Origin of the sequence: Acinetobacter sp. 5862 (assembly GCF_024494585.1) — a bacterium.
GTDB lineage: Bacteria > Pseudomonadota > Gammaproteobacteria > Pseudomonadales > Moraxellaceae > Acinetobacter.
In genome coordinates, this window is record NZ_JANHGP010000032.1 from 1 (window position 1) to 81,847 (window position 81,847).

Below are 81,847 nucleotides of genomic sequence, written 5' to 3' on the forward strand. Positions count from 1 at the left end.
ACCACTTACCCAAGTTACGCCTTAAATTTGGCTCAATTAGGGGCGCTTTGCATTTCAAATCTTTGTGCAACAAAGCCCCTTGTTACATAAGAATCAAATCGACGTTGAATATAATCAAATGATAAATTTCTTAATTGCTGTACTAACTCATCTTCATAATCAAGATAATCATTCAGGTCATAACGTAATTCGACAAATGCTTCAATACATCCAAAATAGCTATAATCAGGATTATAGACTTCATCGAAGTCAATTAACAATCTGGCTAGTCTATTAAAAAAACTTCTGGACTTTGTTTGGTATTCACAAGTATCAAGAATAAAATCTTCAATCTCTATCAATAAACCTGCTTCACTAATACTCACTAGATTTCCTTTTACAGTAATTAAGACCATATAAAGGATGAGTTCTGTAAATTTATATTTTTTATTATTTAAACTAAGTGATAGAATTAATTAATAATATTAATAACCCGCATTAAAAAGCCTGAACATTTATTAACTCCAATACAGCTACCACTATTAAAAGCCTTGCTGTATATAGACAAAATCCAATAAACGTATTATAATCAGCAAAAAATAAGTACTCTTTTTGAAGATTGAGTTATCTGTCGCTTATAAGCAGTTCTGGTACAACAGGTTTCGACCTAAGCAGAACAACTCCATCACTCGATGAAGAACATCAAAGTTAGATTCAAGTGAAGATAACACCATCCCCCTGCATGTCGGGGTTGCCACCACCTACAATACCCCTCTACAAGAAACATTCGAAAAAATAAGGGGAAAACGTCTGAAACAGGACGGAAAAGTTACTTGAAGCTCTACCCAATACATCTAAAATTTAAGGGTAAGTTTTTCGTAAAGAGGTGTAAAAATGAGCAACTTTGAAGATATTAACCCACTAAGATCAGCACTCAATCAACTAAAGGATGATGATCTTATTGCTGCATTGTTCCTAATGGAAATGGATAGTGAGCTAGGTAACTTTAGAAGTTTTCATCGTGAACTAGATAGGAATGTAATGCGTGCTTTTATTCAAAAAATAAATACCATTAAGGAGTTAAGTGAAATTCGCCAAATCATTATCCATTATTATTCAGCACAGAGTTGGAGATTTATTGATGATTATTTGGATCAAATTTATTGTCTTATTAATCGCCTTAATAACCGTGGAAAAAATCTATCTAAGCATAAGCTAGATCCAAGACTATTAGCATTCGCATTAAACTATTATGTTGCAGATTCTAGACGTTGGGATAGAAGCATTAATGATATTAACAATGGTTTCTTTAGACTATTATTCATTATCTACTGCCATCCAGAATATAGCCAACGCTCTAGGGAACTAGATATTATTGAGGAGAGATATAGTAGCCTAATTAACAAACATCTTGTTCATTTTGTGAAAAGTGATACGGTGGACTTCTACCGTTGGGCGAAAAACTATATGGACAGCGATGATAAATATAGGAGTACAATCTATACACCTATCACCGATGAGGAGTATAGAACGACTGTTAATATTATTTTTGACAGACTATTTGATGAGAATGAGGACATTTATTCAGCGTTAAAAGATAAAATGTCAAATGCGTGGTATCAAAAAACATACCGCAAAAAAAACAAAGGGAAAAAAGCTCATCATTATGCTTTACCTAAAATAGCATTAGAATCCTTGCGTATCTTGTCTTTTAAATGGAATATGACACAGGAAAAGGTCATCGAAAGATTAATTAACGAGCGTTACATTAAAGAGTGTTCAGACCCTAATTCTGGTGACTCGTTATATTAATCTTTCCATTAAAGCCCTCTATAGTGTTTTAAATAGGGGGCCAAAACGTACATCATCATTTCTAATAATAAAGAAATAATTTATAATATCAGGAGTCATAATACCAATTTGATCTTCTGAAAATGTACGGAAATACTCTCTTACCAACCGATAATATAAACAGAAATCTTTATAATGATCATTAAATGTTCTTGGCTCATGTAAGGTAAATCCATGCTCGAACATTCGCTCTTTAGCTTCAACTGTACAGACTTTTTTCTTTGGATCATCTTCGTTTAATGGCTCTGCATGAGTAGCTCGTTCAGTATTAGTCTCTTTAAAATAGTTCACAAACCAACTTCCCATGAGTCCTATGCATTGAGAAATATTATTTAAAAACAATCTATTGTGAACCAATCTGCTGTTTATTTCTTTTATATACTTCTCTATACTCTTTTTAGAATCTAGGTCTATATCTGCAATACTCTGATAATCATTTCCTATCTGTAATTGAACCTGTTTCATTGATTTTACAAATAAAAGCATATCATTAATTTTTTCTTCTGAGTTATTAAAGTCAATCTCTAAAGTTATTTTTTTATAAGTATTTTTCACGTATAACTGTTTTTTATAAACCTCAAATTCAATGAATAACATTGCTCTAAAGAAAATATCATTAAAACGCTCTTTTTTATCCTCTGCATTTTTAGCTTGATAGCGATCTGATTTCAAAATCTCAAGGTCTAAAAATTTATTAAATACTGCAATTGAAGTTAGGTCATATTCAAAATAGAGATATTGAGCAACTAACTTATATACCAGTTCTCTTTTTATAGTAGCAAACTTATATATTTCATCTAATGTATCTATATCTGCACGAAACTCATCTAAAGCAAAGCCTTGTTTCTCTACATTACTTGCCACTTTTTCTAATAGTCTATTGGCAGCCTCAACCAACTCAAGATAATTATTAACCTCTAATGGTTGTGGAGTACCTGCCATAGTTTCAATGTAGCACAATAAAAAATGTTGATATAAATGGAATTTTTTTCCTTGATGACCTCTAGCATAGGTTACATCATCAATCGTTTTTGTAAAATGCGGAAAAAACTCATTTTTAGGAACTGAATAAGTCGAGAGTGATGCTGTATCATGGAAATAGAAATAATCCATAAGTGTGATGGCTGTATTTTGAACTTCTGTAAGGCTAGGCATAGCGTGTTGTGTCTTGGCAGAAAGGGGGACTCTTTTTACCACATTTAATACAGGATGGTGATGTACCAAAATGTCCTTCATCAAGCAGCACAAAAGTGTTGGGGCAACCCAGCTTTTTACTTTCTGCTTTGTTTTGTACTTTACCAAACAATGGAGTCATGATGAACGAGTTAAACACCATCGACTATTTATTTTTAAAGTTCCGTTCAGTTTATATCAAACTGGAGGATGTCTGCAAAGAATATTACCCCCATCTTTGCAAAGAAAAAGTGCTTGAAAAAGCACGTCAGCACAAATTTCCTTTTGTGTGCTTTAGAATAGATGACAGTCAAAAAGCACCATTCTTTGTACGGATAGAGGAACTGGCTAGCGTGCTGGATGAAATTTACGCACAAAATTATCGAGGCTTCCAAACCTCGATGCAAAAAGCCATCCAAGCAACAATCTAAGCAACATTTAGGGAGCATGAAATGTTAGAACCTCGCTATCGTGTCAAGGATTTGGTGAACTATCCTGAACGCCCAGCAAAGGACTATGTAGATCGTAGTGGTCGCAGACGGAGACTGTCCCACAAGCCTGCAAGTAAAGGCTTACTAAATGTGGCTGAATCAACTTTCTGGAAAATGATTCGTCGTGGTGATTTTCCTGAACCGACATACTTAACAGCAAGTATGCCAACATGGGCAGAAAGTCAAATCAATGCTTGGCTTGAGCAGAAAAATACAAAAGCAGCATAAAACGAAACAGCCTGTCTATGACAGGCTGTTTTTAAATCATAATATTTTGCATAAGAGGTAATATTAATTTTAGAAATTCTTACAGATTACCTTAAACCTTTTATCTAATCATTATTAAGAAATCTGTGTTCCACTCAAATTTTAAATGTCTAATAAACGAGCTTATTCAATGTAGAGTAGTTTTTTTTCTTGAGGGCTAATTTTTTCTAGAATATCTGGAAAAAAAATTAACATATTGCGACAGCCACGAATTAAATAACTTTCCGCAAGCTCTAAAGCAACCGCACTATATCCTTCCTCAACCTCTGAATGTACTCCTGTCCCTCTATTCCCTTCAATCATTCTAAAAAATCCCATTGGGAAAGAATGAACATTCGTTGATAACAGCTTATACCAATATCTGAAATCATTTTTATCTACTCCTTCTCGCTCTTCAATATCCTCTCTACTTATAAAAAAAGCATTTTTTCCTTTTAAATATTTACTTTTTTCATTTTCTTGTAAGTCTTTAAAAAAGCTACAACTTTCTAATTTTTCTAGAACAAGTTTCTCAATCTCAACATTTTCTCTTTCTCCATCATAACTATCAGGGAAAAATGAAAAAAACTGTTTTCTAGAATAGTAATCATGCACATTAAAAAGAGCCTTTCTGGCTTCTAACTCTTCATCCGACACATTATCAAAACATAAATAAAAAAGCGTTTGATAACATTCCATTATATTCCTCGTAAGGCTAAAAGCTGAGGAATAATCCCAATCCGCTTTATATTCCTTGGACACATCGTGATCTAATAATTTTCTTAAGCTTCTACTAGTCGTGCATAGTTTAGTAAAAAGAATACAGGCCCAAACTACTTTATCTTTTTCACCATATCGACCTGCCCCCAAGCGAGAAATTTTAACTGCTAGGTTAAGTGTTCTACAGTAACTTTTAAAAGCTACCGTAAATTTTTTATCGCCTATTGCCATTTACTTTAAATTTCCAAAGAGATGGATACTTATATTCTATATTTTCTATAACATTAAACAAAATCTTATTTATCCAAGGTCACAACTAATCCAATTGGATTAAATTATTTGTTCTTACATACTCATCAATGAGTTTAAGAAAATTAATCCGCTTTTTACCTTTTCTAACTTTATCTGTAGCAATAAGAAAAAGATCAATAAGACCTAATCTTAAATGATGTTCATTTGTTGGAAAGTCAATAATTATGGGAAATATTGGATGACTACCAGAGAATACTACAACGTAATTTTTTTCAGGAACATATGGTGTAATCGTTACTTCAAAACTCATATCACTATAAGTTTCCTCAGAATGAGGTAACTTTTTACCAGCCTCAATCTCAAAAAAACGTTTTAAAAATTGAGCCTGATTCATAAATGTCCCCACTTTTGCATTCCAATATAACACAAATTAAACATCAGATATAAAACAAGCTTTAAAATCAGCCTAAAAGGTCACCATTGGCCACAATCAGTTTTAAGCTTACTCATGTCATAACGACCACTATGAGAAAGCCTAGCCTTTGCCAAGCTGCCAAGAACTCTTTGATATAGTCCAATGATCGAGATAAAATGGTCTATTTATCTTTAGCTGTTTTTCGATGTCATTAAAATTGCAGTTCGAGTAAAGATTCCAAATAATCAGCCCATTCCTGCATCATCTGTTGGCGTTTATTTAGGAATTTGGTTCGGTTGTAAGCTGTACCATTATTGTCTTTGACCTTATGGGCTAATTGATGCTCAATAAAATCAACTCGTTGTTCCAAGATTTCATCTAGCATGGTACGTGCTGTTGCCCTAAAGCCATGTGCTGTCTGCTCACCACCATAGCCCAAACGTTTCAAGGCTGAATTGATAGTATTGTCAGAAATACAGGTTTTACCATCCCGACCCACGAAAATATATTCGCTGTATGGATGCAGATCAATAATTGACTCAATCAAGTCAAAGGCTTGATCTGACAATGGCACAATATGAAGCTGCCTGGTTTTACTGGCTGTAAATTTAAAGCATCTCTCCTCACGATAGAAATACTCTTTTTTCAGCTTGCGTATCTCCCCTGGTCGCTGAAATGTCAGCACAGAGATTTTTAACGCCACCTGTGTGGTCAGTAAACAGCGTGTATAAAGTTTGGAGTAGTTCCAAATTTTATTAAGCATCGGAGCTAGGTCTTGCTCCTCTGTTACTGCTGCAAAGTTCCCACCCCGTGGTTTGGGCAATTCAATATCCTCAATAGGATTGTATTGAATCAGCTTCTTTTTACGCGCTGATTTAAAGATTTGGTTCAGGTCTGATTTAAGGCGTTTGGCAACTGACAAGGCTCCACGCTCAATGATGCGCTTAAAGACCTTAATCTCAAGGATTTCTAAGGTAAGCTGTGGAAAGGTTAAATCACCAATGTAAGGATAGACATCGTGCTTTAAACGACGGACTGTTTCCTCATCCTGCTTTTGTTCAAGTTCACGTTTATATAGCCATGCTTCAGCAACAATACGAAAGGTATTTTCTGCTTCTTTCTGTTTCTGAGACTTGGTTTCAATCCGCTCCATTGCTGGGTCTATGCCCTGCTTGATGAGTTTCTTATATTCATCACGAATCGTACGTGCGTCATCTAACGAAACTTCTGGATAAGTCCCTAAAGATAAATCATTACGCTTACCTAAGAACGGACGTGTGTAATTGAAGATCCAGTACTTGCTACCGCTTTGGTCAATACGCAAATACAAATTTCCACCGTCTGACAGCTTATACATCTTGTCAGGATCAGGTTTGGCTTTTTTGACTTGTAAAGCACTAAGCTTATTGATTCCACGAGTTGCCATAATTCAGACATAAAAAATGCAGTAAGAAATAATCTTACTGCATTTTTTACTACTTTATAACTACCGATTGGCGTAGTGCGTCAGGGCTTGTTATATCGTATATTTCCAACTTTAACTTTATAAATCATAAACTTATATAGTGTTAAACAGTGTCAGAAACTTGAATTTGGCGGAAGCGGTGAGATTCGAACTCACGGAGGACTCACACCCTCGTCGGTTTTCAAGACCGGTGCATTAAACCGCTCTGCCACGCTTCCATGTGCGTAAGAATACAAAGCTTGCCCTCTTTATTCAAGAGAAATTTAACTGCAATGTATTCAAATGCATAATGTTTCATCAATTATTAGAGTTTAGCGGCCAATTCTGCCCCTTCGCGGATTGCACGCTTGGCATCCAGCTCACCTGCTAACTTTGCACCACCAATCACATGATATTTTGCCAATGTGGTTTCATTCTCATGCGGTACTAAATCTTTTACTGATTCCTGACCTGCACACACCACAATGGTATCCACACGCAATAACTGGTCATGGCCATTATGCTCAACCCATAAGCCTTCGTCAGTTACAGCCTTATATTGCACACCACGAAGCATACGAACAGCATGCTTTTTCAATTGTGCACGATGTACCCAGCCTGAGGTTTTACCCAAACCAATACCCAAAGGCGTTGTTTTACGTTGCAATAAATAAATCTGACGTACAGGCATTTCAACTTCTGGACGTTGTACACCGCCTTCAGAAATATAATTAGGGTTTGGATCAACGCCCCATTCGCGTTGCCATTCTGCCAATGGTTGTGGCTGTGGTTGATGAGGTGGTTTTAGTAAAAACTCTGACACATCAAAACCAATACCACCTGCACCAATCACAGCAACCTTATGTCCAACCTTAGCGCCTTTTAGTACTTCTGCATAAGACAAGACTTGTGGTGCATCACTACCCTGAATTTTTAAGACGCGTGGCACTACGCCTGTTGCAATCACCACTTCATCAAAGCCTTCACGTTCCAACTGTTCACGATTGACCTTAGTATTTAAGCGAACATCCACACCTGTTTGTTTGAGTTGAACTTTAAAATAACGAATGGTTTCATGAAATTCTTCTTTTCCAGGAACAACTTTCGCTAGATTAAACTGACCGCCCACATCATTATTGGCTTCAAACAAGGTTACGGCATGACCACGACTTGCCGCCACTGTTGCAGCCGACATGCCTGCAACACCACCACCCACAACCGCAACACGTTTTGGTTTCTTGGTTTTGATATATACCAGTTCAGTTTCAAAACATGCCTGTGGATTGACTAAACAAGAGACACGCTCATTTTTAAAGGCATGATCCAAACACGCCTGATTACAAGCGATACAGGTATTAATTTCATCCACACGGTTGGTTGCAGTTTTATTGACCCAGTATGGATCAGCGAGGAATGGTCGTGCCATTTGCACCATATCCGCCTGTCCTGAAGCAACAATCTCTTCAGCAACATCTGGCATATTGATACGGTTTGACGCAATCACTGGTACTGAAACATGCTGTTTAACTTCGGCGGTATAATCCACAAATGCAGCTCGTGGAACTGAAGTGACAATAGTTGGAATACGCGCCTCATGCCAGCCAATTCCTGTATTTAGAAGTGTGATTCCCGCTTTTTCCAATGCTTTGGCAATAACGATCACTTCCTGCATGGTGTTGCCATCATGCACTAAATCAAGCATGGACAGGCGGAAACAAATAATGAATTTTTCACCAACTTTGGCACGAATCGCCTTGACGATTTCCACGGGAAAACGCATACGGTTTTCAATATCGCCACCCCAACGGTCTGTGCGCTTATTGACATGGTTGCTCAGGAACTGATTGATCAAATAACCCTCAGAACCCATGATTTCCACACCATCATAGCCTGCCTTTTTTGCCAGGCTTGCACAACGGGCATAATCCTCAATGGTGGCCAAAATCTGGCTATCCGACATTTGACGTGGTTTAAAAGGATTAATGGGCGCCTGAATTGGCGATGAAGAAACCGAAAATGGATGATAACCATAACGACCTGAATGCAGGATTTGCATCAGGATTTTTGCGCCATGCTTATGCACAGCATGTGTGACCAGACGGTGATGAGGAATATCTGCCAGACTGTTCATAGTACCACCCGCAGGTAATAACCAGCCTTGACGGTTGGGTGAAATCCCACCCGTGATGATTAAGCCGACCCCACCTTTGGCACGTTCACCAAAATAAGCAGCAAGTTTAGGATAATTAAAAAAACGATCCTCCAAGCCTGAATGCATCGATCCCATGACCACACGGTTTTTAATGGTCGTAAATCCGAGATGTAATGGCTTTAAAATATTTGCATAGCTAGTCATGGTATTCCTTCTGTATTTATTGGCTTTGCAACTTGTTGCATAGTACTTTAACTGAATTTTTATATGTGTTTATGACTCTTTTCAAGAAAATGCTGACCCTAAAGTCAAAAGTAATGTAACTATTTTGATTTCCAATCTAAAAAACCAAAATCAAATGTATTAGAACATAATTTTTCTGCTTAGTTTTTCTTTCAGGAAAACAAGCTCAATGAAAAGTGTTACAATAGTTCCGATTTTTTATTCTCAAGACTACCTGTTCGGGGTCTTTACTCATAAAAGTTAGGACAAGCAATGACTGATAATGCAACTATCTTGCAGCACGTACCTGTAGGCAAAAAAGTTGGGATTGCCTTTTCTGGTGGTCTCGATACTTCAGCAGCTTTATTGTGGATGAAACAAAAAGGCGCAGAGCCTTATGCTTATACTGCAAACTTGGGTCAACCTGATGAAGATGACTATGATGCAATTCCAAAGAAAGCTGAACAATACGGCGCAGTCAAAGCTCGATTAATCGATTGTCGTTTACAACTTGCGCTTGAAGGTATTGCAGCAATTCAATGTGGCGCATTCCACATTAGTACTGGCGGTGTTCCTTATTTCAATACCACACCTTTGGGTCGTGCAGTGACAGGTACAATGCTTGTGACGGCGATGAAAGAAGACGACGTCAACATCTGGGGTGATGGTTCTACTTATAAAGGTAACGATATTGAACGTTTCTATCGTTATGGTTTATTGACCAACCCTGCCCTCAAAATCTATAAGCCTTGGTTAGACCAAACCTTTATTGATGAGTTAGGCGGTCGTGCCGAAATGTCGCAATTCTTAATCGACAACGGCTTTGACTATAAAATGTCAAAAGAAAAAGCCTACTCAACTGACTCAAATATGTTGGGTGCGACGCATGAAGCCAAAGATTTAGAATATCTCAATGCTGGTATTAAAATCGTTGAGCCAATCATGGGCGTTGCATTCTGGAAAGATGATGTAAAAATTGATGCTGAAGAAGTATCGATCACCTTTGAAGAGGGCTTCCCTGTTGCATTAAATGGCCAACGTATCGAAGATCCAGTGGAATTCATTCTAGAAGCAAACCGTATCGGCGGTCGTCATGGTTTGGGGATGTCTGACCAGATCGAAAACCGAATCATTGAAGCGAAATCTCGTGGTATCTATGAAGCACCAGGTATGGCTTTATTACATATCGCTTATGAGCGCTTAGTGACTGGTATTCATAACGAAGATACGATTGAACAATACCGCATTAACGGTTTACGTTTAGGTCGTTTGCTTTACCAAGGTCGTTGGTTCGATTCTCAAGCATTAATGCTTCGTGAAACTGCACAACGTTGGGTGGCGAAAGCGATTACAGGTACTGTGACTTTAGAGTTACGTCGTGGTAATGACTATACCATTATGAACACTGAATCTCCGAACCTCACTTATGAAGCTGAGCGTTTAACCATGGAGAAAGGTGATTCAATGTTTACGCCAATGGATCGTATCGGTCAGTTAACCATGCGTAACCTCGACATTACTGATACCCGTGCAAAACTCGGTATCTATACTGAAACAGGTTTACTTGCTGTTGGCCAAGGTTCTGCAATTCCACAGCTAGAAAATAAATCAAAATAAAAGATGGGTAAATTAATTTGCCCACTTAAAAAGGCTGAATATTTGATTCAGCCTTTTTTATTATTTGAAATAAAAAGTTAAATACTCAATCATTTCATTTATAGAACAATATGTCGCAATTAAAGACTATTTATAGTCATTATGAATCAATAATATAAGCATTAAGCTAAACATAATAATTGGGAGATGAAAGATGAATGCTTATCTACATCGTAGTGAAAATCGTGGTCATGTCAAAGCAGGCTGGTTAGACACCTATCATAGCTTTTCATTTGGTAGCTGGTATAACCCGAAATATATGGGTGTCAGTGCCCTTCGCGTGATTAACGATGATACAGTTGCTGCGCATAATGGTTTCGGTACTCATCCCCATGACAACATGGAAATCTTAACCTGTGTACTTGATGGCACTATTTCCCATAAAGACAGTATGGGCAATGAAGGTCAGATCAATGCGGGTGAATGGCAATTGATGAGCGCTGGAACTGGGGTCACCCACAGTGAAATGAATAAGCATGATAAAGCGGTGCATCTATTACAGATTTGGATTCAACCGAATGTGCAAGATGCCGAACCAACCTATCAGCAAATTCAGCTGAATCCAAAAGACCATCCAAACCAATGGCACTTGATTGCTGGTGATGCATCTGCGCCAATGTCGATTCGTCAAAATGCAGAAGTGAAAACTGCTGTCATTGAAAAAGATCAACATTTAGAAATTACAGCACGAAAAAAAGTGAACTACGTGCATGTGATTTCAGGTGAAGTAATGATTGCCGATCATTTGGTTAAAGCAGGTGATGCTTTAGTATTCGATGAAACTGCAACCATTACTGCATTGCAAGACAGCCAAATGATTTGGTTTGATCTACCTTAATTAAACTCAGTTTATCTTGTACCCCTTGCCCCTCATGGGGTACAAGCTTTTTCTAATCATTATTGCTGCTACTATCACAACTACTTGAGTCTGAGCTCGAATCATCATTTGAGCTACATTCATCAGAACGTCTGAAATCATTATTTTGAGAAGAATCACATGAGGAGGTTGTTGATGAATATGGCTGGCTATAATCAAAATTATCTTGTGTAGAATCAGTTTTCTTGGCAAAAAAGAACAATAAAATCAAACCAATAACAATCACTATAATCATAAATATCAGCATCACAATTCCCTATCGCTATCCTAATCCTTATGACAAACTATAGCGTAAATTTGCTTTAAAAATAATGGGCATTAAAAAAGCCCGATTAACGGGCTTTTCTACAACCTTGAACATTTTTAAAAACAATCAGAATCGTTTCGTTCGTTGTTAGCTGTGTATTAAGGTCATCATATCTTCGTTCATTTAGGCAAGATTTCTCTTAAATCCCAAATAGTATATGACTTCCTTATTGATTAAATTAGCACCAATATCAGGCTGAGTCAAGATTCTAATATCTGATAAAAATTGTTCAAGTATAAGAAACTCATTCTAAATTGCAATTCAACCCAGTTACCGAGTTATTCTTCTAAGCAAATATTTGTGGTATTAATAAAAAAGCCCTAAATTTTATAAACTTAGGGCTTTTTTATTAAAATCTTGGTAGGTATATCCAGACTCGAACTGGAGACCTCTACGATGTCAACGTAGCGCTCTAACCAACTGAGCTATACACCTAGAATGAGAGCATAATATTCATTTTTAATCAGCTTCACAAGTTTTTTTGAGATTGTTTAATTGCGATCGCACAGACTTTAAGCAGTTTCTTAAATTCTTGAATATTTTGCTGAGTATTCTGTTCTAAAAACACAATTTTTTGATATAACACAACTACTTGATGAAATGATTCTTGATCACTATCTACACTTGATAAACGCTGCATCCAAACTTGAAATGTTTCCTCTGATCTTTTATGCAAATGTTTAGGCAATTGCTTTTGGAATTGAATAATGACACGTTGATATAATTCTTGCTGACGTGTTTGGCTCCACCAATAAAAACTAACATATACAACTAAAACTCCTGCAATACCAATAATTAAGATCAGCACATAGCTATAGCTTGAATTAAAGCCTAGCTTAGATAACCAATTTTTTTGTTTAACTGCATCGTAACCCACAACTTTGGACTGCCATTGATAACCTAAATAGTCACTCCAAACACGCATGTTTTTCAGAAATTTAAACTGTTGTAAACGCCATGCTTGTGCCTGTGCATCTCCCCAAACTTTCTGATCCTCCGCCATATAATTCTGCATTCCTGAATCTATACGTTGTGGTGCAATAATTGCTGTAGGATCGATCCTTTTCCATTTTCCATCTAAATACACTTCACTCCATGCATGAGCATCAAGTTGGCGAACTTCCCAACTTTCCCCATCTAATGCAAACTGCCCCCCCTGATAACCTGTCACAACTCTGGCAGGGATCCCTGCATAGCGCATGAGCATCACGAAACTAGAAGCATAATGTTCACAAAAACCTTTTCGACTAGAAAATAAAAATTGATCTATACGATCCCCACTTAATATTCCTGGGGTCAGCGTATAAACGAAGTTATTCTTTCTATACCAATTCAGCACAGTTTTTATATATTTTTCAGGCAGTCGCTGACTTTGTTCAAACAGTTGATGGGCTAATTGTTGTGCTTTCTCATCGCGATCTTCATCAAATCGAGTATTAAATTCAATTTGACGTGATGATAACAAAGTAGAAGATGTTGATGTACGCCCCAACCAAAACATTTGGATAGGTTGATTACGTTTAATAAGTTTAGATGGGCGTATACTATCATCTTGATACAGTTGTAAATAACGTTCTTGTGGAATGGAATATTCCAACCCCATGATCCAATTTGCCTGTTCATCAGCAGCTAAGTATTGATAGGCAACTCCTTGAGAATTTGAAGTTACGCTTTTAATCTGTTGATTATAAAAACTACTGGTCCATGTTGTACCATCATACTCATCCAAAACCAAAGCACGCCAGTAAAGCTCCTGTCTATCTGGTAGTTGTCTCATATCTGCAACAACACGAAAAGCCAAAGCCGATGATTGTGATAGTTGTGCAATGTCTCCTGGAGACATACGATCACTAATCCCAGTAGTGGCTTGATTCTTTTGAATAGGAATTGCCCAAAGAGGTGGCAACCGAGGAAAGAAAATAAATAATATAATAAAGAACGGTGTCGCAATCCCGACAAACTTTAGAATTTGTTTAACATCATTTTTTAACTGATTGGATAATAATTGATGCTGGTTAAATAGACCAGTTTGAATCCGATACAACCCCATCAAACATATCACAAATGCTGAAAAAACCACGACAGCCATCCAGAATGCCTGACTATGTAACAATAAACTGGCACTGACGAATAAGGCAAAGTTAAATACAATCAATAAATCACGGGTATTCTTGGCTTCCAAACTTTTCGCAAATAAACACGTACTTAAAAATGCGACTCCAGCTTCTACTCCCAGTAAAGTTTGATAATTTAAATAAATAAGACCCAAAGATAATAAAGAGAAAAAAACTAAAAATAAGCGTGGAAATGGTGAAATTTTTTGTTTGCTATATCGCCATACCAATATAAGCCAAATAACGCCCCACAACCCACTCAATGTCACAGGAATAAAAGCCACTTGCCCAATTAATACAAATGCCAATACAGCTAAAATGCAAAAATAGATTTGTTTGGTCATAATCTTAGGCCTGTGCAAGTAGAAGTTTTGCTTGAAGAAGCTGCATCTGCCCCTGACCACTTTCTAATCTTGCATGTGGCAGTATCAATGCATAATCATGACCAAGTTGTTCACATTTCTCAATTAATCCCATCATAAAGCTTAATTTTTCCTCATGACTTTGTGCAGGGATTTTTTGATAATCAATTTCTAAATATTGATGATTTGTTTGAGCCTCAAACATTTTGATAAAAAAGCCCTGTCCTCGAGCAACTTGCTTCCATGCCACATTTTGATAAGAATCGCCTTGTTGAAAGGCCCTAAGCTCCTTAAATTCATCTAAACTATCGTTCGCATTGGTTGGTTGATTTTTATGTTCTTTTTGCCAATCATGCGCTTTAGGTGCAATCCACACTTTTTGTTTTGGATATAAATAAGTCCACGCTCGCACCAAACCTAAAGGATAGGTCGAATAAATTTTCATCGCACCAAATTCAAATAAACCACGCTGCTTCGGAAAAAAAGCCAGTTCGAAGGTCTGTTGTTGCTGATCTAAATAAATTAATTGTTCTTGTTGCAGCCATTGAATACGTAAATATCGGGTCATTACCGATGGCTGATTAAAGCGAAGTTTTAAAATGAAAGGCTGATCGACTTGCCCAACTTCAGCTGCAATCAGATCAATTTGTAAAACATGCAATTGCTTGAATGTGAGATAAAAATTAATCCATAAAATTGCACTGATTAGAAAACAAAAACCTAAAATCAAATTATTTGCATAGTTAATCCCTGCAATAAAGGTAATTAGAATCAGAATGAGATATAGAAAACCCTGCTTATAAATAAAAACCAAAACATCTTTCTGTAACAGGGTTTTAGTCCCATTAACCTGAAAGCGTTTCGCAATCCACTGCTGAATCCTTTGCATAAGCCAATCTCAACTATAAGACATCAACCGATTGCAAAATTTGTTTTACCTCTATTTCGCCTAAACTTAAACGATGAGCAACCACGGCAACAAAAATGGTTTGCACATCATCAGTAGTCACAAAACTGCGACCTTCAACCAGTGCATAAGCTTGTGCAGCAGCTTTTAATGCCAAAACTCCACGTGTTGATAAGCCATGCCGTTGTTTACGTGTTTCAGCAGCCAAATCTAAAATATAATTGAGTACAGCATCACTTAAAAAAACCTGTTTTGCTAATTCACGTAATTGCAAAATATCAACTTGCGTAAATACCGCTTCTAATTGATGAATTAAAACCTGACGTGAGCTTTGTTGTAACAGTAGTTTTTCAGCTTGACGAGACGGATAACTGAGCGATAAACGCATCAAGAAACGGTCAAGTTGTGACTCAGGCAAAGCATAAGTTCCACTTTGAAATAGTGGATTCTGCGTTGCCAGCACCCAAAATGGTTGCGGTAAGTCATAATGTGTTCCATCAACAGTGACCGAACCTTCTTCCATAGCTTCAAGTAATGCACTCTGTGTTTTTGGACTACAACGATTGATCTCATCTGCCAATAAAATCTGAGTAAAAATTGGACCTTTCTTGAACTCAAATAAATGTTCTTTTTGATTAAAAATATTGATCCCAATGACATCACTCGCCAACATGTCATTGGTAAATTGAATCCGCTGAAAATGCAGCCCTGCTAGACGAGCTAAGGCACTAGCTAGAGTCGTTTTACCCAATCCTGGTAAATCTTCAAACAATACATGGCCACCTGCCAATAAACAGGTCAGCGCTAATTTAGTTTGTCGTGGTTTATCTAAAATAAGTTGATTCACTTCAACCAAAAAACGTTCGATTTTCTGAGTAAAATTTTTAATATTTTGCTCTACTTCTTGATTTTTTTGTTGTTTTTCTTGAATAGAAGCTTTTTCCATGCCCCACATAACGTAATCCTCAAACTAAAACAGTGCATGATTCAACATACACTGTTTTAGTTTTTTTTCAAAGAAATCAAATGACTTCTAGCAAGGACATTTTTTCAAATTCCCACCCGATGATGGATAACGCGCATCGATACAATGACGATAAAAAGTCTTAGCATCCATTGGCGTTAAATCTGGATGATGCGCTTGCATGTGCTTTACGTAATTTTCATAATCAGGCACACCCACCATCAAACGAAAACTTTTTTGCAAGTTTTGCCATAAAGTTGCAATACGAGACCAGTTTTTGGGCGAAAAGATCAGGTGTTTTTGCGACATGATCGTAAACTTAATGATCTTCACAATCACAGCACTTCCTTGCCTAGCAATTTTAAAATCCATCACGACTCTCCCTTCACTGTTTCTGCTGTCATTGCAGTTTCAGTAAATACGGCAGGTGCTTCATTTACTGTTGGGACAGGGCTTTGTAAAGCACGACGAATAATTCCGATTGATGCAATAATCATAACAATTGCAACAATCATAAAGAATCCACAAAGTACTGCATTAATCTGATTCGACAACACAATCGTCTGCATCTCAGCAACTGACTTCGCAGGGGCAAGTACATCACCACGTGCAATTGCATCAGAGAAACGATTCGCTTGAGCAAGGAAACCAATCTTCGGATTTTCGTGGAAAATCTTTTGCCAACCCGCCGTCATAGAAGTAATAAATAGGAAAATCGTTGGAACAATCGTTACCCAAACATACTTCTCTTTCTTCATCTTGAATAAAATAACTGTACCCAAGATCAATGCCATTGAAGCGAGAATTTGATTTCCAATTCCAAATAATGGCCATAAAGAATTAATGCCACCAAGAGGGTCTACTACGCCTTGATAAACGAAGAAGCCCCAACCTGCAACTGCCACAGACGTCCCAACCAAATTTCCAAAGAATGAACCTGATTGTTTTACTGCAGGCACAACAATCCCAACGGTATCCTGCACCATGAAGCGACAAGCACGTGTTCCCGCATCCACTGCAGTTAAAATAAATAATGCTTCAAATAAAATGGCAAAGTGATACCAAAATGCCATCATTGCACGACTATTGAAAATTTCCGAAATGATATGAGCCATACCAATCGCAAAAGTTGGCGCTCCACCAGTACGAGAAAGGATTGAACTTTCACCAACCTCCTGAGCAAGCACAGTCAGCATCTCAGGTGTAACGATAAAACCTAGATTACGCACCGCTTCCGCAGCAGTATCTACCGTTGTACCCAGAACTGCCGCTGGTGCATTAATCGCAAAATAAATCCCTGGATCAAGTACGGTTGCGCAGATCATTGCCATGATACCGACAAATGACTCCATCAACATGCCGCCATAACCGATCATACGAATATTGACTTCGTTATCGACCAATTTTGGAGTTGTTCCTGAAGAAACTAGCGCATGGAAACCCGAAATCGCACCACAGGCAATGGTAATAAATAGAAAAGGAAATAAACTGCCTGCAAATACAGGACCTGTACCATCAACAAAATGAGTCACCGCAGGCATTTTGAGTTCAGGCATTGCAAAGATAATTCCAATCGCCAGACCTGCAATTACACCAATTTTAAGGAAGGTTGATAAATAGTCACGAGGCGCTAACAGTAACCACACAGGCAATACTGACGCAATAAAGCCATAAATGATGAGTGCCCAAGTTAGTTGAGTTCCAGTTAAGGTGAACAATTGCCCCCAGTAAGGGTCTTTTGCTACATCACCACCAAAGACAATCGCCGCCATCATTAGCACAAAGCCAATGATCGAAACCTCAGCAATTTTCCCTGGGCGTAGATAACGCATGTATATGCCCATGAATAATGCAATTGGGATGGTTGCTGCGATACTGAACACCCCCCACGGACTATGCGCCAAAGCTTTTACGACAACCAATGCAAGTACCGCAAGAATGATAATCATGACACCGAGCGTACCCAACATCACAATAACACCTGCGAAAGTACCTAACTCCTGTTTTGCCATTTCACCCAAAGACCGACCATCACGCCGAGTTGAGATAAATAGCACAAGAAAATCTTGTACCGCGCCTGCAATCACCACACCGACCAAAAGCCAAATGGTTCCTGGTAAGTAACCCATTTGCGCTGCAAGAATTGGCCCAACCAAAGGCCCTGCACCTGCGATAGCAGCGAAATGATGTCCAAATAAAACGTATTTATTAGTGGGCACATAATCCAGACCATCATTCAAACGATGTGCTGGTGTTAAGCGTTTAGAATTTAATTCAAAGACTTTTGTTGCAATAAATAAACTGTAGAACCGATATGCAATGCTATAAACACAAACCGCGGCAAGAACGAGCCAAACTGCATTGACATGCTCTCCACGACTTACCGCCAAAATTCCAAATGAAATTGCACCAATGATGGCAACTAAACTCCACAGAATTTTTGAGGATAGCGTCGACTTTGCTTGTACTGTCTCCATTCAGAACCTCTCAAATACATAAGCTGTAGTTTTGGATTTCCCTTCCTATGTTTTCTTTAGAAGAAATATCTTTGTAAGTCTATCTGTTATTAAAAATGATTTATCTAATACTTTGGCATAAAAAAAGGGATGATTGTTTAATCATCCCTTCGATAATCGTATAACTTACGTAGCATTACTACTCATTTACGATTATGCGCGCTCTAGGTAATCACCTGTACGCGTATCAACACGAACACTTTCTTCTTGCTGAACGAATAATGGAACACGTACTACTGCACCTGTTTCAAGTTTCGCTGGCTTACCGCCACCGCCAGAAGTATCACCACGTACACCTGGGTCAGTCTCAACAATTTTAAGCACAACAAAGTTCGGTGGACTCACTGTTAAAGGTACGCCATTGAAGAGCATGATGGTACATTTTTCATTTGAATCATCTTTTAACCATTTTGCAGCGTCGCCCATTGCTGTTTTATCAGCAGCGATTTGCTCAAAAGTTACTGGATCCATAAAGTTCCACATTTCGCCATCGTTGTAGAGGTATTCCATTTCTACTTCTACGATATCAGCAGCTTCTAAAGAATCACCTGATTTGAATGTTTTTTCCAATACCTTACCAGAACGCAGGTTACGCAGTTTCACACGGTTGAACGCCTGACCTTTACCTGGTTTTACATATTCGTTTTCCATGATTGAACATGGGTTGCCATCAAGCATAACCTTGAGGCCTGCTTTAAAATCATTTGTAGAATAATAGGCCATGAAAGGCTCACTCCAAACTTAAAACTCAAATCTATTAGTGCTAGACTACGCGCACAGCTTAGGCTATCACTATTTTAACGTATGGCATGATAAACTATTTACATCAAGAGAAAAACTGGCAATCACAACTCAGTGATCTAATTACTGATCCTTTGGAGTTGTTAAATCTGCTTGAATTATCCACCAAGCAATTATTATCAGGGGCAATACTTGCCTCTGAACAGTTTAAATTACGCGTTCCACGTGCATTCGTCGGAAAAATGCGTATTGGGGATCCATTTGATCCTTTGTTATTACAGGTTTTACCACACCATCTTGAACTTGAAGAACATCTTGAATTTGTTACTGACCCATTAGGTGAGGAAGCAGCCAATCAAATGGCTGGTGTCTTACACAAATACCAGTCTCGCTTTTTACTGACCTTAACAGGTGCATGCGCAATTCACTGCCGTTATTGTTTCCGCCGCCATTTTCCATATCAAGAAAATTTACCTAAAAATGATGATTGGCTAAATATAAAACAATATATTGAAGACAACCCTGCCATCAATGAAATCATTCTCAGTGGGGGCGATCCTTTAACTTTATCTAATCGAAAAATAGCACTTTGGATAGAGCGATTAGAATCTTTACCTCAACTCAAAATATTGAGAATCCATTCACGAGTTCCAGTTGTTATTCCCAATCGTATCGATGAAGAGCTTATTTCTATTTTAAAAAACAGTAGGCTACGCATTGTAGTAGTGATACACTCAAATCATGCTTCAGAACTTGATGATTTCACGTGTTCAAAGTTATTACAGTTATCATTACATCATATTACTGTGTTAAATCAGGCAGTTTTACTTAAAGGTGTGAATGACTCTGCAACATCTTTAACTCATCTAAGTTATCGACTATTTGAAGCGAGGGTTATGCCCTATTACTTACATGTATTGGATAAAGTAAAAGGTGCTCAACATTTTGACTTAAGATCTTCAGAGATAGATCATATATACAGTGATGTATTAGCGAGTTTACCTGGATATTTAGTTCCAAAACTCGTCAGGGAAATTGCGGGCGAAAAAAATAAAACACCGCTTTTTGGGGTTCAAACGTTCTGAGATTGATTACAATGATGAATAATGCATTTTCGGATATTTTTCAAATTCCCACTGTTTTAAGACGGGATAAACTCAGTTTTTGTGATGCAAACGCAAAAAGTTTAACAGAATGGATTTCAACCCTCTCAATTATGCAGTTGGGTGATACTTCAAAAGCATTGTTTGCAGCTTTATTAGAGCTTTGTGAATTAGATTGTTCAGAAACATTACGTTTTGATCTCATTCAGACCTTACACCCAACGATTGAAAATATTTTAGGTAGCCTAGAGAAAAATTTTTTTAATCAGGGTGTAATCAGTTCAGATCGTAATGAGCACATCATTGAACTGGCAATGCTGTTACGCTGCTATTTTGCGGCTATTTATATTAATATTGTTCGCCGCAGTAGCGAACAATTGGAAAATCGAAAATTTTCTATTTTTGCACTAAACCAAAAGAAAAATTTACATACTGCTAGAACACTTGCAACTTTCCAAGCATTGCAACAACTTACGCAGCTTCTTTATCAACAACACATGTTATATAGTGAACCTGTTGCAGGACAGTGGCTCATTGCACATCAATTATACGATGCAGCAGTGACACATAAGTATCATCATGTGACTATTGAACAGGCACAAACTAAGCCAAATAGCCTGAATAATATTGCTCAGGCCTATGCTCAATTAATTTTGATGGATATTTTTAATACCAATCAAATTCGTCAAACAGAAATTCAAGCCCTGTTTCAATGCAGTTTTGACTGGGCCAAAATGCTACAGCTCTTATCTAAAGAGACTGATTTAACTAAATACGTTGTTGATACAACTAAAGATCATCCGCCAATATACAACAAAAAACAAAGTTCAGGATTTAATCCTAATATCTTTATTAGTACAAATGGTTTACTTGATCATGTGACAGCAACATTACATAAAAATGCTGAATATATTTCTAAGAATGAAAAAATTTACCTCACACCCGCTCTAAAATTCCACGTTCAGACTATTTTAGGATCTACGGCGGAACGTCGCCATGAACGCTATGAATATTCAGCTCAACTACATATTTGTTTTGGACTCTTAACAGCCCACTTCTATTTATCCAAAGCAAAAAACTTCGGTGAAACATTACTCTTAGAACACGGGTATGGACTACAAAGCGAATCAAAATTTTTATCAACTTGGGATAAAAAAGATTCTTCTGGCAATCAAGAATCCTCAATCCAGCGTTTAAGCCGAGAAAACAAAGCCATTTATCAAGCGGATATTTTAGATATTAGTGTTAATGGTTATCGAATTAAATGGTCAGCCGAAGCACCAAAAAATCTAAGAACTGGCGAATATATTCTTGTAAAAGAAACCTCTCATGGACATTGGCGCGGCGGTGTAATTCGTTGGTTAAAGCAATCAAGTGAAAAAAGTTTAGAATTAGGCTTAGAGGTTTTAGCACAAGAAATTTTCCCTTGTGCAGTTCGCGTACAAGCAGATCGTCATATTAGCAATTATCACCCTGCGCTTATTTTAAAAAATCAAAATTTAGATGAAACTAAAACAACAATAATTTTGCCAGGCTCGCAAATTTTTCGCGAACAGCAAGCTGTTCATTTGAGATTAGGGAAAGAGGAAGTAAAAGTGTATCTGTTGACTGCACAACTAATTACCCAAAGTTTTGTTCAATTCGACTTTGAACTACTTAATGAAGAAGAACAACCCGTTCTTAATAAATTTATTGCGCAAAAAAATATGGATACAAATGACCAAGATTTATGGGAAGCATTGAAGTGAGAAATTCTTTACTCTCTAAAAAGTTGAAACGAACTGAAACGCGCTTACTCATTATTGATGATAACCAATTAAGGTATAATCAAGTTTTAGAGCTTTTTGCGCAGCAAGAACATCAAGTACAGGCTATTTTACTTGATGATTTAAAAACTTTTGAAAAACAATTGAATTTGCCTTGGGATATTGTAATTTTTGGACGTGCTTACGATCTAAAAATCGAACAAACGCTTTCTCTTATTCATGCATCCGCACAACCAAGTTTACCCATTCTACTGCTTGAGCCAGATGACTATAATTCAGCGCTATATCAAAATTACATTCATAAAGGTATTTATGATGTTGTGAACTTAAAGGCGCCAGAAGAATTTTATATCAGTATTATTAGATCACTTTCATTCAGTCGTTTAGTACAAGCAGAGCACCGTTTACTTACCGAATTAGAGGCAGCTCAAACACAAGCCCAATCACTTGTTGCTGAAACACATAAAGCAGTTGCAATTCTACAAGAAGGTATTCATATCAAAGCGAATGCTGAATATGCTCACCTATTTGGTTTCGACAGCGATGACGACGTCATTGGCTTACCAATACTTGATATTTTACAACCTGAAGATTTAGGCCAGTTTAAATTACGCTTTAAAAGAATTTCCCAAGGCTTATTCGAACAAGCACGCTTTGAAATTCGCACCCAAAATCCAATGGTTAAGAATAATCTTTTACATGTTGAGTTCTTACCCTCTGGTAATGATGATGAAATACAACTGAATATTGAATGTGAATCATCATCAACTGTTGTTTCAGCAGCAACTGCCACGACTACTTCAGTACAAAGTGAAAAAGCCTCTGGTATCATCTCAGCACTGCAACAAATTAATCGAAATTTAGCAAATCACCCAGCCAATGCAAATGCGCTAATCTTATTTAGCCTGAATAATTGTCCAAACGAAGTTTTTCAAACTGACTGGCGTGGAACTAAAGCTTATTTTTCAAATATTGCAAATTTCATTAAAGAACAAGTCAATGTTCCAATTTATCAAATAGAAACGGCTTTGTATGTTGGGCTTATTCAAGCTGAATCAAAAACAGTTTTAAACTCTTTGCTTATAGGCTTGAACGGTTTACAAAAACCTCAGTTATTGGTCACTGAAAACCACACTTTCCCATTACATTTAAAACTGGGCTATCAAGAACTAGACCAACAAATATTAGATGATGCTCATTTTGAGAAAATCATTTCTCAAGCATTTACGCATGCACTACCAGTTTTGAAAAATGCATCGATTGACAGTGATATTAGCCTGACAACTGATAAAATTTCAATGTCGATGGAAGTCAATCTTTTAGAAGAGCTCAGAAGCAAATTAGATAAGGGTGATATACATCTAAAATATCAGCAGCTTTATGATAAACAAGATCAATTCACTCATACCTATGAAGTATTTGGCGGTATTATTCATAATAATCAATGGTTAGACTTGATGGATCTTAGTGATCTAAAAGATGATCATGAATTATCGGCTCAGTTAGACCGTTGGGTATTAGTAGAAGCTTGTAAACAATTACACAACTTCATTACCCAATATCCAAAAGCTAAATTAATTATTAATCTGAATCATCATATTTTATTGAATGACAGAAAATTATCCGAATTGGTCGCTAAATTATTGATAATTATTGGAAGCAAACAAGCCCATCCTTTAATTCTGCAGTTTTCAGAGCAAGCTCTTCAGCAAAATTTATCACAGGCTCAATCTCTGATTGCATCACTTCGTCAACACGGCGCTGAAATCTCTATTCGTAACTTTGGTGATTCTCTTTATAGTGACTCAATTCTTCAACAGATCGATACGCAGTATTTAAGCCTCCATCGAAAATTAGCGAAGATGCTAGTATCTGAAAAAGAAATGGCAATTCTGCAAGAGAAAATTCTTCATTTTATTGCTGAAAAGCAAGTTGAGATTTTACTCACCGAACTCAATGACATGAGTTTGTTTGCGAATGCATGGAATGTCGAAGCCCGCTTCTTGCAAGGTAACTACTTCCAAAAGAAACTTGATCGTTTAACTGACGTACAAGACCAATAGAAAATCCCCCTAACCCTCCTTTGATAAAGGAGGGAATATCAAAAGGCATAAAAAAACGGGCATATCGCCCGTTTTTTTTATGCCTTTTGATATTAACGTTTGATAGAACGTGACATACCAGAGAAACGTTGTTTGAATTTGTCGATACGACCACCAGTATCCACATTCTTTTGTTTACCAGTATAGAATGGGTGGCAAGCTGAACATACGTCAAGATAAAGAGTTTCTTTACCAAGTGCAGAACGAGTTTCGATTACGTTACCGCATGAGCAAGTAGCAACTAATTTTTCGTATTTAGGGTGAATATCGGCGCGCATGGTCGATGCTCCTATTTAGTAAGAAAGGCTTAAGCTGTTATCGCAATTGATCACTCTCAAGATGAGGAAAGCAGAGTGTTAACACTCGCAGATCAATACCACAACAGACCATTTCTTTTGACTCACCGAGACCCTTAGATCAGAGCAAAGCCAACAAGTGGCAAAGATTATACGCCAATAAATCAAAATTTGCGAACTATTCTTGTTTTGATTTTGACCAACGATTCGCAATTACACCACAGACCATTAATTGGATTTGATGAAAAATCATAATCGGCAATACAATCATACCTAAAGGCTGACCAATAAACAGAATTTGCGCCATTGGCACGCCACTCGCTAGCGTTTTTTTAGAGCTACAAAAGAAAATAGTAACTTGATCTGCATGATTAAACCCTAACCATTTTGGTAAATACGAAGCAAGCAACATTACAATAGTAAGCAAAACTGAGCATGCAAGTACTAAATACAGCAAAGCTAATCCACTGATTTGATGCCATAAGCCTGCAACTACAGCACTGCTAAAGGCACCGTAAACTACCATTAAGATTGATCCTTGATCGAAAGCTTTCACTAAACTTGGTAATTTGATCATATAAGGAAAAACATAAGGGCGAAGTAACTGACCTAAAACAAAGGGAACCAATAGTAACAAGGTAATTTGAACAATCGATTGCGTAGGATCAAAGCCATGTTGGCTTTGGCCTAAGATAAAATAACTCACTAAGATTGGCGTAATAAACATCCCAATGATATTGGAGAAAGATGCACTACAAACTGCCCCTGCAACATTCCCTTTTGCAATCGACGTAAATGCAATTGAAGATTGTACTGTTGAGGGTAAGAAGCACATAAATAAAAAGCCCCAGTACAACTGTTGCCCAAGAAGCGGCTCCAAAACAGGTTTAGCTAAAAGCCCAATTACAGGAAAAATCACAAAAGTAAAAGCAAAAACCAATGCATGCATTTTCCAATGCAGCATTCCCTGTATAACGGCTTCACGTGACAACTTGGCGCCATGTAAAAAAAATAATATAGCAATCGCAACTGTCGTTAGGATATTAAAGTAATGCGCAACCTGTCCCGAAACTGGGAAAAAAGTCGCTAGTACTACCATTGCTATCAATAATATTGTGAAACGATCTAGCGCCAAGAACTTTAACATAACTTTTCCCAATCTGTTCGCTAATAACGATACAGCCCAACATGAGATTATTGACCATTCGATCAAAACATCATACTGGGCTGTATAAATAAAGCTATGGCTTTAAATTAGAAATTGTAGATCAAGATACGAAATTAATTATTACGTGCATTTTGATCCTGTTGAATCAATTCAACCTTATAGCCATCTGGATCTTCAACAAAAGCGATCACCGTCACTCCACCTTTCATTGGGCCAGCCTCACGTACTACTTTTCCACCAGCTGCTTTGATTTCTTCACATGCTTTATAAGCATCATCTACGCCAATGGCGATATGACCATAGGCATTGCCTAAATCATAGCTAGCTGTATCCCAGTTATGAGTCAGCTCAAGCACAGTATTGTTTTCTTCATCACCATAGCCCACAAAAGCCAAGGTAAAACGCCCCTCTTCATAATCACGTTGGCGTAGTAATTTCATACCAAGTACCTCAGTGTAGAACTTTAAAGATTGTTCTAAATTACCTACTCGTAACATCGTATGTAACATGCGCATAGTTATTCACCTGTCTGTTGAGTTGTTCGGTTTTCATGGTCACGCAATAGTTTCGCAACCCAAACCACAAGAATCAAAATTGGAATTCCAATTAAAGTCGTCATTAAAAAGAAATTTGGGTAGCCAATATTACTCACAATCGTTCCTGAATAACCACCCAATAATTTGGGTGTTAAAGTCATTAATGAACTGAAAATTGCATATTGAACTGCGGTAAATGATACGCTGGTTAAGCTAGATAAAAAGGCAATAAATGCAGCACCTGCCAAACCTGAAGCTAAATTATCTACAATAATGGCAAAATAGAGCCACAATGAGCTATAGCCTTTTATCACTTTGCCAGAAAGTTCTATTGTGCCTGACTGACTTGGATCGACCACAGCAATTGGCTGAATATCGACATCGAGTGTGGTTTCAACATGTGATGCAGTATTGATACGGTATGATCTTGTTGCAAATAACTGGCTTGCACTATTATTTTTTAAATGAACAAAAGCTTTAATCGTTTTAGTGGGAGATGCTTGTAATAGCTTTCCATCTACAGCACCAGTAAATATTCCTTTATCATCCACTTTCGCAGCAAATTCTTGATTATCTAATTTAAGGATAACAGGCTTATCCTGATTTAAATCTTCAATTTTAAGCCCTGCTAATTGTCCTTTAACGACCAGACTTTGCTTCAATTCTTTTTCTGTTAATTGATCATCACCACCGATAGGTAATAATTGAATCTGAGCGTGTTGGGCATTTACTAAATATGGTATTGCAAGAGTTACATTGGTATCACTCTGATTTTGGTACTGAGTACTTACCTGTACCGAATTTGCTTTTGCTAAAACGTCATTCGGTACTTGTAATTTCCAATATCCAACATCATCGGTTTGCACTTGATAATGTTTATTTCCGACCTGAACCTCAACTGGAGCAAGTGGTTTACCTGATTTGACCAAGCCGATAAAAATTAAATTGGTTGAACTGGCCAACACTGCGCCCACAAACATGAGTTTCATAATGTTCATGCGTTGCGCCAACAAACCACCGAGAAAACCACCAACTAAACTAAAGATCACACCATAGATTTTCACAGCCTCAGCAATTTGTTCTTTACTGAAATTTAGATCTTGATAGAACACATTGGAAATCACTCCTGCAATGATGTCTGAGATGCGGAAAAAACCAATCAGCAGTAAAAGAACTAAGGCAAGTTTAATACCGTAGCGTTTAAAGAAATCTAAAATTGGGGCAACCCAAGTTTCTTTAGCCATTTGTTGATTCACGACGCCAGTTTTAACTAAACCCAAACCAACCAATAAAGCTGTGGCTGTAGCAGTTAAAAAGCGCAGTGCTTCTAAACCAAATAAAGCAGCAGTATCTTTAATATTTGCGGCTTTAGCGATAGCATCTGTTACATTCCCAGAGTAAATATAACTGACAACAAAAGTTGCAACAGCAATAAAAAATACAAAGACCAAACGATAGTAATCTGTAGTTTTATAATGTTTATAAACACGATTTACTTGAGGTTCACGAATGCATAAAGTTGTAATAATACCAACCACCATGACTGCTGCCATGGTGAGATAAGTATATTTCCATGCTTCATAGATATAATTGCCTTTGGCTGTACCTAAATAAGCAGCAAGAAATAAAGCCCCTGCACCCGCAACGATCATCCCGATCCGGTAACCTGCGTTGTAAGTTGAAGCTAAAACCGTTTGCATCTCACTTTCAGCAAGTTCAATACGATAAGCATCGATGACAATATCTTGAGTCGCTGCCGAGAATCCTAATAAAACAGCACCAACTGCCATTTGAATTAAATAGCTTTGTCCAAGTGCTGGGTCGGAAAATGCCATAATACAAATTGCACATATAATCAAAGACTGTGCAATCAACAACCAAGCACGGCGGCGACCTAAACTTTTCGTTAACAATGGAACAGGCAATTCATCAATCAACGGTGCCCAAACGAATTTAAAAGAGTAACCTAATGCCGCCCAACTAAAAAATGTCACAGCACTTTTATCAATTCCTGCCTCACCTAACCATAAAGACAAGCTAGAAAAAATCAATAAAATGGGTATCCCTGCCGAGAAACCAAGAAATAGCATAATCAGTGCACGGCGATCTAAAAAAGCTTTAAATGCGGATGCCCACCCAGTGGCTTGAGTTGTCATTGGTTATTATTTTCCATGAACATGCGTGAATGTGCCTATTCAATCGTTTCTTGCTCTTGCTTGCAAGTTGCTTTATGCAACGATTGTTTTGTTTTGTCGATAAAAAACACAAGTTCGCTTGATCTTTAGACCTAAAACTGTATACCTTTAATTACTTAACTTTCGTTTCTTTGTTGGATAGCAATAGTGACCCAAAAACTTGATCAAATGACTGCAACAACTTTATCTTCAACACCAACAAACACGACTACAGCGAAAATCAATTCTTTACCAAGCGCCTTTGAGCAGACGGATATTCAAACGACACTTAAGAAAACAGCACTTAGCCCTGAACAACTCACGCATATTCTAAATTTAGCTGAGATTCCGAGTTCAACTAAACGTATCAAACCCCTCAATAACTTTCTTGGGCAAGATCGTGCACGTGCTTCAGTAGAAGCTGGTATTTCCTTACCATACTCTGGCTATAACATTTTTGCAGTTGGCACAGCGGGTCTTGGCAAACGCACCATGATTAAACGGTTGCTTCAGCAACACGCTAAAACCATGCCTACACCAAACGATTGGGTTTATGTCAATAACTTCAAAAATCCAAGACAACCGATTGCCTTGCGCTTTCCTGCTGGGCAAGGCACTAAATTTCAAAATGCCTTGCAGCAGGCATGGCAAATTATTCTAAAACAATTGGAACGCCGTTTTAGTGCGGAAACTTATCACAACCGTATTGAACGCATTCGTCAAGATACAGGTGATGTCCAGCAGCAAGCTTTAATAGAACTCACTAAAGAAGGACAAGAACTCGATTTAAAGTTGATCTCTCGTGATGACAAACACGTGTTTATTCCAATGCAGCTCATAGAGAATGAATATCAAGAATTAACAAAAAATGATCTTGATGCGCTAAGCAGCAAAGAACGTGCTGAAATCACATCCAACATGCGTTATATGGAGAAAAAACTAGAGCGTTTAGGGTTACATCTTGGTGATTTAGAAGACGATGCGCGTGATCAAGTATCAATTTTAAACCGTGAAATTGCCACTCAAGTGGTTACACCACGTATGGAGTCAATTTTAAATAAAAATAAAGAAGTCAAAGGTCTCGACTTATATCTAAAACATTATGCTGAAGATATTATTGATAATGTTGAGCTGATTTTAGAACAAGAAGAAGATGATTTTACGCCTGCTTTATTTAATCGTGTTCCATCACGTTATCAAGCTAATGTAATTATTGCCAATAAGCCAAATAGCGGTGCTCCAGTTATTTTCGAAGATTTTCCAACGCACTACAATTTATTAGGTCATGTTGAGCAACTTACACATAATGGTACGATTACCACCGACTTTACCTTAATTCGCCCAGGGTCTTTGCATCAAGCCAACGGTGGCTTTTTAATGCTTGAAGCAGAGCAATTGCTTGAACAGCCTTATGCATGGCAAGGTTTAAAACGTGCATTGAAATCAGGCCAACTCAAACTTTCTTCGTTAGAACATATGCTAACATTAACGGGCAGCATTTCGATTGAACCCGCTTCTGTTCCTTTAGATATCAAAGTTGTTTTACTGGCAGAACCTGAAATTTACTATGAAATTTTAGAGGTTGAACCAGAATTAGGCAGTGTCTTTAAAATTCGAGCAGATTTTACGGATACCTTGCAGCGTAATAACAGCAATGAACAGGCCTACATGCAATTGATTGCAGACTATGTTCAAGCCGATAAATTGCTTCCATTTGATCGTTCAGCGCTCGCTGCTTTACTCACCGACTCTAGTCGTCAAGCAGAAGATCAAAGCTCTCTCTCACTACATGCCTCTACACTCGGTGATTTAATTCGTGAAGCACATCATCATGCCTTTAAAGCTGATGACAAAATAGTCACAGATCAGCATGTCAATCAGGCCTTGCATCATCGCCAATATCGCTTAGGCTATTTACGAGAGCTTTACTGGCAAGACCTTTCTCGCGGTACGCAGTTAATTGAAACTTCAGGGCATCGTCTCGGTCAGATCAATGCCTTGTCTGTAATTCACTATGCAGATGTTGAGTTCGGTTTACCCTCTCGTCTCACCGCATCCGTTTATCAAGGCGGCGGTGATATTTTAGATATTGAACGCAGTGTCGAGTTAGGCGGCTCGCTTCATGCCAAAGGCGTGTTGCTCATGTCAAGCTTCTTAAAAGCACACTTTGGTCGTGAACAAATCTTACATTTCTCCGCAGCATTGGCGTTTGAGCAAAGCTATGGACAAGTGGATGGCGATAGTGCCACTGTTGCAGAACTTTCAGCTTTAATTTCTGCCATTTCTCAAATTCCAATTGACCAATCATGGGCGATTACGGGTTCTATGAACCAACTCGGTCAAGTACAACCAATTGGTGGAGTGAATGCAAAAATCGAAGGTTTCTACGATGCATGTAAACTTCAAGGCTTAACAGGCAAACAAGGCGTCATTATTCCCCGTCAAAACATGCAACATTTGATGCTACGTCAAGATGTAATTGAAGCGGTTCAAGCAGGTCAGTTCCATGTCCATGCGATTGAAACAATTGATCAAGCCTTAGAAATTCTAATGGCTCGCCCAGTAGGTACATTAGATAAGAAAGGTCGATATAGTAAAAATTCAATCTATGCAGCGGTTATGGAACAACTTGAGTATTGGCAAGCAATTGAGGACGGCGAAGCTGTTGAAGATGATGAACCTAAAAAAAAGAAAAAGCGAAAAAAGACCAAAAAAGATGAAACTGAGACAAAATCTTCAGAAGAATCTACTGTTGAAGCTAAAAGCTTAAAATCACTTCGTAAGAAGAATAGATAAAATGAAAAGGCCATGTTTTTAAACAAACATGGCCTTTTTCTTAGGCTACACCCAGTAGAGATCGTCCACCAGGTAATTGAGCGAAATATTGTTTTAATGCATCAATACAACGATGCACTTTCATTGGGTATTGTTCACGCTTGGAAGTTAAAGCATGAAGCGTATAAGCAGGAAGTTGCCAATCAGGTAGAACTTCAACCAAAGAACCATTAATCAGTTCTTTTTGAATGTCCATATAGAGAATACGTGCAATACCATGCCCCTGCTGGCACAAGGATTTAGCAACAAAAACATTGTTTGTGCCTAAGCGTGTTTTCATATCAACATTGACAATTTCACCACTCAAACCATGACGGAAGGCAAAATGTTGATAATTGTGCATCAAAGTAACAGGTAATAATTCGTGATTTCGTAAATCTTCTGGGCGAGTAATAGTTGATGCTTGATTGAGATAACTTGGCGATGCAACAAGAACCTGATCAACTCTCGCTAAAGGTACTGCGGTGAGCTGATGATCATCAACACGCAGGCTCATCCGTATTGCGATATCAATCCGCTCTTCAATCAAATCAATATAACGGTGGTCTGCTTCAAAATGAATCGCTAGACCTTTATGTGCTGACATCCAATGAGATAGTGCTGGAATGACATGCAAGGCACCTAATTCAGGTGTCGTCGCAATACGTAAATCTCCAACAAGATCGTCGCGCAGTTCATTGATACGAATTTTGCCACGTTCAGCGGCAGCCAACATTTCTTGGCAACTGAGAAAAAATGCTTGTCCTGCTTCTGTAAGACTGAGTTTTCGAGTAGAACGATGAAGTAAAGTGACATCCATTTCATGTTCTAAAGAACGAATTTGTTGACTGACTGCACTTGTTGTAATTCCTAATTCTCGTGCTGCACCACTAAAAGAACTTTTTTCAACAACGCAAGCAAAGACCCCCATTGCACGCAATTGATCTAGCATAGACTTCTCTCTTAATTTATTAAAATATGCTTATTGTTCTAATTAAAGCAATCTCAATAAGTATACAAAGAAGTCTACCCTTAAACTAGCGATTATTAATAATTTATTGAAAGATTATTAATTCGGCTATTTTAGTTTGGTAAAACTGTCATTGGATTCACAGGCTTGCCATCTAAACGAACTTGGAACTCAAGCATGATACGTGAAGCACCTGAAGAACCCATTTCTGCAATTTTTTGACCAGCAGTCACATTATCCCCACTCTTGACTAACATCTTACTGTTATGCGCGTACGCCGTAATATAACCATCAATATGCTTAATCAAGACTAGATTGCCATATTCTTTTAAACCATCAGCAGCATAGACCACTTGCCCATTTGCAGCAGCAAAAATTGGATCACCTTCATTACCACCGTAACGTGTTCCTTTGACGTTATTTGCCAAATTGAAACTTTGAATGATCGCTCCATTTGATGGTTTTACCCAACGTAAACTCGAAGCAAGCGTCGTTGAAGATGGTGTAACAGGATTTGCTGGAACAACAGCTTTGGGTATAACAGGCTGTGTCTTAGGAACAACAGGTTGTTGTGTTGGTAAGTTAATCGTTTGACGTTGAATCGGCGCGGTTTGTACCACTGCTTGTGTAGATGTAGTTCGTTCTGCAACAGAACCTTTTAAACGTAATGATTGGTTGACATAAATACGATAAGGCGGCGCAATATCATTCAGCGCAGCAACATCTAAATAATTCAATCCATAACGATTTGCAATTGCACTCAGCGTATCGCCTGAACGTACTGTGTAATAATTGGGTGCTTGCTGTACATAACGATTACCACCTTTTGCTTGTGGTTTTGATGCACAACCTGTAACGACGACAATGCTTGTTACTGCCATAGACAACACGATTGTTTTAATCATTTTTCGTGATAGAAAAATCGAGACATGGTTTAAATGCATCTTCGCCCTCATCGAAAAAAACCTTAATTTATTTGCGCCTAAGAGTACCAAAAAAGTGAGAAAAAACGAGTTCTCACTTTCTATATTCACAAAGTTATAACATAGCCACTGCTAACCATTTACATGAAGATGTAAATTATCGAGTACAGCATAATTAGTTGCATCCATTTGAATCGGCGTAATACTGACATAACCATTCGCGACAGCAAAGAAATCAGACTGAATATGACTTGAAGCGGATTGAGGTTCTGTAACCGCCTCACCGGCTAAACCAATCCAATAGACTTGGCGACCACGTGGATCGACATGGCTACTAATTGGTTTGGATTGTGCTCTACGACCTTGATAGGTGATTTGTGTCCCTTTAATTTGCTCAACATCTGGGATATTAATATTAAAAATATGACGGGGCGGCAAAATTGGTATTCCATTCGCAATAAAATCATGAACCCATTGTGCAGCTTTCGCATAATGCTTAGGATGTTCATAGGAACGTACATTTGAACCTGCTAATGAAACTGCGATTGCAGGATGTTTCATTAGGCGACCTTCAAATGCAGCACCAACCGTACCTGAATATAGAACATCATCGCCGAGGTTTGCGCCACTATTAATACCACTTACAACAAGATCAAATTCAAAATCGAATAGACCATTCATTGATAAATAAACACAATCTGCGGGCGTTCCATTCACAGCCCAAACATCCTCTGCAATCTGAACGGGTCGTAACGGTCGATCTAATGTCAACGCACTTGAATAACCACTCCGCTCACTTTCAGGTGCAACCACGACAACGCGTCCTAAAGGCTTTAACGCTTGTGCTAGAGCCTGTAAGCCTGGTGCAAAAACACCATCATCATTTGCTATTAAAATATTCACTTTGATCTTGTCTCTTCAAATGTTACTACGTAGTTTTTTCAATTGAATTATTCACTGAATTATATATATTTGTAACTTCATAGTATTAGAAATTTATGCCGCCATGAGACATTTATCTACTTTTATCCGTGTTTTAGGGGTAAGTTTTTCACTTCTAACAGCACCCGCAATTTTTGCAAACACAACGGTTTCAACTAAAGAAGCAGACGCACTCATCAAAGATGATATTGCCAATGCGCAAGTCCTCATTGAAATGTGCCCAAGCATAATTGGAAAAAATGCTAAATTTGACGAAAACATCAAAAAGATGGTGGGTTCTTATTTAAGCACCTATTCTGATAAGTCAGCTTCCCTTGAGAGTCTACAAAAAGATGGAGAATTCCAATCTTTATTGAAAGATGCTCGTGAAGCAGCGAAAGAAGTTGAAAAAGCTGAACAAAAGTCAGTATGTGAAGATGTATTAAATTTTGAAGGCTAATATGCCATTAAAATTTGGAAGCGTTTTCAAATTTAAGATTTGAAAACGCTTCCATTTAATTTCCTACAGCAAACATACAATCTACTGATATTTTTATGATATAAGCTATTCAAATTCTTTAAGTCTTGTTTCTGAGTTTGAGTTCTTATGAAGAAAAATGTTTTCAAAACACTAGGTTTATCATTTCTCATTACTTCCAGTCTTTTCACAACAACCGTATTTGCCGCAGAAAAAAAATCTGAACCTGAAAAAATTGAAGTTACACCAACATCTGAAGGCGTGACTCCTCAAGAACTTGCTGCAATTTATGTATTGTCAGAAATCTGCCCAGATTTAATTGGCAAAGATCTAAAATTTAATAAAGCATATGACAACCTCGTCAAATCATACTTATCAAATGAACCAAATGCTGTAGACATCCTCAATAAACGTGCTAAAACCAAAGAGTTCCAAGCTCCTCTTGCTGAAGCGCGTAAAGATGCGAAGGCTGCATCTGAAGATGATAATCGTCAAATTTGCGATGATGTTCGGAATTATTATTCTAAGTAACTGATTAGTTACAATACTGCATGAAAAAGCCGACTTCTACCGTAGAAGTCGGCTTTGCTTTGTCCTAAAATGCTAGGCTCATCTGCTTCACACAAGATATTGGAACACCTAGAATGACTCAAAAAAGCGCTCTTGCTGCATTATTACTTTTGCCAAGCCTTTCATATGCAGCGACTGTCCTACCGTCTCCACCAGAATTAAATAATAAATCCTATGTATTAATGGATTACGAGACAGGACAAATCCTTGCTGCAAAAAACGAAAATGAAAAACTCGCACCCGCGTCTATGACCAAAATGATGACAAGCTACATCATAGAACAAAAACTTTTAAAGGGTGAATTAACAGACAACGAACAAGTCCGTATGAATGAATCAGCATGGTGTCGTGGTACCAGTGCTGAATCATGTATGTATGTACCATTAAATGGTACAGCAACTGTCCTAGAAATGTTACGTGGTATTATTATTCAATCAGGCAATGATGCATCTAAAGCAATGGCCGAACACATTGCGGGCAACGAAGGTACATTTGCCCATATGATGAACCAGGAAGCCAAACGGATTGGCATGGTGAACACCCATTTCATCAACTCAACAGGGATGCCTGCTGAAGGTCATTACTCAACAGCAAAAGATATGGCTGTTCTTGCTCAACACATTATCAAAGATAGCTCTAAATACTACCCGATCTATTCAGAAAAAGAATTTACGTTTAATGGTATTAAGCAAGGCAACCGTAATGCATTGCTTTATACAGACCCAAGCGTTGACGGTTTGAAAACGGGTCATACGGATGAGGCTGGTTACTGCTTAACCACATCAAGTAAACGTGGTCCAATGCGTTTGATTTCAGTCATCTTTGGCACACCAAGCATGAACGAACGTGCTGGACAGACTCGGACATTATTAGCATGGGGTTTTGCAAACTTCGAGACTGCAAATGTACAACCTGCTAACCAAGTGCTTGCTAAAGCAAAAGTATGGTTTGGTAAAGAAGATAATGTTCAAATTGGTCTTGCTGAAAACTTCAACGTAACCATGCCTAAAGGTCAAGCGGACAAAATCAAAACTCAACTTGTAGTTCAACCTAAATTGAATGCGCCTTTAGCCAAAGGTCAAGTTGTGGGTAAATTAGTTGCAAGCCTTGATGGTAAAGTCATTGCAGAGAAACCACTTGTTGCATTAAAACCTGTTGAAGAAGCAAGTTTCTTTGCTCGTCTAATTGACCATATCAAGATGTTCTTTAGTAACTTATTCTAATTTTAGAATTGCTGATATTAAGCATTCATGCTCTTGGGCATGAATGCTTTTTTATTTTATAATTCATCTATATTTTATATTGATCATACTCATGGCTAAGAACATTCGCCCTTATCTCGACCAAGAACCTAATATTGACTCAAGCTGTTATGTGGATGACATGTCTGTCATCATCGGTGATGTCAAATTAGCAGAGAATGTTTCTGTTTGGCCCTTTGCCGTAATCCGTGGTGATGTCAATTCAATTCAGATTGGCAAAAATAGTAATGTACAAGACCACTGTATGTTACACGTCAGCCATAAAAATCAAGCTAAACCAAATGGTTCTCCGCTGGTCATTGGAGAAGATGTGACGGTTGGGCATCATGTAACTTTGCATGGTTGTACCATTGGTAATCGTGTCCTGATCGGGATTAATACCGTTGTTTTAGATGACGTGATTATTGAAGATGATGTCATGATTGGTGCAGGCAGTCTTGTTCCGCCACGTAAAGTTTTAAAAAGCGGTTATCTCTATGTTGGTAGTCCAGTACAACAAGTTCGTGCACTGACTGAAAAAGAAATGGAATTCCTTCCTTATTCAGCACGCCATTATGTGAAAGTGAAGGATAATTATAAGAATAATTAAATTTATATCCATTTAATCAATTCACACTAACGAACTCAAAGAACAATGAAACAACTAAATGAACTAATAGATACTAAGGAATCAGGTTGGATTCTCATTAAAAGCTGGTTGGAAACGGCTAAGAATCAATTTGAAATGCTACCTAATAATATAAACAGAGCAGAAAGTGAATTACTTTCAATCCAAGTGACGACTCGCTCCTCAATGGGAGCTATGATTTATGAAACTGGTGGTTTACTCATTGATCATGGATGGTTGAGAGTTTTAGGTTCTGGCAGCAAAAGGTTAGATCGTGGAATTCATGAATGGAATATTGGAAAAACAATCACCCAACAACATAAGCAACCTGATTATTTACTTATAGCCGACGATATTCTGGGTGGTTATTTTTCGATAAATTGTGGTGGTTTGGGAGAAAACTTAGGTGATATTTATTATCTTGCTCCCGACTGTTTAAGATGGGAAAATTTAGAGATTGGTTATTCAGATTTCTTAAATTGGTGTTTAAATGGCGATCTCGATCAATTTTATGGCTCTTTAAGGTGGAATAATTGGAAAACTGATATTCAAGAACTTACTGGGAATCAGGTCTTTTCATTTTATCCTTTTCTATGGACACTAGAAGGAAAGAATATAGATGAATTAAGCAAAAAGGCTATTTCAATTGAAGAAAATTTCTGGTTGCTGGATACAATTATTAATGAAATGAAAAATTTAGATTAATTCAATAATTCCCCATCAGCACTACCATAGCCAAAAACTCTCAAATTTTGTAGAATACGTTTTTTAAAATCATGGTGCTTTCTATGACCGCTTGGACACCGCATGTCACAGTCGCTACTGTAGTCGAAAAAGACGGACGTTTTCTGTTTGTTGAAGAACACAGCGAAGGCTTTGTACATACCATGTTTAATCAACCTGCGGGACATGTAGAATGCGATGAAACCATTATTCAAGCAGCGATTCGTGAGACCTTAGAAGAAACAGGTCATCATGTTGAAATTGATCATCTACTCGGTATTTATACCTATACTCCACCGATGTTTCCAGATCGTACCTATTACCGTTTTTGCTTTTTAGCACATGTCACCTCAGTTGAAGAAAATGCTCAACTGGATACAGGTATTGTTGGTACAGTATGGATGAACTTAGATGAGCTACAAGAATCAGCACGTGCTAGAAGCCCATTGGTTTTAAAAGTAATTGAAGATGCCCTTGCTGGCAAAAAATATCCCTTATCGCTCATTTATGAGCACCCTTTCTCTCCCTCATTAACTTCTCATTTGGACGCTTAATTAGATGCAACAACGTGTCATCGTCGGTATGTCTGGTGGTGTAGACTCCTCTGTTTCTGCCGCATTATTACTTCAACAAGGATATCAAGTTGAAGGCCTTTTCATGAAAAACTGGGAGGAAGATGATGGTACGGAATACTGCACAGCACTTGAAGACTTAGCTGATGCGCAAGCCGTTGCAGATAAAATTGGTATCAAGCTGCACACTGCGAACTTTGCCATGGAATATTGGGATCGCGTGTTTGAACACTTCTTGGCTGAATATGCTGCAGGTCGCACACCAAACCCAGATATCTTGTGCAATAAAGAAATTAAATTCCGTGCCTTCCTCGATCATGCGATGACTTTGGGTGCAGACTTTATTGCAACAGGTCACTATGCCCGTCGTGGTGTAAGCATGCAGAATTCACGTGGCGAAACCTATGCCCCATTACTGCGTGGTGTCGATAATAATAAAGACCAGACTTATTTCTTACATGCGGTACATGGTCGTGAAATTAACAAGACCCTATTCCCTGTGGGCGAAATTGAGAAACCCGAAGTTCGTCGCATTGCAGAAGAGTTAGATCTGGCAACTGCCAAGAAAAAAGACTCGACGGGTATCTGCTTTATTGGTGAACGTCGTTTTACCGATTTCTTGAAACAATACTTACCTGCACAAGCTGGAAAAATTGTTTTAGAGTCAGGTAAAGAAGTTGGTGAACATCATGGCTTGATGTACTATACGCTCGGTCAACGCGGTGGTATTGGTATCGGTGGTATGAAAGGTGTACAAGAAGGTGCATGGTTCGTATTACATAAAGATATTGCCAATAATCGCTTAGTGATTGGTCAAGGACATGAACATCCATTGATGCAAAGTACGCAGCTTTGGAGTGAGTCAATTGATTGGGTTGCAGGCGAACAGGACATCCCAAGTACAGGATTCCGATGCACGGCAAAAACCCGTTATCGCCAGCCTGATCAAGCGTGTACAATTTATCGTGATGAGCAAACTGAAAATGGTATTCGAGTTGAGTTTGATGAACCACAAAGAGCTGTAACTCCTGGACAAAGCGTGGTGTTCTACTCCGGAAAAGTGTGCTTAGGTGGTGGTGTGATTCACCATACCAATGCACCTGAACCAGATTTTATTTAAGGAAATTGGAAGCGAAGCATGGTGGAGTTACCCTTTCAGCACGCCCAAGCGTTGAATGTTCGACAAAATCGTGCTTTGGCATTGGCTGCTGTGTTTCAAGCAACTCAGCTCACACATATGACTGCAATGGCGGGTCAGCAAAGTATTGGCGATAGCGGTAATTTTTATTTTGAACTACTGATTAAAGCCAGTCTTAATATTCGCCCAGCCACCAATAATGCCACTCAAACTTTAGATTTTTTTAATCAACTTGCAGATATCTCTCTTGGTTTAAAAACATTAGAAGGTTGTATAACGCAACCTTTTAATACTGCGCCTAAATCTCGTATTCCGAAAATGTCGACTGCTAAACTCCCAATGTCTTATGCAATGGCGTTATTGCAATTAGAAAAGAAAGTGTATAGCAATCCTGAATACGTCAAAATTATCGAAGCAGCTCAGCAAAAAATATTAAAACAGCTTTCATTTTTCGATAACAACTATTTGCATCCAAGTATTATCGCCAACCTTGCACAAACTTATGTGGAAACAGCAGGACAAATCAATCCTCGTATTTTAGTTCGCGGTAATGCCGAAGCATTTAAAGACATCAATCATACCAACCGTATTCGTGCATGTTTATTTACTGGCTTACAACTTGCACATTTATGGAAGCAACTCGGTGGTAGCTCTTGGAGTATGATTTTTACTAAACGTAAGTTATTACAAGATATTCAAGCTCTCGCTCGTTTACAGTATCAGGTGGTATAAACCGATGCTAAGACGAATTTATTTTTATGTTTATTCCAAAATTAAGGAATCTGTATGAATGCTTTAACCGCACTCTCACCACTTGATGGACGTTATGCAAGCAAATGCGATGCGTTACGCCCTTTTTTGTCTGAGTTTGGTTTAATCCACGCTCGTGTTACGGTTGAAGTGCGTTGGTTACAAGCACTTGCAAATCGTGCAGAAATTATTGAAGTTCCTGCTTTTTCTGCTGAAACAAATGCAGCATTAGATGCGATCGTAACCAATTTTTCTGAAGAAGATGCGAATCGTATTAAAGAAATTGAACGTACGACGAACCATGATGTAAAAGCGGTTGAATATTTCCTTAAAGAAAAAATTGCGAATATTGATGAGCTACAAAATGCGGGCGAATTTATTCACTTTGCATGTACCTCTGAAGACATCAACAACCTGTCTCATGCATTAATGCTTAAAAATGGTCGTGAAGTTTTAGTTTCAAGCATGAAACAAATCCTCAATACGATTTCTGCTTTGGCAATCACACATGCTGAACAACCAATGTTGTCTCGTACACATGGTCAAACTGCAAGCCCGACTACATTGGGTAAAGAGATGGCAAACGTTGCTTATCGTTTAGCGCGCCAAATCAAGCAATTTGAAAATGTCGAATTACTTGGCAAAATCAATGGTGCTGTCGGTAACTACAATGCTCACCTATCTGCTTACCCAGAAATTGACTGGGCTGCACATGCTCAAGCATTTGTAGAATCTTTAGGTTTAAGCTTCAACCCATACACCACGCAGATTGAGCCACATGATTATATGGCTGAGTTGTTTGATGCTCTACGTCGTTACAACACGATCTTGATTGACTTTAACCGTGATGTTTGGGGCTATATCTCTCTGGGTTACTTCAAGCAAAAATTAAAAGACGGTGAAGTTGGTTCTTCAACAATGCCTCATAAAGTAAACCCAATTGACTTCGAAAATTCTGAAGGTAACTTAGGTATCGCAAATGCGGTATTGGGTCATCTTGGTGAAAAACTTCCTGTTTCTCGCTGGCAGCGTGACTTAACTGACTCAACTGTTCTTCGTAACATGGGTGTTGGTTTTGCACAAAGCTTGATTGCTTTTGATGCTTGCTTAAAAGGTATTGGTAAACTTGAATTGAATGCGAACCGTTTAAATGAAGATTTAGACCAAGCACAAGAAGTTCTTGCAGAGCCAATCCAAACCGTTATGCGTCGTTATAACGTTGAAAAGCCATACGAAAAATTAAAAGCATTGACTCGCGGTCAAGCAATGACACGTGAAATGATGGTGAACTTCGTAAATGGTGATGAATTATTACAAGTTCCTGCTGACGAACGTGCGCGCTTAGCTGAATTAACACCTGCAACTTACACAGGTAATGCTGCTGAACAAGCAAAACAAATTAATGATTTGATCAGCAAAATCTAAATAGTATTCGATAAAAAAGCAAAGCTTCGGCTTTGCTTTTTTTATGAGCCTGTAAATAATTCTGTGTAAATGCAGATTTAAAAATATCTCGTTACGCGCTCTACAAACATTATGCTAAAACGATTCATAGCAGCTTTCCAATTTTGGGTAGGCATTACCCATTTTTTGCTTGGTGCCATAATCGCTAAATATACCACTTTTCTCACTGAATCATCCGTTGGGAAGATTTTTCTTTTCTTCGTCACATGACGGATAACACTGTTCAGTGACTCAATTGCATTTATCGTATAAATTGCTTTACGAACATCCATTGGGTAAGCAAAAAACGTGTTTAAATTCGACCAGTTGGATAACCATGACTTGCTGATTTGAGGGTATTTGTCATCCCACTTTTGCCCAAATTCATCTAAAGCCTGTAACGCTGCATCTTCCGTAACAGATTGATAAATCCTCTTTAAATCGGCAGTTACAGCCTTATAGTCTTTCCAACTCACATATTTGAGATTATTGCGTACCATGTGGATGATACACAACTGGATATGGGTATCAGGATAGACCGTATTAATCGCATCAGGAAAGCCTTTTAAGCCATCTACACAGGCAATCAGAATATCCTTTAAACCACGATTTTTAAGTTCGGTCAGGACAGATAACCAAAATTTAGCACCTTCGTTTTCTGACATCCACATGCCTAATAGGTCTTTCTGTCCATCAGTATTGACGCCTAATGCGAGGTATACGGCCTTGTTTATAACTAAACTGCCCTGACGTACCTTAACGACGATACAATCCATATAATGAGCAGCACTGCTGCGCAAGGGATATAGAGCATCTAAATGGCGGTTTTGCCATTCGATTACTTGCTCTTTGACCGCATCTGTAACTCTGGAAATGAGCATTGGTGATACATCTGCATCGTACATTTCTTTGAATGTGGCAACGATATCTCGTGTGGTCATTCCTTTGGCATATAGCGATAAAATTTGACTGTCCATTTGCGTGATACGAGTCTGGTTTTTTCTTAATCAACTGTGGCTCAAATGTACCATCACGATCTCTAGGTGTATCGAGATTAAACTCACCATCATCGGTTAATAAACCCTTTGTGGTATAGCCATTACGTGCATTTTTGTTAGTGCGAAAGCTATTTTTTTCATACCCTAAATGTTCAGTAAGCTCGGCATTAAGAACAGTCTCAACAGTGAGTTTTTTAACGCTCGACTAAAATCATTGAGGTCAGCTTCAGTTTTTAGATTTTTAGCAAGCTCTTTTGCTAATGCCAACATTGCTTCATCTTTCATAATAAACACCTTAGTTAACCCCAACAGCGTCAGGGCTTAGTTTAAGCGTTTACACAGTTTTATTTACAGACTCTATAGCGTCCATTTACGCGGTTTTCCCAAAGGTCATTCATTACAGGTTTACTGTTTACCGTTCTCTACCGAACGTACAGATTATATTGTGACGAATGCAACAACGACTCGTACACTTGATGAGATCAAAACAATCTGTGCAGTTGGCTGGCGTATTGAGCAGGTGCATCGGGAGTTAAAACAAACGACAGGTATAGAACGTTGCCAGTGTCGCAAGGGTCAAAGTCAACGAAATCATATAGCCTGTGTATATTGGTGTGGCATCGTTTGATCGCCTTAGGGAGAAAATGGAAAACGACGATTTATCAGTTAAAGCAAGGCTTACTCAGTTCTTATATGCGAGAACAACTCAGAAAGCCTGAGATTGTGATGCTATTTTCTGGGCTATAGTGCATTAATTTTTTACTTTTATGCGTAAGTCCTAAGCTGCTGCTACAGGGCAAAATTTACCACTCTTGGCAACTGTATTAGCAACACCATAATCGATCAATATATAAAATCACCAACTTAAGATTAGGAAACCTATGTGTTCCCTAGTCTTTTTATATAAGTCAAAACAGGCTATGTATGCTTTGAGCAAATATTTCTATACTTTTACTCAAACATCAAATTGAGAAAATAAAAAAACCCTTGAAAATACAAGGGCTTTTTTATTTATTTGGCAGAGGATCAAGGACTCGAACCTTGACGAACGGTTTTGGAGACCGTCATGCTACCATTACACCAATCCTCTATAACTGCATGATCAATTCATTTCTGATTTAATCATAAAAGTAAGAAACTTACTTTTAAATTTGGTGGGGGCGAAGAGACTCGAACTCTTACACCTTGCGGCGCTGGAACCTAAATCCAGTGCGTCTACCAATTTCGCCACGCCCCCGATGGATGTGTATATTAGTGATAAACTTTCTTGCTGACAAGCCTTTTTTATAAAAAAACTATGCATCTGAAAGCTAGGGTCTGTTGAGAATTACCGAGAGTTAATTAAACTCGCGCACAATTGAATCATGGCTTCAAAACTCGTATCTGTTTTACAACTACGCATCGCTATACGTTTAAATTCTTTTAACTTACAGAAATAGTTTTCAATGAGATGACGCCATTTATACATAATCGTATCAAATGCTCTCATTACTTTTCGATTAGATTTAGGTGGGATCACCACTTTCACTTTACGTTCATTGAGTTCTTGGATGAGCCAATCTGCATCAAATGCTTTATCCGCTAGTAATGCCTGAAAATCAACATCTTCGATTAAAGGTTTGGTTTCTACTAAATCGTGATATTGACCAGGCATTAATCGAAACTTAATGAGGTTGCCTAGACTATCCACTAAGGCAAGAATTTTACAGGTCATTCCACCTCGAGATTTACCTATAGACTGTTTGAAAGTCCCCCTTTTGCACCTTGGCCATGTCGATGAACTTTAACAATCGTTCCATCAATCATGGCGTATTCCAAATCAACATCTTCATTTACAGATGCAAAAATAGTTTCAAATACACCAGCTTTCACCCAATCACGGTATCTTTTAAAGACGGTATTCCATTTACCAAAATGAGCAGGTAGATCACGCCATGGACTGCCTGTACGGGCAATCCATAGGACTGCTTCTAAAAATAATCGATTATCTTTTCCACTACGACCTCGATCGGTCACTTTACCTAGGCAAAAAGGTTCCATTTTTGCCCATTGGGCATCAGTAAGTATGTATCTATCCATAGTACTATTATAAATTAATCAGTACCCTTTGTTAATTCTCAACAAGCCCTAATGCTTTTTTCGTATACAAATGAAAAAACTCTTGAAATAAAAAAAGGAACTTATTTAAAGTTCCTTTTGATATTTGGCAGAGGATCAAGGACTCGAACCTTGACGAACGGTTTTGGAGACCGTCATGCTACCATTACACCAATCCTCTATAACTCTATGATCAATTCATTTCTGATTTAATCATAAAAAAAGCAAGAAACTCTTGCTTTTTAAATTTGGTGGGGGCGAAGAGACTCGAACTCTTACACCTTGCGGCGCTGGAACCTAAATCCAGTGCGTCTACCAATTTCGCCACGCCCCCGATGGGTATGCATATTAGTGAGAAACATTCGCTATGACAAGTCTTTCTGACAAAAAACTCTACCAAATGCACATATAATATTCAAATCAAACATTTATGTTTATTTTTACAGCAAATCAATTGCATTCAAACAATTTTTTGCCTCTATTGCTGAGCTAAATCGCTGTTTTAGATGTTTCTGCAATAAGCCTGTTAATAAAGGCAAAAAACACCGCAATTCATCAGGTAATTTAATTTCTAATTTCTGGCAATGTAGGACAGCCCATTCATGGTAGTTTTTTGCAGTTAATTTGCTTTGGGATAACCACTCATAAACAATGATGCCAAAAGCATATAAATCAGTTTGTATTGTTTTTGGCTTCCCATGAAAAAGCTCAGGTGCCATATAATGAGGAGTTGCGGTTAAATTTTGGATTGGTTGTAATTGATAACTTTGTTCAAAATCAATGAGCCTGCATGAGTTTTCATATAATCGAAAATGCTCTGCTTTAAAATCGCCATGAACCCAACCTAATTGATGCATACGCTCAATTGCTTTTAGCGCAGTTAAAATTTTATAGCGAATGACTTGGATGCTATCCATAGCCTGAATAGGGCTAAAAAATACATTTGTAGCAACACTAAGCAACCCCACCCCACGCTGAGGAAGATCATCGTCATTTTTAATATGAGAAAGTGGTATAATTTGATGGGGCAATAAAAAATTCTGTCTAACTTGAGAGTTTTGTTGATAGAAACTTACTTCTCGCTCAAACGCTTGCTCTAAAACCTCATGGCTATTGATTAAATGAAATTTAAGCCAATATTGTTGTTGCTCAATTTGGCAACGATATAAACGCCGCCCAAAAGCATAGCTTTCAGGTTTAGTACTTAAACTCAAATTATCCAGTTGAATATTTGAATCAAAGATCAACGTAGTAAAACTCATTCTGTTGCTTTTCTTGCTGCTTACGCAGTGATGTTAAACAATGCTCAATCGTTTTTCCAATCCGTGCATGAATTTCAATAGATGAAATCTTCGGCCATGTCGCTCGCTCTCCCTCTTGCTGCAAAACCTTAAAGAGTTTCGGACGTGGATTTTTAAGCATATAGCTATAATGTCTTAAACCATAGCGCGCAATAATATTTACATCGCCGTAATAACGCTGCCCTAAAATGCCATATCCATGATCTAAAACACGGCGAATCGGGAAAAAACTGCCCATATAATTACGTGTTAAATCCATAACTTCCAGAGCAAGCGATTTACCTTGATGCCGAATAATTCGTTTAGGCCAGTTTAGAACATCGCGACGAAACCGTTCAGTATCACTTTGCATAAATGGCACGATATGCGGATTTACTTGGCTGGCAATGGTGTAATTTATATTATACAAACGAGCCATTTTTTCTTGTGGAAAATCACTACGCATACTCCCATCCACCCACTTGGTATTGGCCAAATAAGGTGTATGCTGACCATCGTAACGTTTACTGGTTAAGTGCACAGGCGGAAATAATACAGGTACAGCACAAGATGCTAAAATAGCACTCCACACCAAAACATTCGGCGCAGTGAGTGCATTCATAATCCGTGCGTTTTGTGCCGTGTTATACGGGGCAATTACAATATTAATATGTCGCTTTGACTGTTGATAGGCTTCTGCAAATGTCACATCACCCAAATTTTGCATCAGGAATTTTTTCAAATACATGACATCAGCAATACCACCATGACCTCGAATTAGCTCTGAAATTTTCCTGAATTGAAAAGCATCACTAAAAAAATGTTCGCCTTCGAGCAGTTCTGGAATTTTATCAGCCGAGGATACCCCCAACATGCCCGTCATGATCGCTCCTGCACTTGAACCAGACAGGACTCGAGGCATTAAATCTTGTTCGAGCAAAGCCTTACATACACCTGTATGAAATAAACCCAGTGTTGCACCCCCAGAAAACATAAGGGCAGGTTGTCCATAGGCTCTTTGACATTCTTTAAAAAATTGAATTTTTTCTTTGAGTTGAAAAGTAATACATTCACTAGAAGCTAAATAGCGAAGACATTCACTCATTTCTTCAACATAGTTTTCGATAATTCTTTTCGTACCAATATAGGTTTGTGCAAATAACATTGGATGACCAATATTGGCGAAGTCATAAGATAAGCCTTCACGGAGAACATAAATTAAATCTAAAGTTCGATGTTGCATTCGATATTTTTTTAATAAGTTATATCGTTTAGACAAAATTTCTGCATCAAAGTAAGGCGATTGATTGTCATATTTCCATGCTTCATGCCCCGCTTCTTCGTCCAATTTTAGTGCAATTTCTTTCCATTCCGCATAAGAACTCGCATGTTGCAAGCTCTCTTTTAACATATCGATTCTATGCAATTGATATGTATTTCTTTTTTCTTGAGCTCTATTGAACATTAGCATTCCTATTTTTTCATTATATTCTTATCATCTCGCACTTATACAATGCAAAAAGCAGCACCAACAATCAAGGGTAAAATTGACCATTTGCAATATTTTTAATGATATTTTCTTCATTTCAGCTATAGCAATGATAGTATCCCTAATCATTAATCACTGAGTTTGGTTTGTGTTTATGGCTATTCTTGATTTACCCGAATCTATTCTTCAATCTTTATCTAGTGTTTTGACACAGTTACAACAAGTTCTCCCTGCACCTAAACAGCCAACAGATTTTTCTGCGATTGCTTTTCGATGGGAAAATCAACAACTAGTTGCAATTCAACAACCTAAAAAATTGTATTTAGAAGATCTAAAAGGAATTGAACGCCAGAAAGCCAAGATTATTCAAAATACTTTACAGTTTCTCAATGGCTTACCTGCCAATGATGTTTTACTCACAGGTTCACGTGGTACAGGGAAATCATCGATTGTTCGCGCCTTGCTTACAGAGTATTCAGCACAAGGTTTGCGTTTAATTGAAATTGAACGAGATGATCTTTCTGATTTACCTAAAATCCAAAAATTAATAGAACATCGCCCTGAAAAATTTATTGTTTATTGTGACGATCTTGCGTTTAACGCAGAAGATGAAAATTATCGTAGTTTAAAAAGTGTCTTGGATGGCTCACTTCAATCGGGTTCAAGTAATTTTATTATTTATGCAACCAGTAACCGCCGTCATTTACTACCTGAATTTATGCATGAAAATACGCCTGTGCGTAAAGTGGATGTTCCTCAATATACCGAGTTACATCCACAGGAAGCGATTGAGGAAAAAATTTCACTGTCTGATCGTTTTGGCATGTGGCTTTCCTTCTACCCAATGGATCAACAACTGTATTTAGAAATTGTCGAGCATTATATTGTTCAAGCAAATTTGGAATATAACGACATTGTTCGTGCTGAAAGTTTGAAATGGTGCCAAGCTCGTGGGCAGCGTTCAGGGCGTGCAGCTTACCAGTTCTCTAAACACTGGATTGGCTCGCAAAACCTTGAAAAATTGTCTAACAAGGATTAAGGAGATTGCCCTAAAAAGCTTTGGCTTTGTCCTTATTTCCGCTTAGCAAAGGCAATTGTTTTTCATAACCTAGCTTTTCAGTATGGAAAGAACGTAGGAAACAAGATGAAGTAAAAAATGCGTTTACCGCAATTGTTTTCATGGTCTGTGAAGGATAATGCTAATCAGAAACTGCTAGAAATTATCGCTGAAGTCGACAGCCCATACCGCTATGGTCATGGGATCGGTTATGCAAGTGCATACACTTTCACGGGTGAATATCAAAACCAAAAAGTTCAAGGTCGTGGTTATCTTGAATATATTGATGTCGAAAATCAAAATGCGTTTAAAGATTAAAAGTCTTGAAATTGTATTATTTCAGAATTGATGCAGAAAATAAATTTTCTCTGCATCAAAAATACAGCTTAAATATTAATACTCTTTTGCTAACTTCTCTAAGGTTGTGAGCATTTTTCTCACCACACTTCTTTTATGATGCAGCATATTCTTAATATTGCTTGGATTAAAACCTGTCAATTTTGCAATACCACGACTGGTCATGTATTCACCCGTTTTCGCAAAGTGCTTTTCACTTAACTCGGTTTTCGCATTTGAGAATCGAACCGCCAGCTTATAATCACTAAACTCAGACCATGCGCCAGTCTTATATTCGTCCGCATCAAAGCTACCCTTCTGCTGAGTAGGTTTTTCACGCAGAATATTACTCAAGCGGTTAATAACAATCTTTTCTTCACTTTGCTCAATGATTTGATAAAGTTCAGTTTCTTCAAAAGGACGTCCTAAAGCGATGTCTTTTCTATATTGTTCAACGACCTTTTCTTTTGACTCGACCTTTTTCTCACCTTGTTGAGTGAGACAGAGAATCTTAAATAAAGACTCTAATCGGCCACATGTAAAAATATAAGAAATTTTCAACTTTTGTACTCCACAATGAGTTTTAGCTCATCAAAAAATAATTTATCCAATACTTCAAATACAATAGCGTAGGCAGTACGCGTTCGCTATGCATAAAATGAATGATTCAATTTTTTAAATAGAAGAATGGTCAGGTAAATATAAGAACCACCTAGATTTACCCACTGCCTAACAAGCAATAGAAAGATGAATTGTATTTTAGGTCGGTTGTAACTCAGTCATTGGCCATCTTGGTGTCGTCGTCACCGCCAAACCATCATGTTGCCCAGCTTTTAAACGTTGGTATCCGGCAAAGGCAATCATGGCGCCATTATCGGTACACAATGCAGGCTCGGCATAATAGACTTGAGCTTTGATTTTTTTAAGTGATGTTTCCAATTGCTCACGTAATCTTAGATTGGCGCTCACACCACCTGCAATCACCAAACGTTTTAAACCTGTTTGCTTTAAAGCTTTCACCGATTTTTTAGCGAGTGTATCGACAATTGCTTCCTGAAAAGAGGCAGCAATATCAGCATCACGATTCTCTTCACCGAGCTTTTTCAATTGTACAGAAACTGCGGTTTTAAGACCGCTAAAAGAAAAATCTAAACCTTGATGTAATATTGGCCGTGGGAATTCAAATGCCTTGGCATCACCCTGTAACGCCAATTTCGCAATATTCGGCCCACCTGGATAAGGCAGTTTCATCATTTTTGCGACTTTATCGAAAGCTTCACCTGCTGCATCATCAATTGACTCGCCGAGCAATTCGTATTGACCGATGCCATAGGCTGCCATGAGTTGAGTGTGTCCACCCGAAACCAATAAAGCCACAAATGGAAATTCCGGTGGCGTTTCCGAAAGCAATGGCGCAAGCATATGGCCTTCCATATGATGCACACCGATCGCAGGTTTATTAAATGCAAACGCCAAACTGCGACCAAATAAAGCCCCAGTCATCAGTGCACCCATCAATCCTGGACCACGGGTATAGGCAACAGCATCAATCTCTTGCTTTTTAACACCACTCTGCTCAAGCAATTGATTAATTAGAGGAATCATCTTACGAACATGATCACGTGAAGCCAATTCAGGAACGACACCGCCATATTCTGCATGCAGTTTGATTTGGCTATACAAAACCTGTCCACGTAAGCCGAGCTCGCTATCATAGAGTGCTAACCCAGTTTCATCACACGAAGTTTCTAAGCCCAAAACAATCATTAAACTGCCTTTACAATGATCAAAAATAATATCAGCGCTATTATAGACTTGTGATCTGAGTTGTAAATGAGTAAAATACTGACCTTCACTTGCGATCTAGTGCAATCGTGCATTAGATCTTATCCATAATCTTAGAGGATTTTACATGCCACAAGTTAAGTTGAAAGAAGGCGAACCAGTAGACGTAGCTATCCGTCGTTTCAAGCGTTCATGCGAAAAAGCGGGTGTTTTAGCTGACGTTCGTAAGCGCGAATTCTATGAGAAACCAACTCAAGAGCGTAAGCGTAAAAAAGCTGCGGCAGTTAAGCGTTATCAAAAGAAATTGACTCGCGAATCTGTACGTACTACTCGCCTTTACTAATTAATTTGTGATTGACTGCTGAAGAGACTATGAATACTTTAAAAAACCAAATTACTGACGTATTAAAAAACTCAATGCGTGCCAAAGATATGGCAACAGTAACGGTTATTCGTGGTGTACAAGCAGCAATTAAGCAAATCGAAGTCGATGAGCGCATAGAGCTTGACGATGCTCAGGTTCTTGCGGTCATTGAAAAGCAAATTAAACAACGTAAAGAATCGATCAAGGCCTTTTCTGGCGCTGGTCGAGATGATTTAGCTAGTAAGGAACAAGCCGAAGTTGAGATTATTTCTCAATTTCTACCAGCCGCTATGACTGAGGAAGAACTTGATTCCATCATTGAGCAAACGATTGCTGCTCAAGAAGCTACTAGCATGAAAGATATGGGTAAGGTGATGAATTCTCTACGTCCGATCATAGCCGGGCGTGCCGATCCTGCACAAGTATCTGCTAAAATTAAAGCAAAATTAAGCTAATCTGCTTAATTTCCTCTATTTTATACAAATTACTCTATTTAAAAATTGGATTCATTAAATAATGAACCCAATAGATTATTTTTACTTAAAATCACACTGAACATTATATTTCACTAGCATTTGCATCTCATTTGACTCAGTGACTTGTTTGATTACATCCTGTTTAGTCATATTTGCGTATTGTGGGGGCAAGGATGAGCGATTTTTTTCAATCGCATCTGACATATCCTGAATATAACGCTGATTAATACCACAATACTGAGCTTGCTGCTCTGGTGTGAACTGTGAAATCTGTGGATTAAGGCTACGTAAAAAACTACGAATATCCTGTGCATAGACACTACGAATTTTCTCAACCGAATTCACATATTGCTCAACTGATGCTGCTGAGCTGATCCCCACACTGCTTATCGCAAAAATAAAAACTAAAATTTTCTTCATAAATGTTCTAACTTCTCAGCGATTTTTTACGCAGATCATCTTATCTTAATTCAATAAAGTTTGGCTTGTGCTCAGTAAAAAATTCTTCTTTTGGTGCAGGAAGATTCCCATCTGTCACTGTTCCTAGGCGTAAACGAATCACATTAGGTAAATCTGTACGATATGAGTAAAGTGGGCTTGCACAATTTTGACAAAATAGGCGTGCTTTATTCGGTGTGTGGAAATATTCTTTGAGCTGCTCATGTCCTGACATAATTTTAAATTGTGTTTCGTCAAGTGGGCTATTCCAACCAGCTATCGAACCTTGCGCCTGCTGACAATGACTACAATAGCATAAAATGCTGTTTTCAATTTCACCATAATATTTATACTGCACAGCACCACACAAACATTGTCCTTTGATCATTTTTATTTCTCTTAATTCTTGATAAAGATTAAATTTTCATACGGCGATCATCTTGCATTTGTTTTAAGCGAGAGTCAATTTTTGCTGACATGGCTAAATTTCCTTTGGCTAAACGCTGAGCGTGCAACATCGATTTAATCGCATTTTCTTCATATCCTGACCAATACTCAGCTTCGGCACGGTAACAAAGCACATTAATTGCTTGTAGTGGCGAACTTTTATCTAAGTTTGTTGCCTGCTGCAACAGTTGCCAACCTTCAATATCTCTCTGGTTTTTATGAATAAACCGTTGAACCAATGTTTGAGCTTGACCAGCCTGCCCTTGCCGAATTAAAACTTCTGCAAGTTTATAAGATAGTGCCCTATTTTCAGGCATCGTTTTTTGAATGAAATTTATACTACTATAAGCCTGATCAAATTTATTTTGCCCTAAGTAAATATCTGTTTGAATCAGTGGGACCAATACATGATATTTAAGCTTTGCTTTCACTAAATCTAGATTTGCTTGTGCCTGAATATAATCACCACGTTCTAAATAAAACTTACTTAGCGCTAATTGTGCAGCTGTATTTTTTTGATTTGCAAAAGCTTGTAATTGAGTTTCTGTCGCTTGGTTTGAAATTACGAGCGTATATAACTTTAAAATCTCAAAATCAAGATCATATATTTTTGATTTTACTTTTGGGAGTTGGTTTGCTCGTAATCGGGCTTCACTCATACGCTCTGTCGTTAGTGGATGAGTGAGCCAAAAATCAGGTAAGAAACTCACACGACTTGTTTCACGATGCATGGTTTCAAAATAATCTGCCATGCTTTGTGGATTGTATCCAGCAGAATACATAAACTGCATACCAATACGGTCTGCTTCACGCTCTTGATTACGACTATAACTGAGTTGCTTGTCCATCAACGCCGCTTGTGTGCCTAACATCACCGCTGAACCAACATCACCATCTGCTTTAGATGCGATTGCCGCACCGACAAGAATACCTGCAAGAGCAAGTAGCCCCTGTCCTTTAAATGCTTCTTGTGAACGACTGTAATGTCGCTGTGCAACGTGGGCGATCTCGTGTGCCATGACCCCTGCTATTTCATCCAAATTTTTTGCAGATGTAATTAAGCCTGTATTTAATGCAAACAAACCACCAGGCACTGCAAATGCGTTAATTTGTGGATCTTTTATAACCACTAAACCAATCGGTTGACCAAGCTGGGTCTGACTAAGAATACCTGAAAAAACCTGTAGAAATTGATCTTCTAACCACGCATCTTGTACCGTTGGCATCTGTCGATGAACTTCACGATAAACTTTTTCACCAATCAGTTTTTCTTTCTGTTGATCAAGCAAACCTACACCACTGCCAATTTCAGGTACTTCTGTTTGTCCAATTGCCTGTGTAGGCAAAAAGATCTGAGTATGACTCAATTGAGTAGTGGCCAATAAACCACATGCAAGCAGCAGCGATCTCAAGTCGTTTCTCTATGATTCTAATAAAGAAATTTAATATAACATTAGAAAATGAAGATATTTGCAACGAAGTGTTATAAAAGGCAGGAAAATCCTGCCTTAGTTTATATTTTTGAAATCAACACTATTATTTCGTGTTTATATAACGTTGATCGACACTAAATTTCTCTGGAAACTTTGCATTAATCTCTGCATAAAAAGACATAATTTCAACCATATCTTTTTCATAATCTCCCGTAGGATAAATAATTTTTCCTACACCTGTTTTTTTCTTAGCATAATCCATATACGCCAATGCAATCGGTACGCCTGCGGTGGTTGCAACATGATAAAAACCAGTTTTCCACTGTTCTTGTTTGGCACGCGTCCCTTCTGGTGTCACTAACATCACTAATTTAGGATGTGTTTTGAACAAGTCACTCATGAGTTGAACCATACTCGGTCGCGCTTGTCCTTCTTGTTTCACGCTACGATCAATCCCGATACCACCCATTGCACGCACAAATGGACCAAATGGAAACTTCATATAACTATCTTTAATCGTAAGACGAACATTTACACCTAAAGCTTTTAATGCCAACCGTGCATATAAAGCATCCCAATTACTGGTATGTGGAGCTGCAATCATCACGCATTGATCAACATTCAAATCCCAATGATTATCCAGTTCCCAACCCATTAGATTTAAACTTTTTTCAGCCAATTTCTCAAACACAGACACCCCGAAGACAAAATTTCAAAAAGCGCAAGTGTACCAATATTAATCAATTTAAAAAGATAGACCCGCACAATAATGCAGCAATTGACTGATCAGCATTGTAAGCAATTATTCAAACTTTGGATTAACGAGATAACGAGGTGTTCTATCTTGTAGTGCGTCCACTAAATTTTGATAAGCAAGTTTCACCATTTTCTGACGCGTTTCAGTCGTTGCTGAGCCAATATGCGGCAAGGTTACTGCATTTGGCAACTCAAATAATGCTGAATTTTGCAGAGGTTCTTTGGCATAGACATCCAATCCAGCAGCAAAGATCTTATTTTGTTTTAATGCTTCGATTAAAGCGTTTTCATCGACTACAGAGCCACGTGCGATATTGACGAAGACAGCATGTTTTTGCATTAAGTCAAACTGTTCTGCGCCAATCAGTGCTTGGGATTCATGATTTAAATCGACAGCAACTACAATAAAATCAGACTGCTGCAATAACTGATCTAAGTCGCGATATTGTGCATTAAATGCTTGAGCCACCTCAATCTTTTCACGGCGGTTATGGTACAAAATATTCATATTAAAACCATAAAATCCGCGACGGGCAATGGCAGCACCAATATTCCCTAAGCCAATAATCCCTAGCGTTTTACCAAAAACATCCATACCAAATTGTTCAGTAGATACCGTTCGTTTCCACTGACCTTGTTTGGTCCATGCATCAAGGTATGGAACTTTGCGTGCAGCACTCAGTAACAAAGTAAAGGCAAGATCAGCCGTTGTTTCTGTCAAAACATGTGGTGTATTAGCAAGCCAAATTTTCTTTTGATTAAGATAGTTAACATCATAATTATCATAACCAACAGACACTGTCGAAATGATTTTAAGTTTTTGGGCGGGTGCCAAATTACCTTCGTTTAACAGTCGTCCTGCGCCAATCATGGCATCAGCATCAACAACCTCTGTTCGAATCTGGTCGTTGATATCACCCAGTTTAGGATTAAGTACCACGACCCGATAATCTTGCTGTAACTGCGCTAAAACATCTTGATCTATTTGGCTGAATACAACAACTTTCTTCATGATTCGATTTCCGATCTTTATTGCATGAGCTGCCACAACCGTCTTTTTAATAAAGGTTGGGCTAACATTTCTTCCAAACTCGCTAAATATAAGATATTAGCATGCTGAATAAAGTCCAATTGACCTAAGCACAATATCTTTTTTTGTGTTGCGGTTGCATCCAGAAAACCTTGAATATACGAGGAGAATCCCCGACTTTCCTGAAAAGCAGCCAAAGGAAATGGCCATTTTAATTCAGCATACCGCCCTAATCTTGCCTTTTGAATATTTTGCCAGAGTTGGCTTTGAGCCTCGCTAAGCTGACTGGTTTCTAATAAAATGGCGCAGTTTTCCAACACATACATTTGCAATTCAAATGACCGAACCTGAGCAGTAATAACAATCTGTTCTTTTTCATCAAGCGCTGCTTTAACAATAGGTTCTGTAACAACTTTCGTTTGCTGCGATACTTCAATTTCGGTGATCGGTGGCGTATGTGCAGATGTTGCTGGAATGTCTTCTAAAATCGGTGTAACTTCAAATGTACGTTCTGTAGACTCAGAAACGTCATCAATTAATTGATCTCGCCATAGACTTGGTGCAGTGTTTTTTTGACATACAACTTCCCGAGGAATCCAAACATCTATTCCCAAAGCTGCTAGCCTGTTTCTCTGCTGCCCAATCATCTTACCTACTCATTTTGGTTATTCACGGTAATTTGCGATACCGTAAGTTGAGTAGTCTAACATAAACCGATCTCGTCAAAATGGCTTCCTTTTGTTCAATCAAATCCATACAAATTCAATTCATTATTTAAAAGATACGCTTATCTTTAATTTAGGCAATTATTTAACAAGAATAGATAATTTTTCATTCATCTATTTTCCACATTTTTTTTAAAATACTTCAATAAATCATTAGGGTCTTACTTTGTTAAATTCAAACGTTCTTAAGGAAAAATAATAAGTTTCAGAGTTAATATTGAAAAATATAAGCTGTACCATTAATACTTTAGAGAACCCTCAGAAGCTCATCCCACTTGGTCAAATAACTCGGTGATTTATGGTTTTGATTCATACGCCACGCCCGCCCATGCGGCGTAATCAATCGTCCTAGTGTCATACAATCCCGACCAAATCTTTTATTAATCTCATCAAAAGCGATCGAAAGATTTTTTCGAGCAATCAATTTATTGGTGTCATGGAATAAATCTACTGTATGGCTATGTTGTGGGATAATATCCAACAAAATCACTTCTGCTTTTTTATAACGATGACCAGCTTGATAAATTCGATCTAGCCCCTGTAACACAGCTTTGATAATTTCTAAACGATCATCGCTATAGTCGGATAGATACATCACTGTATAGGGACGATAATATTGATCTTTGTCAAAACGATTGGTGCGAATGCTAACGCCAATAGCTTTGCAGAGTAAGTTTTGCTTTCGCAAACGCTCAATCGCACGTAAGCTAAATTCGGTTAAAGCGCCACTCAGGCTAGTTTTATCCTCAATCGGCTGACCAAAGGAACGGCTACTTAACACCTGTCGTCGATCTGTCACAACATCTTCAATTTCTAAGCAAGCCATGCCTTGTAATTCTTTAACCGTATTTTCCATGACCACAGAAAAATACTTACCTAACATTTTAGGATCAGCTTGAACCAAATCCAACACCGAGTAGATATTCATTTTTTCTAAGCGCTGACGAATCTTTCGTCCAACACCCCACACTTCACCTACAGGCATCTGCTGTAACAAGTCTTCAATCACGCATGGGTCTTCAGCAACGATATTACAGACACTATCAAAACATGCGTGTGTCTTGGCTAGATTATTGGCCAGTTTGGCTTGAGTCTTGGAATAACCAATGCCGATGCAACATGGCAAACCCAACCAGTTTTTCACCGTATCTAGAATTTGGTGCGCATATTCGGTTAAATCATGAATATGCTGATAGGCAGTCAACTCTAAAAAGCATTCATCAATCGAATAAACTTCCTGTTCAGAGGGATCTACAAAGTTGCCTAATATGTTCATAAAACGACGCGACATTTCCGCATATAAAGCATAATTACTGGAAAAGACCTGCACTTGATGCTGACGAATAATATCTTCGATTTGAAAGAATGGCACAGCCATACGAATGCCGAGCTTTTTTGCTTCATAAGAGCGGGAAACCACACAGCCATCGTTATTAGATAGAACCACCACAGGACGCTTTTCTAACTTTGGATTGAACACGCGCTCGCAACTGACATAACAGTTATTCACATCAATTAAAGCAAAAATACGTTGTGGTAGGCTCACTGGCTTACCTCATTGGCTTCAAGTTATACGTCACCACACCCCAGATCTGTAACTCTTGTCCGTCTGTGATATAGATATTTTGGTAATCTGGATTTTCAGCTTTTAACCATACCTTTGGAGGGCTGAAATGATGATCAATCATCAAACGTTTGACAGTAAAATCATTGTCAATCAAAGCAATCACTATATCCCCAGACTTCGCTGAAAGACTACGATCCACCACTAATGGATCATCAATATCAATCCCTGCGTCCAACATCGACAGTGAATTGGCTTTGACAATGAAAGTCGAGTTTTCGTTACGAATTAAAAATTGATTTAAATCGAGTGATTGCTCAACATAATCTTGTGCAGGTGATGGAAAACCCGCGGCAACTCGTTCGGTTGCTAGCGGAATATGATAAATTCGGTCATTCTTTGCTTGCACATTTTGGATTTTCATTTGAGCAGTCAAATCTGTACGAGTATCGGTTTTGACATTATTCAGTAACCAATTTTTGATGAAATCAACTTGAGATTCGGGAACACGGATGACTTTGGTTGGCTCACTGAATTGTGCTTTACGTCCTGCATTACTTCGGGCACCACCATGCTCAAATTCGTTTTTTTTGGACATAATTCCTCCTTACCCAAGTTTAAAATACTTACAAATAATTTAACTTGAAAAAGTTACAAATTCAAGTTGACGTACAATTAATTTTGCATAACAATGAATTTAATAGATCAAATTTTGGTTTGTTTAACTAAGACAAGGATGTAAAACAAGCTGATATTAACTTTTAAAATCAATGATTTAAAAAGTAAATTTATTTTTAAAAACTTAAATCATTGATCTAATTCAAGAATATATTTGATCTGTTAGCAGTAGATTTTACTTAAAAGATTTTTGATGTGGAGACATGAAAAATGAACAATCGACGTGATGCTATTCTAGGTTATGCTGACGAACAACATGCTTTCTTTATTCGTCTCATCGAGAACAACACTGTATTAGGTGAGAGCTATGGACTATTTTGTGACAACCAAAATAGTGAAGCAGCGGAAAGTATTATGACTACCCTTTTTCTAAAAAAATCTTTTTGGCTCAATGGCTCTGAGTTTAATGACATTGTTAAAGGGCTTAACCCAATTCATTGAGATCACATAACACTGGGCGAATTCAAACATGAGGTGCGACAGTTTAAAAATCATTATGAAAATCAACAAGTTGAGCAAACCTTTCTAATAATGTAAGCCAATCTAACGCTTTTCTAGGAGGAGTATTCAGTGACATGGCAACTTGATTTAAATCACTTTTGTTGCTCTCAAATAAAGCCCACTTATTTGAATCTCATAAGTGGGTCTCTTTTATCGTATTGAAAATAGAAGATTGAGGTCAGATAAATCTTTTATCATTCACAGGTGCAACTAACTTATAAATCTTTCCATCTATATCACTTTCAAAAAGTAAATCGATATTTGGAAAAATGATATTCCCTTCTACTTCAATATGCTCAACTCGTTTAAAAAAAGGAATATCTTGGTCTTCTAAATCATTGAGCTGTGCCACAACAATCGATTCATTTTCTTCTTGATCTTTAATAATTACCGTAATCTTATCCATAATACTTCTTCCCAAAATATTGTTGATAGGACTATGGGAAATTTTCTATCGATTGTCGACTAATAGCTTGTAACAAGACTTATAACTATTATATTTTTATTTTTTAGACGACTAAGTGGTTGAAATTAAGCACTGGTTAGAAATTTCTTTAATATTAAACTAACCATACAGTTACAATATTATTTAAAAATATTTCAGAAAATTTTGCATTTTTAATCCTTTTATCAATTCATGATTTAAAAAATAAATTCTAAAAAAATTTCCTGTTTGCATGGCTTTGTTGCACAAACATTCAAAGACTAAACTTGTCCCAAGTTACCCAAATTTAAGTGACTACTTGGGTGTGAGGTCGGCCCAACTCAGTAAATTTATTTAATACTGCCACACGTGCATGAATCTCATTGACTTGGTTATGAAAACGCCTTGCACTAAGCCTATCACCCAATAATTTGATGCAGTGCATCTTGGTTTCTACCAAACTTCGGCAATGATAGTTTGACCATTTTTCCCATAGTGTCCTGCCTAGATGCAGCCCATCGCTACTTTTTTGGTAGCTGATTGCAATATCAATATGCTTTTGTCTTCTACAAACGGAATAGAGATTTAATCATCAGACAACATTGGATAGCAGCATCAGAATAGGTTTGATTTCGACCATGCTTGCCTTTTGGTTGAGCGTACCATTGAGTTTTGGGATCAAACCAAATAGAGATATTTCCTCGATTTATTAATGCTCTGTTATAAGAAGGCCAATTGGTTGTACGATAGATTTTAGATGTGGGCTTATTCATTTGAGAATTATAATGTTGAATAAGCCTTTAACGGTAGGTTTGTGCAACAAAGCCGGTTTAAAATAAGATTTCACTCACTATTCGCTCAATTCTTAGATATAAAAGCTATACTTTTCCTTAGATGAGTTCCTGTTGACTCCCTATCAGTTAGACAATTAGACTTTCTATATTTTAATTTATTCAAAAATTTAAGGACTTAGTACGCATGAACAGCGCTGAAATCATGGCTGACTTATCTTCTCACACACCTATGATGCAGAAATACCTTTATATTGATTTATAAAAGAATTTTTTAACAAAATCTTAGAACCTACACAACAACCTACACTTTTTCAAAATCATTAAAACAACCTACACCGCCATTTTTTATGCCCATCAAATAAGTAATCAGATTTAATCATTAGATGAGCTGAATCATAAATTTATTTGACTCAATTAATGAGTCAAATATACACTACCATCTACTCACTCCTCTTTGTTCTTTAAAGGAATGACCATCATGTATGATGAATGGATTTGGAAACAACCTAACTGGACAACCTTTACGTGGAAAGATGAAAACATTCTTCCTCTCACCAGACACATTCATCAAAAAATTGGAATCCTACTTGGACAAAGCCAACATAATCCAGCAAAAGAACACCTTACCCTAGACAACCTAATTGCCAATCTTGTTTCATCCTCAGCGATTGAAAATGAAACTCTGAATGTTTATTCGCTGCGTTCATCTCTGGCAAAACGTCTAGGTGTCTCGCTAGAGCAACCCTATCCAAGTTCTGAACGTTCAGATGGTCTAGCCAATATCATGCTAGATGCCTTAAATAATTTTGAACAAGATTTATCCGTTGAAAGATTATTCCAGTGGCACCAATGGTTATTTAATGAAACTGACTGGATGATACAACGTATTAGAATAGGACAATTACGAGGGCATGAACCCATGCAGGTTGTCTCTGGGCGCATGGATTACCCTACTGTGCATTTTGAAGCTCCACCACGAGATGGTTTAGAACAACGTGTGGATGAGTTTATTCAGTGGTTTAATACCAGTAGAACCAATACTCTGCTCGACCCACTCATTCGAGCTGGAATAACTCACCTGTGGTTTGTAACACTCCATCCTTTTGACGATGGTAATGGGCGTATTACTCGTACACTCACCGACTTAGCTTTAGCCCAAATGGATCAGCAAAGTATCCGTCTATATGCAATGTCGCCTGTCATTCTGAATAAGCGTAAAAGCTATTATGAAATTCTTGAAGCGACTCAAAAAGGCGGTTCTGATATTACGGATTGGTTACTTTGGTTTCTAAAGGCACTCAATGAAAGCCTTGAGCAAACATTAAAGCGTATTGAAAGAACACTCCTAAAAAGTACATTTTGGCAGACCTTTTCAGAAATGGATTTACATGAGGGACAGCGTAAGGTTTTAAATCGACTGCTTGATGGTGGAGAGAATGGCTTTAAGCATGGAATAAGTGCATCCCAATATCAGAAAGTAGCTAAAGTCAGTCGAGCTACTGCAACTCGCCACCTCACTGATTTACTAGAAAAAGGCTGTATTGTGAAACTAGAAGGAGGTGGAAGAAATACGCGGTATCAGGTTAAGCTAATAGCAACTTGAAAGGTTGAATATATTTAATATGAATATCCTTTTCTGTTGCCTAAAGCACAAATTCGCAACTGATAAACTCGCTTTTTAGTCGGTAAAAAACCTACCTTAATAACTGAACAAAGATCAATAGATTCACAATTTTTTAAATCAGCTACAGTAAGCTACAATATGTGGAATGTAAAAATAACTCTAACCAAAGCCTAGCTAAAACAATTGATTTTGTAGCATGAATTAGAATAGTAAATGAGGCTATGAAGTATTTTAATTTCGGGTTTTGGTCAAATCTTAAAGAATATTAGCTCGAATTACCCTAGATTAATTTACTCAACTCTTTAGTTAAATCAGTACTTGGTTTTAACATGTCATCTGCAAGAGCACGCTTACTTGATAAAAGGTAATCTAACTTAATTTCAAATGTATCAAAATCATGAGCCGATATGGATGGATAATAAACAAATACTTCTTTGTCTTGCCCTATACGATACGCTCTGTCAGTTGCCTGATCTTCCTTAGCAGGATTCCAACTCCGCGTGTAATGTATAACATGATTAGCTTTTTGTATATTCACACCAAAACCCACAGCAACAGTGGATAAAATAATGACATTAAAGCCAACTGTATTTTGAAATTTATCGATTAAATTTTGACGTGATAAACCTTTTTTACTGCTTGTACTTGAATCACCATTAACAGTAGTAATATTCAACCCAAACCTTTCTAAAAGAATACGTTTGAGAAAAACCTGAATATCCCTAAATTCAGTAAAAATAATTACCTTTTCATTCTTTACTTTGATTTGTTCTAAGGTTTTTATTAACCAATCAACTTTAGGTGAATCTTGAATCGAAGCATCAGGACGAATTTGTAAAGGATGTGCACAGATCATCCTCATGCTGTGCAATGATGCTAACATTGCCCCTTGATTACCTTCAGTAGATAACTTCTGATAACGATTAATTACTTCAGCATATAATTGACGCTGAAGCATTGAAATTCCAATTCTCTTACAATCACTAACTTCATTTTTATTCGGTAAATCAGCTACTTCTTTCTTCATACGTCTAAGAACTTGTGGTTTTATCAACTCACGTAGTTGCTCTAATAATTGGCTATCTGCATTTTCACCACTTTCAATCGGGCGACGATACGTTTTATTAAATGCACTTAATGATCCAAGTAAATTTTCCTGTATAAAATCAAACAAACACCAAAGATCTACCAAGGAATTCTCTACAGGTGTTCCAGTACAAGCAATTTTAAAATCAGCTTTTTGAGCTTTAGCTGCTTTTGTGACCATGGCTGTAGGTACTTTGATTTTTTGTGCTTCGTCACACACCATAATTGACCAATCAACTCGTGCTAAAGAAAACTCTAGATCACGCATAGTTTCATAAGTCGTCAATACAATATCTGTATCGCCTAGCCAATCTTCCTCAAGTAAATTTGTAATTCCATGATCTTCACGAAGTTGAGCAGAAATCAAAAGTTTAGGAATTTTTCGATCTTTTAAATTTTCTCCATACAAACTTAGAATTTTTGCAAATTTTGCACTAAAGAAACGATTTGCTTCAGCCTCCCAATTTTCAAGCAAAGATACTGGAGCGACGATCAATACTGGCTTTTTCTGTTTTGCAGTTTCTAAATACTCACCAATAAAGCACAACAATTGAAGTGTTTTACCTAACCCCATGTCATCAGCCAGGAGACAACCACTCACATTTTCTGGTGCATATTGATAGAGATTCTGCAACCATGAAATACCATACTCTTGATGCTGCTTTAAACTAAATTCCTGCTTTCTAAAACTTGAAGGTAATCTTGGTGGTGGAAAACTTACCTTATCCAAAGTTAGCAGTTCCATTCTTTGTTTAGTGAATTCTGCTTCTTCAATATTACTTGCGATAAGCAAAGTATCTTTCTTTTTTTTCTGAAGATTTTCTAAAGGCTCTTTTTCCAGCTCTAAAAGACTATTTTTTTTGGAAGTGTTTAATTTATTTAATAATTCCTTGGCTTCATCGATAGAAACTTCAGTATCTGTATTTGGAATTACAACACGAGCTTTGCCTACTTGTTCAGCCTGTTTTATAAGCTGCTCAAGCAATTGAAATGTTTGATCTTCAGAGCTCTTTTGTAAGTGCTGCTCTAGCTCCACCAAATGTTGCGGTAACCATACTGATTCACCACTGTCTTTTTGGACAAATCCTGGATTTAACTTTTGAGCCTCCCCAATACCAATCACACGCTCACTATAATTTGATAAATCTAGTATTTGTTTAGCTTGCAATTCATCTTGAAATTTTTGAATTTCTAATATGTCACTTTTAAGATCTTGAATTTGATGATCAAGATAGCTTGTTCTATCTATTGCATAACCTGCCCAAAGGAAAACTGGTGAGGGCTTATCAAAAGCATCAATAAAATATTTTGTTTGTTCTAGATTAACGAGCTCTAATATTATAGGTTGTTGATCACGATCTGAATTTTCATTAAGATGCAGTTGAGAAGAAACATAATGCCCTACATCATTATATTGTTTATCTAATTGCAAACTATAACTATAAATTTTTGCTTGTTGCTTGGATTGCTCAAAACTTTCAGGAGAAATAACCTCTGAGGCATCATCCCCTAATTGTGCAAAAGGGTTATGTAAAAAAGTTTGTGCACGCTCACCAGATACTCGCCTATTCGGCATTTTTTTAATTTCATTGAGTACATTTTTTACTTGAGGATCAATAACTACATGAGCTATCCCACCATCAGGTAAACTTATACTGTACTGGTCTTGCACTTGATTATATTTATCAAATACTTGTAGCCAGTTTGATGGTGCCTCCTCAAAATCTGGTTGTACTTCAACAACTGACTCTGTGCTAATCTCATTTTTACGCAAATTTAATTGTAATTTTTCAGGTGCAAGTACCACTGTTTTTTTCAGAAAATCATCTAGATTTGCTTGACTACGATTAGCTAAGCTTCGTATTTGTGCCCAATATTTCTGATTTTGTTTATAATTTTTATCTACTAACCGAGAAAACTCTTTTATTTTCTCAACTAGCTTCCAAGTTATTTCATCTATTAACTGCTCTTCACCTTCAACGTCAAGTACTGCACCTCCTCGTTTTATCCCTTTAAGTTTAATTCCATTTTGGTCACGCCACCCATCAAGAATAATTTTAAAATCAGAGTTGCTTAACCCCCCTTCACTACGAAGAACTGGATACAACTTTGTTTGCTTGGGCAAATTTAATAAAGGAAGTACATTCGAATGATCAGGATCTTGTTGAAGTTGAAAAAAATCCTCCCAAGGCAATACATAGTGCCCATCAATACGATAAGCGATATCTTCTTCTTCTAGGCTTTGCCAATAAAAGTCTGCATCATTTTTAGCATTTTGTTGATAAGTATAGAGCAATCCAACTTCATCGTATTGTAAAGGCGTTATTACACTGTCTACCAAATTAATTTCAGTAACAAATTTAGTATCTTTTTCCTTTTTCCAGAATGCTAACTTCATGACTATCCCTTTTTAACTTATCTGCCATATCGTGAATTTATATTTCGATTTGCAAAAATACCTAATTCAGCTAATTTCTCATCAAATTTTCTTTGCCATCCTGACGTATGACTTAATTTAAGAATATGTTCCCAAGGTTTAAGGGTATCAATATGAACTTCAGCACGTGCTTGATTATAAGGAATTTTATTTAATATATAACATGCATTACCAATATCTGAAAAGTCAAACACATAAATATTCTCAATTTTCAACATAAAGGCATTGTTTGTTTGTGTTGATCCTGAAAGTCTTTTCAAACGTCCCCTATTTATTTCTCGAAATTTACGATGTTCAGCTTGAGTAGATTTAGTAGCTGCTGGACCAAGAAATATCTGAGAGACTGATATTTTATCAATAAATTTAATCCAATAATTAAATCTATCAACGTCAGCTGTACGGCTAAACAATCTAAAGAAAGCTTCCAAATCAGCCCTAACGAACCATTGAATTACCATTTTTTTAGTATCTGTATTCACATTATTCCACCCTGCCGATGATTCATATTGAGGATTTCCCCACTGATCAAGAGCAATATTTTTCAGCTCCTCATGTACTTTTGCTCGATCTGAACTGTTAGCATAACGTTCAAGAAGTGCTACCAAAATATCAGTTGTATATATTTTATTTTTTTCTATAAGTTCTAAAAATCTTGGAATAATCTTAAAATACTCATCTTCTTTCATATCTTTAATAGACTTAATTGAAGATCGTATTAAGTCATCCCAAAACCAGCTACTAGCTGATATTCTTAAACTTTCAAGCTCTGGAGAAATCTTATTTTGATGATTATCTTGTAAAAAATCTCGTACAAACTTCTTTGCAGGTTGATCAGATAGTATTTCTGAATGATCTATCAGGGTATTCATCCACTTTTTAGGCTTTGGTACACTATTAAATATTTTAGATTTATTTTGGCTAAGAATATTTCTTAACTGAATCCATGAAGTGGGAGTCTTTTCTATCTCATTTTTTTCAAAAGAAAAGTATGTATAAAGCAATGGAAAATAAACGGAACGCAACAATTCAAAATCAGCTTGATCAAAATAATTTATTATTTCTTTGCCCAATTGGCTAAATAACATTTTTTCATTATCACTTGGCAATTTTTTCCCTAATGCCCAAGCTAAGTTTTTTAGATCCCTTTTAGTCAAATCCCTAAATCCATATTTTTTTAGGCGATTAATCGTTTTAAATATTTTTTCATCCAATGGCTGAGCATTTTCATAATCATCAATTTTTTTTTCTATAGCTGAAAGTGTTTTCAATAAACGTTGCGGTTTAACAAATTTATTTTGTATGTGATTTGGTTCAGACATCTGATTTATTTTTTCTTGCATCCGCATTTTTAAATTAACAATGCCCATCTTATCACCTTGCTAATTGGCATGTTTCAACAGGTGCTGAAACAAAATGTGGTTGAGGCTCAGCATTATCTTTTTCTTTTAAACCATAAAACTGCATACGAAGTTCAACACGCCGTGAAGCTTCTTTACTATCTTTTGCTGAGTTAAAAGAAACTCCACCTGCTAAGAATAATTGCTTAACCAGATTCTTTTGTGTGTCAGTCAAACTTAGTCCCTGACTAAATTTTGGATCAAGTAAACTACACATCACCCATTCAGAACGACGTAAACTTAAATTTAAGTTATAGAGATAAGAACCATCCGTATCTGTGAAACCCTCAATGACAATTTGCTTAAACCACTTTTTTCCATTTTCACTATTCGCAGCATCCAACACTATTGGTACTAGAGTATTTAAAGCTTCTATCCCTGCAGCATTCAACCTGTAATCGTTATGACCAAAGCGCCCAGCCTCACCAAAATTGATTCGATTATCTTTGCAATCTACAGTAATAATTTTATTTTTTAACGCTGCATCATTTTGGATACTCGTACAAATATCTAAAATCTCTGAGCTCCTCTCTTTCTCCGCTTGTGTTGCTTCATTAATTTTTTTGGTTACGACCATCAATGAAACTGCCATCACCACTAGAAACAATGTCATGAGTGCAGTCATTAAATCTGCAAAAGAAATCCAAAAAGGTTTTTCACCCTCATCTTTTATGCGTGGTTTTTTAGAGTACCTATTACCTAACATTAATCATGCACTCCAAAATTAGTTTTTCTTTTTATGTACAAGATCTTCAAGATCTTCAACAAACTCACTCAAGGCATCTACACCAGTAGAAAGACGTTTTACTGCTTGATCTAATGTATTATCAAAAGCACCCAAAGAATGATTTAAGCTCGTCTCAACAGAGGCACCAAAACTTTCAAAGCTTTTAACCAATACATCATTGACCTGTTCAAGATAATCCTGCATTTCTTTCTTAACTTGGTTAAGAGCAACTGTCATCTGATTCATATCTTTAAGCATTTCACTACTCATACTCGCTTCGGATTGGGCCTGTTTAATCAAGCTATCTAAGGTGCTGATTGCCTGCTTAATACTGTCTTGCGAATTTTTGTATTCATTTAATAAAGTGATTAAATTACTGCTTGCTGTTGTTAAATGTGTTGATGTAGTACTCACTTCACCAATTAAACGAGTGGTTTTATCAGTCACAGTAATTAATGATTCACCTGCTGTATTAAACTTATCAGAGGCTAAACGTATTTTTTCAGCACCATTGTTCATGCCTGTAATACTTTCTATCGTTACTTGAGCAATTTTTTGAATATTTTCTTTATATGCTTGAACTGCATCCTGACTATGAACAATAAGATCTTTAATCTCAGAGCCAAGGTTATCAATCAAAATTGATGAATGTTCATGAAGTTTTTGCTGATTTTCTATAACTGCACGGTCTTGTTCCATACGTTGCTTAGCAACATCTGACATTAATTCAGACATAGTGCCACCAAGTCCCATCATCAATTCAGATACTTTATCATTTAACTGCTCAATAGCTTGTTGACCCTGTTCTCCAATTTTAACAGTACTCTGAGATAAGTGCTCAACCATTAAATTCATCTGGTCAGACATTAGATTTTGTTTTACTTGAATTTCCTCGATCATTTTTGACATCTGAGTTTCTAAAGTCTTGGTCGAAGCTTCACTGTTCGTCTTCATTTCTGTCAACAATTGAGAAAAACCGAACTGCATCTCTCTCATTGCAGACACAGATTGAGTCATCATCTCACTCATACCTGTCATTTGACTGCCAAATGTTGACTCTAATTTACTCATAAATGCAGTTAGTACATCGGTCATTAACTCTTGTACTGCAGAGCCTTGATCACCACTAACCTGCTGAACACTTGCAGCAATTTTATCTAATGGAGCTTGTAAAGTATCGGTAATTGATTGCCCAATTTGTATCGCCATATCTTGGCTTGTTTTTGTATAACTTTCACTTAATTGTGCAGTAAATGCTAATTGATTCTTCTTGTTCTCCTCTACCAAATTAGTCATCATTGCCTTTAAGTCATTCACAAGACTATCTTTTAACTGACGTGCATTTGTTTCATTTGCTTCTGACGACCTTAAAAGCTTAGCTAGATATTCTTCACCAGTAGCATCCGTTTCAAAAATTTGATCTATTTCAGTGGTTAAAGTTTCTAGACTTTCATAACACTTTCTTAACCACGACTTTTCTCTCCAAGTAATAATCATAGCTGTTGCAATCGCTAAACCTGAAGCCATAAATGCTTCACTCACACCAGCCAATAATAGACCCAAACTATCTTGAACTTTTGATGGATCTCCTGCAGGATCAAATGCTAACAAACCAAATAAAAGACCAGCAAATGTGGCGATGATACCAACACCTGTGATAATTCCTGGTAAGTGCTTATAAAATTCAACTTTTAAAGGGGTATCAACAATAACTGTTTGAGAAAAGAAAACATCACTAGAAGCTGTAGCTCTAGAAGATACCAATAAATCTTCACCATCTACTGTTTCATAAATATCATGAAAAGAGTTTTTATAATTTAACCAAGCATGTTGTAGAGGGGTATCATGTTCAAACTCTGAATCTAGGATATTTTTACTTGAGCTCGCATCTTTTTTAGCTGCCTGTAATGCGTTAATTATCGTCAACAATTTATTATTTAGATTTTTTGCAGGTTGGATATACTTTGTAAAGAATCTAAATCCAATCCACAAAACAAAAATAAGCATTGATATTGGAATTATAAAATAATTTTGTAGAAATTCAGCAAAAGCTAACATCTCTAGTCCTCTAAATAATTTAATCTTATAAATACTAAAAGCTATAAATTAATAAACAAGTAAAAAGTTAACATTTCAAAAGCATTTGCTTTACTTGCTCAGATAATAGCAGCTTTGTTTTCCAATGCTGCAAAGTACAACTTATAGGAAATTTACGTATTGACTATAATACTGTTAATTTTTTAACTTTTGGAAAACATAATCTTAATTTAAATCATATTTTTAAATTTCAAATAATCACAAAAGCTCAATACGACACAAAGTGTCGCAGCAATCTCAGCAACAACCGAAGTTAAGTTTATATAGGACATTATTTCCTTAAATAAATTGAAAAAATTCCTATTTGGATAGAAAAAATAGATGTTTTAATAATGATACATAAAATTCCAGCTAAGCATCCAATTGTTCAATTAACAATCATTTTAAAATTTATAAGCCATACCATATTAAATAATTATTTTCTTTTCCTTTTTCATAAGCCCATTCCGCCACTTTATGTGATCGTTCTTTATCTGTTAGAAAACCGAGTGCAGATATCTTATCTACAATAATTAAGTCTTGCTCTTCATTCCGCTCCTGCCATTTATGCAAAAACTCATCTGAAGCTAGCAAATTACTTTTTTTAGAATTACAACTTGAGTCAGCTAATACAAAGTTATGCCCAGTATCAGATGGGTACATCGACCAAGGGATAAAATGATCGACAGCATAATTATTTCTTTTAATTTCTTTATTACAGTAAAAGCACTTACATTCCTGTAGTTCTACCAATACATTAGCAACAGCATTCAGCTGATTACGACTCGGCTCAAACATAAACTGTTCAAGGTTTGGCAGCTTATTTAGGATAGGCGCATTACAGTTATTCTTACGAATGTAATCAATCCATCGCTTCTGACAAAGTTCTTCAATAATTTCACTAAATTGCCTTAAGCAATACATGACTTGCGGCAAAAGTGTCAATTGCGTATTTGAGTATTCTAGTCGATATAAAAACTCAAAGTTTTGACTGTTGATGTTTTGCAAATATCGTACTGGCATTTCTTTTACAGTTTTTGCCACCTGTTTTAGTAGCTTCAACCAAACAGATGTGTCCCGACGCAACAAACCAAGTGACGAATAACTTTGTCTCAGTAAAATAATTTGGTTCACGATCGCTGCTTGCTTACCATTATTCTGATTCAAAATCAGTTGCCCATCTTCATGAAAGGCATAAGGGACGGCTTGCTTCCAATATAACTCTATAAATTTTTCAGCGATATCTATGTACTCTAGAATTAAAGTACCACCCTCGTCCTCACCTTTTTCAATACTCAAACGGCTTAGGCTAATTAGTAAAGCAAATTTATAGGTACTACTAAAACTACCTGACTGGAGAATTAGCTGAATATTCTTTAGAAATTTAAGTTGCTCTTGTGCTGTAGGAATTACACTACGCATATTTTTTCCAAAGCAAATTGAGCCATTGCTCTTGCCGATCAGGACGCTGATCTACTGTAAGCCACTGCTTTATCGAGCTGACATTATTAAATTGTCTAAGTAGTGCTTCAGCTTGTATTTCGTTCAAATCTGTAAACTCCCGCCCATCTTTTTCTCGATCTGAATCCCCATATTTGAATGACATGTAGATCACGCCATTTGTTTTTAGTGCACAAAGCATTTTTTGAAGCACTTCAGCCAAACGATCTCGCTCACAGTGTAGCAATGATGCACAAGCCCAAATACCATCATAACGCTCAACTTCGTCCAGATCATAAAAACTGCGATGGCGCACATTAATACCAGTTAATTCATGCGCTTTGATTACAAGTTCTTCAGCGTAGTCACTCGCTTCAACTTCATAACCTTGTTTTTTAAAAGCAAAACTATCTCGCCCCGATCCACAGCCTAAGTCCAATATTTTTGCTGCGTTTGGTAAGTGCTCTAAAAATGGCTGATACAAACTTTCCATATCTACATTAAACGTAGATTCTGCAAATTCCTCTGCATAAATATTGTAATAATCCATTGTTTTCATTTAAATTATATATCCATCAAATTTAATCTATAAAATACAAAAATAAGTAAGTAATGAATTTGACCCAAATAAGAGCACATTTTCCGAGTTAAGAACTTCTTTACCATACCTTCTTAAATATATATTTAAGTAATTCAAGAATCTAAGTAGTGCTTAAATTACTCACATTAAGAACTTGTATCAAATTTTTCTATTAACTGACGTGTTTTAATCAATAAACTACTCAACACATTGTCTCTTTCAAATAACTTGACTTTATAGTTTGGCAACTCTTTCATTTCTTCTTTACGTGGTAAGCGTTTATTGAATTCATAATTATCTAAAACCTGTTTCATTGCTTCAGGCTTGAGATTTTCTTGTTCACAAAAGTGCTGATAGGCTTGCTCTTTTTCCGCATCCCAAAACTGAGCAAAAGCCACTTGTACACTTTGTCCATTGATCATTTTTGGCATGTTTTCTTCGATGAACTTTTGTATCAAGTCTTGCTTGTCATGCAAACTAATATCACTACCAATCAGATCATGGACTTGAGCTTCATATTTCTTACGCTGCTCATCTGTTTCAGCATTCACCGCCATCTGTAACAATGTCAGGATATAACCCACATTGATACGGTCGCTGTGCAGTAAATCCAATTGGAAATCGACATCATCCAGCACGGAAACTTTTTCTTTTTTGGTGGTTTTCCGAATCGCTCGACAGAGATCAGCATATTTAGATGCAAAATTCGCAAAGTGCTGTTTATCAAGCTTAGTGTCGTCTTGATCGTACTCTATAAAAGTCTGCAATTGAGCGTTGTAACGCATGACCTCACGAAACGCTTTAATAAATTCAAGTTGTTCATCTTCTGTGACTAAGTCATCTACTGTTTGATAATCAGGCGTAATACTGTGTAGCTTTTCAACCGCTTGCTCATAATCTTGTTTGATTTCATCAAAACTTGGGACAAGTACAGTCTTGCGTGCTTCTTTATTTGAAAATAATGCCAATGCTTCATCGGTGGCACGTTTTAAATTACGGAAGCTAATAATATTCCCGAATGGTTTTTTATCATTATAGACACGGTTAGTCCGTGAAAAAGCCTGAATTAGACCATGATATTTCAGATTTTTATCGACATACAAGGTATTCAAAGGCTTTGAGTCAAAGCCCGTCAGGAACATATTTACGACCAACAGAATATCAATCTGCTTTTTCTTGACTCGATCTGCAATATCTCTGTAGTAGGCATAGAAGCCGTCACCAGAATTATAATTCGTACCAAATTGAGCATTATACTTGGCAATGTAGCGATCCAATTTATCACGACTAGACTGATTTATTTGGCTCGGTGCATCTGTTGACTCTTCTTGAATCAAACCATTTTGATCATTGTTTTCAACCGCTTCATTTGCAGCATAGGAAAATATCGTTGCAATGGTGAGTGGTTTAAATAATCTACCTTGTGCTTCATCTTGTTGTTGCTTCTCAGCTTGCACTTTTTCAAATAGCTCATAATACTGCGTTAAGGTATCCACTGAACTGACACAAAACATTGCAGTAAATTCACGGTTTTTGGTTTTAGTATCATGCGTATCAACAATATAACGAGCAATCATTTCCAAGCGTTGTGGATTGTCATAAAGCTCTTTGGTATCTATTCCCTCAACATCCTCGTCATAATCAAGGTTATTCTGCATACCTTTAGCAGTATATTTTCCTCGATAATCAATTTGGAACTGCAATACATTACGGTCTCGAATCGCATCCACAATCACATATTGATGCAAACACTGATTGAATAAATAATCTGTGGTGAGTTTCAAACCTGCTTTGGATTGACTATTTTCCTCAAAGATCGGTGTGCCCGTAAATCCAAACATCTGCGCATTACTAAAGAACTTTTTAATGTTTTGATGGGTATCACCAAATTGACTGCGATGACATTCATCAAAAATGAATACGACTTTTTTATCTTTTAAATAATTGATATGTTCTAAATATCGGTCTGTACTAATCGCACGATTCAGCTTTTGAATGGTGGTCACGATCAGCTTGTCGTGGCGTTGATCGAGTTGTTTAACCAAAGTGTGGGTGCTGTCTGTGCTATCCACACTCTCGGCTTTAAAAGCATTAAATTCTCGTGAAGTTTGTGTATCAAGGTCATTACGATCCACCACAAACAAGACCTTTTCTACATCAGGCATCTTCATGATCAGCTGACTGGCTTTAAATGAGGTCAGTGTTTTGCCTGAACCTGTGGTATGCCAGATATAGCCATTTTGTTCTGAATTTTGTACATGGGCAATAATCTTTTGCACGGCGTAAATTTGATAAGGGCGTAGCACCATCAAACTTTTACTGGTTTCCAACATCACCATGTATTGAGTCAGCATGTCTGTAAGATGCTGATGATTTAAAAATGCATCCGCAAAATCGACAATTTCATTGATATGTTTATTGGCAACATCTGCCCACGGAAAGGCAAACTCTATCCCAGTCGTACCATTTGAGTAATAGCGAGTATTTGCGCCATTACTGATGATAAAAAGCTGAATAAAACTAAATAGCCCTTGCCCTGCCCAATATGCTTCACGAATATAGCGTTGCGTTTGATTAAAGGCTTCGGCGATTTCCATGCCGCGTTTTTTCAATTCAATTTGAACTAAAGGCAAACCATTGACCAAGAGCGTGACATCAAAACGGCTGGTTCGACCATTAAAATCACGATGATCTACCGTGATTTGATTGGTGACTTGGTATACATTTTTGCTTGGGTCATCTGATAAAAAGAAAATGTGCTTGCTTGTACCATCATCAAATTTGACTGGGAACAGATCACGCAGATTCTTGGCGCGTTCAAATACAGTGCCTGTATTGAGAAAGCTAATGACCTGCTTCCATTCAGTTTCTGATAATGGTGCAAGTCCGTTGGCACGTTCAATTTGTGTTTTGAGATTTGACAGTAATTGGCTTTCATCTTTAATCGTGACAGTTGCATAGCCCAGTCCTTGCAGTTGTGCAATCAGTTCATTTTCAAGTTGATATTCGCTTTGTACTGTCATATTTCTCTCATAATTAAATATTTAATTAACAATAACTTATACAAAAAACTAGCTAAAACTAGCTAAAACTAGCTAAAACTAGCTAAAACTAGCTCTTCTTTAAATACCATGTCAAACCTTTAGCTTCGACCAAACCATCTCTACGCATTTTTTGCAATAAATTACGTACTCTATGTCTACGCTGGTCTTCATCTAATATTTGCGGTAATTTATCGATTAATAACTTTTCAAAATCAGCTCGTTTCGCCTGCTTAAACTTGCGTAAATATTCCAAAATGAGTCCCTGATAATGCTGATCATCCAAACCACGCATTTCTAAATATTCTGCTTGCTGATCTGTTTGTTCAGCCACATTTGCAGAGATACAATAATTTGGCTTTCTGCCTTCAATTAAACCTTTTTTTCTAAGTTCGGCAGCGTCATCATCACTGATTAACTGGTTCTTTTGTACCTGATCCAGCGCAATAATATTGGTGAGGGATAAATCAGGCAACTCAGCAAGTTTACGAGCATAGTCCATACTGAGCACTTTACCTGTAAATTTCACCTGAACCCGATTATTTTCAAAGCTATAATCTGGCATAGGGAAGAACTTTTCTTTTTGCTTTAAGAACATTCTGCGAATACCACTACCAATGGTATCAATCAGATTGAGCTGCATCATGGCATTGACTAAAAATGTATTCCGATATTTTTGCTCAGGTGCATCGTTTAAAATGACATTTTCAATAGAAACAGGTAAAAAGCTGCCATAGTTCTGAAAGGTCAACGTTGAATCTTCTTTTTCCACCACTGTAATCCGCCCACCTAAACGATAGTCTTGGTGTGCAATAGCATTACTCAATGCTTCTCGAATGATATACGGGTCATATTGGTCGACTTCTTCAGGAAACAGTGTACCATCGACAATATAACGATATTTTAGATTTCGAATTTTGTGATACAGCTCATCAACTGCAAGTAAAAATGGCGTATAAAAATGTTGATAGTCTTTTTCAACACCATCCACACCTTTTAAAATCCATGTAATTTGTGCCACGGCAGGGTTAATAAAGTGCGCTGATTCGGGTAAACCAAGCAATACAATCGCCGTTTTGGTGATTTTCCCTTGAATAGTCACACGGGCTTTATTTAAAAATGTCGCATCATCCCAATTGGGAACATCTTCAGCCAAGCGTGGATTTTTACGGATAAAAAGCTGTCGGGCTGTAGCAATCGCAATCGGGTCTAAATCTTGTAATGTCGCATCGGGACAGATTTCAGCACTCCAATCGGTTTCCATGCTTTGCCATATTTTCTTGGCTTTATCGGGATAGTCTTTAAGTTTTTTGGTATAACTCCCAATACGGATATAGGCTTCATGCAAAAAACTCACAGGTGCATAGCTAGTTGCTGGAATCTCAAATACAACAAGATGCTTACCATCAATGTCGAGTTCATGAATTTTAAAGTCAATACGTGGGTTTAAGCGTGTCAGTAACCAAAACTCTAAATCTTCATTGCCTTTGGCTTTTTGTTTTTTAGGGTCAAATGTTGTACCGACAATACTCTGATCATGGTCTTTAATTCCAAAAACTAAGTAGCCATAGCGCTTGTTACATAAACATGCGCCGTTGGATAGGGCAGAAATACGTTCACCAATTTCTTCAGCACTATGGTAGTTTTCTTTAAACTCTAACCATTCTTGCTCACTGGGTTCTTGGAGCAATTGCAATACAAGATTTTGAAAGTAATCGGTCATCTGTTTCACCTACACAAACATCTGCTGTAACAAGCCTTTTTTCCATTGTTTGGCTTGTTCAATTTGCTGTGCCACGACCTCAATTTTTTGGTCGATGCTTGATAAGAAATTAGCGATTTTGGTTTGTTCTTCTAAACAAGGCAGTGAAACAATAGTATTACCCACTTCTTGTTGACCGATAGTAGTCATAGTAGCGGTTTTACCACCTTTAATTAACTGCTTACGTACAACATGAGTTTTTAAAATATAATTCAAAAATATAGGATTAACTCGATTGAGATTAGGACTTAATTTTATTAGATGCCCATCGTAGGTGACATCATTACTATTCCCTAAATATACATTTGAAAAGGCAATTCCTTCTTTTACCAATGAGGAACGTGTAAAGAAGATATCTCCATAATAAACTTTGTTTTTTTCAAAATCTTTCGTACTTAAATCCAATAATTTCAATCTTGATTCATCAATATCTCTATTGATGTACATATCCAAAACGTTAATAAGTTTGTAGCCTTTCCCTACCTTATTCTGATCATTAAAGACACCATTATTTAATGTTTTATCTATTGCTAAATCAAAGATTTTTAAATTTTCCCACTCCCCAAACTCACTACCATCATCCGCTTTAAAACGAATCTGCTGACTAAACAACTTCTGCATCATGCCTTGTTTATATTGGCTGAGTAGCTCATGTTTTTGAGTCAGTTGGCTAATCTTTTCATCGACTGCGGAAAGGAAAGAGGCGATTTTGGTTTGTTCTTCGATGGTAGTTATTGGCATAACTATTCGATAAAAATCTGAATGATTTAAATCAGGAATAGTTGAAGCACCTGCATACTTTAAAATAAGATGTTGAGTTGTGTCTTTTTTTAGGAACTCAATGAAAAAATTTTTATTAATAATACTTCTATCAAAATCAATTTTAAAAAAATTATTATGAAAAGCGCCTTTTACATCAGTTACAACTTGCCCTGTATTTCCTGTTCGAGTCATCAATATATCTGACTCATCACAAATAACAGCTTTAGGTGGATTCTCAATAAAATATGCTTTTTTAGAACCTTCTTTTAGAAACTCATTTGTTATATAGAAATAACGATTATTACCATCCTCTAAAAATCTATCTTCAATAGCAATTTGCAACCCCTGATTGATTTTACATAAGGCTTTCAATGGTGAAGTCGTCCAATCCCCATCAAACTCTTTAAAACGTAACTTTGGTACAGACATTACTTCACCTCCTCAAACGGCGAAGCAATCCCAAGCTCGGCGCAAAAACCACTAATCACGGCATCGGTCTTTTGACTCTCAACTTCCAAAGCCTGCAACGTTTGAGCAATCGCATCAAGGTCAATCTCGTCCTCAGCTTCAAAAGTATCGACATAACGTGGAATATTCAGGTTAAAGTCGTTGTCCTTCACTTCTTTTAAAGTCGCTACATGCGCGTATTTATCAATACTCTGACGGTTTTCAAATGCCCCAATAATATTGTCCAAATGCTCAGGCAATAACTTGTTTTGATTCTTCTGCTTTTCAAACTCGTTACTGGCATCAATAAACAAAATATTGTCTTTATGCTCACGGTTTTTCTTCAAAACCAAAATACAGGTCGGAATCGACGTACCATAGAAAATATTGGCAGGTAAACCAATGATGGTATCAATCACATTGAGCTGTTCAATTAAGTATTGACGAATTACACCTTCACTCGAACCACGAAATAAAACACCGTGTGGCAGCACAACTGCCATCGTGCCATGCTCATCTAGTTGATGCAGCATGTGCTGAACAAATGCCATATCCGCTTTAGAACTTGGTGCGAGTTTGCCGTAAGCTGCAAAACGCTCATCCTGTAAAAATAACGGATCGGCAGACCATTTTGCCGAAAATGGCGGATTTGCCACCACCGCATCAAAACGTTTATTTAAATGCTGCGGACGAATCAAGGTATCTTCTTGCTTAATGTCGAACTTGGCAAAATGCACGTCATGCAAAATCATGTTCATACGTGCCAAGTTGTAGGTGGTACGGTTCATTTCCTGACCGTAAATCATATCCACATCTTGTACTTCACGTTTTACACGCAGCAACAACGAACCTGAACCACAAGTCGGGTCATAAACAGAACGTAAACGGGTTTTTCCTTGCGTGACAATCTTCGCCAGTAAGGTCGATACCGTTTGCGGTGTATAAAATTCCCCTGCCTTTTTACCTGCACCTGATGCAAACTCACCAATCAGATATTCATAAGCATCACCCAATACATCAGATTCAGTATTAGAAATATCAAAATCAATATCGTCTAAATGACTGAGAACCTTTGCCACTAGCTCATTACGGTCACTCGCCGTATTTCCTAGCTTGGTCGAATTTAGATCGAGATCTTCAAACAGGTTGGCAAAATCATCGGCAGAGTCTGAACCCAACGTACTTTGTTCAATGGCTTTCAGCGTGGCAGATAAATCATCAAGAATAAACTGACCTTGACGACCACGTTCTGCAAGCGTGTGGAATAGTTGCTTTGGTGTCAGCGCATAGCCCACTTCATCAATGGCATTCTTTTTAATTTCTTCAATGTAAGGCACATGCTCAGCATTTTTTTCATCAAGCTCTAAAAAGCCAATGTCTTCACCATCAAGCAATTCATTGGCGAAGTTCACGGCTTTTTCAGATAAATATTTAAAGAAGATAAACCCAAGAATATAGTCACGAAACTCATCTGCACCCATTTTGCCACGTAAGGTATTGGCAATATTCCATAGTTGTTTTTGTAGCTGTTGCAGTTGTACTTGGGTCATTGTTATTGAAGTCCAAAGAAAAGTATAAAACGTGAATAGTTTACCGAAATTTAATTATTTTTCAGCTACATTTGAAAGATAAAAGACATAGTTTGTCGTGCTTATTCTGGTTTTTCTCTTTGAACATCATATCTGATCAATATCCAACCCAATTGTATTTTATGCCATCACAACGCTAGCATTAACTATTCCTTTTCTAGCCGTTTCTGCTCGTAGACTCCATGAGACAAACCGTTCTGGATGGTGGTATCTGATGAGTCTACATTTGTCTTATGGTTTGAGGCATCCTGACACCCAGCGACAAGCAACAGACTTCCGATAAGATCGTATAATCTCATTGGATCACCATTTATTTTTAAAAAATTCAGGTTCTTATTTCGAGAAAATGAAATAAGAACCTAAAGAAAGATAAAACTAGGATTACATTTCAGGACGAAGTTTAATGCCCTGAATTTTACTGGTTATTTTTTTATTGGCAGCACATTCGACTGTGGCAAGTAATTTGTCGTTATTGGAAACTTCAACGCCAGCCGTATATTGCTGAGACATTTTGTCCAGACTGTCATTGACCCGATATATGGTTTTTCCATTCGGGATATTAATCGCATAATTTTCATAGCGACCAAATCCCTGCCATTGATAGGTGGTGACTTTATTGCGAGGAACTGTAATCGCCAACTCTGGTGTGGCATTTGCCTTACCAAATGAATAGCTGATCGTATTGCCTGCATCACAGACCTGAATCACTTTGTTATTGGTCGTTGTGCAGTTGAATACCGTTTTGCTCTGACTGGGGCAAGCTGCGAATAATGAATGGCTACAGGCAGCAACGGCAAGTCCGATGATTAATTTTTTCATTTTAAAGCCTTTTAAGTTTCTTATTGATCGTGGCAATATTTTTGTTCACCAAATGGTTCATCATCACCCAAGCTAAACGCTGATACTTTTTGGCTTTTTAATTGCTTGGTTGTTATGTCCCCACCCCAAGTATTAAAGATCAGATTGATTGAACCCTCTGGACCACTTCTCACCACATAGTCTGCAATTGCACCCTCACCCCAGCCCTCATGGTAGCAACCGTACTTGAGTTTTTTCTCAATGCTATTGATGCTTTCTTTATTAAGGAAAATCTTAATGCCATCTGTATATAAATAATCAGTAGACACGTTTCCACTTAATGTTGCATTACTTAAGCCATATTGATCAAAACGAGCTGCAACTTTATTACCATTTTTTAGCTTCCAGATAACGAAGTCAGAATTTTTTTCTGTTGGTTTGCCGAGTTTGCTTGTAACCGTTTTTAGTGAATCACCAACTGTAAGCTTTACCCCATTTGCAGAAATAAAGTCATCTGCAAAAACAGATGTAGTTGTAGCAAGTAAACTTGCCAGTAAAATAGATTTTGATAATTTCATTGAATAAACCCCTTGTTGAATTATCTTTTTGGTAAGGTTTTAGTATTGGGTATGGCGTGGACAGGTTGTGTCCTTTTATAAAAAAAAGAAGTAATGAATTTCATTACTCCTCTTGCTTTTATCATCTATATACTAGATTCAGAAGTCAATTTCTTGAAATGGCTCTAGTTTTTTAGCTTTTAACTGTTCGGTTTTTTCTAGTCTTTTCGCTTTTCGTTGAGCCTTAATCTCATTGGCATAAGTTATAAAACGTTCAACCCAAGCTCCCATCCTAAATGCTGAACCATCAGATTTATAAATGACTAAATTTTTTGAGCCGTCATCAAACTTAATTTCAGCAACAGTTGGATTTTTAGTTGGTGCTAACGTATAACTTCTTCTATCAAGTTCATCTCGTTCCAATGTAATCATACATTTTTCCCATTTCTGTGTATATTTGGCAGTAGCTGTTTTTACCCCATCACAAGTTTCAGGTTCATGTGTAGCAATGACAATGAGTGCATCAAGTACACCAAGATCAATAGATTTCTGCCATAATTCTTTTTGCACAGTATCAACGTCTTTAGACATAACAACTCCTTAAAATTTTCTCTATTTGTACATTGATTAGAAATCAATATCTGAAAATGGTTCTAATTTTTTAGCATTTTCTTGCTGTTTTTTCTCATATTCAGCAAGGGCTTCTTTAGAATATGCTAAAAATCGTTCAATCCAAGGTTCTTTACGCAATGCAGATCCATCAGACTTATAAATTACTGAAATTTTTGAACCATCATCAAGCCGAATCTCAGCAACAGTTGGATTTCGAGTTGGGGCTAATTCATAACCACTTCTATCCATTTCATCTCGGGTTAATGTAACAATACATTTTTCCCAATGCTTTCTATAAGCTATTGTCTTTTAAATCTGGTTCAACTTTTCCATCCGTTGCGACTATCGTAATCGAATTAAGTAATTGTTTTGATAGTTCCAATTCCTCTTTTAAACCATCAATATTATTTTCATTATTAATTTGACCTAACATACTAAGTAAACTCATAATTACCAACGGCTTTGTTGCACAAAGATTTGAAATGCAAAGCGCCCCTAATTGAGCCAAATTTAAGGCGTAACTTGGGTAAGTGGT

Annotated in this window: 74 protein-coding genes, 6 tRNA genes and 5 pseudogenes; 27 read left to right on the top strand and 58 right to left on the bottom strand. The window is 37.3% G+C overall.

What is annotated here, in order from left to right; translation table 11 throughout:
* Positions 1–32: 32 nt before the first annotated feature.
* Positions 33–365, bottom strand: a complete 333-nt coding sequence (locus tag NO346_RS05310; RefSeq protein ID WP_256414502.1) for a hypothetical protein — start codon at positions 363–365, stop codon at positions 33–35.
* Positions 366–873: 508 nt separating this feature from the next.
* Here NO346_RS05310 and NO346_RS05315 point away from each other — a divergent pair.
* Positions 874–1,791 carry a hypothetical protein gene (locus NO346_RS05315; protein WP_256414503.1) on the top strand — a complete coding sequence of 306 codons (918 nt, stop codon included), beginning with the start codon at positions 874–876 and terminating at the stop codon, positions 1,789–1,791.
* An 18-nt stretch (positions 1,792–1,809) separates the two neighbouring features.
* On the opposite strand, the gene NO346_RS05320 is transcribed toward NO346_RS05315, so the two are convergent.
* Positions 1,810–2,985 (bottom strand): hypothetical protein, encoded by a 1,176-nt coding sequence (locus NO346_RS05320; protein WP_256414504.1) that lies wholly within the window; start codon positions 2,983–2,985, stop codon positions 1,810–1,812.
* A 158-nt stretch (positions 2,986–3,143) separates the two neighbouring features.
* On the opposite strand from NO346_RS05320, the gene NO346_RS05325 reads away from it, so the two are divergent.
* Positions 3,144–3,434, top strand: a complete 291-nt coding sequence (locus NO346_RS05325) for a pyocin activator PrtN family protein (protein ID WP_371924518.1) — start codon at positions 3,144–3,146, stop codon at positions 3,432–3,434.
* A gap of 21 nt (positions 3,435–3,455) precedes the next feature.
* Positions 3,456–3,722 (top strand): AlpA family transcriptional regulator, encoded by a 267-nt coding sequence (locus NO346_RS05330; RefSeq protein ID WP_256414505.1) that lies wholly within the window; start codon positions 3,456–3,458, stop codon positions 3,720–3,722.
* A gap of 162 nt (positions 3,723–3,884) precedes the next feature.
* Here the strand turns inward: NO346_RS05330 and NO346_RS05335 are convergent, their stop codons facing one another.
* The 5 genes from NO346_RS05335 to NO346_RS05355 form a co-directional block, all read right to left on the bottom strand.
* Positions 3,885–4,691, bottom strand: coding sequence for a DUF5677 domain-containing protein (locus NO346_RS05335; RefSeq protein WP_256414507.1), 807 nt, complete (start codon positions 4,689–4,691; stop codon positions 3,885–3,887).
* A gap of 85 nt (positions 4,692–4,776) precedes the next feature.
* Complete coding sequence (locus NO346_RS05340; protein WP_256414508.1) at positions 4,777–5,106, bottom strand: hypothetical protein; 330 nt, start codon at positions 5,104–5,106, stop codon at positions 4,777–4,779.
* A 232-nt stretch (positions 5,107–5,338) separates the two neighbouring features.
* A complete protein-coding gene (locus NO346_RS05345; protein WP_256414509.1) occupies positions 5,339–6,553 on the bottom strand; it encodes an integrase arm-type DNA-binding domain-containing protein in 1,215 nt (404 codons plus the stop codon).
* A gap of 167 nt (positions 6,554–6,720) precedes the next feature.
* A tRNA-Ser gene (locus NO346_RS05350) sits at positions 6,721–6,810 on the bottom strand.
* Positions 6,811–6,896: 86 nt separating this feature from the next.
* Positions 6,897–8,927 carry an NADPH-dependent 2,4-dienoyl-CoA reductase gene (locus NO346_RS05355; protein ID WP_256414510.1) on the bottom strand — a complete coding sequence of 677 codons (2,031 nt, stop codon included), beginning with the start codon at positions 8,925–8,927 and terminating at the stop codon, positions 6,897–6,899.
* 291 nt (positions 8,928–9,218) lie between these two features.
* Between NO346_RS05355 and argG the strand changes: the two genes are divergently transcribed.
* Both argG and NO346_RS05365 read left to right on the top strand, forming a co-directional pair.
* On the top strand, positions 9,219–10,562 hold the full coding sequence (gene argG, locus NO346_RS05360) for an argininosuccinate synthase (protein ID WP_256414511.1): 1,344 nt from the start codon (positions 9,219–9,221) through the stop codon (positions 10,560–10,562).
* Between the two features lie 193 nt (positions 10,563–10,755).
* A complete protein-coding gene (locus tag NO346_RS05365; protein ID WP_256414512.1) occupies positions 10,756–11,439 on the top strand; it encodes a pirin family protein in 684 nt (227 codons plus the stop codon).
* Between the two features lie 52 nt (positions 11,440–11,491).
* Here the strand turns inward: NO346_RS05365 and NO346_RS05370 are convergent, their stop codons facing one another.
* The 8 genes from NO346_RS05370 to efp all read right to left on the bottom strand — a co-directional run bounded on the left by NO346_RS05370 (position 11,492) and on the right by efp (position 19,371).
* Positions 11,492–11,725, bottom strand: a complete 234-nt coding sequence (locus NO346_RS05370; RefSeq protein ID WP_256414513.1) for a hypothetical protein — start codon at positions 11,723–11,725, stop codon at positions 11,492–11,494.
* A 418-nt stretch (positions 11,726–12,143) separates the two neighbouring features.
* Positions 12,144–12,220: transfer RNA gene (locus NO346_RS05375), tRNA-Val, on the bottom strand.
* A 34-nt stretch (positions 12,221–12,254) separates the two neighbouring features.
* Positions 12,255–14,243: a DUF3488 and transglutaminase-like domain-containing protein gene (locus tag NO346_RS05380; protein ID WP_256414514.1), complete on the bottom strand. Its 1,989-nt coding sequence runs from the start codon at positions 14,241–14,243 to the stop codon at positions 12,255–12,257.
* Between the two features lie 4 nt (positions 14,244–14,247).
* A complete protein-coding gene (locus NO346_RS05385) occupies positions 14,248–15,150 on the bottom strand; it encodes a DUF58 domain-containing protein (RefSeq protein ID WP_256414515.1) in 903 nt (300 codons plus the stop codon).
* Between the two features lie 13 nt (positions 15,151–15,163).
* On the bottom strand, positions 15,164–16,123 hold the full coding sequence (locus NO346_RS05390; RefSeq protein WP_256414517.1) for a MoxR family ATPase: 960 nt from the start codon (positions 16,121–16,123) through the stop codon (positions 15,164–15,166).
* Positions 16,124–16,201: 78 nt separating this feature from the next.
* Positions 16,202–16,507, bottom strand: coding sequence for a YbdD/YjiX family protein (locus NO346_RS05395; RefSeq protein WP_171287512.1), 306 nt, complete (start codon positions 16,505–16,507; stop codon positions 16,202–16,204).
* Positions 16,504–18,609, bottom strand: a complete 2,106-nt coding sequence (locus NO346_RS05400; protein WP_178883063.1) for a carbon starvation CstA family protein — start codon at positions 18,607–18,609, stop codon at positions 16,504–16,506. The genes NO346_RS05395 and NO346_RS05400 overlap by 4 nt, the downstream gene beginning before the upstream one ends.
* Before the next feature lie 192 nt (positions 18,610–18,801).
* The gene (efp, locus tag NO346_RS05405) at positions 18,802–19,371 is read right to left on the bottom strand and encodes an elongation factor P (protein ID WP_004913097.1); all 570 of its coding nucleotides are present in this window, start codon (positions 19,369–19,371) and stop codon (positions 18,802–18,804) included.
* 86 nt (positions 19,372–19,457) lie between these two features.
* Here efp and epmB point away from each other — a divergent pair, with 86 nt between their 5' ends.
* The 3 genes from epmB to NO346_RS05420 are packed head-to-tail and all read left to right on the top strand — an operon-like array spanning position 19,458 to position 24,321.
* Positions 19,458–20,474: an EF-P beta-lysylation protein EpmB gene (gene epmB / locus NO346_RS05410; protein WP_256414520.1), complete on the top strand. Its 1,017-nt coding sequence runs from the start codon at positions 19,458–19,460 to the stop codon at positions 20,472–20,474.
* Between the two features lie 11 nt (positions 20,475–20,485).
* Complete coding sequence (locus tag NO346_RS05415; RefSeq protein ID WP_256414521.1) at positions 20,486–22,240, top strand: GTPase; 1,755 nt, start codon at positions 20,486–20,488, stop codon at positions 22,238–22,240.
* Positions 22,222–24,321 (top strand): EAL domain-containing protein, encoded by a 2,100-nt coding sequence (locus NO346_RS05420; protein ID WP_256414523.1) that lies wholly within the window; start codon positions 22,222–22,224, stop codon positions 24,319–24,321. The genes NO346_RS05415 and NO346_RS05420 overlap by 19 nt, the downstream gene beginning before the upstream one ends.
* A gap of 92 nt (positions 24,322–24,413) precedes the next feature.
* Here NO346_RS05420 and rpmE read toward each other — a convergent pair whose 3' ends face one another.
* The 4 genes from rpmE to NO346_RS05440 all read right to left on the bottom strand — a co-directional run bounded on the left by rpmE (position 24,414) and on the right by NO346_RS05440 (position 28,516).
* Positions 24,414–24,638: a 50S ribosomal protein L31 gene (rpmE, locus tag NO346_RS05425; protein WP_004662919.1), complete on the bottom strand. Its 225-nt coding sequence runs from the start codon at positions 24,636–24,638 to the stop codon at positions 24,414–24,416.
* 196 nt (positions 24,639–24,834) lie between these two features.
* Positions 24,835–25,803 (bottom strand): bile acid:sodium symporter family protein, encoded by a 969-nt coding sequence (locus NO346_RS05430; protein WP_256414524.1) that lies wholly within the window; start codon positions 25,801–25,803, stop codon positions 24,835–24,837.
* A 134-nt stretch (positions 25,804–25,937) separates the two neighbouring features.
* Positions 25,938–26,339: a lactoylglutathione lyase gene (gene gloA / locus NO346_RS05435; RefSeq protein ID WP_005159336.1), complete on the bottom strand. Its 402-nt coding sequence runs from the start codon at positions 26,337–26,339 to the stop codon at positions 25,938–25,940.
* A gap of 2 nt (positions 26,340–26,341) precedes the next feature.
* The gene (locus tag NO346_RS05440) at positions 26,342–28,516 is read right to left on the bottom strand and encodes an MFS transporter (RefSeq protein WP_256414525.1); all 2,175 of its coding nucleotides are present in this window, start codon (positions 28,514–28,516) and stop codon (positions 26,342–26,344) included.
* Positions 28,517–28,702: 186 nt separating this feature from the next.
* On the opposite strand from NO346_RS05440, the gene NO346_RS05445 reads away from it, so the two are divergent.
* Complete coding sequence (locus tag NO346_RS05445) at positions 28,703–31,330, top strand: ATP-binding protein (protein ID WP_256414526.1); 2,628 nt, start codon at positions 28,703–28,705, stop codon at positions 31,328–31,330.
* A gap of 40 nt (positions 31,331–31,370) precedes the next feature.
* Here NO346_RS05445 and NO346_RS05450 read toward each other — a convergent pair whose 3' ends face one another.
* The 3 genes from NO346_RS05450 to surE form a co-directional block, all read right to left on the bottom strand.
* The gene (locus NO346_RS05450) at positions 31,371–32,300 is read right to left on the bottom strand and encodes a LysR family transcriptional regulator (RefSeq protein WP_208727891.1); all 930 of its coding nucleotides are present in this window, start codon (positions 32,298–32,300) and stop codon (positions 31,371–31,373) included.
* Between the two features lie 131 nt (positions 32,301–32,431).
* On the bottom strand, positions 32,432–33,262 hold the full coding sequence (locus NO346_RS05455; RefSeq protein ID WP_087543959.1) for a peptidoglycan DD-metalloendopeptidase family protein: 831 nt from the start codon (positions 33,260–33,262) through the stop codon (positions 32,432–32,434).
* A gap of 111 nt (positions 33,263–33,373) precedes the next feature.
* The gene (gene surE / locus NO346_RS05460) at positions 33,374–34,144 is read right to left on the bottom strand and encodes a 5'/3'-nucleotidase SurE (RefSeq protein ID WP_256414529.1); all 771 of its coding nucleotides are present in this window, start codon (positions 34,142–34,144) and stop codon (positions 33,374–33,376) included.
* Between the two features lie 103 nt (positions 34,145–34,247).
* Here surE and NO346_RS05465 point away from each other — a divergent pair, with 103 nt between their 5' ends.
* The 9 genes from NO346_RS05465 (at position 34,248) to purB (ending at position 41,687) form a co-directional block, all read left to right on the top strand.
* The gene (locus NO346_RS05465) at positions 34,248–34,622 is read left to right on the top strand and encodes an MCR_0457 family protein (RefSeq protein WP_005159321.1); all 375 of its coding nucleotides are present in this window, start codon (positions 34,248–34,250) and stop codon (positions 34,620–34,622) included.
* Between the two features lie 147 nt (positions 34,623–34,769).
* Positions 34,770–35,171: an MCR_0457 family protein gene (locus tag NO346_RS05470; protein ID WP_005159320.1), complete on the top strand. Its 402-nt coding sequence runs from the start codon at positions 34,770–34,772 to the stop codon at positions 35,169–35,171.
* A 113-nt stretch (positions 35,172–35,284) separates the two neighbouring features.
* Positions 35,285–36,433, top strand: a complete 1,149-nt coding sequence (dacC, locus tag NO346_RS05475) for a D-alanyl-D-alanine carboxypeptidase PBP5/6 (RefSeq protein ID WP_087543955.1) — start codon at positions 35,285–35,287, stop codon at positions 36,431–36,433.
* A 91-nt stretch (positions 36,434–36,524) separates the two neighbouring features.
* Positions 36,525–37,061, top strand: coding sequence for a gamma carbonic anhydrase family protein (locus NO346_RS05480; protein ID WP_256414530.1), 537 nt, complete (start codon positions 36,525–36,527; stop codon positions 37,059–37,061).
* Between the two features lie 45 nt (positions 37,062–37,106).
* Entirely contained in the window at positions 37,107–37,784 is a 678-nt protein-coding gene (locus NO346_RS05485; protein ID WP_256414531.1) for a DUF2625 domain-containing protein, read from the top strand.
* An 83-nt stretch (positions 37,785–37,867) separates the two neighbouring features.
* The gene (locus NO346_RS05490; RefSeq protein ID WP_256414532.1) at positions 37,868–38,356 is read left to right on the top strand and encodes an NUDIX hydrolase; all 489 of its coding nucleotides are present in this window, start codon (positions 37,868–37,870) and stop codon (positions 38,354–38,356) included.
* Between the two features lie 4 nt (positions 38,357–38,360).
* Positions 38,361–39,494 carry a tRNA 2-thiouridine(34) synthase MnmA gene (gene mnmA, locus NO346_RS05495; RefSeq protein ID WP_256414533.1) on the top strand — a complete coding sequence of 378 codons (1,134 nt, stop codon included), beginning with the start codon at positions 38,361–38,363 and terminating at the stop codon, positions 39,492–39,494.
* An 18-nt stretch (positions 39,495–39,512) separates the two neighbouring features.
* Positions 39,513–40,244, top strand: coding sequence for a high frequency lysogenization protein HflD (gene hflD / locus NO346_RS05500; protein WP_005217064.1), 732 nt, complete (start codon positions 39,513–39,515; stop codon positions 40,242–40,244).
* A gap of 54 nt (positions 40,245–40,298) precedes the next feature.
* Positions 40,299–41,687: an adenylosuccinate lyase gene (gene purB, locus NO346_RS05505; RefSeq protein ID WP_256414535.1), complete on the top strand. Its 1,389-nt coding sequence runs from the start codon at positions 40,299–40,301 to the stop codon at positions 41,685–41,687.
* A gap of 77 nt (positions 41,688–41,764) precedes the next feature.
* On the opposite strand, the pseudogene NO346_RS05510 reads toward purB, so the two are convergent.
* A pseudogene (locus NO346_RS05510) lies at positions 41,765–42,988 on the bottom strand (IS256 family transposase).
* Positions 42,989–43,148: 160 nt separating this feature from the next.
* Here NO346_RS05510 and NO346_RS05515 point away from each other — a divergent pair.
* Positions 43,149–43,331 (top strand): transposase, encoded by a 183-nt coding sequence (locus tag NO346_RS05515; RefSeq protein ID WP_171295165.1) that lies wholly within the window; start codon positions 43,149–43,151, stop codon positions 43,329–43,331.
* Between the two features lie 388 nt (positions 43,332–43,719).
* Here the strand turns inward: NO346_RS05515 and NO346_RS05520 are convergent.
* The 7 genes from NO346_RS05520 to NO346_RS05550 form a co-directional block, all read right to left on the bottom strand.
* Positions 43,720–43,793, bottom strand: a tRNA-Trp gene (locus NO346_RS05520).
* 62 nt (positions 43,794–43,855) lie between these two features.
* A tRNA-Leu gene (locus NO346_RS05525) sits at positions 43,856–43,940 on the bottom strand.
* A gap of 90 nt (positions 43,941–44,030) precedes the next feature.
* Positions 44,031–44,782 (bottom strand): IS5 family transposase gene (locus NO346_RS05530; RefSeq protein ID WP_103270875.1). Its coding sequence is split into 2 segments (ribosomal slippage): positions 44,031–44,446 and positions 44,446–44,782, totalling 753 coding nucleotides; the frame shifts between segments, so codons are not numbered across the junction.
* A 125-nt stretch (positions 44,783–44,907) separates the two neighbouring features.
* Positions 44,908–44,981, bottom strand: a tRNA-Trp gene (locus tag NO346_RS05535).
* A gap of 68 nt (positions 44,982–45,049) precedes the next feature.
* Positions 45,050–45,134 (bottom strand) — tRNA-Leu (locus tag NO346_RS05540).
* A gap of 106 nt (positions 45,135–45,240) precedes the next feature.
* Entirely contained in the window at positions 45,241–46,062 is an 822-nt protein-coding gene (locus NO346_RS05545) for a protein kinase (RefSeq protein WP_256414536.1), read from the bottom strand.
* Complete coding sequence (locus NO346_RS05550) at positions 46,037–47,545, bottom strand: DUF3336 domain-containing protein (protein WP_256414537.1); 1,509 nt, start codon at positions 47,543–47,545, stop codon at positions 46,037–46,039. The genes NO346_RS05545 and NO346_RS05550 overlap by 26 nt, the downstream gene beginning before the upstream one ends.
* A 178-nt stretch (positions 47,546–47,723) precedes the next feature.
* Between NO346_RS05550 and NO346_RS05555 the strand changes: the two genes are divergently transcribed.
* Together NO346_RS05555 and NO346_RS05560 are read left to right on the top strand one after the other, a co-directional pair.
* The gene (locus tag NO346_RS05555; RefSeq protein ID WP_178883188.1) at positions 47,724–48,608 is read left to right on the top strand and encodes an ATP-binding protein; all 885 of its coding nucleotides are present in this window, start codon (positions 47,724–47,726) and stop codon (positions 48,606–48,608) included.
* 114 nt (positions 48,609–48,722) lie between these two features.
* Positions 48,723–48,944: pseudogene (locus tag NO346_RS05560) on the top strand (DUF6670 family protein); the annotation flags it as partial.
* Positions 48,945–49,019: 75 nt separating this feature from the next.
* On the opposite strand, the gene NO346_RS05565 reads toward NO346_RS05560, so the two are convergent.
* Positions 49,020–49,523, bottom strand: coding sequence for a hypothetical protein (locus tag NO346_RS05565; RefSeq protein ID WP_004662957.1), 504 nt, complete (start codon positions 49,521–49,523; stop codon positions 49,020–49,022).
* A gap of 198 nt (positions 49,524–49,721) precedes the next feature.
* Positions 49,722–50,729, bottom strand: a complete 1,008-nt coding sequence (tsaD, locus tag NO346_RS05570; RefSeq protein ID WP_087537143.1) for a tRNA (adenosine(37)-N6)-threonylcarbamoyltransferase complex transferase subunit TsaD — start codon at positions 50,727–50,729, stop codon at positions 49,722–49,724.
* A gap of 145 nt (positions 50,730–50,874) precedes the next feature.
* On the opposite strand from tsaD, the gene rpsU reads away from it, so the two are divergent.
* Positions 50,875–51,090, top strand: a complete 216-nt coding sequence (gene rpsU, locus NO346_RS05575; protein WP_004652785.1) for a 30S ribosomal protein S21 — start codon at positions 50,875–50,877, stop codon at positions 51,088–51,090.
* Between the two features lie 29 nt (positions 51,091–51,119).
* A complete protein-coding gene (locus tag NO346_RS05580; protein ID WP_004662962.1) occupies positions 51,120–51,566 on the top strand; it encodes a GatB/YqeY domain-containing protein in 447 nt (148 codons plus the stop codon).
* A gap of 81 nt (positions 51,567–51,647) precedes the next feature.
* Here NO346_RS05580 and NO346_RS05585 read toward each other — a convergent pair whose 3' ends face one another.
* The 8 genes from NO346_RS05585 to NO346_RS05620 form a co-directional block, all read right to left on the bottom strand.
* Entirely contained in the window at positions 51,648–52,007 is a 360-nt protein-coding gene (locus tag NO346_RS05585; RefSeq protein WP_004662963.1) for a hypothetical protein, read from the bottom strand.
* A gap of 40 nt (positions 52,008–52,047) precedes the next feature.
* Positions 52,048–52,413 (bottom strand): GFA family protein, encoded by a 366-nt coding sequence (locus NO346_RS05590; protein WP_256414538.1) that lies wholly within the window; start codon positions 52,411–52,413, stop codon positions 52,048–52,050.
* A gap of 28 nt (positions 52,414–52,441) precedes the next feature.
* Positions 52,442–53,884 carry a M48 family metalloprotease gene (locus tag NO346_RS05595; protein ID WP_371924517.1) on the bottom strand — a complete coding sequence of 481 codons (1,443 nt, stop codon included), beginning with the start codon at positions 53,882–53,884 and terminating at the stop codon, positions 52,442–52,444.
* A gap of 124 nt (positions 53,885–54,008) precedes the next feature.
* Positions 54,009–54,596 carry a 1-acyl-sn-glycerol-3-phosphate acyltransferase gene (locus tag NO346_RS05600; protein ID WP_256414539.1) on the bottom strand — a complete coding sequence of 196 codons (588 nt, stop codon included), beginning with the start codon at positions 54,594–54,596 and terminating at the stop codon, positions 54,009–54,011.
* A 111-nt stretch (positions 54,597–54,707) separates the two neighbouring features.
* A complete protein-coding gene (locus NO346_RS05605) occupies positions 54,708–55,673 on the bottom strand; it encodes a D-glycerate dehydrogenase (RefSeq protein WP_087543931.1) in 966 nt (321 codons plus the stop codon).
* Between the two features lie 17 nt (positions 55,674–55,690).
* Positions 55,691–56,338, bottom strand: a complete 648-nt coding sequence (locus tag NO346_RS05610; RefSeq protein WP_256414540.1) for a hypothetical protein — start codon at positions 56,336–56,338, stop codon at positions 55,691–55,693.
* A gap of 325 nt (positions 56,339–56,663) precedes the next feature.
* A complete protein-coding gene (locus NO346_RS05615) occupies positions 56,664–57,962 on the bottom strand; it encodes a Y-family DNA polymerase (RefSeq protein WP_087543928.1) in 1,299 nt (432 codons plus the stop codon).
* A gap of 4 nt (positions 57,963–57,966) precedes the next feature.
* Complete coding sequence (locus tag NO346_RS05620) at positions 57,967–58,578, bottom strand: LexA family transcriptional regulator (protein ID WP_256414541.1); 612 nt, start codon at positions 58,576–58,578, stop codon at positions 57,967–57,969.
* 290 nt (positions 58,579–58,868) lie between these two features.
* Between NO346_RS05620 and NO346_RS05625 the strand changes: the two genes are divergently transcribed.
* Entirely contained in the window at positions 58,869–59,099 is a 231-nt protein-coding gene (locus NO346_RS05625) for a hypothetical protein (protein WP_004662971.1), read from the top strand.
* Positions 59,100–59,142: 43 nt separating this feature from the next.
* Here NO346_RS05625 and NO346_RS05630 read toward each other — a convergent pair.
* From NO346_RS05630 to NO346_RS05640, 3 genes and pseudogenes are all read right to left on the bottom strand, one after another.
* Positions 59,143–59,253, bottom strand: a pseudogene (locus tag NO346_RS05630) (IS30 family transposase); the annotation flags it as partial.
* Between the two features lie 84 nt (positions 59,254–59,337).
* Positions 59,338–59,565: a hypothetical protein gene (locus tag NO346_RS05635; RefSeq protein WP_004662973.1), complete on the bottom strand. Its 228-nt coding sequence runs from the start codon at positions 59,563–59,565 to the stop codon at positions 59,338–59,340.
* A gap of 325 nt (positions 59,566–59,890) precedes the next feature.
* A pseudogene (locus tag NO346_RS05640) lies at positions 59,891–60,356 on the bottom strand (transposase).
* A gap of 205 nt (positions 60,357–60,561) precedes the next feature.
* On the opposite strand from NO346_RS05640, the pseudogene NO346_RS14900 reads away from it, so the two are divergent.
* Positions 60,562–60,630 (top strand): annotated as a pseudogene (locus NO346_RS14900) (hypothetical protein); the annotation flags it as partial.
* Between the two features lie 225 nt (positions 60,631–60,855).
* Positions 60,856–61,980 (top strand): Fic family protein, encoded by a 1,125-nt coding sequence (locus NO346_RS05645; RefSeq protein WP_256414542.1) that lies wholly within the window; start codon positions 60,856–60,858, stop codon positions 61,978–61,980.
* Positions 61,981–62,281: 301 nt separating this feature from the next.
* On the opposite strand, the gene NO346_RS05650 is transcribed toward NO346_RS05645, so the two are convergent.
* From NO346_RS05650 to NO346_RS05695, 10 genes are all read right to left on the bottom strand, one after another.
* A complete protein-coding gene (locus NO346_RS05650; protein ID WP_256414543.1) occupies positions 62,282–65,485 on the bottom strand; it encodes a DEAD/DEAH box helicase in 3,204 nt (1,067 codons plus the stop codon).
* A 17-nt stretch (positions 65,486–65,502) separates the two neighbouring features.
* On the bottom strand, positions 65,503–66,891 hold the full coding sequence (locus NO346_RS05655) for an EH signature domain-containing protein (protein ID WP_256414544.1): 1,389 nt from the start codon (positions 66,889–66,891) through the stop codon (positions 65,503–65,505).
* A 4-nt stretch (positions 66,892–66,895) separates the two neighbouring features.
* Complete coding sequence (gene zorB1, locus NO346_RS05660) at positions 66,896–67,627, bottom strand: type I Zorya anti-phage system protein ZorB1 (protein WP_005145631.1); 732 nt, start codon at positions 67,625–67,627, stop codon at positions 66,896–66,898.
* 18 nt (positions 67,628–67,645) lie between these two features.
* Entirely contained in the window at positions 67,646–69,706 is a 2,061-nt protein-coding gene (gene zorA / locus NO346_RS05665) for an anti-phage ZorAB system protein ZorA (RefSeq protein WP_256414545.1), read from the bottom strand.
* A 429-nt stretch (positions 69,707–70,135) separates the two neighbouring features.
* Entirely contained in the window at positions 70,136–71,146 is a 1,011-nt protein-coding gene (locus NO346_RS05670) for an HNH endonuclease domain-containing protein (protein WP_256414546.1), read from the bottom strand.
* Positions 71,139–71,723 (bottom strand): bifunctional 2-polyprenyl-6-hydroxyphenol methylase/3-demethylubiquinol 3-O-methyltransferase UbiG, encoded by a 585-nt coding sequence (locus tag NO346_RS05675; protein WP_256414547.1) that lies wholly within the window; start codon positions 71,721–71,723, stop codon positions 71,139–71,141. The genes NO346_RS05670 and NO346_RS05675 overlap by 8 nt, the downstream gene beginning before the upstream one ends.
* 167 nt (positions 71,724–71,890) lie before the next feature.
* Complete coding sequence (locus NO346_RS05680) at positions 71,891–74,767, bottom strand: type I restriction endonuclease subunit R (protein WP_256414548.1); 2,877 nt, start codon at positions 74,765–74,767, stop codon at positions 71,891–71,893.
* Between the two features lie 88 nt (positions 74,768–74,855).
* Positions 74,856–76,508, bottom strand: coding sequence for an RNA-binding domain-containing protein (locus tag NO346_RS05685; protein WP_256414549.1), 1,653 nt, complete (start codon positions 76,506–76,508; stop codon positions 74,856–74,858).
* A 9-nt stretch (positions 76,509–76,517) separates the two neighbouring features.
* The gene (locus tag NO346_RS05690) at positions 76,518–77,738 is read right to left on the bottom strand and encodes a restriction endonuclease subunit S (RefSeq protein WP_256414550.1); all 1,221 of its coding nucleotides are present in this window, start codon (positions 77,736–77,738) and stop codon (positions 76,518–76,520) included.
* The gene (locus tag NO346_RS05695) at positions 77,738–79,306 is read right to left on the bottom strand and encodes a type I restriction-modification system subunit M (protein ID WP_256414551.1); all 1,569 of its coding nucleotides are present in this window, start codon (positions 79,304–79,306) and stop codon (positions 77,738–77,740) included. Before NO346_RS05695 ends, NO346_RS05690 begins: the two co-directional genes overlap by 1 nt.
* Positions 79,307–79,493: 187 nt before the next feature.
* On the opposite strand from NO346_RS05695, the gene NO346_RS14905 reads away from it, so the two are divergent.
* Positions 79,494–79,628, top strand: coding sequence for a hypothetical protein (locus NO346_RS14905; RefSeq protein ID WP_371924519.1), 135 nt, complete (start codon positions 79,494–79,496; stop codon positions 79,626–79,628).
* Positions 79,629–79,726: 98 nt separating this feature from the next.
* Here NO346_RS14905 and NO346_RS05705 read toward each other — a convergent pair whose 3' ends face one another.
* The 5 genes from NO346_RS05705 to NO346_RS05725 form a co-directional block, all read right to left on the bottom strand.
* Entirely contained in the window at positions 79,727–80,164 is a 438-nt protein-coding gene (locus tag NO346_RS05705) for a hypothetical protein (RefSeq protein WP_256414552.1), read from the bottom strand.
* Positions 80,165–80,184: 20 nt separating this feature from the next.
* Positions 80,185–80,721, bottom strand: a complete 537-nt coding sequence (locus NO346_RS05710; protein WP_256414553.1) for a hypothetical protein — start codon at positions 80,719–80,721, stop codon at positions 80,185–80,187.
* Between the two features lie 138 nt (positions 80,722–80,859).
* The gene (locus NO346_RS05715; RefSeq protein WP_256414554.1) at positions 80,860–81,291 is read right to left on the bottom strand and encodes a hypothetical protein; all 432 of its coding nucleotides are present in this window, start codon (positions 81,289–81,291) and stop codon (positions 80,860–80,862) included.
* A 36-nt stretch (positions 81,292–81,327) separates the two neighbouring features.
* Positions 81,328–81,561 (bottom strand): hypothetical protein, encoded by a 234-nt coding sequence (locus tag NO346_RS05720; RefSeq protein WP_256414555.1) that lies wholly within the window; start codon positions 81,559–81,561, stop codon positions 81,328–81,330.
* Positions 81,562–81,604: 43 nt separating this feature from the next.
* A partial coding sequence (locus NO346_RS05725; protein ID WP_256414556.1) for a hypothetical protein occupies positions 81,605–81,847 on the bottom strand: 243 nt, incomplete at its 5' end.

Coding starts and splice junctions, on each gene's coding strand:
- NO346_RS05315 (WP_256414503.1), top strand. CDS start 874: ATGAGCAACTTTGAAGATATTAACCCACTAAGATCAGCACTCAATCAA.
- NO346_RS05320 (WP_256414504.1), bottom strand. CDS start 2,985: ATGCCTAGCCTTACAGAAGTTCAAAATACAGCCATCACACTTATGGAT.
- NO346_RS05325 (WP_371924518.1), top strand. CDS start 3,144: ATGATGAACGAGTTAAACACCATCGACTATTTATTTTTAAAGTTCCGT.
- NO346_RS05330 (WP_256414505.1), top strand. CDS start 3,456: ATGTTAGAACCTCGCTATCGTGTCAAGGATTTGGTGAACTATCCTGAA.
- NO346_RS05335 (WP_256414507.1), bottom strand. CDS start 4,691: ATGGCAATAGGCGATAAAAAATTTACGGTAGCTTTTAAAAGTTACTGT.
- NO346_RS05340 (WP_256414508.1), bottom strand. CDS start 5,106: ATGAATCAGGCTCAATTTTTAAAACGTTTTTTTGAGATTGAGGCTGGT.
- NO346_RS05345 (WP_256414509.1), bottom strand. CDS start 6,553: ATGGCAACTCGTGGAATCAATAAGCTTAGTGCTTTACAAGTCAAAAAA.
- NO346_RS05355 (WP_256414510.1), bottom strand. CDS start 8,927: ATGACTAGCTATGCAAATATTTTAAAGCCATTACATCTCGGATTTACG.
- argG (WP_256414511.1), top strand. CDS start 9,219: ATGACTGATAATGCAACTATCTTGCAGCACGTACCTGTAGGCAAAAAA.
- NO346_RS05365 (WP_256414512.1), top strand. CDS start 10,756: ATGAATGCTTATCTACATCGTAGTGAAAATCGTGGTCATGTCAAAGCA.
- NO346_RS05370 (WP_256414513.1), bottom strand. CDS start 11,725: ATGCTGATATTTATGATTATAGTGATTGTTATTGGTTTGATTTTATTG.
- NO346_RS05380 (WP_256414514.1), bottom strand. CDS start 14,243: ATGACCAAACAAATCTATTTTTGCATTTTAGCTGTATTGGCATTTGTA.
- NO346_RS05385 (WP_256414515.1), bottom strand. CDS start 15,150: ATGCAAAGGATTCAGCAGTGGATTGCGAAACGCTTTCAGGTTAATGGG.
- NO346_RS05390 (WP_256414517.1), bottom strand. CDS start 16,123: ATGTGGGGCATGGAAAAAGCTTCTATTCAAGAAAAACAACAAAAAAAT.
- NO346_RS05400 (WP_178883063.1), bottom strand. CDS start 18,609: ATGGAGACAGTACAAGCAAAGTCGACGCTATCCTCAAAAATTCTGTGG.
- efp (WP_004913097.1), bottom strand. CDS start 19,371: ATGGCCTATTATTCTACAAATGATTTTAAAGCAGGCCTCAAGGTTATG.
- epmB (WP_256414520.1), top strand. CDS start 19,458: ATGATAAACTATTTACATCAAGAGAAAAACTGGCAATCACAACTCAGT.
- NO346_RS05415 (WP_256414521.1), top strand. CDS start 20,486: ATGATGAATAATGCATTTTCGGATATTTTTCAAATTCCCACTGTTTTA.
- NO346_RS05420 (WP_256414523.1), top strand. CDS start 22,222: ATGGGAAGCATTGAAGTGAGAAATTCTTTACTCTCTAAAAAGTTGAAA.
- rpmE (WP_004662919.1), bottom strand. CDS start 24,638: ATGCGCGCCGATATTCACCCTAAATACGAAAAATTAGTTGCTACTTGC.
- NO346_RS05430 (WP_256414524.1), bottom strand. CDS start 25,803: ATGTTAAAGTTCTTGGCGCTAGATCGTTTCACAATATTATTGATAGCA.
- gloA (WP_005159336.1), bottom strand. CDS start 26,339: ATGCGCATGTTACATACGATGTTACGAGTAGGTAATTTAGAACAATCT.
- NO346_RS05440 (WP_256414525.1), bottom strand. CDS start 28,516: ATGACAACTCAAGCCACTGGGTGGGCATCCGCATTTAAAGCTTTTTTA.
- NO346_RS05450 (WP_208727891.1), bottom strand. CDS start 32,300: ATGCTAGATCAATTGCGTGCAATGGGGGTCTTTGCTTGCGTTGTTGAA.
- NO346_RS05455 (WP_087543959.1), bottom strand. CDS start 33,262: ATGCATTTAAACCATGTCTCGATTTTTCTATCACGAAAAATGATTAAA.
- NO346_RS05465 (WP_005159321.1), top strand. CDS start 34,248: ATGAGACATTTATCTACTTTTATCCGTGTTTTAGGGGTAAGTTTTTCA.
- NO346_RS05470 (WP_005159320.1), top strand. CDS start 34,770: ATGAAGAAAAATGTTTTCAAAACACTAGGTTTATCATTTCTCATTACT.
- dacC (WP_087543955.1), top strand. CDS start 35,285: ATGACTCAAAAAAGCGCTCTTGCTGCATTATTACTTTTGCCAAGCCTT.
- NO346_RS05480 (WP_256414530.1), top strand. CDS start 36,525: ATGGCTAAGAACATTCGCCCTTATCTCGACCAAGAACCTAATATTGAC.
- NO346_RS05485 (WP_256414531.1), top strand. CDS start 37,107: ATGAAACAACTAAATGAACTAATAGATACTAAGGAATCAGGTTGGATT.
- NO346_RS05490 (WP_256414532.1), top strand. CDS start 37,868: ATGACCGCTTGGACACCGCATGTCACAGTCGCTACTGTAGTCGAAAAA.
- mnmA (WP_256414533.1), top strand. CDS start 38,361: ATGCAACAACGTGTCATCGTCGGTATGTCTGGTGGTGTAGACTCCTCT.
- hflD (WP_005217064.1), top strand. CDS start 39,513: ATGGTGGAGTTACCCTTTCAGCACGCCCAAGCGTTGAATGTTCGACAA.
- purB (WP_256414535.1), top strand. CDS start 40,299: ATGAATGCTTTAACCGCACTCTCACCACTTGATGGACGTTATGCAAGC.
- NO346_RS05545 (WP_256414536.1), bottom strand. CDS start 46,062: ATGAGTTTTACTACGTTGATCTTTGATTCAAATATTCAACTGGATAAT.
- NO346_RS05550 (WP_256414537.1), bottom strand. CDS start 47,545: ATGTTCAATAGAGCTCAAGAAAAAAGAAATACATATCAATTGCATAGA.
- NO346_RS05555 (WP_178883188.1), top strand. CDS start 47,724: ATGGCTATTCTTGATTTACCCGAATCTATTCTTCAATCTTTATCTAGT.
- tsaD (WP_087537143.1), bottom strand. CDS start 50,729: ATGATTGTTTTGGGCTTAGAAACTTCGTGTGATGAAACTGGGTTAGCA.
- rpsU (WP_004652785.1), top strand. CDS start 50,875: ATGCCACAAGTTAAGTTGAAAGAAGGCGAACCAGTAGACGTAGCTATC.
- NO346_RS05580 (WP_004662962.1), top strand. CDS start 51,120: ATGAATACTTTAAAAAACCAAATTACTGACGTATTAAAAAACTCAATG.
- NO346_RS05585 (WP_004662963.1), bottom strand. CDS start 52,007: ATGAAGAAAATTTTAGTTTTTATTTTTGCGATAAGCAGTGTGGGGATC.
- NO346_RS05590 (WP_256414538.1), bottom strand. CDS start 52,413: ATGATCAAAGGACAATGTTTGTGTGGTGCTGTGCAGTATAAATATTAT.
- NO346_RS05605 (WP_087543931.1), bottom strand. CDS start 55,673: ATGAAGAAAGTTGTTGTATTCAGCCAAATAGATCAAGATGTTTTAGCG.
- NO346_RS05610 (WP_256414540.1), bottom strand. CDS start 56,338: ATGATTGGGCAGCAGAGAAACAGGCTAGCAGCTTTGGGAATAGATGTT.
- NO346_RS05620 (WP_256414541.1), bottom strand. CDS start 58,578: ATGTCCAAAAAAAACGAATTTGAGCATGGTGGTGCCCGAAGTAATGCA.
- NO346_RS05625 (WP_004662971.1), top strand. CDS start 58,869: ATGAACAATCGACGTGATGCTATTCTAGGTTATGCTGACGAACAACAT.
- NO346_RS05635 (WP_004662973.1), bottom strand. CDS start 59,565: ATGGATAAGATTACGGTAATTATTAAAGATCAAGAAGAAAATGAATCG.
- NO346_RS05645 (WP_256414542.1), top strand. CDS start 60,856: ATGTATGATGAATGGATTTGGAAACAACCTAACTGGACAACCTTTACG.
- NO346_RS05650 (WP_256414543.1), bottom strand. CDS start 65,485: ATGAAGTTAGCATTCTGGAAAAAGGAAAAAGATACTAAATTTGTTACT.
- NO346_RS05655 (WP_256414544.1), bottom strand. CDS start 66,891: ATGGGCATTGTTAATTTAAAAATGCGGATGCAAGAAAAAATAAATCAG.
- zorB1 (WP_005145631.1), bottom strand. CDS start 67,627: ATGTTAGGTAATAGGTACTCTAAAAAACCACGCATAAAAGATGAGGGT.
- zorA (WP_256414545.1), bottom strand. CDS start 69,706: ATGTTAGCTTTTGCTGAATTTCTACAAAATTATTTTATAATTCCAATA.
- NO346_RS05670 (WP_256414546.1), bottom strand. CDS start 71,146: ATGCGTAGTGTAATTCCTACAGCACAAGAGCAACTTAAATTTCTAAAG.
- NO346_RS05675 (WP_256414547.1), bottom strand. CDS start 71,723: ATGAAAACAATGGATTATTACAATATTTATGCAGAGGAATTTGCAGAA.
- NO346_RS05680 (WP_256414548.1), bottom strand. CDS start 74,767: ATGACAGTACAAAGCGAATATCAACTTGAAAATGAACTGATTGCACAA.
- NO346_RS05685 (WP_256414549.1), bottom strand. CDS start 76,508: ATGACCGATTACTTTCAAAATCTTGTATTGCAATTGCTCCAAGAACCC.
- NO346_RS05690 (WP_256414550.1), bottom strand. CDS start 77,738: ATGTCTGTACCAAAGTTACGTTTTAAAGAGTTTGATGGGGATTGGACG.
- NO346_RS05695 (WP_256414551.1), bottom strand. CDS start 79,306: ATGACCCAAGTACAACTGCAACAGCTACAAAAACAACTATGGAATATT.
- NO346_RS05705 (WP_256414552.1), bottom strand. CDS start 80,164: ATGAAAAAATTAATCATCGGACTTGCCGTTGCTGCCTGTAGCCATTCA.
- NO346_RS05710 (WP_256414553.1), bottom strand. CDS start 80,721: ATGAAATTATCAAAATCTATTTTACTGGCAAGTTTACTTGCTACAACT.
- NO346_RS05715 (WP_256414554.1), bottom strand. CDS start 81,291: ATGTCTAAAGACGTTGATACTGTGCAAAAAGAATTATGGCAGAAATCT.
- NO346_RS05720 (WP_256414555.1), bottom strand. CDS start 81,561: ATGGATAGAAGTGGTTATGAATTAGCCCCAACTCGAAATCCAACTGTT.